Genomic DNA, 115,343 nt, shown 5'->3' with positions numbered 1-115,343 from the left:
ATCATTTAGGTATATTTTAAACCTGAAGTTTATCTATAAACTCCTCTAATCTATCTAAACCAACTATAATGTTTTCCATCGAAGTTGCATAGGATATTCTTATATAATTATCCAATCCAAATGCTATACCTGGAATAGCAGCAACTTTACCTATGGTTAATAATTTATCACAAAAATCTAAGGAACCATTTATTTTTTCACCTTCAATATATTTGCCAATTAATTTTGATATATCTATAAAAGCATAGAAGGCACCTTTAGGTGGAATTAAATCTAGTTCATTAATTTGTGCAATTCTTGTTATTACGTAATCTCTTCTCTTTTTAAACTCTTCTATCATATTATATAATGGAGTCTGATCCCCTTTTAGTGCTTCCAAAGAAGCGTATTGAGCTATTGAATTTGGATTTGAAGTCATATGACTTTGTATATTACTCATTATTTTTATTATCTTTTCGTTACCAGCAGCATATCCTATTCTCCAACCAGTCATAGCATAAGATTTAGACATACCATTTACAACTATAGTCCTTTCAAAAGCATCTTGATTTAAACTAGCAATGCTTATATGCTTATCTCCGTCATATACGAGTTTTTCATACATTTCATCTGATATAATAATTAAATTATGCTCTTTTGAGAAATTAGCAAGTTCTATTAGCTCATCTTTAGTGTAGACATTTCCGGTAGGATTATTAGGACTATTTATAATAATAGCTTTCGTCTTATTGGTGATAACTTTGTTAAGATTATCTATAGTATACTTATAACTGTTAGCTTTTTCTCCTTCTACAAAAACAGGTCTAGCATCGGCTAATTTAATCAATTCAGGATAGCTAACCCAATAAGGTGTTGGAACTAAAACTTCATCACCAGGATTTAATATGGCAAGAAATAAATTAGCTAATGCTTGTTTACCACCAGTGGATATTATAATTTGAGATTTATTATATTCTAAGTTATTTTCTTTATTAAATTTTTCTATAATGGCTTCTTTTAACTCATCAATACCTGAAGCAGGTGTATATTTAGTAAGACCATTTTTCATAGCTTCTATTGCTGCATTCTGTATGTTTTCTGGAGTATTAAAATCTGGTTCTCCTGCTCCGAATCCTATAATATCAATGCCATTGGCCTTCATTGCTTTAGCCTTTGCAGTAATTTCAAGTGTAATGGATGAAGATATATTTTCTCCCTTTCTAGATAATATCATACTAGCACCTCCGTAAATAAATGAATATAATTAAATAATACATAAAAGTTGTAAAAAATGCAATTTTATTTTTATAAGTAATTCATTTTTTGTATTTATTCTTTAAAAATATTATAAAACCCAGGATAAATAGAAATTTTTATCCTGGGTTTATTGCATATTTTATTTAGCTTCTAGATACAAAAATTACTCCAACTATTATAAATAGTATGCCTATTATTCTCAAATAAGTTATATTTTCTTTAAATAAAAAATATGAGAAAAATAGCACTATTACATAGCCTAAGCTTACCATTGGATAAGCATAACTTAATTCCACTTTACTTAATACTTTGATCCAAATAAGAAAGCTTACTCCATAGGATATGATTCCCACCATTAAAGGAACATTTTTTAATATGTTTACAAAAGTGTACATAATTTTATCTATAGAAAAATTTATATCTAATTTACTTGCTCCTAATTTTACTAATACTTGACCTAAAGAGCTTAATATAACCGATATAAGGATTTGCCATATCATAAACTAAAACCTCTCTTTAACATATAGAATAATTTTTGATAAAAACATGTAGATAAATAGGTCATAGTAAAAATTAAGGGAAATGAATACCTTGGTTGTCCTTCTGTAAGAAAATATACACAAGTTATCATATAAAATAATACCAGTGAGTATAAGCTAAACTTATTAATTAAACGGGTATTTTTAGTAAAAATACAATATAGTATATATACACTATATATTAAAACAAATAAAATACCTGGATAAAATATCAATGCTTTAACTGCACTAGAAAACATAAATATATAATACTTAGCGCTATCCGATAAAACACTATTGTACATAGTATAATATGAGTCTCCAGCAGCAGCATAAGTAACTTTTAGTCTAAGTAGTCCTAACTCTATAAAGTCCTTAGGATGAGATTTTATCCATTCTTTAGCAGCGCTGCTTAACATCTTATTCTTTTTAGTCATATTTGAGTTTATATATTCTTCTGTTTTAACTATAGAGTTCTCTACATCTTCTGCAGGCATCCACGTACCATGATTATTTTGTGAATTGTTGTTTATATATAGTACTATACCACCATTATTTGAAACCCAAGTAAGCTCACCAGTTAATTTACTATTTCTATAGATCCAAGGAGATAATAGTATAATTGATGTTATAAATATTATAAAAGCTTTTTTAAATGAGTCAATAAACTTACCTGTAGAAACTAAGTTTACTACAAATATTAAAAAGGCATATAATATATAAAATGGTTTTACCATTGTATTTAATGCGGTAAGTATACCTAAAATTAAATATTTACCCTTAAAGTCTAATAGATATATATAAGTACACCATAGAATTATATTAGTAAACAGGATTTCTGTTCCCACCAATATGCTATAGTAAATATTTAATGGGAAAAATACAAAAACAGTGAATATGATTTTTTTAGTTTTTTCTTCTATAGACAATCTTCCTAAAATTTTATACACTAGAAAATAATTTATACAGGTTAATATTAAATTAAATATTTGTGCATTCCGTACACTTGCTCCAAATAACTTGAATATCCCTCCTAAGATTATTGGATATCCAACGGAAGTATATGTATCCCCCCAAGCCCCACCTTGAGAAATTTCAACAGCTAAATTATAATAATATTCAAAATCGGAAAATGGAGTAGCTTTAATAAAAATACACCATAAACTGCTTAGTAAAATTCCTAAAACTGATATTTTAAAAAAATATGATTTATCCTTTTTAGTATTTGTATAATATAAAGTTTCTAACATTTATACCCCTCCATTATAGTTTAAAATAAATTATTGTTAATACACTTATAATCCATAGTAAAATATTTATTAAGAAGGGAATATCCTTTGTAAAAACATCTTCAGGTTTACCACCTAAGTTCTTAGTAATCATTAAATATTGATATCTAAATATACCATAAAGAACAAATGGAATAGTGAACATCATACTTTGACGTTGCACTGAATTAAAAGTGTATAAGCAATAAGCAATTAGTATTGAAGGCGTTACTATAGTAAGCATATTATCTATTAGTTCTATAGAGTACTCTTCAAGAATTTTTCTATGACTACTGCTACCATTTTTTAATGTAATTATTTCACTCTTTCTCTTATTTAAGGCTAGAAACAATGACAATAATATAGTACATAATAGAAGCCAAGGAGATATAGGTATTTTGGTTGAAACACTGCCTGCTTCAACTCTAAGTACAAATCCTAGTGTGATGGACATAACATCTATTATCACTACATTCTTAAGCTTAAATGAATAGAAAATATTCAATACTAAATAACCCATTAAAATGCTTAGTAGACTTAAGTTATCATAAGATAACCATATTACAGATACTAATAAAATTATAGCTAACAGAATAGCAGTCATTTTAGATATCTCGCCACTAGCTAAAGGTCTATATTTTTTTTGAGGATGTAACCTATCCTTTTCAATATCTACTAAATCATTGATTATATAAACAGTAGAAGATATTAAACAGAATAGTATAAAGGTTTTAAGGGTAATCAGTAACAAATCTATTTTAATAAAGCTACCAGAAAAAATCAAAGCTGCGAAGACAAAACTATTCTTAATCCATTGTTTAGGTCGCATTAAGCTTATTAAAGATTTTAAGTTCAAGTTTATTCCTCCTTTGTAAATGGTCACAACTATTAATGTATCATATATTTTACAAAAATAAAAGGACTTGATTGCTCAAGTCCCGAAAAACATATTTATCTAGGTTGTACAATTAATTTTATAGCTGTTCTCTCTTCCCCATCAATCTCTATATCAGTAAATGCTGGTATACACACTAAATCAATACCACTTGGTGCTACAAATCCTCTTGCTATTGCTACAGATTTAATAGCTTGGTTTAAAGCACCAGCTCCAATAGCCTGAATTTCAGCTCCTCCTTTTTCTCTTAAAACTCCTGCTAATGCACCTGCAACTTTGTTTGGACTTGATTTTGCTGAAACTTTTAATACTTCCATAATAAACCTCCTACTATACTTTAATTTTTAACTTTAATTATTATTGGTATTATTTATAATATTCTACACAATATGAAAAAATCCTTTTATTTTTGTAAAATTTCTAATTTTTACAAAACAAAAGGATTTATTTTCCAAATCATTTAATTATTTTATTTTGCATATTCAATAGCACGAGTCTCTCTTATAACATTTATTTTAATTTGACCAGGATATTCTAGTTCGCTTTCAATTCTCTTCACGATATTTCTTGCCATTTCGATTGACTCAGCATCATCAATTTCGTCTGGTTTAACTATTATTCTAATTTCTCTACCCGCTTGAATGGCATATGACTTTTCTACGCCTTCATATGAATTTGCAATTTCTTCTAATTTCTCTAATCTCTTAATATATGCTTCTAAGGTTTCCCTTCTTGCACCAGGTCTTGCAGCTGATATAGCGTCTGCTGCTTGAACTAGTATGCCTTCTAGAGATTGGAATTCTACGTCACCGTGGTGTGCAGCTATTGCATTCACTACGATTGCAGATTCATGATATTTTTTGGCTACCTCTGCACCTATTAGGGCGTGAGGACCTTCTATTTCATGATCTACAGCCTTTCCTATGTCGTGAAGTAAACCTGCCCTTTTAGCTAGTGTTGGATCAATTCCTAATTCAGATGCCATCAATCCAGCTAAATAAGCAACTTCAATAGAATGCTTTAATATATTTTGACCATAACTTGTTCTGTATTTTAATCTACCTAACAATCTTATTAATTCACTATGAAGTCCATGTACACCTGTTTCGAAGGTTGCCTGTTCCCCTTCTTCCCTAATGTCATTGTCAACTTCCTTTTTAGCCTTTTCAACCATCTCTTCTATTCTTGCTGGGTGAATACGGCCATCCATAATCAACTTTTCTAAAGCGATTCTAGCTACCTCTCTTCGAATAGGATCAAATCCTGAAAGTATAACTGCTTCCGGTGTATCGTCAATAATTAAATCAACGCCGGTTAGAGTTTCTAGGGTTCTGATATTTCTACCTTCCCTACCTATTATACGCCCTTTCATTTCATCATTTGGAAGACTTACTACATGAACAGTGGTTTCAGCCACATGGTCAGCAGCACATCTTTGAATAGCGTATGTAATTATTTCTCTTGCTTTTTTATCAGCTTCTTCTTTAGCTTTTGCCTCAACTTCTTTTATGATCATAGCAGATTCATGTTTAATTTCTTTACTTACTTCGTCTAGAAGTATTTCTTTAGCCTGATCAGAAGTTAGACCTGACAATTTTTCTAATTCTTCTCTTTGTTTAGTATACAAATCTTGTATACTGGATTCTAATTCGTTAAGTTCTTGCTGCTTTTTGTTTAAACTATCATCTTTCTTTTCAATCATATCAGTCTTTTTATCAAGCAGCTCTTCCCTTTGAATCAATCTTCTTTCTAATCTTTGTACTTCATTTCTTCTATCTCTGGATTCTCTTTCTAAATCATTTCTTAATCTATGAACTTCTTCTTTCGCTTCTAAAATAGCTTCTTTCTTTTTAGCTTCTGCAGATTTTTCTGCATCTTCTAATAATTTTTTAGCGTCTTCTTCAGCCTTAGATATTTTTGCAGCTGATACATTTTTTCTTATATAATAATTAACATATATAGCAATAATAAGTATAATAGCCATTGCTATAAGAAAAATAAGTTGTGATTGTTTCACATGAACACCTCCTTTGCTTTACTTGTTACATTATCTATTGTCCCTAAATACAAAAGCATAGAAAGGTGTCATATTATTCAAATGGATTTTTTCGCTAAACCAGATTTTGTCTTTATTTTATATTAATTTTGACATTATGTCAAGTTTAATATGCTTGCTATAACATGATTAGGTTGATATTTTATTTATCTTTTTCAACTTTATTTTTAGCGGGTTCTTTATCAGAAACAGGCTCTTCTACTTTAACAAGTGGCAATTCATATTTTTGTCTTATAGAGTTTTCAATTTCAAATAAAATTTGAGGGTTCTCTTTTAAAAATTGCTTTGCATTTTCTCTTCCTTGACCTAGTCTTATATCTTTATATGAGAACCAAGCACCACTTTTCTGTACAAATTCTTCTTTAACTCCTAAATCTAAAACATCTCCAGTTCTTGAAATTCCTTCGTTGTACATTATATCAAATTCTGCTTGTTTAAAAGGAGGAGCTACTTTATTTTTAGTAATTTTAACTCTTGTTCTATTACCTAATATATCTTCTCCTTGCTTTATTGAATCTATCCTTCTTACATCTAGTCTAACACTAGAATAGAATTTTAAAGCTCTTCCACCAGGGGTTGTTTCAGGATTTCCAAACATTATACCAACTTTTTCTCTTAATTGATTGATAAATATAGCAACGCATTTTGATTTATTTATGGAACCTGCAAGTTTTCTCAATGCTTGTGACATCAGTCTTGCCTGTAAACCTACGTGTGCATCTCCCATTTCACCTTCTATTTCTGCTTTTGGAACTAAAGCTGCCACAGAGTCTACAACAATTACATCAACTGCATTTGATCTAACTAGAGCTTCTGTAATTTCTAAAGCTTGCTCTCCGGTATCAGGCTGAGAAACTATTAAGTTGTCTATATCCACCCCTAGTCTTTTTGCATATGAAGGATCTAAAGCATGTTCAGCATCCACAAAAGCAGCAGCTCCACCAGCTTTTTGAGCTTCAGCTAATATATGCAATGCTACAGTAGTTTTACCAGAGGATTCAGGTCCATAGATTTCAATAATTCTACCTCTTGGTACTCCACCTATACCTAGAGCAACGTCCATTCCTAAACATCCTGTTGATACAGCATCTAAATTTAATATGCTATGTTCCCCTAATTTCATTATAGAGCCTTTACCAAATTGTTTTTCAATCTGCCCCATGGCAGCTTCTATCGCTTTTAATTTTTCATTATTCATAAATATCCCTTTAAAGGGCTCACCATCCTTTCTAAATTCGAACGTTTGTTCTTAATTATTATTATACAATACATTCTAATAAGGGTCAACTTATAAATAAAGTTCCTATTGCTAGGAACTTATTATTTTAATTATTACCAACTTTTAACTTTTTAAACTATGAAAAATCTATCTATCAGGTTTTATAGCTTCCTTATTTTTTACAAAGTAATCTATGCCTGAAACTATAGTTATAACTATAGCAATACCCATAGTTACTGCTACTAATATATCAAAATAGTGAGGAGGTATTTTTAATACATTAATAACGTCAAAGAATTCTTTGTTTAATGGAAGTAGTGAGACTATAATTGCTACAATTTGTGTTACTGTTTTAGCTTTTCCCCAAGGACTAGCCGCTATAACTATCCCTTCAGCTGCAGCTACGGCCCTTAATCCTGTTACTGCAAATTCTCTAGCTATAATAACCATAGCCACCCAAGTAGAAATCACTTGAAGTTCTACCAAAGAAACTAATGCAGCTGTAACTAATAGCTTATCTGCTAAAGGATCCATAAACTTTCCAAATCTAGTTATTTGGTTTCTACTTCTTGCTATGTACCCATCTAACTTATCTGTTAGTGCAGCTAATATAAAAATAGTTGTAGCTATAGTTTTACCATAAGGGATACCATTAACGGCAATAAAAATCAAAAATATAGGGATTAAAAATATTCTTATTATAGTAAGTTTATTTGCAAGATTCATGGCATACAACTCCTACTAAATCATATTCTAGGCTATCTATTATTTTTACATGTGCAATTTCACCTATATTAAATATTTTATCACATTTAAAATAAATTGCACCATCTATTTGAGGAGTCATTTCATAATTCCTTCCAATATAGTACTCTCCATCAAAACCATCTACCACAACATCAAACATCTTTCCAATTTTACTATTATTTAGATTCATAGAAATTTCTTTTTGAATAGCCATTATCTCATTACGTCTAGTTTCTTTAATTTCCTCAGGTATTTGATCTGTCATAGAAGCTGCCGGAGTGTCTTCTTCCTGTGAGTATTTAAATACTCCTAAATTATTAAATTTAACATTCTTTACAAGTTCTATTAATTCTTCAAAGTCTTCTGTAGTTTCTCCAGGAAATCCAACTATAAGTGATGTTCTTAAACATATATTATCTACTTTGTTTTTAAGGGAGTTAATAGTATTAAGTATATCTTCTTTTCTTCCTCTTCTTCCCATGGTTTTTAGTATATTATTGCTTATGTGCTGAATAGGTATATCTAGGTATTTACAAACTTTATCATTCTCAGCTATTGTTTTAATTAAGTCTTCTTCTATTTCTTCAGGATAGCAATACAAAACTCTAATCCATTCTAATTCATTTATTTTAGATAGTTCATTTATAAGATCACTTAACATCTTTTTACCATATAAGTCGATACCGTATCTTGTTGTGTCTTGCGCTACTAATATTATTTCTTTAGTTCCATTTTGCACTAAAATTTTAGCTTCATCTATTATAGCTTCCATTTTTCTGCTTCTGTACTTACCCCTTATCTTAGGTATAATACAATAAGTACAATGATTACTACAACCCTCAGCTATTCTTAAATATGCATAATGACCAGGAGTGGAAAGAGTTCTATCTCCTTCATTTATAGCATCATCACTATAATTACAAGAGGCTTCCTTATTGTTTTTTTCTAAATAATTGTTTATATATTGATCTAGCTTATCATAATCATTAACACCAACCATAATATCAATCTCAGGAAGCAACTCTTGGAGTTCTTTTCCATATCTTTGACTTAAACAGCCAGTTACTACTAAAGCTTTACAATTACCTTCTTTAAAGTTAGCCATTTCTAATATGGTGTCAATAGATTCTTGCTTTGAATCCTCTATAAATCCACAAGTATTAACTATAATTATGTCCGCTTCCTTTGGGTTATTTGTAAGAGTATTATTTTTTAATAACTTATTTATAAATATTTCTGAATCGATTCTGTTTTTATCGCAACCTAAACTAATTACACCAAACTTTAATTTGTCCATATGTGTTCCTCCTTATTCTATATCATCTTTAGTTATTAAAACTTGCCTTGGCTTACTACCATCTTTACCAGATATAATGCTTCTTTCTTCTAGTTGATCTATTATTCTAGCTGCTCTATTATATCCTATTCTTAGCTTTCTTTGCAATAAGGAAGTAGATGCTTGTTCCATTTCTACAACAATTTTTATAGCTTCTTCTAATAGTTCATCTTTATCTTCCTCATTTATTTCTGTAGATGTATTAATTTGCTCAATTATACTATCTTCATACTCAGCAGTTCCTTGCTCATTTTTAATGTGATCCACAACTCTTGATACCTCTTCTTCAGAAATAAATGCTCCTTGAACCCTTATAGGTTTAGCTTCACCTGTAGGATAGAAAAGCATGTCTCCTTTTCCTAATAACTTTTCTGCACCAGACATATCTAAAATTGTTCTTGAATCGATCTGGCTAGAAACAGCAAAGGATATTCTTGACGGAATATTAGCCTTTATAACGCCGGTAATTACATCTACGGATGGTCTTTGAGTAGCAATTACAAGATGCATACCAGCGGCTCTAGCCATCTGTGCTAATCTTCCTATGTAATCCTCAATATCATTTGGACATACCATCATCAAATCTGCTAATTCATCGATTATTATTACTATAAGAGGCAATTTTTCCGTTATCTTACCTTTTTCATAAAGTTCATTATATCCTTCTAGATTTCTAACATGATTTTCAGCAAATATCTTATATCTTCTAGTCATCTCGGTAACAGCCCAATTTAAAGCTCCAGCAGCTTTTTTAGGGTCCGTAACTACCGGTATTAGAAGATGAGGAATACCATTATAAACATTTAGTTCAACTACTTTAGGGTCTACCATTAATAGTTTTACGTTCTCAGGAGAATATTTATATAATAGGCTTATTATTAATGTATTAATACATACACTCTTACCAGATCCGGTAGCTCCGGCAATCAATAAGTGTGGCATTTTAGCTAAGTCCCATACTATACTATTGCCCCCGATGTCTTTACCTAAGGCAAAAGCCAAGTTTTTATTAAAGTTAGTATATTGCTCAGATTCAATAACTTCTCTTAAGAAAACAGGATTTAAATCTTTATTAGGTACTTCTATACCAACAGCTGACTTTCCAGGTATGGGTGCTTCTATTCTTACTCCCGAAGCCGCTAATCCTAAAGAAATATCATCTGAAAGATTTACAATTTTACTTACTTTAATTCCTGGGCTTGGTTGAAGCTCAAATCTTGTAACAGATGGTCCTTTGGTAACTTGAATGACTTTAGCTTCTACACCAAAACTAGAAAGGGTTTCTTCTAATTTAGTTGCACTATGTAATAGCTCCTTTTTATCTCCCTTGTTCATTTTAATTGATATATTCTGATTTAATAGATTTAAAGGAGGATAATTGTATTCTATAGGAATGGTTACCTTATTAATTTCTTTTTCTAACTCTTCACTGATGTTGTTGTTTTCTTCTTGATTTATTACCTCTTGATTTGTTTCCTCATCTTTATCTATTGAGGAATCTTCAATGTTGCTGGATTTAATAAAATCTATTATTTTTATTCTATTATTTTTCTTTGTGTCTTCTTCCTTATTACTATCATATGCTAATAATTCTTTAGTTTCTATTTCTAATTCTTCTTCAATAATTTCCGCATTTTTCTTTTTTGCTTCTAGTAGCTTTGACTTTACTCTATCTACAATATAAGATAAAGTAACATTACTAATTAATACAAAAGAAATAGCATATAAGGATATAAAAATTATAAAGGAACCTGTCCTCCCGAAAAGTTTATACAGTGGTAGACTGATTAGGTATATAATAATTCCTCCATGAATTATTGACTGAGAGTTATATATACTTGAAATTCCTTCACTAATACTTAAACTACCATTGGTTAAACTCATATCTGCCATTTGTATACACATCAACGTATTTATTATAAAGAGTACTATTCCATAAAACTTTTTTGTGAACTTAAGCTTTTTCTTATTAAGAATATAGCAAGCTCCTATAAATATTATTATAAACGGGAATATATAAGAACCTAATCCAAATACTCCAATTAATAATTTCTTAGCAATTCTTCCTATATATCCTGAATCTTTGGGGGAAAATACACTGACCAATGAAAGTATTCCTATAGTTATTAGTACAATTCCTTTTATATCATTGTCAAAGCTATCTTTTTTCTTTTTTTTCCTCTTCCCCAATGTACCACCTCCTAAATTAATAGTTATTCTACAAACTATTTTAATTATCCTTTAATTGCTTGTCCACAAGTGTTAAATAAATAAACCATAGGTTGGGTTACCTATGGCTGTTTTGTACTCTTTTCCTCTATTAGAATATCTAACTTATCTAAAGCATCTCTCAAACCGCCAACTTGATCTATGAGACCACACTCTACTGCTTGTTCTCCTATGAGTATAGTACCCATATCATTTAACAAATTATCAGTCTTAACCATGATCTTCTTTAAATAATCTCGTTCAATTTTTGAAGTTCTTACAATAAAGTCTGTAATTCTCTCTTGCATTTTATCGAAATACTCAAAGGTTTGAGGTACTCCTATAATTAATCCGTTCATTCTAATAGGATGAACTATCATTGTTGCAGAGGGCGAAATAAAAGAGTAGTTTGCTGAAGTAGCTAAAGGCACACCTATAGAGTGACCTCCACCAACTACTAAAGATACCGTTGGTTTGCTCAAAGTATTTATCATTTCAGCAATAGCCAGACCAGCTTCTACATCCCCGCCCACAGTATTTAGAATTATTAACACTCCTTCAATTGCATCATTCATTTCTATAGAAACTAATTGAGGAATTAAGTGTTCATATTTTGTACTTTTTGTTTGAGCTGGAAGCACCATATGCCCCTCAATTTGACCAATTATAGGTAATATATGAATTTTATCATCTTGTTTAGGTATATTAATTGCACCTAACTCCTTAATATTATCCAATTCCTTATTGTTTTTTTGTTCATCTTGTTCTATTTTTTCATTAATCATATTCTTCCCTCCTAGCACAATGTTATTTTGTGCATAAGAAAAAAGAATATACCTATTTAAATTAGTGATGACCCAAATTAAAACCTTTGTGAAGAGCATTTATAGCTTTTTCAGTATATTGGCCTTCTACTAAGCACCAAATAGTAGTATGAGAATCTGCAGTTTGAAGTACTTTAATATTTTCTAAATTTAAACATTTTAATATTTTTGCCATTACTCCAGGTATTCCTCTCATTCTACTTCCAATAATAGCTACTTTACTGCAATTATCTATATAAGAGTATTTTAAATTTAAATTATTCATTATATCGTTAAATTTATCGAAGTCACTACCATCTATTGTAAATATATTGTCCTCTGGGAAAACATTTATTAAATCTATACTTATTGAGGCCTCAGCTAATATATTTAACAAACTATAGTAATGAGCGTTATTTTCATTATCTTTAAGAGCTACTTTTATTTGAACTCTGCTGCTCATATGAGTTATTCCAGTTATGATATTATTTAAGTTTAAATCACCAATGTTATTAATTATAGTACCTTGGCAATTGCTAAGTGTATTTTTAATTATCAGTGGGATATTTCCCTTCATTGCTATTTCTACAGCCCTTGGATGTATAACCTTTGCACCCTGGTCTGCAAATTGAAATACTTCATTATAACTTATTTCTTTTATTAAAGAAGCATCAGATACAATTCTTGGATCAGCGGTCATTATTCCATCTACATCTGTATATATCTCTACGCCCTCAGCTTTTAGAGCTACACCTAAAAGTGCTGCTGTAACATCACTGCCGCCTCTTCCTAAAGTTGTTAAAAATCCGTTTTCGCTGACACCTTGAAAGCCAGCTATAATTGGCACTTTTCCTTCTTCTAATGCTTTTAATATTTTATTTGGGTCTAAGCCTACCATTGTGGCACTGTTATAATTATCGTCAGTTATTATGCCAGCCTGTCCTCCAGTCATAGGAATGGCATCTACCCCTTTATCTAGTAATTCATCTGTCATAACTACTGTGCTTATAATCTCACCACAGGCCATAAGTAAATCAATAGAGAGTTTATTTCTCTCCTTTAGCCTATTACTTGTCAGTGAAAGTAAAGTATCTGTGGCATAAGGTTCACCTTTTCTTCCCATAGCAGAAACAACTACTACTGGAAAAAATCCTTCCTCTTTAGCCTTTATTATTTTGTTTATTACCATCAATCTTCTTTCGTGGGTAGAAACAGAGGTTCCACCGAATTTTTGAACAATTATTTTCATATTATCCCTCCCAATTTAAATCCGGGTTTTTTTAAGAGATCTCTCATCAACATCTATTATTATGGTCCTAGAACCAATTTTTTTCACGTATTCCCATGGCACCTCAATAAAATCGCTTTTACTAAAAAAGCTTAATTTTACGTTAGGTTCTGATAAGATTAGTAATTTTAAATTTCCCTCTTCATCAACAATAATATCATTATTTCCTAAATAATCGTATTTTTCACCATCATTTATGTTTATTATCTCATATCTTTCCATATCGCTATATAATTTAATATCCTCGTCCATATTAAAACCTCCTTAATATATTTCATAGAATAATATGAAATATATTAAGGGTTTATTACTATTATATTAAGGAAGATGGTTTATTGTTAAAAGGGAATATGTCATTTTCAATAATATTTTTCATTATACTCAAGTCAATATTTTCTCCTACATAGGCTGAGTTTAAAATTCCCTTTTTAAAAGTTATTTCCATTACATCATGTATTTTTTCTCTATTTATATTATCAATTTTATTAAGTATAACTTTAGGTTCGTTAATTCTATTTAAAAATAGAACAGATTTACCGTTGTTAAACATTCTACTACTAGTACTTTCGAGCCCTAGAATATAGCTTCCTTTTAACTGTTCTCTACCCTTTACAATTCTTTCATCAGAAATATCCATTTTAGTGAACTTAAATAATTCTTCTTTTATGAGACTTACAACCTCTAGAGAATATTTTGGATTAAGTCCCGTATATATACTCACCACTCCAGTATTCTTAAAAGCGCTTAAGTATGAGTATATAGAGTAGCACCTACCCATCTCTTCACGTATTTTTTGAAACAATATAGAAGATGCTCCACCACCTAAAAGATTATTTAAAAATAACAATGGATAAATGTCATCACTTCCTAAAGGCAAGCCATTAAGCCCCAAACTAATGTGCAGCTGTTCAATTTGCTTTTCTTTAAATAGGTGACTATTTAGTATTTTAGGAGAGGAAGAATCGGATAAATCTTTGTTTTTGAAATTCCAATCACCAAAATAACACTCTGCCAGCTTTATAATGTCCTTTTCATCAAACTTTCCTGCTATTGATAATACACAATTTTTAGGTATATATCTAGACTGAATATAATCCATTAGCATTTCTCTTGTAAATGAGGTTACAGTTTCCACATTTCCTAAAATAGGAAATGCAATTGGATCTTCTCCCCATATAGCTTCACTATGTAAGTCTAATAACACATCCTCTGGTGAGTCTTCATTCATGTTTATCTCTTCAATTATTACACCTTTTTCTTTCTCTATTTCTTCTTCAGCGAATTTACTATTAAAAAGCATATCAGAAAGTACATCTAACGCTAAATCTAAATGGGAATCTAATATTTTTACATAATAGCAAGTAGACTCCTTAGCAGTAAAGGCGTTAATTTGCCCTCCAACATCTTCTATAGACTCAGCAATTTCTTTTGCACTTCTTTTTTCAGTACCTTTAAATAGCATATGTTCAATGAAATGAGAAATTCCATTGTTTTGTTTATCTTCATTGCGTGAACCATTCTTTACCCATAAACCAACACTTACTGAATTAACATAGTCAATTTTTTCTAATACTACTTTTAAACCATTACTGATTTCAATAATATCGTACATTATATTCCTCCAGTATTGCTATATTTTGTTAAAAAATAAAAAGGCGCAAAGCCCTTCTATTTTTCACTATTGTTTTTTGCTGTCATCATTACTTTCTTCGTCTCTTTTAATAGCATCTTTTCTAGATAGATTAACTCTGCCTTGTTCATCTATTTCAGTTACCTTAACTAAAATTTCATCACCAACAGATACTACATCTTCTACTTTATTAACTCTTGTAAAATCAAGTTTTGATATATGAACTAAACCTTCTTTGCCAGGTAGTATTTCTACAAAGGCTCCAAAATTAGTTATTCTAGTAACTTTTCCTAGATATATTTCACCAACTTCTACTTCCTTTGTTAAATCATCTATCATCTTAAGGGCTCTATCTGCTCCAACACTATCTTCAGACATTACATATATTGTACCATCTTCTTTTATGTCAATTTTAACTCCAGTTTCAGCTATAATTTTATTTATAGTTTTACCGCCTGAACCTATAACATCTCTTATTTTTTCTGGATCAATTGTCATAGTGTAGACTCTTGGAGCATAAGGTGACAATTCTTTTCTAGCTTCAGGTATACAATCTTTTATTTTTCCTAAAATGTGCATACGAGCTTTCTTTGCTTCTTCTAAGGTTACTTTTATACAATTATTTGATAAACCTTCAATCTTTGTATCTACCTGAATTGCAGTAATACCCTTTTCAGTACCTGCAACCTTAAAGTCCATATCACCAAAGAAATCTTCAATTCCTTGAATATCCGTTAATATTTCTTCTTCTGATAAATCTTCGCTAGTTACAAGTCCCATTGCTATTCCGGCAGCCGGTCTTTTTATAGGAACTCCTGCATCAAGAAGAGCTAATGTACTACCACATACACTTGCTTGAGAAGTAGAACCATTTGAACTCAATACTTCAGAAACTAATCTAATTGTATATGGGAACTCTTCTTCTGAAGGCATTAGTGGTTCTAAAGCTTTCTCTGCTAGAGCGCCATGACCGATTTCTCTTCTTCCTGGTCCTCTTAGTGGTCTAACTTCACCTACACTATAGGAAGGGAAATTATAGTGATGCATATATCTTTTAAACTCTTCATCACCTAAACCATCTAAAATTTGAACATCTGCTAATGGACCAATTGTAGCTACAGTCATAACTTGAGTTAGTCCTCTTGTAAAAAGACCTGTACCATGAGTTCTTGGTAGAAGTGCTACTTCACAGTCTATATTTCTTACTTGATTAAATGCTCTTTCGTCAGGTCTTCTTTTATCTCTTAAAATCATATTTCTAACTATTTCTTTTTGAAGAGTATATACTACTTCACTAACATCTTTAAGATCGTCAGCATATTTTTCACTGAAATGTTCATTTATAGTTTCCTTAACTTTATCAATAGCATCATTTCTCTTATCTTTATCTGTTATGTACATAGCTTCTTTTATCATTGGGTAAGAAAATTCTCTTACTTCTTTTTCTAGGGTTTCATCTACCTTATAAAGTACAGGAACTATTTTTTCTTTACCGAATTCAGCCATAGCCTTTTCTTGGAATGATACAATTTTTTTACATTCTTCAAAAGCAAACATTATAGCATCGTACATTACTTCTTCGTCAATTTCATAGGATCCGGCTTCAATCATCATTACTCTATCTTTTGTAGCACAAACAGTTAAATTTAAATCACTTTCTTCTCTCTCTTTAAGAGTTGGATTTAATATGAACTTTCCATCAATTAGCCCCACAGAAACAGTAGCTACTGGCTTATCATATGGGATACTTGAAAGGCATAATGCTAAAGAGGCCCCATTCATTGCTAATATGTCTGGTTGATTATCCTGTTCTACAGATAAAACAGTACAAACTATCTGTACATCATTTCTGTAGCCATCTGGAAATAATGGTCTTAATGGTCTATCAATAGCTCTTGCATGAAGAATAGCTTTTTCAGAAGGCCTTCCTTCTCTTTTGATAAACCCTCCTGGTATTTTTCCTACGGAGTACAATCTTTCTTCGTACTCTACGCTAAGAGGAAAGAAATCTATCCCCTCTCGTGGTTGTTTTGATGCATTTGCATTTATTAATACTACTGTCTCGCCATAACTTACTAATATAGCGCAATCTGAAAGTGCTCCAACTTTTCCAAATTCAACTTTTAGAGTTCTTCCAGCAACAGTAGTTTCAAGAATATGACTCATAGTTTACCTCCCTTCAAAGTACACACTATTATTATCCTGATTTTTATATTATTTTATACAGTATAATGTAATAACTTGTTTCAAAATAATAGAGCGGTCTAAGCCGCTCTAAGTATTAACTATTTTCTTAATCCTAATTGTTGGATAATTGAACGATATCTTTCAATATCTTTCTTCATTAAGTAATTTAAAAGACCTCTTCTCTTACCAACTATCATTAGAAGACCTCTTCTTGAGTGGAAGTCTTTCTTATGAGTTTTTAAATGGTCATTTAAATGATTTATTCTTTCTGTTAAAAGAGCTATCTGAACTTCTGGTGATCCAGTATCTCCTTCGTGTCTCGCATGAGTTTTTAATATTTCTTCTTTTCTTGCCTTATCCATTTATATACACCTCCAATTGTTATATCCCCCTAATCCACGAATGTAGCCGGCATTCAACAAACATAGATTAAGGTTCACAAAAGTAATTATAACAAAGATAACTATAGTTGTAAATTACTTTTTATAATTAATTCTAAATTTTGCTTAATTACGTATTTTTTATCTTCACCTATTCTATGAGCTAACTCTTCTAATGAATTAAATTTCTTTTCATCTCTTATTCTATGGATAAAATGAAGCCTTATATCTTCACTGTATATTTCTTTATTAAAACCAATAATGTGAGTTTCTATACCAAGCTTACCATCTTCTACTGTAGGATTATATCCCACATTAGTTACTCCCTTATAGAACTTTCCCTCATATTCTACCAAGGTAAAGTATACACCTCCTCTTGGTGTAATATAACCTTTATCATAGCTTAAATTGATTGTTGGAAATCCTAAAACTCTCCCTAACTGCTTTCCAACAATTACAGTACCTGATATGGAGTAGGGTCTTGTTAGCATCATCTTAGCTTTTACCATATCTCCGGTATCAGTGATAATATGTCGTATATGAGAACTAGATACTAATTCTTTTTTATATTTAACTGGTTTTACAACATGAAGTTGAAATTTATATTTTTCGCTTAATTTCTTTAATAAATCCACATCTCCTAAATTTTTATATCCAAATCTGTAATTAAAGCCTACTACAATGCCCTTAGCATTAAATTTACTTACAATGTTATAGATAAATTCCTCAGGAGACATTTTCATAAACTCTTCATCAAAATTCACTAAATTTAAGTAGTCTAGTCCCATTTTATTCAATACTTTTTTCTTTTGGTCTATATCCATCAAAAGTTTTGGAACTAAATCTTTATTTATAATTGATAAAGGATGGTTTTTAAAAGTATATACCATACTTTTACCACTGTTTTTTTTAGCTAATTCTATAGCTTTATTTATAAGCTTACTATGACCTAAATGTAAACCGTCAAAGCTGCCGAGAGCTATATAAGTATTCCATTTAAATGTCTTAAGCATATTATCTTCTATAACATCCATAGTCATTACCCCTATACAAGCAATTTCAAGATTTTAAATCCTTCTTCACTTCTTCTACCTAGACCTATAAATTTATTACCAGAATAAACTCTTAAGATAACATCTTTTTTTATATTTCCCATTATCCGCTTATCTTTTATAAGAACTCCATTTACCAGTAATTTTTCATAAACTTCTTCTATAGTAATACTTTCATATTTACTTAATGCTTCATCTATAGGTACAAGGTATTCATTTATATTTTGATTATTTAAGTTATCTATATGCAGAGCATCTTTAATATTAAAAATGCCAGTTTTAACTCTTTCTAAGGCCCACATGGAAGCACCTACACCTAGTTTTTCTCCAATATCATAGCAAAGACTTCGTATATAAGTGCCTTTTGAGCAATGTACTTGAAAGGTTACATAAGGTAAGTCTATATTTAATATATCAATAGAATATATGTTGATTTTTCTAGCTTTTCTTTCTACTTCTATTCCTTCTCTAGCCAATTGATAAAGTCTTTTACCATTAACTTTTAATGCAGAATACATGGGTGGAACTTGATCTATACTTCCTTGAAAAGATTTAATACACTCTTCTACAATTTTTGGTTCCAAGTCTACAGTTTCTTCTTTTAATATTTTACCTTCTTTATCATAGGTATCTGTAACCACTCCAAGCTTTAAAGTGCTTTTATAAATTTTACTTTCATTCATTATGTAATCTACAATTTTTGTAGCATTTCCCAAACAAATAGGGAGTACACCAGAAGCCATTGGATCCAGTGTACCTGTATGACCAACTTTTTTTGTGTTCGCAGCTTTTTTCACCATTCTAACCACATCAAAAGATGTTATACCAGAAGGCTTAAATATATTTAAAACTCCGTTCATTACATCAACTCATTTTCTGCTAATTCTATTAATATATTTTTTACTTCTATTAAGGATTTATTTTTAATGGAGGCGCCAGCTGCTCTTATGTGACCTCCACCTCCTAAGGATTCTGCAATCTTTCTAACATCAATTTTTGATTTAGATCTTAAGCTTATTTTTACCTCATTTTCTTTTTCTTTTAAGAGAATAGTAATCTCAACAGGTTTAATGCTATTTCCGAAAGAAACTATATCTGAGGTATCTGTCCCAGGATCTATATTAAGTTTTGTAAACATGTCTGTTGTAACTGTCATTACGCATATCTGGTTATTTATAAGTTCCATTGTATCGAATACCATACCATATAGTTTGAACCTATCAAAAGCCTTACTATCAAATACAAGTCGATGTATACTACTAAAATCAATACCAGTATTTATCAACTCTCCTGCAATAGAATGAGTCACTGAGGTAGTATTTGAGTATCTAAAAGAGCCTGTATCTGTTAGTATGGATGTATATAAACAAGTTGCAATATCCCTGTCTACTTCTATACTCAGATCTTTAAGCATTTGATAAACTATTTCTCCCATACATGCAGAATTAGTGTCTACATAATTCAAATGACCATAGAGTTCATTTGATACATGGTGGTCAATATTAATTATTGTATATTCTTTACTACCTAATTCAATATTACCATTAATTCTTGCTGTATTTCCACAGTCTAAAACAATTACACAATCTGTTCCTTCTAGAACATTTCCAGTAGACTCTATAACTTCATTGCTATAAGGTAGAAAGGTAAAGTTATCAGGAATAGATTCTTTGCAGAGAATGTAAGCAAATTTATTTAACTTTCTAATTCCTTGTAAAAGACCAAGAGAACTCCCTAAGGAGTCCCCATCGGGAGAAGTATGAAAGCTTATAGCAATTTTTTTACTTTCTTTAATAATTTTTAAAATATTATTCATTATCATCATGTTCCCTCTCCTTTATTTGAGCTAATATAGCATCAATATGCATACCATGCTCGATGGAGTTATCTAATTCAAAAATTATTTCTGGAGTATATCTTAAGTTAATTCTATGACCTATTTCTCTTCTAATAAAACCGCTAGAATTTTTTAATACTTCAAGAGTATTTTTCTTTTCTGTATCATCTCCAAATATACTAACGTATATTTTTGCATATCTTAAATCCTTAGTTACATTAACTTTTGTTATACTAACCATAGCATTCATTCTAGGGTCTTTTATATCATATTGAATTATACTAGACACTTCTTTTCTTACTTCTTCGTTAATTCTTCCAGATCTATGTTTAGCCATAAAATATCCCTCCTACTATAGGGTCTGCTTTTTTACTTCTTCCATAGTATAAGCTTCTATGATGTCGCCTTCTTTAATATCATTGAATTTTTCAATCATCATACCACATTCATATCCAGAGGCAACTTCTTTAGCATCATCCTTAAATCTCTTCAATGAAGAAAGTCCTGATTCAAAAATTACTATTCCTTCTCTCAACACTCTTACACTTGCATTTCTTAGTATTTTACCATTTAATACATAACAACCTGCAACTGTTCCAACATTTGAGACCTTGTAAGTTTGCCTAACTTCAGCTCTTCCAAGGATTACTTCTTTATAATCAGGCTCTAACATACCGATCATAGCAGCTTTAATATCTTCTATAGCAGTATAAATAACCCTATAAGTTTTAATTTCAACATTTTCTCTATCTGCTATAGCAATCGCATTATTATCTGGTCTTACGTTAAATCCAATGATTATAGCGTTAGAAGCATTAGCTAATGTTACATCAGTTTCTGTAATTGCTCCTACACCACCATGTATAACCCTAACCTTTACTTCATCAGCTGATAGCTTTTCAAAGGATTGCTTAACAGCTTCCACAGAACCTTGTACGTCTGCTTTAACAATTATATTTAATTCTTTTATTTTACCTTCTTTAATTTGACTATATAGGTCTTCTAATGAAACCTTATGAGTGGATTGTAAATATTCACTTCTTGTTTTTTCTTTTCTTTTTTCAGCCATTTCTCTTGCAGTTTTTTCATCTTTTACTTCATTAAATCTATCTCCAGCAGAAGGAACTTCTGACAATCCTAATATTTCAACAGGTATTGATGGACCGGCTGATTTTATTCTCTTACCCTTATCGTCAAACATAGCTCTTATTCTGCCGTATGTTGTACCTACAAGTATTGAGTCTCCAACATTTAAGGTTCCGTTTTGAACTAAAAGTGAGGCTACTGGTCCTCTACCCTTATCAAGTTTAGCTTCAATAACAGTTCCTTTAGCATTTCTATGAGAATTTGCTTTTAACTCCTCCATTTCAGAAGTTAAAATTACCATTTCTAATAAATTATCTATACCTTCTCTAGTATGTGCTGAAACTGGTACTGTTATAGTATCTCCGCCCCAATCTTCAGCTAATAGATTCTCGTCAGCTAATTGTTGTTTTACTCTATCTGGATTAGCTGTTGGTTTATCCATTTTGTTTATTGCAATAATCATTGGAACATTTGCAGCCTTACAATGGTTTATGGCTTCTCTTGTCTGAGGCATTAAACCATCATCAGCAGCTACAACTAATATAACTATATCAGTAATCTGGGCACCTCTTGCTCTCATTGCTGTAAAAGCTTCATGTCCAGGTGTATCTAAGAAAGTTATTTTTTCACCTTTGATTTCTACTGTATAAGCACCAATGTGCTGTGTTATGCCTCCCGCTTCTGATGAAGCTACCTTTTCTTTTCTAATAGCATCTAACAATGAAGTTTTACCATGGTCAACATGGCCCATAACTGTAACTACAGGAGGTCTCTTTTCTTTATTATCATCCTCATCTTCTTCTCCAGAAACCTCTTCAATTAAATAGTCTTCTTCTTTTTTAGATACAAGAACACCGAGTTTTTCGCCCAGCTTTTCTGCTGTTTCGAAATCTATTTCTTGGTTTAGTGCAGCCATTACTCCCATAAACATAAGCTCTTTTATTACTTCTGAATAAGGTTTAGCAATTCTATCTGCAAATTCTTTTACAGTTATAGTATCTCCTAGTTCTAATACTATTTCGTCTTCAGCGTTATCACTATCATTACTATTTTCTGTACTATCTTGTGATTTAGTTTTTATTTTTCTACCTTTTGTCTTCGCTTTTATTTCTGCTTCTTGAAGTTCACCATATTTTTCTTCTATATTGTCAGAACCATCTGAATCATCACTATTTTCTTTGTCGGATTCAGCATATAATTCCTTTATAAGTTGAGCATCTTCATCTTCAATAACACTCATATGGTTTTTTACTTCTATGCTAAACTCATCTTGTAATAGTTTTATAAGATCTTTACTAGACATACCTAGTTCTTTTGCTAATTCGTATACTCTAATTTTTGACAAAGCATTCACCCCCGAAACTAATTTATGTTCATGTCATTCCATAAATCCATTAACCTTTTGGCAATAGATAAATCGCTTATTCCAACGATATTTATTCCTTCTTTACCTAATATATTGGATAAATCATCTTTGCTATAGTAAATTATCATAGGTGTGTTTCTAATATCACAAAGAGTTTTAAACTTATCTTTCGTATTTTCAGATGATTCTCGTGATACTATTAATAAATGACAGTTTCCTTTTTTTATGGAATCTTCACATTTATTATAACCCTCTAGACATTTACCAGCTTTTTTAGCTATTCCTAGAAAGGAAATAAACTTATCCTTCATTATTTATCTCTTCCCTTAACTTATTATATATTTCTTCACTTATGGTGGTTTCGAGATTTCTTTCTAATTTTTTACTCTTAAAAGATTTTTGAAGGCATTCTACATCTTTGCATATATAAGCACCTCTACCAGGTTTTTTACCAGTTAAATCTACTGAAACTTCACCATCTTTATTTCGTACAATTCTTATAAGTTCTTTTTTAGGCTTCATTTCCATACAACCGGTACACATTCGTTCAGGTATTTTTTTAACTCTCATATAAACCCACCTTCCTTTTAAAGTGTTATCTATCCATTGACTTGTGAAGAACTTTTAATATCTATCTTCCAACCTGTAAGTTTTGCAGCTAATCTTACGTTTTGACCTTCTTTTCCTATGGCAAGGGATAGCTGACTATCATCTACCACTACTTTAGCTGACTTATTTTCTTCATCAATTGTAACATCTAATACTTTAGCTGGACTTAACGCATTTGCAATATACTCATCTGGAAGCTTACTCCATTTTATTATATCAATTTTTTCGTTTTTAAGTTCATTTACGATATTTTGAACTCTTATGCCCTTAGGACCTACACAAGCACCCATTGGGTCTACATCTTCATCGTTAGAATGAACAGCGATTTTTGTTCTTGAGCCTGCTTCTCTAGCTATACTTTTTATTTCTACAATTCCATTATATATTTCAGGTACTTCTAATTCAAATAGCCTCTTAACTAATCCAGGATGGGTTCTAGAAACTATTACTTGCGCACCCTTAGTAGTATTTTTTACTTCAACTATATATAGCTTTAATCTTTCGTTGAAATTGTAAGCTTCACCCAACATTTGTTCATTAGGACCAAGTACTGCTTCTATTTTGCCTAAATCAACAAAAACGTTAGTTTTATCCTTCCTTATTACTGATCCAGTTATAATGTCACATTCTTTTTCTATAAATTCATTATAAACTATTCTTCTCTCTTCTTCTTTAATTCTCTGAATTACTACCTGTTTTGCTGCTTGTGCAGCAACTCTTCCAAATTTCTTGGGAGTTACTTCTATGTTTACCACTTCATCTAATTCGTATCTTGGATCTATTTCTCTAGCTTCTTCTAAGGAAATTTCATTAAATTCATCTTCCACACCTTCAACTACTGTTTTCTTAGAATATACTTGAATTTCTCCAGTTCCTCTATTCATGATAACCGCCACATTTTGAGTTGTGGCACCTTGTTTTGCATAATTCTTTTTATAGGCAGCGACTAAAGCATCTTCAATAGTATTAAATATTAAATCTTCACTGATACCCTTTTCTTTAACTATCTCTTTAAGTGCTTCCACAAATTCTTCATTCATTATTAAATTAACCTCCCTTAAAACTCCACTTTTAAATTAATAGTTTTTATCTTTTCTCTAGGTATAGCTAATAAGTTATCCTCTAATTGAATACTTATAGTATCCTTATCAAACTCTTTTAAAACACCGTCAAATTTTTTGCTGCCATTAAATAAAGATTTAAGCTTTACAGAAACTTCATAGTCAATATACTTATTTAAGTGGTTATCGTTATGTAACTCTCTTTCAATACCCGGAGATGAAAGTTCTAAATAATAACCTTCTGATATTGGGTCTTCAATATCCATCATTTCACTAATTTCTCTGCTAACCTTTTCACAATCTTCTAAAGTTATTCCTTCATCTTTATCTATATATACTCTTAAGTAATTTTCTCTATTTTCTTTTATATATTCTAAATAATAAAGTTCATATCCTAATCTATCAACTATAGGGTGGATTAAATTTGTTAACTCATCTATAAATAAACTTCTTTCCATATAACGATCCCTCCTTACATAATATTGTGTAGTAAAACAGCAATTTAAATACAATTTTCATATATTAATTTAAAAACGCAACTATGGTTGCGTTTTATACAAATAGAAAGAGCGGGTTAATACCCACTCTTACAAGTCAAAATATATCTGCAAACTTACTAATTTCCATTGTATCACAACAAATTCCTTATTTCAAGGGCTAGTTATTTCTATAAGTTAAATAAGCTCAGCTGATTGGTTTCAGGCATGCCTTTAAGGCAGCCATGATTATCTAAAGCTTCTATTACAGTTCTTGTAGCTTTACCCCTGATTTTTAAATCCTCTTTTGAGATGAATTCTCCAAGCTTTATGCCCTCAACTATGTTTTTAGCAGCATTGACTCCTACCCCAGTGAGAGCGCTTAAAGGAATTCTGATTCCATCATCTTCAATTATAAATTTCTCAGCATGAGATTTATATAAATCAGCTTCTAGAAATTTAATTCCTCTAAGGTACATTTCATGACAAATCTCCAAGGTAGTTAAAAGTCCTTTATCCTTAGGAGTAGCGTTATTTCCCATAGCATTAATCTCTTCCATTTTTCGTAACATAGAATCAATGCCTTTCAATATTATGTCTGCATCAAAATCGTCAGCCCTAACAGAGAAATAGGTAGCATAGTACTCTTTAGGATAATATACTTTAAAATAAGCTATTCTAACAGCCATCATAACATAGGCAACGGCATGACCTTTAGGGAACATGTATTTTATTTTTTTACAAGATTCTATATACCACTCTGGAACTCCATTTTCTTTCATAACTTGCTCTTGTTCTTCGGACAATCCCTTTCCTTTTCTTACTTTTTCCATAATATTAAAAGCTGTTTTAGGTGGAAGTCCTTTATATATTAGATATACCATTATGTCATCTCTTGTAGCTATACAATCTTTTAGGGTAGTATAGCCTTCTTTTATATAATATTGAGCATTATTAAGCCAAACATCAGTACCGTGTGAAAGTCCAGATATTCTCACTAAATCTGAAAAAGTTTTTGGTTGAGTGTCGATCAACATCTGCCTAACAAACTTAGTACCAAACTCTGGAAGTCCATATGTGGCCACTTCACATCCCAATTCTTCTTTACTAATTCCTAAAGCTTCAGTAGATGTGAAAAGACTCATTACTTTAGGATCCGCTAAAGGTATTGTTTTAGGATCTAGTCCAGTTAAATCTTGAAGCATTCTAAGTACAGTAGGATCATCATGACCTAAAATATCTAACTTTAGTAGTCTACCGCTTATAGAATGATAATCAAAGTGAGTGGTTATTATTTCGGTATTATTGTCATCTGCTGGACGTTGTATTGGAGAGAAATTAAATATTTCGTTATCCTGTGGAACAACCATAACTCCACCAGGATGCTGGCCAGTAGTTCTCTTTATGCCAGTGCATCCTAAAGTCAATCTTTCAATTTCAGCTCCGCTAGAATGGATGTTTTTTTCAGTTAGATATTTTCTAACAAAGCCATAGGCAGTTTTCTCTGCAATTGTACCTATTGTCCCAGCTCTAAAAACATGCCCCTTACCAAATAATTCTTCTGTATATTTATGTACTACAGATTGATATTCACCTGAGAAATTTAAATCTATGTCTGGTTCTTTATCTCCTTCAAAACCTAGAAAAGTTTCAAAAGGTATGTCATGACCATCTTTTGTCAGTATGTTTCCACATTCTGGGCAATCTTTATCTGGCAAATCTGCACCAGAGCTTATAGAACCGTCTGTTATAAACTCACTGTATTTACAATTGGAGCATACGTAATGAGGAGGTAATCCATTAACCTCAGTTATATCTGACATTGTAGCAACAAAGGAGGAACCTACAGATCCTCTTGACCCAACTAAATATCCATCTTGATAAGACTTATCAACTAATTTATGTGCTATTAAATACAATACTGCATAACCATTATTTATTATGGAATTTAGTTCTTTATCAAGTCTTTTTTGCACCACTTCTGGCAAATCATCTCCATAAATGCCATGAGTTTTATTTAAAGTCATTTGTCTAATTTCTTCTTCAGCGCCTTCTATTTTAGGAGGAAATGTTTCATCAGGAATTGGTTTTATTTCCTCAATTAAGTCAGCAATCTTGTTAGTGTTTTTTACAACTACTTCAAAGCTCTTTTCTGTACCTAAATAATTAAATTCCTTTAGCATTTCTTCAGTTGTTCTAAAATATAGTGGAGGTTGGTTGTCTGCATCGCTATATCCTTGACCATTCATTATAATTCTTCTATAAATTTCATCTTCAGGATTTAAAAAATGAACATCGCAGGTGGCAACTACTGGTTTATTATATCTTTCTCCCAACTCACATATTTTTTTATTTATATTTTTTAACTCTTCAACATCTTTAACTGTACCATTTCTTATCATGAAATAGTTATTTTCTAGAGGTTGAATTTCAAGATAATCATAGAAATCAACTGTATTTTTCAATTCATCATAACTTTTACCTTTAAGAATCTCTTTATAAATTTCCCCTGCTTCACAAGCAGAGCCAATAATAAGACCATCTTTATATTTTTGAATTAAGCTTTTTGGCATTCTAGGTCTTTTATAAAAATGATCCAGATGAGAATGGGATATTAATTTATAAAGATTCTTTAATCCAGTCATATTTTGAGCTAATATTATTAAATGATATGTAGGTAATGTTTTAACATCGATATTTTTAAAATATTCTTCATTTATGTTTTCTAAGGTAAAAATTTCTCTTTCACTTAAAGTTTCAAAACTTTTAACTAATATTTCTCCTGTAGCCTTTGCGTCATCCACAGCTCTATGATGATTTTCTAAACTTATCCCTAAATGTTTTGCAACTATATTTAATTTATATCTCTTTAGTTCCGGATATAAAAATTTAGCAAGAGGGATCGTATCCATTATAGGATTATTAAATGTTAAACCTAAGTCCTTACAATTCTTTTTTATAAAAGAAACATCAAAACTTGCGTTATGTGCAACTACAACAGTATCCCCTACAAATTCTAAAAATCTAGGTAAAACTTCACTAATCTCTTCTGCATCTTTAACCATTTCATCAGTTATACTTGTAAGTTCCACGATCTTTAATGGAATGGTTACTTTAGGATTGACAAAACTGCTAAAGCTATCTATTATTCGTCCATTTTTTATCTTTACAGCACCAATTTCAATTATTTTATCATTTATGCTAGAAAATCCTGTAGTTTCTATATCAAAAACAACAAATTCATCGTCGATAGTTCTTCCTTCTCCGCCTATAACAATAGGCACTCCATCGTCTACCAGATAAGCTTCTACACCATATAAAATTTTAATCTTATGTTTTTTACCAGCATCCATAGCTTCAGGATATGCTTGAACTACTCCATGGTCAGTTATAGCAATAGCGCTATGGCCCCACTTTGCCGCTCTTTCTACTAAATTTGCCGCTGATGTCATAGCATCCATAGCACTCATTCTGGTATGAAGATGTAGTTCAACTCTTTTTTCTTCTGCATTATCCATTTTCATAATCTTATTAAGCTTTATAATGTCTCTTGCCATAATAACTACTTCTCTTGCATAGTTATCATAAATAGCTTCCCCTCGAATTTTGCAGTAAAGTCCTTCCTTTATTTCTTCTAACACTTTTTCCTCATCCTTTGGACGAGTAAATATTTTTACTGTAATGGACCCAGTATAATCTGTAACATAAATAGATACAATTTTTCTACCAGTTTTAGTTTCAATTACAGTTCTTTTAAATATATCTCCACAAATTGTTACCATGCCCATTGGTTCATCAATGCAATCAATAGTAATCCAATCTTCATTAATATTTTTCCCTAAAAGAATACTACTATCTTTATCTCCTTTTGAATTTTTATCATCATTCTTTTGTCTATCCAAAGATATAACTTTATTTTTTTGTAGCTTAGGTGTACTGTTTTTTATAATTTCTTTAATTAAGGACATTTCTTCTTCTTCTAGTTCATTACATTCTTGATTACTACATGAAACCTCATAAGCTAGCTTTACCTTACACTCCAATCCAAAAATATCTCGTATTATATTATAAGTTAACTCTTCAAAGTTTTTATTCCTTAACATATTATAGATAAATTCATTTCCATATCTTATGGTTAGAATATTATCTTCGACAGATTTATCACCGTTTAGCATACATTCTTTTGCTAAAGGTACATGAGTGACTACTGCATTTGTGAGTTCACACCAATAATTATTACATAAATCTTTAAGAGTTACATTAGAGATATCTTTATAAAAAACTAATTCTATATCGTTAAAAAAATTGAATTTTTTATAAAGCATTTCTTTAAAACGAGTCTCCATGTCTTTATTAAATTCATTAAAAGATTTAAGTATTACTTTTAATTTATTGCTTTTTTTTAAATACTGTATTTTTAAGATTTTAATATCTTTTAATAAATCTTGTGAAGATGGATTTTCATCATGGAGTATTTTAGCCAAATCTATATTCATTTTCTTCACCTTACATTTTTTCTATTTCTTTAATAAGTTCATAAATGAGTTGATCTTCTTTTACTTTTTTAATTATCTCCCCCTTTTTAAATATTAATCCTTCACCATTACCGCCAGCTATACCTATATCCGCATCTCTAGCTTCCCCAGGACCATTTACTACACATCCCATTACAGCAATTTTTATGTTTTTATTTAAGTTTTCAATCCTTTTTTCCACTTCATTTGCAATTTTTATAATATCAATTTCTGTTCTCCCACAGGTTGGGCAAGATATAAATTCTATGCCTCCCTTTAATAGCCCTAAGGATTTTAATATTTCTTTTGCTACTCTTATTTCCTCAACAGGATTTCCAGTTAGAGAAACTCTTATTGTATCTCCTATTCCTTCAGATAGAAGAGTCCCTATACCAACACTGGATTTAATAGTTCCCCGCCAATGAGTTCCAGCTTCTGTAACACCAAGATGCAACGGGTAATTAGTTTTTTGGGATATTAACCTGTAGCTTTCTATCATTTCTATAACATTAGAAGATTTAATAGACAATGCGATATTATCAAAATCAAATTCTTCTAAGATTTTTACATGTCCTAGAGCGCTTTCAACTAATGCTTCCGGACAAACCTTCCCATATTTAACCAATAATCTTTTTTCCAGAGAGCCAGAATTTACTCCTATTCTAATAGGTATATTTCGCTCCTTTGCCTTTTTTACTACCATTTCTATTCTCTGCTTATCCCCGATATTGCCAGGATTTATTCTGAGTTTACTTATTCCATTGTCAATAGATTTTAAAGCTAATCTATAGTCAAAATGTATATCTGATACTAGAGGTATATTTATATTTTTTATTATATCCTTTAAAGCTTCACAAGCTTCCATATCAGGTACAGCACAACGTATTATTTCGCATCCTGCTTCTTCTAATTCTTTTATCTGATTTATAGTGCTTTTTATGTCCCTAGTATCAGTATTTGTCATGGACTGAATAGATATAGGGGCATCGCCCCCAATATAAATATTTCCTATTCGTATTTTTTTAGTAATTTTCCTTTTCATTTTATCACTCCTAGAATGTTATAGGATATAAAATATCTTTTATTGTAACTAATATCATCAATGACATAAGAATGGCAAATCCTATATAATTAATTACACCAACCTTGTTATTATCAAATTTTTTCCCTGTAATTATTTCTATTAAAAATAATGTAATCCATCCACCATCTAAAGCTGGAAATGGTATTATATTAAAAATACCTAACTGCACGCTTAAGTAAGCAGCAAAGTATAGTAAACTTAAAAAGCCTGCCTTAGCAGCTTCTCCTGAAACTTTAATAATTGTAACAGGGCCACCAAAATCATTTAAAGAAGCTTTACCTTTAAATATAGTACCTAAAAATCCAAAGGTTTGACTAATTAATGAATTTGTTTCCACAAAACCATAAGAAATAGATTCTTTAATTGTTGGATTTGTAATTTCTGTAGGATATACACCAACAAGGTACCTGTTTTCTTTTTCATCTTTCACAGGGGTAACTTTAGTTGTTTTAATCTCATTTCCCCTTTTAACAGTAACATCTATTGCCTCACCTTTATTCATATAAACTTGAGTGTAAAAATCTTGCCAAGTAAGTATTTTTTTATTGTTAACTTTAAGTATTTTATCTCCCTCTTGAATACCAGCTACTTGTGCAGGTAAATCAGGTACAACTTTATTAACTACAGGTACAAGATATCCTTTTATTCCACCAATTATACTAAATAGGATAATCGCTAAAATTAAATTCATTATAGGACCTGCTGCAACTATGCTTAATTTTTGTAAAGAACTTTTGTTTGAGAAGGCCCTTTCGTCAGAGGTATCTTCCCCATCTTCCCCAAGCATCTTAACATATCCACCTATAGGTAATAGTTTAATATTATAAGCGGTTTCACCACTCTTAAACCCAACTAGTTTAGGACCCATTCCTATCGCAAATTCCTCAACCTTTACTCCATTAAGTTTAGCCATAATAAAATGTCCTAATTCATGGATCATTACCAATAATCCAAAAGCCAAAAGAGCTCCTAATATATTAATAAAATTCACAGTTATTCCTCCTTAATTAAAGCTTAAAACTATCAAAGACATAATTTTTTACTCTCTTATCCATCTCAATTATACTTTCAATAGACAAAGCCTCACAGCTATAAAATTTATTCATTGCCTCTTCTAATATATTCCCTATTTCAAGAAATTTTATTTTTTTATTTAAAAAAAGATCAACAGCAGCTTCATTTGCTGCATTCAAAATTGTAGGCATGATACCTCCTTTTTCCCCTGCTGTATATGCTAATTTTAAAGGCTTAAATGTATTTAAATCTGGTTTTTCAAAAGTTAATTTTTCTAGATTATAAAAATCAAGCTTTTCTCCAACTGCTTTTCTTCTCTTTGGATAGTTTAATGCATATTGTATAGGTAATCTCATGTCAGTAGTGCCCATTTGAGAAATAACACTTCCGTCTTCATATTGAACCATAGAGTGTATTATACTTTGAGGATGTATTACTACTTGGATATCTTTATAATCTATTCCAAAAAGATAATGAGCCTCTATTACTTCAAGACCCTTATTCATTAATGTAGCTGAATCTATAGAAATTTTTTTGCCCATATTCCATCTTGGATGTTTTAAAGCCTGTTCTAAAGTAACATTTTCAAGATCGTCTATTTTTTTACCTCTAAAAGGGCCTCCAGAAGCGGTTAATATTATTTTATCCACTTCCTCCTTTGAATTTCCTTCTAAACATTGAAAGATGGCGCTATGTTCTGAGTCTACTGGAAGAATCTTAACATTATTCTTTTTAACCTCATTTATTATTATCTGTCCTCCTACAACTAAGGTTTCTTTGTTAGCCAAGGCTATATCCTTTCCGGCTTTTATTGCATTTAATGTAGGCTGAAGTCCAATCATACCCACTACTGAAGTTAAGACAATATCTATTTCTGGCAAGGATGAGATTATATTTAGACCCTCTATATCCCAAAGTACTTCTATTTTCTTGTTATTTTCCTTACAGTAGTTCATTATTTTCTCAAAAGCATTTTTCTCTGTCATAGCTACATATTTAGGATTAAATTCTTCGATTATTTGTATTGTACTTTCCCAATTGCTATGAGCAGAAATACCAACTAGGGAAAGTTCTTCTCTTGTTTTTCTTATAACATCTAATGCCTGGGTTCCAACAGAACCAGTAGCACCTAATATAGTTAATCTTTTCAAATAAACATCTCCTTTTGTAAATAAATAACTCATCTATGCTTCTAGTATACTTTTGCAAAAAATTAAATATAATGGCATAATCACTATACTCAGGGCTCCCATGACCCTAAAGCCTATGTAGAAGGCCAAAAAAGTATACAACGGGTGAATCTTAAGCTTATTGCTCATAAGTTTTGCCTCAATTATTTGCCTATTTATCAATAGTAATATGTATAGGAATATTAAGCCAAAAGCCAGAAAAAAATTTTTCATCGATATATTATATAATATTAAGGGTAGAAAAACTAAAATCGTACCCACATAAGGTATTAAATCTAAAATACCACAAAGAATTCCTAATAAAAAATAATTGTCAATATTTAATATCATAAATCCTATTATTGTTTCAAAGGTTATAGCTATTACTATTAAAAATTCAATTCTAATAATATTTTTAACATCTGCAAAGATGTTTTTTAAAAAACTTAATTTTGACTCACTCATAATTTTTTTTGTCCAATTAAATATAACATATTTATCTACCAAAATAAAGTAAACCACTATATTGGCAACAAAATAATTTATGATACTATCTGTAGTATAGATTGCACTTTTTTTTAGAAGATTAGAATTTAATATTTTTAAGTAATATCCTTCTAACTCTCCATTTAGTAGATTAGAATTAATATTTAGACTTTCAAGCAATTCTTTTATACTTAATAATAATTTTAAAACACCATTAATTATAACGTCCTTAGTAGCAAATAACCAATTTCCTAAATATAGAATAAAAGCAAAGATTATAATATTAACTAAGACTATACTAAACAAGCCTCTCACTTTATTATTAATTATTTTATATCTACTTAAATAAGAGTTAATTGGACTTGATAAAACTAACAAAAATATAATAATAAAGAAAGGTTTGAAATAAATTTTTATAACTTTTATAAAAATAATAAAAGTTATAAATAGTATGCCACAGTAAATTAATTTTTTAATATTTTCTTGTACATCCTGCAATTATATATCCCCTTATAATTTCTATATTAATAGTATATTCTCTATAAACTCATATATTAGTAAAAAAATAACACTTAGAGCTTAGCTTCTAAGTGTTGTTTTTTATATTAAAACTATTAATGTAAAATAATAATATACAATAATTGCAGCAAATAGTATACTATCAAATCTATCAAGTATACCTCCATGTCCAGGTATTAAATTACTGTAATCTTTTACTCCTAAATACCTTTTTATTGAAGATGCTACTAAATCGCCAAATTGCACTACTATACCAGAAATGGCTCCTAATAAAAAGAAGTGTATTATTGGTATATTTACTCCTTTTCCTTGTAAAAACACACCGAATAGTCCGCAGGCAATGCTACTTCCTAATAGTCCACCGATTGAACCTTCTACAGTTTTTTTAGGGCTTACCTCTGGACATAATTTATTTTTTCCAAAATACTTGCCCGTATAATAAGCTGAAGTATCGCATACCCAGGAAGATATAAATATAGTCCATACCAAGTAATTTCCGTAGACTTTTCTACTTACTAAAACTATAAAGCTAAAGAATACAGCTATATATAAAAATCCTAATAAAGTTATTGATGCATCTATAAAATTATATTTTCTATTTAATATAGGAGTAATTAATAATATCATTACTGATATGGTTATTACATTAAATAATTGATTAACATCTAAATTTAAAAATACATAATAGATTAGACACATAGCGTATCCAATATAGCTTAATGGATGAATATTTTTTTCTTTCACTACTTTATAAAATTCACTCATTCCTACTAAAGAGAGAATAAGGGCTAAATATTTTAAAGCAGTACCTCCAATAAATAGCACAATTAATAAAGGTGACAATATTAATGCACCTAAATATCTACTGTTCACTTTTTACTCCTCCAAATCTTCTATCTCTATTTTGGTAGTCGTATATAGCTTTATGAAGATGTTTTATTTTAAAATCAGGCCATTTTATATTTGAGTACCAAAATTCTGAATAAGCACATTGCCATATCAAAAAATTACTCAATCTTTGCTCACCACTAGGTCGTATTATTAAATCTGGATCTGGTATACCATTTGTGTATAAATATCTAGAAAATATATTTTCATCAATATTTTCAATTTTTATTTTACCCCTTTGAACATCTTTATATAATAATTTCATACCTCTTAATATCTCATCTCTTCCACCATAATTAAGAGCTAGATTAAGAATCAATCCATCATTGTTCTTAGTTTTGTTGTATGCACCATTCAATTTATCTATACATATTTGGGGTAATTTATTTATATCTCCTATAGAATTGACTATAACATTATTTCTATGCAATTCATCTATTTCTTTACTTAAATATTCCACTAGCAATTTCATTAGAGCATTTACTTCTTCAGTAGGTCTCTTCCAATTTTCCGTGGAAAAAGCATACAAGGTTAAATATTTAACACCGATTCTATTACATTCTTTTACTATTTCCCTTATAGTTTCAACGCCAGCTTTATGTCCCATACTTCTTGGAAGCTTTTTTTCTTTAGCCCATCGTCCATTGCCATCCATAATTATACCTATATGCTTTGGAATGTTATTCATATCAATTAATTGGTTACTATCTTTTACATTATTTTTTTTAGTAAAAAAGTTCCACATATATTTCTCCACTCCAACTTCCTTTAGTAACAAAACCTGCGGAAAACGCAGGTTTTAAAAAGTATTAAATAGACATTATTTCTTTTTCTTTTACATCTAGAATTTTATCTATTTCTTTAACAAAATTATCGGTTTTCTTTTGAATTTCTTCTTCTGTTTTTTTAATATCATCTTCGGAAATATCAGCTTCCTTTTTTAGAGATTTTAATTTATCATTACAATCTCTTCTTACAGCTCTTATAGCAATTTTTGCTTCTTCACCAGTTTTCCTAACAGTTTTAACAATATTTTTTCTTGTCTCTTCTGTTAGTTCAGGTATTATTAATCTAATAACTACACCATCACTTGATGGATTTAACCCTAAATCTGATTTTAAAATAGCCTTTTCAATAGCTTTTATAGCCGCTTTATCCCAAGGTTGAATTTGTAAAATTCTTGGTTCAGGAACTGATACACTACCCAATTGATTTAAAGGCGTCATAGTACCATAATATTCAGCTTCAATCTTATCTAGCATAGCAGGATTAGCTCTTCCAGCTTTCATTGATGCTAAATCTTTTTTAAGTACATTTATAGTCTTTTGCATTTTTTCATCTGCATTATTAATTATGTCTTTTAACATACTATTAACCTCCCTTATCCTTTACACACTAGTGTCCCCATTTTTTCGCCAGTTACGGCTTTCTTAATATTTTCAGGAGAATCAAGTCCAAATACTAAAATAGGAATATTGTTGTCCATGCATAAAGATGTGGCAGTAGAATCCATTACCTGAAGCCCTTTATCTAATACATCAATATAAGTTAATGTTTCAAATTTTTTAGCATCAGTATGTTTATAAGGATCTTTATCATATACACCATCTACCTTTTTAGCTAATAGTATAACTTCTGCTTCTATTTCTGCTGCTCTTAATGCTGCGGTAGTATCTGTTGAAAAATACGGGTTACCGGTTCCAGCTGCAAAAATAACCACTCTTCCCTTTTCTAAATGCCTCATAGCACGTCTTCTTATAAAAGGCTCTGCTACTTCTTTCATTTCTATAGCAGTCTGTACTCTTGTATTAACACCCAATTGCTCAAGTGAGTCTTGAAGAGCCATTGCGTTTATACAAGTAGCTAACATTCCCATATAGTCAGCAGTGGTTCTATCCATGCCATCGCCATTTCGTCCTCTCCAGATGTTTCCGCCACCTACTACTGCGCCTATTTCTACTCCCATGTCTACTAGTTCTTTTATTTGTTTAGCTATTTCTGTAACAATCTCAAAATCAATTCCATATCCTTTTTCACCAGCTAAAGCCTCTCCTGAAAGCTTTAACATTATTCTTTTAAATTTAATATTATTCATATATATTATACCTCCAAAATGTTAAAAATTACATAGTAATTTCTAAATTGAATGGATTTGTATTTTAAAAAAAGAGAACACCTGGTGTTCTCTTTTAAATTATCAGTACTATTGCTGCATCTGCTTTCTTACTTCTTCAGCAAAGTCTTCTTCTATCTTTTCTATTCCTTCGCCTCTTTCAAATCTCACATAACCAGTTACTGTTATTTCTGCTCCAACTTCTTTAGATTTTTCATTTAAGTATTTTGTTATTGTTAAATCAGGATTTTTAACCCAAAGTTGTTCTATTAAGCAGTTTTCTTTATAGTATTTTTCAATTCTTCCGTCAACCATTTTGTCAACGATTTTTTCTGGTTTTCCTTCATTTAATGCTTGAACTCTATATATTTCTCTTTCTTTGTTTAAAACATCATGGTCAACTGCGTCTCTATTTAAGAAAGATGGATTAGCTGCTGCTACTTGCATAGCAACATCTTTAGCTACTTCAGTTAATATTTCGCTATCTTTTTCACATTCTAATTTAACAAGAACGCCTATTCTTCCAGCACCATGAATATAGCTTTCTACTATACCATTGTCAACAACGAAGTTACTAAATCTTCTTATTGACATATTTTCTCCTAATTTTGCTATTAAAGCTGTAAGAGCATCTTTAATAGTAGTGCTTTCATCAGCTATGTATTTTTCTTCTACAAGCTCTTCAACAGTAGTTGCTTTAGTTAAAAGAGCCTGCTTTGCAATGTTTGAAGCTAATAATTTAAATTCATCATTAGCAGCAACAAAGTCTGTTTCGCAGTTTACTTCAACTATAGCTCCACTTCTCTTATCATCTGATATGTAAGTTTCAACTAAACCTTCAGCAGCAATTCTTCCAGCTTTTTTAGCTGCAGCTGCTAAACCTTTTTCTCTTAATATTTCTACAGCCTTTTCCATATCTCCGTTGCTTTCGGATAAAGCTTTTTTACAGTCCATCATACCTGCTCCGGTCTTTTCTCTTAATTCCTTAACCATTTGTGCAGTAATCATAATCAGTTCCTCCTGTTCTATTTACTTGTTAAAAGGTAAATGGACGCAAGATCCATCTACCTTTTTTATTACTCAGCTAATTGTTCACCTTGTCTTCCTTCTAAAACAGCGTCAGCCATTTTTGCAGTTATTAATTTAACAGCTCTTATAGCATCGTCATTTCCTGGAATTACATAGTCAACTTCATCTGGATCACAGTTAGTATCTACAATAGCTACTACTGGTATACCTAAAATTTTAGCTTCTGAAATAGCATTTTTTTCTTTTCTTGGATCTACTACAAATAGAGCCCCAACATTTCTAGAATCCATGTTTTTGATTCCGCCTAAGTTCTTTTCAAGTTTTTCTTCTTCAAGTTTAAGTTTAGTAACTTCTTTCTTTGGAAGAACGTCAAATGTTCCATCTTGTTCCATTTGTTCTAATTCTTCTAAAGTTTTTATTCTTCCTTTTATTGTTGAGAAGTTAGTTAACATACCACCTAGCCATCTGTTATTAACAAAGTGCATGTTAGATCTTACAGCTTCTTCTTGAATTGCTTCTTGAGCTTGTTTTTTAGTTCCAACAAATAGAACATCTTTTCCTTCAGCAGAAACCTCTTTTATGAAGTTGTAAGCTTCTTCTACTTTCTTTACAGTTTTCTGTAAATCTATGATATAGATTCCGTTTCTTTCTGTAAAGATATATGGAGCCATCTTAGGGTTCCATCTTCTTGTTTGGTGTCCAAAATGTACACCAGCTTCTAGTAATTGTTTCATTGATATTACTGACATAAAATTTACCTCCTTGGTTTTAACCTCCATTACCGTCATATCTATAAACTACCATGTGGCACCATTCATAGATTAGGTAATGTGTGTATTTTTCTTACCTAGTGTAGTATATCATATGAATTTATTCTATTCAATAAAAATATTTAAAAAACCTAATAAATGGATTGTTTTTTAGCAATATATAAGCAGGATGTAAATATATTGCATCCTGCTTTAGAAATTATTTAATTTTTTTCAATTCCTCTAAAAGTTTTTCATTAAGAATTTTAATATGTGTTCCTTTCATACCTAAGGATCTGGATTCTATAACACCAGCACTTTCAAATTTTCTTAATGCATTTACTATAACTGATCTAGTTATTCCTACTTTATCAGCTATTTTAGAAGCAACAAGTAATCCTTCAGTTCCGTCTAATTCATTGAATATATGTTCTACAGCTTCTAATTCAGAATATGATAATGTGCCTATAGCAAGTTGAACTACTGCTTTCTTTCTTGCTTCTTCTTCTATTTCATCTTGTTTTGCTCTCAAGATTTCCATTCCAATTATAGTTGCGCTGTATTCAGCTAAAATTAAATCATCATCTGTAAATAGATCATCAAATCTAGCTAATAATAATGTACCTAATCTTTCTCTGTTACCATTTATAGGTACTATAGTAGTATTTTTATTTTCTATAGCACATTCTCCGTGTTCTTCAAACACACATTTACCGTTATTTGTTAAGTTTGATAAAGTTTCATGAACGTTTAATAATTTATTGTTATAAAAGTCTGGGAATCTCATTTCCTCAACAACTCTATCTTTAACCACATTACATTCGAAACCTGTAGATAGGTCATATCCTAAGATTTTACCTTTTTTACTTAATATATATATATTACAGTTTAATACATCACTTAAAAGCTTACATATATCGTCAAATACTACTGGCTCAGTACCAGACTTTTGTAGTATTTTATTTAGTTTTCTTGTTTTAGTTAATAGCGATGACATGTTCAAAATTCCTCCTCTAAAATTTAAATATAAACTGATATCTATAATCGAATAAAATAAATTGTCCTTTTATATTATCAGGATTTTTAAGACTTTTTTTAATATTTAGAATTGTTTGTCTTGTATTTAATAATAATATCATACTAATTATTAAATTTCAACCATATTAGGGTAATTTTTAATATAATATTAACATTTATTCGACAAAATTCAACTTAATTGTTTCCTTCAGTATAAACTTTGTTTTTACACTCCTCATTTGTACATTCGAGATAATTTCCTTTAGCTTTACTGTATTTTTTTACCATATTACCGCTACATACAGAACACTTTTCATCAACAGGCTCAAACCAGCTTACAAATGTACATTCTGGATATTTACTACATCCATAAAATTTTCTACCCTTTTTACTCTTTTTAACAACTATATTTCCACCACATTTAGGGCATTTAGCGTCTACTTCTTCAACTATGGCTTTTGTATTTTTACATTCAGGATATCCAGGACATGCTAAAAATTGTCCGAATCTTCCTTGCTTAATCACCATGTATTTACCACATTTTTCGCACTGAGTGTCAGTTACTTTATCTTCAATAGTTACTTTAGCAACTTCTTTTTCAGCAACAGCTATAAGATCTCTTAAAGGGTTAAAGAATTCACCAACTATTTTAGTCCAATCTTCAGATCCTTCCTCTACACTATCCAATTTATCTTCCATCTCAGCTGTAAACTCTACATCTACTATAGGTTTAAAGTACTCAGCCATAATGTCATTTACTATAAAACCTAACTCTGTAGATTTAAGGGTTTTCTTTTCCCTTTCAATATACTTTCTTTCTAATAAAGTTGATATTATAGGAGCATAGGTACTCGGCCTTCCTATTCCGTTTTCTTCTAAGGTTTTAACTAGAGTAGCTTCAGAAAATCTACCAGGAGGTTGAGTAAAATGCTGTTTTCCTTCAATTGATTTTTTTATAAGCTTTTCACCTATGGATAGTTCCGGCAACTTTATATTTTCTTTTTCATCATCAGTAGAGTATTCATACACTTTCATGAAACCGTCAAATACTACTGTTGAACCTGATGCTTTAAATAAATAAGGACCATTTTCTACTTCAATAGTAATTGTATTTAATTTAGAGGAAGCCATTTGGCAAGCTATGAATCTATTCCAAATCAAACTATATATTTTAAACTGTTCATCCGTTAAGCTATTTCTTGCTATACTAGGAGTAATTTCAATATTTGTTGGTCTTACAGCTTCGTGAGCGTCTTGTATATTCTTTTTACTTTTATATTCTTTTGGCGCTTCTGGAATATATTCTTTTCCAAAGTTATTTGTTATATAGCTTTGAGCTGCTTCCTGAGCTTCTTTTGATATTCTTAAAGAGTCTGTTCTCATATAAGTAATTAAACCTACAGTACCATGTCCTTTTATATCAATTCCTTCATATAACTGTTGAGCAATAGACATAGTTCTCTTTGTTGTAAAGTTTAATTTCCTATAAGCGTCCTGCTGCAATGTACTAGTGGTAAAAGGAGGCAATGGATTCTTAGCTTTGGTAGATTTTTTGATATTCTTAACCTTAAAATCTTTATCGTTCAAATCATTTATAATTTTATCATTTTCTTCTTTATTGTTAATTTCTATTTTCTTATTATCCTTTGACCAAAGTTTAACTAAGAAAGCTCCTTTATCTTTTTCCTTTTTTAAATTACATTCTATACTCCAATATTCCTTAGGGATAAATTTCTCTATTTCCCTCTCTCTATCGCATAATAATTTTAAAGCAACAGATTGAACTCTACCTGCGCTTAATCCCCATTTTACTTTCTTCCATAATATAGGGCTAATTTCATACCCAACTAATCTATCTAACACTCTTCTAGCTTGTTGGGCATTGACTAAGTTTATATTTATTTCTCTTGGCTCTTTGATAGCATTTTTGATAGCATTTTTAGTGATTTCATGAAACACTATTCTACATTTTTTCCCTTCATCCATCTTTAAAGCTTTTAATAAATGCCAAGATATAGCTTCTCCTTCTCTATCTGGGTCCGTAGCTAAATATATTTCATCACATTTTTTAGCTTCTTTTTTTAGCTTTTCTAATAAATCCCCTTTACCTCTTATAGTTATATATTTAGGAGCATAATTATTATCTATATCAACACCCAATTGACTTTTGGGCAAGTCTCTCACGTGACCCATAGAGGCTTCTACTATAAAATTTTTACCTAAATATTTTCCGATAGTTTTAGCTTTAGCTGGTGATTCTACTATAACAAGTTTTTGTCCCATCTTAATCTCTGATAAATAATATCAGAATACACCCCCTATTCAACTAATTTCTGATAAGATTATTTATATCCTTAATTTAAATTTATATAACATAGAATTTGAAAATTAATATATTAAATACTATTTGCAATTCTAACATAATAATTACCAGAAAGGCAAGTTATTTGATTTTTAAGTTGCAATTCAAATAATACCTCATATAGTTCCTTTATGTCAATATTCGTTATTTTATACAAATCATCTATATGTATAGGATCACTACATAATATATTGTATATTTTTTTCTCAACTATATTTAAAGCAGTACTTTCATTTTCATTTATAGTATTATAATTCATATTGATTAAGTGAAAAATATCTTCAATAGACGTTAATGGATAAGCTCCATCTTTTATGAGCTTATTAGTTCCTTTGCTAGTATCGCAAAATATGGAACCTGGTACAGCTAATACGTCCTTACCCTGTTCTAGCGCGCAACCAGCAGTGATCAGAGTTCCACTTTTTTCTGAAGCTTCTATAACGATTAAAACATCTCCTAATCCACTAATTATTCTATTTCTTAATGGGAAATTATAGGCATAGGGTCTAGTTCCAGGAGGATATTCAGATATAATACATCCTTTTTCTAATATTTTATAATATAGATCTTTATTGATTTTTGGATATATTACATCAATACCAGAACCTAATATAGCGCAAGTATAGGCATTGTTTTTTAAAGCTCCCCAATGAGCAAAAGCATCAATACCCATAGCCATTCCACTGATAATATTAACTTCTTTTTTGCTTAGCTCTCTACACACTATATCAGTTACTTTTCTTCCATAATAGGAAGCTTTTCGTGAGCCTACAATACTTACTGAAGGAGCATTTAGTTTAGAAATATTTCCTTTATAATAGAGAATGGAAGGTGCGTCCTCTAAGTTTTGTAATTTAATAGGATATGATTGATTAAAGTAATCAATTACTTTAATATGATTATATTTTACCAAATCAATTAAGGTGTTTATTTTTAATATATCCCAACTCTTTAATAATTTTATCTTTAAAATATTTTCATCTAGTTCACCATCAAATACTTTTTGATCTGAATTACAATAGTTATATATTTTCTCAGTACTACCTAGCTTTTTTAATATATAAAGTTTTAACTTATTAGATAATTTAATAGTAGAATACCATACATTATAGATTGTCACATAAAAAACCTCCTTAAATAATTTCTTCTATAAACTTTCTATATTGTAGTGCTTCGATTAAATCGCTCTCATAAATTCTATCTCTTTCATCTAAATCAGCTATAGTCCTTGATACCTTTAAAATTTTTGTATAAGCTCTAGTACTTAGAGAATATTTATTGTATATTTTCTTAATTATTTTCTCAGCACCATTTTCTAAAGTACAATATCTTTTAACTAAAGGCATATCCATTTCACTATTAGTAGTTATATTATATTTTTTTAATCTTTCATATTGAATTTTTCTTGCCTTATCTATGCTTTTTTTAATGTCTCTAGATTTTTTTGTTTTTTCCGTGGATATAATATGGTTATGCTCTACATAATCTACAGGTAAAAACAAATCAATCCTATCTAAAAGAGGACCAGATAGTTTTTTTAGATATCTATTTTTCTCATATTCAGAACAAGTACATTGAATTTTGGAGCAGGGGCAGGTATTAAAAGCTCCGACTAACATAAAGTTGCTTGGATATTTTGTAGAGCCTGAAAATTTTGATATGGTTACGCTTCTATTTTCTAAAGGTTGTCTTAACGCTTCTAATACATCTTTTTTAAACTCTAACATTTCATCTAAAAATAACACTCCATTATGAGCCAATGAAATCTCTCCAGGCATTAATTTAGCACCTCCGCCTATTAATGCAATTTTAGTAGCTGTATGATGAGGAGTTCTAAAAGGTCTTTTATATATTAGTCCTTCCTCTAAATCCCCATATACACTATAGATTTTTGTGCATTCTAGAGACTCTTCATATGTTATATCAGGCAAAATAGTGGGTATCCTATAAGCAATCATAGATTTACCAGTACCTGGTGGTCCATACAGTACTAAATTATGATTTCCAGCTGCGGCTACTTCTACTCCTCGTTTTACACTATGTTGACCTACTACTTCTGAAAAATCTATTCTATATTGAGAATTGTCATTTTTAATTTTACCTATTTTGTAGGGTTTAATATTATCATCATTAATTGTATTTATAGCATCATTTAAACTATCACAGGGATAAATTTTTGCTTCCTTTACTAAGGAGCATTCATCTTTATTATCTTTAGGAACTATGTATTTCTTTATATTATTTTGAATGCCTTCTATAACGATTGGAAGAGCTCCCTTTACATCTCTTAACTTACCTAATAATGATAATTCACCTATGAATAGATACTTATCTAAATTATCTGTGTAGATTTGTTTACTTGCACACAATATTCCTATCGCTATAGGCAAATCTAATAATGTACCTTCTTTTTTTATATCTGCTGGTGCTAAATTTACTGTTATTCTACCTAAAGGAAATTCAAAACCGGAGTTTAGAATGGCTGCTCGTACTCTATCTTTAGATTCCTTTACCGCTACTCCACCAATACCTACTATGTTAAAAGAAGGCAATCCTCTGCTTATATGAATTTCAACACTAACAGGGTATCCGTGTATTCCATTTAATGTAGCGCCATTAATATTAATAACCATAGACATCACCTCATTTCAATTGTTGACAATTGAGCTAGTTTTTATAATGATGTTTATGAAATTTAAACTATTTTAATATTTTAAGCTTTTACAATTTAATATTCTTTTATATGGGTTATAATATAGTATATGGAAAGTCTTCTTATTCAAAGAAAGGAGAGTATTTATGTATTCCTATAAAAAGAAGATAGGAAATTTAGGAGAGGAATTAGCTCAAAGTTATTTAATTGAAAGTGGATATATTATATTAGAAAAAAATTTTAGATGTAAGACTGGTGAAATCGATATTATCGGAAAAGATGGAAATTTTATTAGCTTTATCGAAGTAAAAACAAGATGCAGTGATTTTTATGGTAGTCCTGGAGAAGCTGTAAACTACGTTAAACAATATAAAATATATAAAACTGCTCAAATGTATATATTAAAGAAAAAGCTCCATAGATTCAATTTTAGATTCGATGTAGTCGAAGTAATATTGAAATATGAGAGCTATGACTTTTCTATAAGATTAATAAAAGATGCTTTTCAAGTTTAAACAATATTTTTAATAAAAGAAAACCTATGTATAGGAGAAGGACCATATTTTTTTAACCCTTGGATATGCTCGGAAGTACCATATCCCATATTACTTTCAAATCCGTAATATGGATATATCTTAGCATAATCCTCCATTATCTTATCTCTATACACCTTTGCGATTATTGATGCACAAGCAATAGATATGCTTTTGTCATCTCCTTTTATTATAAATTCATTTCTTATATCTACATTCTTTATCGCATATCCATCAGAAAGTATAATATCAGGTTTAATATCTAAAGTAGTAGCAGATTTTTTTAATACCTCATTATTGCACCAAGATATCCCTTTATGATCTATTGTTTCATTATCTAAATCCACAATTTTATAATACAATGCTTTTTCTTTTATTATTTTAGAAAGTTCCTCTCTTTTGCAGGAACTTAATTTTTTTGAATCTTTAATACCCAGTATTAAATTATCGTCATTTATGTTTTTTAAGTCCAATATTACTGCTGCAGCTACTATTGGTCCCGCTAATGGTCCTCTACCAACTTCATCAACTCCAGCTATATACTGAAAATCACCAAATGATATATCGAAGTTATACATTTTCTTTATTCTAGCCAATTCTTTTTCGTCTTCATCTATGGTCTTAATTATTTTTTTATATAATCCTTGCACATTTTTTCGTTGATCATTTTTAATAAAATCGCATATATAAAGTAAATCTCTTTTATTTTCTCTATGGTAATTGTCAATATAGTCAGCAGTAACTTCCTTAAGCTTTGAGTAACTATAGGAAGAGGAGTTTTCTAAATCAAACATATACATATAATACACATCCTATTTTAAGGTTTTTCTAGAGAGATTTTGCCAATCTTTCCACCTCTAAATTCATCTAATAGCATAGTAGCTACTCTGTTATAATCAATTTCACCACCTGAAATCATAGCACCTCTTTTTTTGCCTATTTCATCCATGTTTTTTATAGCCTCATCAGATAATTCTTTAAGCTTATATCTTTCTTTTAAATTCTCAGGATATTCTCTTTGTAACAATTCAATTAATTTCAAAGCTAAAGTTTCTATATCCATTATTTCGTCCTTTATGGCTCCTGTAAAAGCCAAATTGAGACCAACTAGTTCATCTTCGAATTTAGGCCACAGTATTCCTGGAGTATCCATTAGTTCCATATTCTGATTTGTTTTTATCCATTGTTTACTTTTAGTTACTCCTGGTTTATCACCAGTTTTAGCTATATTATTTTTAGCCATTTTATTTATAAAAGAGGATTTTCCTACATTAGGTATACCCACTACCATTACTCTATCAACAATTTTCACTAAACCTTTATTTTTAAGTCTATCATGTTTTTCTTTCAGAAGTTCATTTAAAGCTCCTCTAATATTCTTTATACCTTCGCCGGTAATGCAATTTACCTCTAAAACTTTTATATTATCTTTAGTTAATTCTTCTATCCAAGAATTAGTTACTTTTTTTTCACTTAAATCACTTTTGTTTAAAAGTATTATCCTTGGTTTTCCTTCGCATATTTCGTCTACGTCAGGATTGGCGCTGGATTTTACAATTCTAGCATCTCTTATTTCTATTACTGCATCAACAAGTTTTAAACTTTCCTTTATTTCTCTTCTTGTTTTGGCCATATGACCTGGAAACCAATTAATTGCCATAACTATCGTTCCTTTCTTAATTGGATGCTTATTTAAGTAATCCAAATTTATTAAATGGATATAATCTTAGAGCAGCTTTACCAACTACCATATTATATTTCACGAAACCAACCTTTTGATTTCTACTATCTAAACTATTATTTCTATTGTCACCCATAACAAAAATAGTGTTTTCAGGTACTGCAACCTCATAAAAATCCTGCATTATTTCTTCATTAATATAATCTTCTTCTAAAGGCTTATCATTTACGTAAACCTTATTACTTTCAATTCTTATTTTATCTCCACCTGTAGCTATTACTCTTTTAATAAATTTTTCTTTAGGATTAGCTGGATATTTTATTACTACAATATCACCTGGCTTAGGCTTTCTAAAATAATAGGTAACCTTCTCTACTATAAGCCTATCTTTGTTATCAAGAGTTGGATACATAGATAATCCATCTACACTTACAGTTTCAAATACAAAGGTAATTATCAAAAAAGCTGCAATAATTGCCATAAGTATAGATTTCCCTAATTCCACTAATTCTTTTACCATTTAACAGTCACCACCTAAATATACAAAAAAGGGACTATACTAGCCCCGTTTTTATTTTAATATTTCTTTTACTTTTGCAGCCTTACCTACTCTATCTCTTAAATATAATAGCTTAGCTCTTCTTACTTTACCTCTTCTTACAACTTCTATTTTTTCAACTGTTGGAGCATTTACTGGAAATGTTCTTTCAACACCTACTCCTGAAGCAACTCTTCTTACAGTAAATGTTTCTCTTAATCCACCATTTTGTCTCTTTAAAACTACACCTTCGAAAATCTGAACTCTTTCTCTTGTTCCTTCTTTAATTCTTACGTGTACTTTTACAGTATCTCCTACATTGAATTTTACTAAGTCAGTTCTAATTTGTTCTGCTTCAATTGCTTTTATTACTTCTAACATTTGTGCATTCCCTCCTCAAATATAATTGACGTTCATGATGTATAAACAGCAGAGGACCGCCCGTACTAGCACGAAGATAATTCTATCATATATAAATAAGTTTTTCAACATTATATATCTAAATTTTTTTCAATATTTAGCAAAAGTTTTTTATCTTCATCACTTAAAGCTAATTTTTTAAAAAGATCTGGCCTTTTTTCTTTTGTAATTATTAATGATTGAGTTCTTCTCCATTTTTTTATGTTATCATGATGGCCTGAAAGAAGAACATTAGGTACTTTTTCCCCTCTAAAGTTTTCTGGTCTAGTGTAATGAGGATACTCTAGCAATCCATCATAAAAGGATTCATCCATAAAGCTTTCATTTTTCCCTAGTACTCCCGGTATAAGTCTACATATACTATCAATTACAGGTATGCAAGCCATTTCTCCACCGGTAAGTATAAAATCACCTAATGATATCTCCATGTCGATGTATTTATAAGCTCTCTCATCTATACCTTCATAATGACCACATAGGAAAACTAATTCATCTTCCTTTGATAGTTCAGAGGCTAATTCATGATTGAATTTCTTTCCTCTAGGTCCTAAAAAAATAACCTTACCTTTATTTAGACTTCTTACATGATTTATAGTATCTATAATTGGTTGAGCAGACATCACCATACCTGCTCCACCGCCATAAGGATAGTCATCTACTTTCCTGTGCTTATCTAGTGTATAATCTCTAATATTATGCAAATCAATATTTATTATTCCCTTTTCAATAGCTCTTCCTAAAATACTGTGGTTAAATATTGAAAACATCTCTGGAAAAAGCGTTAAAATATCTACTCTGATAGCCATTCTTCCACTGGTTTTATTATTATTATTTTTTCTTCAATATTTATATTAACCACAATAGTTTTTAGAGCAGGGATTAATAATTCTTTTTTACCCTTTACCCAATACACATCATTATTTTTTGTCTGTATTACATCATATACTTCTCCTAGATTATTATTATGATCATCATAAACAGTACATCCTATTAGGTCAGCAATAAAGTAGCTTCCTTCAGAAAGTTCTACTGCATCTTCTCTTTTTACATCTAGATATTGATTTTTTAATTTCATTGCTTCTTCTATAGAATCTACACCTTTAATTTTAAGAATTACCTTATCTACTTGAAGTTTACACCATTCTATTGAAATTTCTTCATTATTTATATACACATTTTGCAATAATTTAAATCTATTTATATCATCAGTTAAAGGATATACTTTCAACTCACCTTTTAAACCATGAGTATTAATTATTTGTCCTATGCTTAAGAATTCCTTCATCCTTATTATTCCCCTTTTTTAAAAAAAGAGTTAGGTAAGTCCTAACTCTTTCTTTATATTATCTCTACAACTACCCTTTTGTTTTCTTTGATAGCTGCTGCTTTTACAACAGTTCTTATAGCCTTAGCTATTCTTCCCTGTTTACCAATTACTTTTCCCATATCTTCAGGTGCAACTTTTAGTTCCAGTATAATTGACTGTTCACCAGTAATTTCATTTACTTGAACCATTGCTGGGTTATCAACTAATGATTTAGCAATAATCTCCACTAATTCTTTCACGAATTACACCCCCGTATTACTTAGCAAGCTTTTCATTAATTCCAGTTCTAGTAAAAAGCTTCTTTACTATATCTGTAGGCTGAGCACCATTTTGTACCCATTTAACAGCTTTTTCTTCATCAATTTTGATTGTAGCTGGCTCAGTTGTTGGGTTATAGTATCCAATTTCATCAATGAATCTTCCATCTCTAGGAGATCTTGAATCTGCTACGATTACTCTGTAGAAAGGAGCTTTTTTAGCACCCATTCTCTTTAATCTTATCTTAACTGCCATGTATTTCACCTCCTTTAAAGTGTGTAAAATATATTAGAATGGTAATTTACCAAACAATCCTTTTTTCTTCATGAAGCTTTTTTCCATACCTTTCATTTGCTTCATAACTTTCTTCATACCATCAAAGTCCTTTAATAACTTATTCACTTGTTGGATACTAGTTCCAGAACCATTAGCTATTCTCTTTTTTCTTGAAGGAGAGCTACTTATTAAAGAAGGAGTTTTTCTTTCCTTTGATGTCATAGAATTTATTATAGATTCTATTCTTTTTAATTCCTTCTCTCCTTGACTAAAGTCAACACCTTTAAGTTCTTTTGCATTTACACCTGGAACCATTTCCATAAGTTTATTTAAAGGTCCTAATTTTTTCATCTGCTGCATTGCTGCTAAAAAATCCTCAAGATTAAATTCTTGATTCATCATACGAGCACCAAGTTTTTCAGCTTCTTTTTCATCTATGGCTTGTTGTGCTTTTTCTATTAAAGTAAGCACGTCTCCCATACCCAATATTCTTGATGCCATTCTATTAGGGTGAAACACTTCGAAATCATTCATTTTTTCACCCACACCTACAAACTTAATTGGCTTACCAGTCATTGCTTTTATGGATAAAGCAGCTCCTCCTCTAGTATCACCATCAAGCTTTGTTAAAATAACACCTGTTATATCCAGTTGAGAATTAAAACTTTCTGATACATTTACAGCATCTTGACCTGTCATTGAATCTACAACTAATAGTATTTCATTAGGGTTAATATTTTCCTTTATACCCTTTAATTCATCCATAAGTTGTTCATCGATGTGAAGTCTACCAGCTGTATCTATAATAACTACATTATTACTATTATCTTTGGCATGCTTCATAGCTGCTTTTGAAATATCTACAGGATTAACTTTATCACCTAGCGTAAATACAGGGATATCTATTTGTTTACCAACTACCTGTAATTGTTTTATAGCCGCTGGTCTGTAAATATCGCAAGCTACAAGTAAAGGCTTCTTATTTTTTTTCTTCAATTCTAAAGCAAGTTTGCCTGCCATGGTAGTCTTTCCAGCACCTTGAAGTCCTACTAACATAATCACAGTTAATCCGCTTTGGGAAAAATTAAGTCCACTTTCTGTATTTCCCATAAGAGCTACTAACTCATCATTTACTATTTTTATGACTTGCTGCCCTGGGGTCAGACTTTCCATAACTTCATTTCCAAGACATTTCTCACTTACACTTTTAACAAAATCCTTAACTATTTTGTAGTTAACATCTGCTTCTAAGAGAGCTAATCGAACTTCTCTCATAGCATCTTTAATATCTTTTTCAGAAAGCTTACCTTTTCCTTTTAATTTTTTTAAAGTTTCCTGAAGCTTAGAGGCTAAACCTTCAAATGCCATGGCCATCCTCCTATAAATTATTTATTTCATTAACAATTTCATTTATGTTCTTTGATACATTTATGTCACTACAAGATTTATCTATTTCTTTTAATCTGTCTAAAATAATTTCTTTACTCAACTTAATTTTATTGAATTTTTCCATTAATTTTAGCTTGTTTTCGTATTGTACTAATATTTTATTACATCTTTTTATCAAGTCGTATATAGCTTGCCTACTGGTATTAGTATGCTCTGATATTTCAGCGAGAGAAAAGTCTTCATTATAATAAAGATTCATAATATCTCTTTGCTTATCTGTGAGCATAGAACCATAAAAATCCAATAATATTGAAATTTCAATTCGTTCATCCATAGGAACTGCAGTTATATCTGCATGCTCACTCCTTTTTCATATACTGACGAATTATATAATAACAAATAAAAAAAAGACTGTCAAGTAGTTTTACTTAACAGTCTTAATTTTTTTTAGAATAATGCTTCTACAAAATCTACTGGGTTGAATTCCTGTAAATCTTCTAGTCCTTCCCCTACTCCGATAAGTTTTACTGGAATATCTAAGGCGTGTTTAATTGAAATTACTATTCCACCTTTAGCTGTTCCATCTAATTTAGTCAATATTATTCCATCTATCTTGCATACTTCCATGAACTGCTTTGCCTGTTGCACAGCATTTTGTCCCGTAGTTGCATCTAAAACTAAATAAGTATGTTTATTTGCATTAGAGTATTCTCTTTCAATTATTCTATTAATCTTACCTAATTCGTCCATTAAGTTCTTTTTGTTGTGCAATCTTCCAGCTGTGTCACAAACTAAAACATCAGTTCCGCGAGCTTTAGCAGCCTGAATTCCATCATATACTACAGCTGCTGGGTCAGATCCCTCTTGATGTTTAACTATATCTACACCAGCTCTTCTACTCCATACCTCAAGTTGATCAATAGCTGCAGCTCTAAAGGTATCCCCTGCAACCATTAAAACTTTATATCCTTCATTTTTAAGTTTGTTAGATATTTTTCCAATTGATGTAGTTTTTCCAACACCATTAACTCCAACAATAAGTAGTATTTCAGGAGTTTTTTCAGGTATTACAGTACCCTTTTCAGTGCCTAACATTTCCATGAGTACTTCTTTTAAACATGGTTTTACTTCGCTTACTTCTTTTATTTTATTTTCCTTTATTTTTTCTTTTAATCTATCAATTATCTCTAAAGATGTCTCTACGCCTATGTCTGAAGTAATTAATATTTCTTCTAATTCCTCAAATAGTTCTTCATCGATTGTTACATATAAATTTAACATTTCGCTTATTTTATCTGTAAAATTATCTTTAGTCTTTGACAATCCTTCTTTTAGTTTACTAAAAAATCCTCCGAACATTATACAGCACTCTCCTTTAAATCTATTGAAATAACTTTTGAAATACCTTTTTCCTCCATAGTAACTCCATATAATACATCGCTAGCTTCCATGGTTCCTTTTCTATGGGTAATGACGATGAATTGAACATTGCTAGAAAACACTCTTAAAAAGTCTGCATATCTTTTAACATTAGCATCATCTAGTGCAGCCTCAATTTCATCTAATATACAAAAAGGTGTAGGTTTCATTTTAAGTATTGCAAATAATAAGGCAATAGCAGATAAAACTTTTTCACCACCAGACATTAAGTTTATATTCTGAAGTTTTTTACCTGGTGGTTGAACATTTATCTCTATATTTCCATTTAGCACATCCTCTGAGGATAGAATTAAATCCGCACTGCCTCCTTTAAATAATTCTTTAAAAGTTTCATCAAACAATTTTCTTAAAATATTAAAATTATCATTGAAAACTTTTTCCATATTGTTTGTCAATTCTTCAATTAGGATCAGCAATTCTTCTTTTGCTTTGGTCAAATCTTCTTTTTGACTATTTAAAAAAGTAAATTTCTCTTTTATTTCCTTATATTCTTCTATAGCACCTACATTTACCATTCCTAAAGAAGAGATTTTATTTTTTAGTTCATTTATATTTTTCTTATAACTAGAAATATCCTCAATATCTTGTTTAAAATCTAATGCTTCATCTAAAGTTAAACCTATTTCTTCATTTAGCTTTAATACTAGATTGTTATTTTCACTCTCTAATTTAGCTAAATTTACCTGCAATCTATTATATTCATTTTCTTTTTTGTTTTTTAAGATATAATTTTCTTCAAGTCTACTATGTATTTCGTTTAGATTGTCTTTTGTTTTTATTATTTCTATTTCTTTATCTTTATAAGTTTCTTCTAAATCTTTTAACAGCTTATCGATAGTATTGCACATTAATTTATTGTTATCTATTTTTATTATGTATTCATTAATATTATCAGTTCCCTTAGTTATGTTCTCTTTTAATTGCAAATGCTTATAGTTTAGTTCATCTATCTCTTTATCTAATCTTACTAGCTCTTTTAATTTACCAGCTATTATTTCATCTATTTGAGCCTTTCTTATTTTTTCTTCTGTTAGCTTATCTTTGAAATTGTTTATTTTTTCTTCAAAAGTTTTTAATGAACCTTCCATGTTCACTATACTATTTGAATTTTCTTCCTCTTTTGATTTTAGCTGTGTTAAGTAAAGTGTTTTTTCATTTATAGATTTTTTATTTTTTTCTATATCTTCTTTTATTTTTTCAACCTCTGTATTCCATACATCAAGTCTGTTTTTTAATTTTATATTTTCATTTTGTATATTTGATAATTTCTCTTTTAATTTTGCTTCTTCAATATTCTCGCCATATATCAAATCTTTTAGGTTCATACATTCTTCATCAAGCTTTTTTAAATTTCCCCTATAAGTTGCAATTAAATCCTGGGTTTCTTTTATGGATATAGATAAACTATCTATATTTTCCTTCATCTCTTCTATTTCTCTTTTTCTCCCTATAACACTGGTGTTTTTGGATTTTGAAACGCTTCCACCAGTTAAAGATCCACCTACATTTATTACTTCTCCAGATAAAGTTACAATTTTATAGCTATAATCAGTAACCTTCGCTATATTAAGAGCGCTATCCATGTCATTACATATGATAGTTCTTCCTAAAGCAAATTCTATAGCGTTTTTAAATTTACTATTATATTTTAATAACTGACTTCCTATACCTAAGTATCCTTCTATATTAGTCACATTGTTTTTTAGATTAACACTTCTACCTTTAATAATATTTAATGGCAAAAAAGTTGCTCTACCTAAGTTGTTTTTCTTTAAATGCTCTATTAATATTCTACTTATTTTTTCATCCGGAGTTATTATATGAGAAATAGATGCTCCTAGTGCTATCTCTATAGCCGTTTCGTATTTCTTTTCAACTTCAATTATCTCACCTAAAACAAAAGTATTTCCATAGGCTTCCTTAATTATTCCTTTACTAATATGTCCCATAATGCTTTTAACAGATTTATTATATCCTTCATAGGAATTTTGAAGATTAGTTAGTAAAGTATAATTTGCTTCCAACCCATTATACTTATTGTTATAAACTCTTAGCTTGTTTTCATTCTCAGATAATAGACCTTTAAAATTATCCATTTCTTTTTTATGTTTTTTAATTAAAGTTTCATATTCTGATATTTTCTCACTACTCTTTACTAATTCTTCATCAATAATTTTTGCGGTATTGTTGTTTATCTTTAATGAATTTATACTACTCTCATAAGAAGATTTTAGATTATCTTTTTTATTATTTAAAATCTCAATATTATTTTCAATTATTGAAATTTGATTATTAACATTAGAAATAGAACTTAATATTTCAATTTGCTCACTTTTATATTTTTTTATATTTGCAAGTCCTTCCTCAATAGATGAGTTTAGGTTAATTATCTGAGTTTCATATTCTACAATACTCCCATTTAATTTTTTTTGATCCTGTTGAAGATTACTTGCTTTAGTTTCTTCTTCATCTTTACTTTCTTTAATGATCTGTATCTTTTTTTCCACTGTATCTATTTCTTTTGTTGAACTTTCAATAAGTATTTTTGTATTGTTTATTCTCTCTTGTATAATATTTATTTCATTTAGCAAAGAATTTTCTTCTTCTTTTTTTAAATAGTATTGGTTTTTTTCTTTAGAAATTGAACTATCCAATTCCTCTAATTTTTTATTCCAGTTATTTATATCATTTTTATAATTAAGTTCTTTTGATTCTAATAAATTAAGTTCTTCTTTAAATTTATTTGTATTAGATAATACACTATCAATCTCCTTAGTGACAGCATCTAAGCTGTGCATTATTATATTTATTTCTTTGCACTTTAATTCATTGCTTAGATTCAAAAAAGTTTTGGCTTTTTCACTTTCTATCTCTAACGGTTCTAATCTTTCTTCATAGGTAGATAGTATATCCTTTATTCTAGTTAAATTTACTTCTGTATTTTCTAGCTTTTTTTCTCCTTCTTCTTTCCTTTTTTTAAATTTTACTATACCAGCTGCTTCCTCTAATAAAGATCGTCTTTCTTCTGGCTTGCCGCTTAATATAGCATCTATCTTACCTTGTCCTATAATTGAGTATCCTTCTTTTCCTATACCTGTATCCATAAAGAGTTCTTGTATATCTTTTAATCTACATTGAGTATTATTTATATAATATTCGCTATCACCAGAGCGATATATTCTTCTAGATACCGTTACATCATTATAATCTAAAGGCAATTCACCACTAGAATTATCTAAAGTTAGGGAGACTTGCGCTAAACCTAAAGGTTTTCTAAATTGTGTTCCAGCGAAGATTACATCTTCCATCTTTCCTCCCCTTAGAGTTTTAACGCTTTGTTCTCCTAAAACCCATCTTATAGCATCAGATATATTGCTTTTCCCACTGCCATTAGGTCCTACTATAGCAGTTATACCTTCTTTAAAGTTTAATTCCGTTTTATTAATAAAGGATTTAAAACCTCTAATTTCAATTGATTTTAATTGCATACTGTCACTCTCTCCCTATCTTATCAACATAGTAGGAACTAAACTTAAAATAAATGCAGCTAAAACTATATAAACCATTATTTTTTGTATTTTTTCTCTTTTATGTTTTTTCATTTAACTCACCTCAAATATATTTCAATTAACATTATATAAGTTTATAATATACTCATAAAAATATCAATCCAAAAATAAAAACCATGCTGTAGCACGGTTTTTATTTTATATACATATATAAATTATCTTGGTTCTACTATAAATTTAATAGCCGTTCTTTCTTCCCCCTCAATACTTACTTCTGAAAATGCCGGTACAACTACTAAATCGATTCCATTTGGCGCTACAAATCCTCTTGTTATTGCAATTGCTTTTACTGCTTGGTTTACAGCACCTGCGCCTACAGCTTGAATTTCAGCAGAACTCTTTTCTTTAATGGCTGCAGCCAATGCACCTGCTACTGATTTTGGTTCTGATTGAGCTGATACCTTTAATATTTCCATAGATAACTCCTCCCCATAAATACATTAAAAATTAAACACAATGTTATTTTATATAATTTATATATTCTATAGTATTTAATTCTATAAATTTCTAAAATTTCCTTCTTTATATTTTTGCCAAATATATGTAGTAATCGACATACTATGTTCTTCTCCATTTAACCATATCTTTAATGTGTCTTTGTCTAAACTTTCATCTGTAATTACTTGCATTGTAGGGAGTTCTAATTTATTTAATATATCCTTATAATATTGTTTTTTATTACTATATAACTTAGATAAGCTTTTATTATTTATGGCTATCTTTATTGAAAAAACTTTTTTATCTAGTAAAAATTCATATATCATATCGTTGAGTATACTGCTTTCTACTAACTCTCTAAAAGCAGGGTGAAATGGTCCTTCTACTATCTCTTTCCCAACATTTATTTCCTCTGTAGGCTGCAATCCAACTCTTATAACATTAATTCCATTAGCTAATAACATTCCGTATATAATTTTAGATATTTCTACTCCTTCTTCTAAAGTGTATGGTATATAAGTTTTATCTCTATACATAATCTCCATGGGGGTATTCTTAACTACAAGTGAAGGATAAATTCTACATAACTCTGGTTTTAAATTTATTATTTTTTTTGTAGTTTCTATATCTTTTTTAAAACTATCCCTTGGAAGTCCTAGCATAATTTGATGACCTAGTGTAAATCCATATTCTTTTATAAGTTGTGATGCTCTTATTACATCATCTTCTGTGTGTCCTCGCCCTGAATGTTTTAATACCTCATCATCCATGGACTGAACACCTAATTCGATAATATCTACACTATATTTTTTTAAATTATCTAATATGGTACTATCTATATAATCCGGTCTAGTTGATAACCTTATGTACTGTATGCGGCCCATATCTTTATATTTTTTAGCTACACTTAACAGTTTTCTTTGCTTATTAATATCTATAGCTGTAAAAGTACCTCCGAAGAAAGAAACTTCGATAATTGAATTATTGGTGTCTATAGTATCTAGATATGTATTTATAATATCTTCAACATATTTTTCGTCTACCTCAATTACATTGCCTGTTATAGCATTTTGGTTGCAAAATACGCAATTATGTGGACAACCTTCGTGAGGCACGAAAATAGGTATTATATAATGTTTTTTATTCATTTTTTCCCTCCATATTTTTGACTGCTTCTTTGGCTGCATTTTGTTCAGATTCTTTTTTACTGTATCCAGTGCCAGCTCCTAATATTTTATCTTCAATCATTACTTCTGTATAAAACTTTCGTCTATGTGGAGGACCCTCATATTTTACTAAATTATAATTTATATTAATTTCACCATTTTCCTGTAATTTTTCTTGAAGCTTAGTTTTATAATCTAATACTATTTCATCACTCATTGCTCTATCAATTATTGCTCTAAAATTAGATAGTATAAAAGGTTTTGCAAAATCTATTCCCCTATCGAGATAAATAGCAGCTATTATGGCCTCAACACAATCAGCTAAAATTGATACCCTTTCTCGCCCACCTGTGAGCTCTTCGCCTTTACTCATGTTTATGTATTTACCTAATTGCCACTTCTGAGCAATATCAAACAGTGAGTTTTCACAAACTATCAAAGCTCTTTTTCTCGATAACTCTCCTTCAGATTTATCTAAATAATTAAGGTATAGGTATTCTGTGATTACTAACTGTAATACAGAGTCTCCAAGAAATTCTAATCGCTCATTAAATTCAATATTCTTCTTTTGATTTGCATAGGAACTATGGGTTATAGCAGTAAAGAGTAAGTTTTCGTCTTTGAAAATAACTCCTAATTTATATTCTATCTCTTTAACTTGTCGTCTTTTGTCCATATTTTTATTAACTCCTTTTTCAGAGTTTATTATTCAATTTGACATATTATTAATAATTTATGACTAATTCAATAATAAACAAATATAAATTTAAATCCCCGTTTAATACGGGGATTTTTTAATTATTCTTCAACATTAGCTTTTATGTAATCTACCACATCACCAACTGTGGAAATTTTTTCAGCCTCTTCATCTGGTATTTCTAAATCAAATTCAGTTTCTAGTGCCATTATTAATTCAACAACATCTAGTGAATCTGCTCCTAAATCATCTATAAATGAAGAGTCCATTGTAATTTCCTCTGAGCTTATTCCTAATTGTTCAGAAATTATATTTTTAACTTTTTTAAATATCATTATTATTTCACCTCCCCGAAAAATCGTATATTTAGATAATATTATATAATATCCATAGCGTCAATATTTTGGATATGATTTGACTTTATAATCTCTTCTTTAATATTATTTAGGATGTTATTATTATGAAAAATTATGCATTGCTTTATTGCGTTTTTAAAAGCCAAACTATCAGAAGAGCCGTGAGCTTTAACACATATACCATCTACTCCTAAAAATGCTGCTCCTCCATACTCTTTATAATTGAATTTTTTCTTTATATTCTTAAAAGCAGGCTTTAATAATAATCCTCCAACTTTACCTAAAGTTGAACCTGTTATTTCATCTTTTAAAACATCAAATAAGGTAGCTGCAGTTCCTTCGAACATTTTTAGAACAGTGTTACCAGTAAATCCATCGCAAACTAAAACATTTACATCCCCTTTAGGAATCTCTCTAGGTTCTATATTGCCCACAAAGTTCAATCCTGATTCCTTAAGTAATGAATAAGTAGCTTTTGTTAGTTCATTTCCCTTTTCTTCTTCTGTTCCTATGTTTATTAAACCAACTGACGGATTTTCAACTTTTAAAATTTTTTCAAAATATATTTTACCCATCAGTGCAAATTGAAGTAAATTCTTAGGCTTACACTCTGCGTTAGCTCCCACATCTATGACCATAAAAGGAGCATTTTTACCAGGCATAACAGGTGCTAAGGCAGGTCTGTCTATCCCTTTTATTCTTCCTACTATAAAAAGTGCTCCAGCCATAAAAGCTCCTGTACTTCCTGCTGAAATAATGCCATGTGCTTCCTTTTGTTTAACTAAATTCAATGCTTTAACTAAGCTCGAATCTTTTTTTCTTCTAATGGCCATAACAGGAGGTTCATTTGGATCTATAACTTCTTTAGCATCTATAACTGATATTTTATTTGTGTCGTATTTATATTTATGTAATTCTTTAAGAATTAATTCTTCATTTCCTGTAATTATTATTTTTATGTCATTAAATTCTTTTATAGCTTCCACACAACCCAAAACAACTTCACTTGGTGCAAAGTCTCCTCCCATGCCATCCACTGCAATTATCATAAAGGTTCACATCCTCTCAAAAGAAATCATGCTTCTCTAGGTCAAAAGTATATATCAAAATTTTACTAATTACAATACAAAGTAGTTTAAAAAAATAAAAGAAAGTCTAAAGACTTTCTTTATTTTTCAGTTGAAACAACTTCTTTACCTTTATAATATCCACAGCTTTTACATATTCTATGTGCAAGCTTCATTTCGTGACACTGAGGACATTCTACTATTCCTGGTGCACTTAACTTAAAAGTTTGAGCTCTTCTTGAATCTCTTTTAGATTTTGAAGTTTTTCTCGCTGGATTTCCCACAGTAAACACCTCCTTAATTAGATGAAAAGAAATCTTTTAGCTTTGCTAATCGTGGATCAATATTATTTTCACCGCAATTACATGCAGAATCATTAAGGTTTACTCCACAATCTGGGCATAAACCCTTACATTTCTCATTACAAAGCATTTTGATTGGTAATGATACAATAATATTATTCTCTATTATTTCAGTAATGTCAATAACATCACCTTCAATAAAGATGTAATCATCATCTTTATTTTCCTCTTTAGATAATTTTTCCTCAATAGGAATTTCCACTTTCTTAGCAAATTTAACTAAGCATCTTGAACATATAAGTTCAAGTGTGGTTGTGACAGTACCATTAAGGTTTATTGTATCTCCTATTAAATTAAATTCACCTTTAAGTTTAACAGGCTTTAGAAATGCTATGTATTCGCTACCATCATAGAATCCCTTTTCCTCCATGGTAATATCTATATCCTTTTTAATAACTTTTCTTTTTAATAAATCGGATAAATCAACTATCATATTACTCACCTCAATGCTATAGCCACAATTTATTATATAAAGATGATGATTAAAAGTCAAGATTTATTTATTTTTCCACAATTTCTTTAGTATCTCTAGCAATCATTAATTCTTCATCTGTTGGTATTACATAAACTTTTACTTTCGAATCTTCAGTGCTAATTATTTTAGAGAATCCTCTTCCTTCATTATTCTTCTTTTCGTCTATACTGAATCCTAAGAATTCTAGACCCTTACATATTTCTTCTCTACTAGTAGCTGAGTTTTCTCCTAATCCTGCAGTGAATACAATGCAGTCAACTCCGCCCATTACAGCTGCATATGATCCAATAAAGCTCTTAACGCCGCTATGGAATATATCTAATGCTAACTGAGATCTATGTTCTCCTTTTTCAGCAGCTTCTTCTATATCTCTAAAGTCACTACTTACTCCTGAAACTCCATAAACACCTGATTTTTTGTTAAGCATATCATTAACTTCATCAATGGACATATTTAATTCTTTCATTAAGAAAGGTATAATTGCTGGGTCGATATTACCGGATCTTGTTCCCATAGCTATACCTTCAAGAGGAGTGAATCCCATACTAGTAGCTACAGATTTTCCACCGTCAACAGCACAAATACTTGCACCATTTCCTAAGTGACAAGTTATTGTTTTTAAATCTTTTATATCTTTTTCCATAAGTTCTGCTGCCATCATTGATACAAATCTATGAGATGTACCGTGGAAACCATATCTTCTTACTCCATGTTTTTTATATAATTCATATGGTATAGGGTATATATAAGCATGTTCTGGAATAGTCTGATGGAAAGCTGTATCAAATACTGCAACCATAGGAGTGTTTGGCATTAAAGCTTTGCATGCATTTATTCCTATTATATTTGGTGGATTATGTAATGGAGCTAGCTTTACACAATCTTCTAATGATTTCATAACTTCATCATCAATTAAAACAGAGCTTGCATATTTTTCTCCGCCATGAACAACTCTATGTCCTACTGCTGAAATTTCAGACATATCTTTTATAACTCCATGTTTTTCATCAATTAAAGCGCCTAAAACTAATTTTATAGCATCTTTATGATCCTTCATTGGTTGTTCTATTATGTATTTTTCATCATTTGCCTTTTGAGTAAGTATTGAACCTTCTATACCTATTCTCTCTACTAATCCTTTAGCAAGTGCATTTTCACTTACCATATCTATTAATTGATATTTTAATGATGAACTTCCGCAATTTATTACTAATATTTTCAATTGTTATTCTCCTTCCAGATTTCAAAAATATTTATTTCAATTATTGAGCCTGAACAGCTGTAACAGCTACAACGTTTACGATATCTTCTGCACTACAACCTCTTGATAAGTCATTTATAGGTTTAGCAAAACCTTGTGTTATTGGTCCTATAGCTTCTGCATTTGCAAATCTTTGTACTAATTTATATCCAATATTTCCAGCTTGTAGGTCAGGGAAAACAAGTACGTTAGCCTTTCCAGCAACTGGGCTATTTGGTGCTTTTAAGCTAGCTACTGACTGTACAATTGATGCATCTAACTGTAGCTCTCCATCAATATCTAAATCAGGTCTTTGTTCTTTTGCTAAATTTGTTGCAGTTTTTACTTTGTCAACTAATTCGTGTTTTGCACTACCCATTGTAGAGAATGAAAGCATTGCAACTTTTGGATCCATTCCACATAACTTTTTAGCAGTTTCTGCAGTTGATATTGCAATTGAAGCTAATTCCTCTGCATTTGGGTTTGGGTTAACAGCACAGTCTGCAAATAGAAGCAAACCTTCTTTTCCATAATTAGATCCTGGAACATACATTATAAATGTACTTGAAACAACAGATGTTCCTGGAGCTGTTTTAACTATTTGAAGCCCTGGTCTTAGTAAATCTCCTGTTGTATGTATTGCACCAGAAACCATTCCATCAGCATCTTCTAGTTTAACCATCATAGTTCCAAAATATAATGGATCTTGAATTATTTTTTCTGCTTTTTCTAAAGTAACACCTTTATTTTTTCTAAGTTCATAAAGAACTTTTGCATATTCTCCTGTTTTTTCAGAAGTAGCAGGATCAATTATCTCAGCTCCTTCAACACTAACTCCTAAATCACTTGCCATTTTCTTTATGTTAGCTTCATTTCCTACTAACACTACATCAGCAAGACCATTTTTTGTAATCATTTCACAAGCTTTAATATTTCTTTCTTCCTCACCTTCTGGAAGCACTATTCTTTTTCTGTTAGCTTTGGCCTTCTGCCAAATTTCATTCATTAACTTCATTAAAAAATTCTCCTCTCGGTTATAATATTACTACACACATATATAATATAAGACTTTTTATGTACTCTTTTCAAGTATATTATTAAATTTTTTTATACATAAATGCTTTTTATGTACGTATTATTTGCACAATATTCTTTCAAAAGTATAGTTTATATCCATAAAAATGTTAATAATATATCAATCCTTTAAATGAGTAATACAAATCATTTATAATATTCTTAGCAGAAATTAGTTTAAATATTATGAATGGAGGAATAAATTTGAATATAACCGGAATTATAGTTGAATATAACCCATTACATAATGGACATTTATATCATATAGAAAAATCTAAAAAAGTGACTTCTTCAGATGCCATAGTAGCTGTTATGAGTGGTAACTTTGTTCAACGAGGTACTCCTGCACTTGTAGACAAGTGGACTAGAGCGAAAATGGCATTGCTAAATGGTGTAGATTTGGTAATTGAGTTACCTGTGTTATACAGCCTTTCTTCAGCAGAATTTTTTTCTTTTGGAGGGGTAACTCTACTAGATTCACTTGGCATTATTAATAATATATGCTTTGGAAGTGAGGCCGGAAATATAGAACCGATTTCTAATATAGCAAAAGTTTTATTGGAAGAGCCCACAATTTTCAAAGAGTATTTGAAAGAAAATTTAGATAAAGGATTCACGTTTCCTGTAGCTAGAGCTAATGCTTTACACTCATATTTTAACAAAGAAGAAAAACATTGTTTTCAATTTAACAATTTATTGGATACTTCTAATAATATTTTGGCAGTAGAATATTGTAAAAGTTTATTGAAAATAAATAGTAATATTACCCCTTATACTATTAAAAGAGAAGGTGGAACTTATAATTCTATGGATTTACAATATGAATTTTCTAGTGCTTCTTCCATAAGGAGCCATATTAAGAATTCTCAGGATTTAAAAAAACTTGAAGATCATATGCCTAAAAATGTTTTAAACCTTTTAATGGAGTTTAAGGACTTAATCTATCCTTTTCCTTTTGAGGAAGATATGTTACATTTTATTAAACATAAATATTTTAGTGGAGAAAATGGATTAGAAAATTTACCAGATGTATCTGAAGGGCTACATAATAGAATTTATCGAGCGTTAAATGAAAATAATTCATTAGAGGATACTATATTTAATATTAAAACAAAGAGATATACCTATAGTAGAATAAGTAGAATATTATGCCAGTACTTTATAGGTTTTGATACCATCGATACTTATTTTCTTAGGCAAGAACCTTGCCCTTACGCTCGAATACTTGGTTTTAACAAAAAGGGTAGTGAGCTTCTAAAAATAATGAAAAAGAAATCATCTATACCCCTATATACTAAAATACCTAAAGAAATAAACCCTACTCTTTATTTAGATATAAAGGCGACTAAATGTTATAGTCTTATTAATAAGTCATGTAATCCATTAAGTGACTTTAAAAACATGCCTATAATCTTAGATTAATATTAGTGTAATAAATAAAGCTCCTTTAAATATATATAATATAAATCATGTATTAAAGGAGTTTTATTTTGATATTATTAATATACCTCATCTTAATACTAACTTTTATCTTGCTATACTTTTTACTTAAAGATAAATCTATATTAATTATTTTATTATGCTCATTTATAATTATAAATTTTATAATTAATCCTAATATATGTATAAAAGGCTCCTTGTTAGGAAGCCAACTGTTTTTTTATAAAGTTTTTCCTTCTCTATTTCCATTTTTAATAATAACCAATATTATTATGAGCTTTAATGGGATTCATTTGTATTCAAAAATTTTTGGTAAAATATTATGCTATCCTTTAGGACTGCCAAAAGAAAGTAGTTTTGCGTTATTAGTAAGTTTATTATGTGGGTATCCTCTAGGTGCAAAATATTCTTGTGATCTATATGAACGAAAAATAATCGACTATAGAACATGCAGTAGATTGCTTAATATTGCTTCTAATGCTAGCCCATTATTTATAGTTGGTTCAGTGGGTGTAGCTATGTTAAATGATAAAAAATTAGGATATATATTATTATTAGGTAATTATCTCTCCTGTTTTTTTATCTCTCTTGTTATTAAAAGAAAATCTCCTAATTACATAAAGAAGGAAAATTACGCCCTCACCAATAATAAGGATGTAAAAAACTTTGGTGATATACTTAAAAATTCCGTAGAGAACTCAATAAATACCTCTCTTTCTGTTGGTGGTTTCATAATCATCTTTACCATAATATCAAACATAATAAAAAATAGTATTGTAATCAATACTATTTTAAAAAATTTAAGCTCACTATTTAAAATTTACCCTTCAATATTAGAGGGTCTAACTTTCGGAATGGTTGAAATGACAAATGGATGTAATATTATAGCTTCCACTAACTTAGATAGTGGAGTAAAAATACTCTTTATCGGTTTTCTATTAGGTTTTAGTGGACTTTGTATCATTTGGCAATGTAGCTCATTTATGAGCAAGCATGGCTTTTCATTATGGACCTATAGTAAATACAAGATAATTCAAGGAATTTTTGGCTCAATATGTTCTTATATATTATATAAATTAATGCTTGTTCCAAAAAATCTTGAAACATTTAACACCGCTTCTTCAAAGAGTATAAATTCAATTATATTTTTGGGAATAGTATTTATATTAATATTACCTAATATTATTTATAGATTTAGAAAGCAACTTTAATGCTTATTACTTGTTCATATTTTTTAATTCTTTAATATTTTCTCTAATTATTTCAGTAGTAGTATTAATGTCAGAAGTTATGGCTTTATAATAGTTTCCCATCTCTACTTGGAGATTGTTTAACATTTTATCGCTGTTTTCAGTAAGTTCTCTCTCTAACTGGCATAAAACTTCATGAGCATAATCTCTTGCTCCTAGTCTCATTACCTTTGCGTCTCTTTGGGCTGAAGATACTATCTCTTCAGCTCTCATTTTAGCATCTCTAGTAATATCATGATTTTCTATTTGCCTTTTTAATAATTCCATATTTTCTTTTTTTAAAGTTTCAGCTTCTCTAACAGCCTCACTTAAAATTCTTTCCTTCTCCTCATACACCCACTTAGCTTTTTTAAACTCCCCAGGTAAGTGAGTTGTTATTTTATCTATAACATCCAAAACCTCTTTTTTATCTATCATAACTTTCCCCGTCATAGGAACCTTAGAGGAAGTTTCAACAATATCTGCAAGATAATCTAATAATTTAATTACATCCATTTATAATAACCTCCTACTTACCGCGAAATTTTAGCATAATGTCTTCAATTATTTCATCAGGCACTAAATCTTTAATACATCCTCCAAAAGCAGCAACTTGCTTTACTGATGATGAACTCAAATATGAGTATTGAGTACAAGTCATCATAAACAATGTTTCTATATCTGGACTTAATTTTTTATTCATCAAACTCATTTGAAATTCGTATTCAAAATCTGATATTGCTCTCAGACCTTTAATTATCACTTTTATATCATTTTCGTTCATATAATCTACTAACAAACCACTAAAGCTTTTAACTTTAACATTAGGTATATGTTTAATAGCTCTCTCAATTAGTTTAACTCTTTCTTCTATGGAGAATAGTCCTTTTTTATCTGGATTAACTAAAACGCCAACTGTAACTTCATCAAATATTGTGGCAGCTCTTTCTATTATATTTAAATGTCCATTAGTTATAGGGTCAAAGCTACCTGGGTAAATTGCAATATTCATTTTTAGTCCTCCTTGTGTCTATAAAAACAAATTGTTGTATTACCGTATTTTCTATGGCCAGTTAGCTTTACATTATCTGTTCCTAGAAATATTTCTTCACTTGAATCTATTTTTGTAACTATTAAACCATCTTTATTTAATAGATTATTTTTGTCAATATCCTCAATTGCAGGTGGTATCATATTTTTTAAATAAGGAGGATCTATAAATATTAGATCAAATATAATTCCTTTTTCATAAAATAATTTTAATGCGTCGTAAGCACTCATATTTAAACATTCACATTTATCTTCGAAATTTAAATTTTTAACATTTTCTTTTAAGTACTTAAAAGTTACATCACCTTTATCAATTAAATAGCACTTTTTAGCCCCTCTACTTACTGCTTCTAATCCTAAACTTCCTGTTCCTGAAAATAAATCTACAGCTACAGTATCATATACATCATTCTGAATTATATTAAATATATTTTCTTTTACTCTATCTAATGTTGGCCTTGTTCCCATTCCTTCTGGTGATAGTAGTTTTCTTCCTTTAGCAAGACCTGAAATTATTCTCATAATATTTTCCTCCTTGTGTAAAATCCTGAAGTCTTTAATTTATTGTTTATAATATTTTAGCATATTTAAATAGTTAATACAAAGATATTTTATACAAGACAAAAGGGAGGAATACATCCTCCCTTTCATCCTAGTTATTTAAAACTATTTACCATGTGGTTAAATACAGAACTATTCACTGGTAAATTACTCTGTCTACACCTTAATTAGTTTAAATCCTTCTCACTAAACATAGTGAGAAGCTAACCTATACTACTGGTATATCCTCTTTAATTTCCCATTTCGCTTTCGCTCCGTCTCCCATGGCGAACACCTCCGATTTTTATTTGTGCTAAACCCTTGGTGTACTATTATATTAACCAGAATCATAAAACAATAAACATGTAATTATTAAGAGTAAAAGCAATATTAATTAAAACATATATATCTTGTATTAGTTTCCAATCTTTTCATTATATATTTAATGATATTTTTATCTAATAAATTTTCACTTTTCCATATTAATTTTGCATCTTCATGGGCTAGTTTAAAAGCTTCAATATCCTCTACTATGTTACATAATAAAAACTCTTCTGTGCCATGCTGCTTAAAACCAAAGATTTCGCCACTTCCTCTTAATTTAAAATCCTGATCCGCAATAAAAAAGCCATCATTGCTCTTTACCATAGTTTCCATTCTTTTTTTAGTTATATGATTTTTAACTTCTCCGATTAATATACAATAGGATTTTTTACTTCCTCTACCTACTCTACCTCTTAATTGATGAAGCTGGGCTAACCCAAATCTTTCTGCATTTTCCACTATCATTAAAGTAGCATTTGGTATATTAACTCCAACTTCTATTACCGTTGTAGCTATTAAAATCTTTATTTCACCATTTTTAAATTTATTCATTATATTATTTTTTTCCTTGGAAGGCATTTTCCCATGTAATATAGCTGTGGGTATATCTTTAAAATATTTATTATTTAACTCCTCATGCAGATATTCTACAGAAGTTAACTCTAAATTTTCATTTTCTTCTACTAAAGGGCATACAATATAAACTTGTCTCCCCTCTTTAATCTCTTTTATAGCAAAAGAATAAGCTCTATTTTTTTCGCTAGATTTTATAAAATATGTATCAATTTTTTGTCTTCCTGGCGGTAGTTGGTCTATAATTGAGACTTCTAAGTCGCCATATAAATATAAAGCCAGTGTTCTAGGTATTGGTGTAGCTGTCATAACTAAAGTATCAGGGTTTTCACCTTTATTAATAAGTTTACTTCTCTGCATTACACCAAATCTATGCTGTTCATCAGTAATTATAAATCCTAGATTATCAAACTCAACATCATCTTCTAAAAGAGCATGAGTACCTATTATCATGTGTATTTTTCCCTCTTTTAAGTCCCTCTTTATGGCTTCCTTTTCTTTTGCACTTATACTGCCACATAATAGCTTTATATTAATGTTAAAACCTTCTAAAATCTTATTTGCTTCCTCAAAATGTTGATTAGCTAATATTTCTGTAGGTGCCATAAAAGCCACTTGATAGCCATTCATTATTATATTAAATGCAGAAATAATTCCAACTACTGTTTTACCACTTCCTACATCACCTTGCACTAATCTGTTCATAACTACAGGTTTCTTCTGATCAATTAAAATCTCTCTTACAGCTCTGTTTTGCGCCTCTGTTAATTGAAAAGGTAATTTTTCTTTTAGGTTCTTTAAACTATCTGATATGTTAAAAGATATACCTTTAGAAGTATTTCTCATATTTTTTAACATGGCTATTTTCAAAGAATAAGTAAAAAGCTCTTGATATTTCAATCGTTTTTTACTTTCAAACAACGCTGATTTATCTTTAGGATAATGTATATTTCTGATTGCTTCATTTAAAGATATAAATTTATGCTTATCTATTATCCATTCAGGTAAGTTTTCTTCTATTTCGACTTTCTTTAATATCTCATTAATTAATTTTATGAATGTAGAATTGGTTATCCCATTTCTTAAAGGGTAAACAGGCTCTATGTTTTTTTCATTTCCCCAAAGTTGCTCTTTTAAAACTTTAGGATTAGTTAACATTTTTTCATTTTTGTATATATTTATCTTTCCCTTTAAAACATATTCATTGTTCAACATAAAGCTGTTCTTTATGTAAGGCTGATTAAACCATTTACATTTTATATTATTATTCCCATCTGTGAATATAATAGTAGTAATTGTTTTTCCGCCAGGTATCCTTATGTCTTTTTTTATATCTATAGCTTTACATGCAACTATAACCTCTTCTTTATCTTTTCCTTCATTAAAATTATTGCAGCTATTATATTCTTTATAGTCCCTTGGAAAGTATAGAAGTAAATCCATTATAGTATAAATACTACAATCCTCTAAAACTTTCTTTGTTTTAGGTCCCACACCTTTTATGCAACTAACATTACTATATACATCCATAATATCACTCCAGTTACACTCTCCTCTTAAATAAAAAAAGCCCTACGGCTTTTTTTATAATAGATGATAATTTATTGTATATATAAGTTCATTATTTACTCTACGGAGAAAATAAAATAATATAAAGGCTGTTCTCCATTATAACATTGAATGTCTAAATCTTCGTACTCACTTTCTAACTCATTAACAAATTCAACAACTTGTTCTTCATTACAATTTTCACCGTAGAAAATTGTAATAAGTTCAGTATCTTCATTAACCATAGACTTAATCAAATTTTTGCAAACATCAAAGATATCATTGCCAGTCTCTTTTATTTTGCCCTCAATTAATCCTATTATATCTCCTTCTGTAATAACCTTTCCATCCATTTCTGTATCTCTAACAGCGTAAGTAATGGATCCAGTCCCTACATTTAAAATAGCCTCTTCCATGTTTTTAACATTTTGTTCAGCTTCAATATCTCCATTAAAAGTAGTAATCGCAGTAATTCCCTGTGGTATTGTTTTTGTAGGTATTACAAAAACTTTTTTGTCAGATAATTCTGCTGCCTGAGTTGCTGCCATTATTATGTTTTTGTTATTTGGTAAAACAAATATGTTTTCAGCATTTATTTTATTTACAGCATTTAAAATATCCTCTGTACTAGGATTCATAGTCTGACCACCTTCTATAACAAAGTCAACACCTAAATCCTTAAAAATATTTTTGATTCCTTCTCCTAATGCAACAGAAACGAAAGCAAATTCTTTCTTTTCTTCATTTGTTTCCTCTTTAATATTTTCCGATTCCTCTATAATATGCTTATGTTGTTCTCTCATGTTATCTATTTTAATTTTTGATAGAGAGCCTAGTTTTACCGCCTTAGATAAAACTAATCCTGGATCATTAGTATGGATATGTACTTTAACTAATCCCTCTCCACCTACAACTAACATTGAATCACCATGTTGTGATATATCATTTTTAAATTCATCTATATCAATATTATTTGATACCACAAAAAATTCTGTGCAGTATCCAAATTCTATATTTTGTTCTCCAAAATCCTTAATTATAGATTCACTATTAGTCTCATTAGTAGAGTCAATTATAGATAAAGACTTTAAATCTTTATCTAACACTTCATACATTCCTTTTAAAATAATAAGCAATCCTGCTCCGCCAGCATCTACAACTTTAGCTTGTTTGAGGACAGGTAGCATTTCAGGTGTCTTATCTAAAGTTATTTGACTATAAGAGCACACTTCTTCCATAAGATTTTTAATATCCTTATGTTTACTTTTAACAGCAGCTTCTCCAGCAGCTTTTATAATAGTCAAAATAGTTCCTTCAGTCGGTCTCATAACAGCTTTATATGCAGACCTTGAACCTTCTAAAAATGCATTAGCTAATTCTTCTGAATTAACTTCAGTTTTATCCTCTAATCCTTTTGCTATCCCTCTAAGTATCTGAGATAATATTACTCCTGAGTTTCCTCTTGCTCCCATTAAAGCACCTTTAGCAAGACTTCTCGCAATAACTCCTATAGGTTCGTTATCCATACCTTTTATTTCAGAAACTGCTGATTTAAATGTCATTGACATGTTAGTTCCAGTGTCACCATCTGGCACTGGAAAAACATTTAAAGAATTAACATAGTCTTTACTTTCCTCAAGCTTATTACTTCCGTTTATCATCATATTGTAAAAATGACGACCATCAATCATTAAGTGTTCCATTTTTAGCTACCTCCTTAGACCCTCACACCTTGCACATTCACTGTTATATTTGAAACCTTTAATCCTGTGTAGTTTTCTACAGTATATTTTACTTTTTGAATTATATTGCTTGCTATGACAGATATTTTTGTGCCATATTCAACTATTATATATAACTCAATAAATAATTTATTATCTTTGGAGTTTATTTTAACACCTTTGCTTAGATTTTCACCTTTTAGCAATTCCCATAATCCGTCAGTAGCATTCTTAGATGCCATTCCAACTACACCATAGCATTCCATAGTAGATACTCCAACTATATTTCCTAATACCTCTTCAGAGAAATTAATATATCCATAATTATTAGAAATGTTTCCTATCATAGTTAACCCTCCTTATGCTTAAATCCTTAAACCTATTTTATATTAAATATGGAATTTATTCAAGGAAATATACGATAATTATAATCTATTATCGAATTAAATGCTAGAATACTATTGCATAAATTATACAAGTTATGATAGAATAATATACGTCCGAATTGAGAAGGTTTAATTCATCTCAATTTGTAAAGGAGGTGTTTTCAATGTCAAGAAAGTGTGAAGTTTGTGGAAAAGGCGTAATAGCTGGAGTTCAGTATAGCCACTCACATCGTCAGTCAAAAAGAACTTGGGCTCCAAACCTAAAAAGAATAAAGGCAATAGTTAAGGGAACACCTAAAACTATACATGTTTGTACAAGATGCCTACGTTCTGGCAAGGTTCAGCGTGCTATATAAGTAAAAAATGCAATTGATTTCAATTGCATTTTTTTATTTTTAAGTACTATTTTATTTTCTAAGTATAAACTTTATTATTGAAGATAAAAATTTAGGAAGCTTTATAGCCACAATTTTCATAGACCCACCTCGCCACTATTTGTATTGTTGAATCAAACACCAACCAAGATATATTAGTCCTACACCTACGGCAATTATCCATCCCCAAACAGGGATAATAAATGTCACTACTATTCCCATACCTATAGAACCAATAATCAGTCCCAATTTTGATTTAACTTTCTTTTTCATTTTTTACATTATTATCCCTTCAAGAATACTTATGTTAATATTATATGCGTATTGTTAAAAAAAGTTACTAAACTTATTCTTTACTTTGTATTAAAAGTAATAATCCTTCTTTAAATTGTACTTCAACTTGTGGTTCATTAAATTCATTAGATATTCCTAAACATTCTCCTAATTTTAATGTATAGTTATTTAAGGGATATTTAGCTCCTATAAGAGTTATTCCAGTGACAGAGGTTCCATAACTAATCAATGAAAAATAATTATAGCCATTAGGTTTAATTATACAAGATTTATTTATTAATCTAATCAGATTGTTACCATCTTTAATATAAGAGTCTACTCCATTATCTAAACAACAGTATAATAATCCTAGATTGCCTAATATGTGATCTAATCTATTACCTGTGCATCCCAAAAATGCTATTTTATCGCTTCCTATAGCTAAGGCTTTTTCTAATGCAGCATAAGAGTCAGTAAAATCTTTCTCTGATGGAAAAGAATCTACTATAATGTGTTTTTCTTTATAATAATTTAAAGTATCTTTATCTATAGAATCAAAATCTCCTAATATAATATCAGGTTCTATACCATATTTATATAATACTTCTCCACCTTTATCTGCACAAATTATATAATCTGTATCTATTAGTTCTTCATTTAATAGCTCAAGTGATGGGGGTTGTCCTCCGGAGACAATTAATGTTTTCATTTTACTGCCTCTTTTAATCTACTTATATTTTCTTCTATATGGCCGCCTTTAAACACTGCTGAACCTGCAACAATCCAGTTAGCACCACTTTCCACTACTTCCTTAATGTTTGAAGCATCAATACCACCGTCTACTTCTATAATTAAATCTTTATTAAATTCATTTCTTAGTTTATTTAGTTCTTTTATTTTCTCTAATGCATAAGGTATAAAATTTTGGCCTCCAAATCCTGGATTAACGGACATAATTAAAACCATATCTAAAGAAGGAATTAAATCCTTGATTACACTTACTGGAGTTCCAGGATTTAATGCTACCGCTGCCTTTACTCCAAAACTTTTAATATAATTTATTGTTCTATCTATATGTCTATCTGCTTCATAATGTACAGTAATAATATCAGCACCTACTTTAGCAAGATCTTCAATATATCTGCTAGGCTCCTCAATCATCAGGTGAACATCAAAAGGGAGGCTTGTTAAGCCTCTAATGCTCTTTATAACAGGCATACCAAAGGTAATGTTAGGCACAAATCTTCCATCCATAACATCGATATGAATTATGTCAGCCTTATAAGTTTCTAGCTTTTTAACTTCCTCCCCCAGTTTTGAAAAATCTGATGAAAGTATTGAAGGGGCTATTTTAATCATTTGTATATCCTCTCCTTTAATTTTTCTTCTAACATTTTTATATAAAAATCATATCTCATCTTATTTATATTTCCATTTTCAACTGCTTTTTTTACATTACAACCAGGTTCTTTATGATGAACACAGCTTGAAAACTTACATTCACCTAAATAATCATTAAACTCATGGAAACAGTATTGAAGCTCCTCTTTTGATATAAAATCACTACTTAAAGATGAAAATCCAGGTGTATCTACAATATACCCATCACATAATTCTATTAATTCACTATGCCTAGTTGTATGCTTTCCTCTTTTTAGTTTTTCACTTATATTACCTATTTCCATAAGCTCTCTTCCTGCTAGATTATTTAAAATTGTTGACTTGCCAACACCGGAAGGACCACAGAGTACAGTTACATTATCTTTTAATTTTTCTTTTATTTGGTCAATACCTGTGCCAGTTTTAGCTTGAAGAAATAAAACTTCATACCCTGCGTCTTTTACCATATTTATTATAGCTTGCTCTTCTTTTTCATCTTTGCTTAAATCCATTTTATTAAAACATACTATTGATTTAAGCTTGCTATAGTCGCAAAGTAATAAAAATTTATTTAGCAAGTCTTCATTTATATCGGGATTTTTTAGTGAAAATACAACTAATGCTTGAGTAACATTAGCAACAGCTGGTCTAGGCAACACATTGTATCGATCACATATCCTTTCAATAGTTCCTTTACCTTCTGTGGCTGATATCTCTACTTTATCTCCTACCATAGGAATAAGATCATCGTGCCTAAATTTGCCTCTAGCCTTACACTCAACTATTCCGTTTTCAACTTTAACATAATAAAATCCACCAATACCTTTTACGATTAATCCCTGCATGTTACCTCCTAGATTATATTAAGATTCTTCTACTTAACTATTATTTTTATTCTTATTATTATGATTTTTGTTATTGTTTTGGTTTTTATATTTATTTATATTAGCATCTTCAGTAGTAACATCCTCATTAATGGCATTAGCTAACATACTTTCATTATAATTAATATCTACACCGCTATCAGCTATTTCTCCAGGATTTTCACCAGGAACTCCATCACCAAAATGATAGTAGCTTATATCTATAATACTACCTTCTTTCACTTGAGCACCTACTTCTGGACTCTGTTTAAATATCTTACCATGTAAAGTTTCATCATTAGTCCTAACAGGATTTTCTTTTCCTAATTTTAAATTGTATCCAGCTAATATAGCTCTAGCTTCTTCTAATGTTTTTCCATTCAAACTTGGGACAGACACATAATTTACTTCAGGTCCACTACTAACAACAACTTCTATAACTGTTCCAGGCTGAACACTGGTATCTTTGCTTGGACTTTGACTTATTATACAGTTTTTAGGTACAGTATCATCATATTTATAACTTGGTTCACCTAATTTTAAATTTAATCTATTCAGCATATCTCTTGCCACTTCTACATCTATGTCTCTTAAATCCGGTACATTTGTACCATTTTTTCCACTACTAATGATAACCCTTACCTCAGAATTTGGTTTTACTGGAGTTCCTTCAGAAGGGCTGGTTCTAATTACTGTTCCTTCTGCTTCATCACTTCTCTCTGTTCCAGCAACTAGAAAAACTAATCCTTCTTTTTCTATAGCTTTCTCTGCTTCATCTTCTTTAAGTCCAATAATGTTAGGAACAGCTATACTTTTTTTCGAATCATTAGGTGATTTATTAAGAACTTTGTTGAATAAAAAATATCCAGATGTAAAACCTACAACTAAAATTAAAATTATAGAAGTAATAGCAATTATCATTTTTTTATTCTTACTGATTGGTAGTAGATAATCATCCTCATCTTCTAATTCATCATACTCTAAATATTCTTCTTCCTCATCTACATTTACAGCATCCATAATTCTCGTTCTATCATTATCAAGATTTCCTAATATAATATTTACCGGTTCATTATTTTTTACTTTATTTAAATCTACTAATAAATCTCCAATGTTTTGATATCTCTTTATAGCTTCTTTTTCTATAGATTTTAAAATTACACTATTAAATCCTTCCGAAAGAGATGGATTTATCTTACATGGAGGAACAACCTCTTCTTGAATATGTTTTAAAGCTACTGATACTGGGCTTTCAGCATCATAAGGTACTTTTCCTGTAACCATTTCATACATAACTATACCAAGAGAATATATATCCGTTCTAAAGTCAACAAAGCTTCCCTTAGCCTGTTCTGGTGAAAAATAGTGAGCTGATCCTATAACTTTTGAAGTATTTGTTATTGTTGCTGAATTTGTTGCCTTGGCAATACCAAAATCTGCCACCTTCACTAGACCTTCTTCAGTTACAAGTATATTATGAGGTTTAATATCTCTGTGTATTATATTATTTCTATGGGCGCATTCTAAAGCTTTGCCTATTTGAATAGCTATATCCACTGCATCTTCGTTATTTAAGATTCCTCTTTCTAATATTACTTCTTTTAATGTTTTTCCTTTTACATATTCCATTACTATGTAGTTTACACCATCTTGTGATCCTACATCATATATATTTACAATATTATTATGCGAAAGGCTAGCTGCTGCTGTTGCTTCCCTTTTAAATTTTTCTACGAACTGACTATCTCTTGAAAATTCATCTTTAAGAATTTTTACAGCTACATATCTATTAAGGAGTTGGCACTGAGCTTTATATACTTCAGCCATGCCTCCCTCTCCTATTTTTTCTAATAGTTTATACCTATTTCCCAGTAAAGTATCTATCATCTTTACACTCTCCTTCGAATACAATAACTGATATATTATCTCTTCCGCCTTTTTCTTTACTCAATTCTACAAGCAATTTACTTGCATCACAACAATTATTTTTCATAATTATATCATATATTTGATTAGGAGTAACATCATTAGTTAATCCATCTGTACACAGTAGTACTTTTCTGATATCTTTTAAATTTATTACGAAGATATCAACTAAAATAGAAGGATTTGTACCTAGAGCTCTCGTTATTATATTTTTATTAGGATGAACCACAGCCTCTTCCTCTGTTATACTCCCATCATCTAACAGTTGTTGTACTAGTGAATGATCTTTTGTTATCTTTATTATATTATTTTCTTTATTAATTATATAACATCTACTATCTCCCACGTTTCCAATTACCATCTCATCTCCATAAACGAGACAAGCAGTAATTGTAGTACCCATTCCACTTAAATTGGACTTCTCTCTTGAATGTTTATAAATTAAACTATTTGCATGTTCTATAGAACTTTCTAATAACTTTCCTCCATCCTCAATAGAATCTAATTTTTTTAACGAATCTATTATTGAATCTACTGCTAACTTGCTTGCTATTTCTCCAGCATTATGACCACCCATACCATCTGCAACTATATATATTGCAAAATTATCATTTTTAAAATGCCCAACAGAGTCCTCATTTACGCTCCTATAATTTCCAATATCAGACAATATGCCCACCATGCACTACACCCCTTTATAAATATTGTTATCTTCTATATAACTTCTCCTTAATTGTCCGCAGGCAGCATTTATATCTGCCCCCATCTCTCTTCTAATTGTAGTTTCAATTCCTTTTTTCAATAGAATGTTACTAAAGCGTTTAATATTTTCTGAAGAAGATTTTTTTAAGCTATTTTCTCTTATTTCATTTACTGGTATTAAATTAACATGACAAAGCATCCCTTTGAGAAGTTCCCCAAGTTCTTCTGCATGTTTATCGCTATCGTTCACATCTTTTACTAAAGCATATTCAAAGGTTATTCTTCTATTGGTCTTTTCTATATAATATTTACAACTTTCAATTATATCACATATTTTATATTTATTTGAGATAGGCATCATAGTTTTTCTCAATTCATCATTAGGAGCATGAAGAGATATAGCTAAAGTTATTTGCATATTTTTATCAGCTAAATCTATTATTTTTGGCACTATTCCACAAGTTGACAAGGTAATATGTCGCTGTCCTATATTTAGTCCTTGTGATGAATTTACTAATTCTATAAATTTAAATACATTCTCAAAATTATCTAGTGGTTCCCCACTTCCCATCATTACTATATTGCTAATTCTTTCCTTTATTTCTGAGGATGCTCTTAGTATTTGCCCTAAAATCTCTCCTTGAGTAAGATTCCTAACCATTCCACCGATAGTTGATGCACAAAAATTACAACCCATTCTACATCCAATTTGTGTAGACACACATATAGAATTACCATGCTTATATTTCATTACTACGGATTCTATTATGTTTCCGTCACTATATTTAAATAAAAATTTTATAGTTCCTCCATCTTTGGATTCTATTTTTCTCACCACTTCAGGTATGCTAAAATAAAAATTATTTTTTAATAATTCTTTAGCATTTGAAGATAAATTTTTCATATTATCAAAATCATAAACTTCCTTATAAATCCAATCAAATATTTGACTACTTCTAAATCCTTTTTCTCCATTATTAACTAGCCAAATTTTTAATTCTTCTATTGAATAATCTAATATATTTTCCATATATACACCTACCGTTGTTTTCTTAGTCTAGCAATAAAAAATCCATCCATATTTTCATTTGGCAGTACAGTAACAAGACCATTATTATATATTAAATTTGACGTATTGCCAAAATAAATAGGTTCTATTTTAAATTCTTTATATTTTTCTAAAAACCATTTTATATTTTCTTCATTTTCTTCTTTATTTAACGTACATGTTGAATATAATAAAATACCATCTTTTTTTACATATGATGAAGCATTTGCTAAAATTTTTCTTTGTATTTCTATTAGAGATTTTAAAGATTGAGTTTGTTTAGTATATTTAATCTCAGGTTTTTTCCTAATTATGCCTAGCCCAGAACAAGGTACATCAATTAAAACCCTATGAGCTATATCTTTTAAATCATCATTATATATAGTAGCATCCATAACATTTAAAGAAGTATTTGTTATTCCTAATCTATTCATGTTGTCCTTTATTAATGATAATTTATTTTTATGTAAATCAAAAGCCATAACTTTACCGGTATTATTCATTATCTCAGAAATATGAGTGGTTTTACCTCCAGGAGCACTACAAAGGTCTAAAACAATCATATCTTCTTGTAGCTCCATAGAAGGTGCTACAAGCATTGCACTTTCATCCTGAACAGTAACATATCCATTCTTAAATAAAGGATTATTTTCTATACTTTTGCCTTTAATTATATCAATTGCTTCAGGACATATGTATCCCTCTTTTACATTATAATTATTTTCTACTAATATGTCCCATACTTCTTCGTAGCTACTTTTTAAATTATTTACCCTTACAGTAACATTAGGTTTACAATTTAAACCTTCTAGTATTTTTTTTGTGTATTCGGTTCCATATTGTTTCAAAAATAAATCCACTATCCATTTAGGAAAAGAATACTCAAAGCATAGTCTTTCTATTTCATTTCCTTTGAAAAAATCCTCATCTTTTCTTCTTATATAATTTCTTAAGACGCCATTTACTAAGCCGGAGGCTTTTTTTGATTTTTCTTTTGCTAATTCTACACATTCATTAACTGCTGCAAAATTAGGTACTTTATCTAAATATCTAATTTGATATATTCCAATTCTTAGAATATTTAAAATTTCCTTATCCGTTTTATTTATATCATTTTTTAAAAAATTACTTAAAATTCTATCTATAGAATATCTATATTTAATTGTTCCGTATACAATTTCAGTAATTAATCCTTTATCTACATCTTTTAAGTCATATTTACTTAAAGTATTATTTAATACTATATTAGAATATGAGTTTTTATAAAAAACATCATAAAGTATATTCAATGCTATTTTTCTGCTATCCGTCATCACTATACCTCGATTTCTTCAATATAATAAAGAAAATTGTATGGATAAAATCCATACATTTTCTAAAATTAATCTCTTCTTCTATTACTTAATGCAATTAACCTTAATAACTGTGAAATTGCGGTTATTGCAGCAGCTACATAAGTCATTGCAGCAGCTCTTAATACTTTTCTTGCTCCATCTGCTTCTTCACCATAAAGTATTCCTGTTCCTTCTAGAACATTCATTGCTCTATTTGATGCATTAAATTCCACTGGCAATGTAATCAATTGAAATATTACTACCCCTAGGAATAAATAAATTCCCACTTCTAATAGGCTTGGTATTGAAAAAACAAGACCTACGAAAAATATTACCCAAGATAATCTTGAACTTATATTTGCAACAGGTACAATACTGTTTCTTATTACTAAAGGTGAGTACCTTTCTTCATGTTGAAATGCATGACCTGTTTCATGTGCAGCTACTCCAATAGCTGCTACTGATGTGCCGTGATACACCTCAGATGAGAGTCTCATAACTCTACTTCTCGGATCATAATGATCAGTAAGTTTTCCACGAACAATTTCTATTGGAACATCATGAAGACCATGACCATCTAATAATCTTCTAGCTACTTGAGCACCTGTATAACCGTTAGAACTTCTTAATCTAGAGTATTTTTCATAAGTTGAACTTATTTTCATCTGAGCCCAAGCTGATATCAATAATGCTGGTAATAAAATTATCATTGTACTATCAAAATAAAACATACAATTCCTCCTTTATTTCAAAATAGTCCCCTTTTGTATTTCGTTTCCTCTTATATATTCTTCTACTAACATTGGCTTTTTAGAAGGGAACTGTATTTTCTGTATTAATAAGGCGCCTTCACCTGTAGCTACTTTTATACCCTGATTAGAAACTTCCATTATATAACCTGCTTCATTATCACATTTTTCATCTATTAATTTACATTTATATATTTTCATAATTTCATCATTATATGTTGTAAAAGCTAAAGGCCAAGGACTTAATCCTCTAATTAGATTATTTATACTTCTATTATCTAAATTCCAATTTATGCGTCCTGTCTCCTTTGATAGCATAGGAGCATAACAAGAGTCCCCATCTTTTTGCTTTTCTCTTGTTATTGTTCCCTCTAATAGTCCTTTTATAGTCTTTATTAAAAGGTCTCCTCCATCTTCCATGATCATATCATGAAGTTCACCGTAGGTCATTTCTTCTTTAATTTCGTATACGCTTTTTAAAAGCATATCTCCTGTGTCCAATCCTTCATCCATAAGCATAGTGGTATTTCCACTTTCTTTTTCTCCTTTTATAATTGCCCAATTTATTGGTGCAGCTCCTCTATATCGAGGAAGAATGGATGCATGTAAGTTAATACAACCATATTTAGGTATATCTAAAATTTCTTTAGATAATATTTGTCCATAAGCTACTACAATTATAAAATCTGGGTTTATATTTCTTAACTCTTCTATACATTCATTATCTTTCTTTAAATTTTCTGGTTGAAAAACTTTAATATTATGCTGTATGGCTATTTCTTTCACTGGAGACATTCCAAGTTTTTTACCTCTTCCTTTACGTCTATCTGGTTGTGTAAATACAGCTTCTACTTCAAATTCATTAATTAAAGCTTTTAAAGAAGGTACTGCAAAATCTGGAGTACCCATGAAAACTATCTTCATAATTGATATTACTCCTCGCTTTCAATAATTTTGTCTACAAATAATATTCCATTTAAATGATCTATTTCATGGCATAAAGCCCTTGCCATAAAATCCTCTCCCTCAATTGTTATTTCTTCTCCTGCTCTATTTAAAGCTTTGACTTTTACTCTATAAGGTCTTTTTACACTTCCAGCTTCCCCTGGAATGCTTAAACATCCTTCTTCATCAACACAAAAACCTTCTTCTTCAATTATTTCAGGGTTAATTAAAAATACTGGTCCTTCTCCTATATCTATTACCACAGCTCTTTTTAAAATTCCAACCTGTGGAGCTGCTAATCCTACTCCATTGTTATGGTACATTGTTTCTAACATATCATCTAATAATACCTGTAATCTATCATCTATCTTTTCTACTGGTCTACTTTTTTTTCTTAAAACTTCTTCTCCATATTTTCTTACATTTCTTAATGCCATAACTATACCTCCAAATATTATATTAAGCTTAATGGGTTAGCATCTATGCTAACTCTAATACTATTATACACATCTTTTAAAGAGGAATAAATTCTTTCTTTAACATATTTTTTTTCCTCATTAGTTAAATTTCCTTTTATAATTATTTGCCATCTAAAATTATTGTTTATTCTAGATATTTCACAAGGACATGGTCCTAATAGCTCTATTTTATCATTATTCTTAAAGAAATTTTTTAAAATTATGCCAACATTTTGTATACTTTTTATTAATATATCCTCATTTTCGCTAGATAAGTTTATTAACATGAGTTCTACATATGGAGGATAATTCATAAGGTCTCTGATTTTAATTTCTTCATTATAAAAAGAATTATAATTATTTTCAGTTGAATATTTTATAGCGTAACTATCGGGATTATAAGTTTGAACTACTACTTTCCCATGCTTTTCTCCTCTTCCAGCTCTACCAGACACTTGTGTTATTAGCTGAAATGTTCTTTCAGATGCTCGAAAATCTGGTAGATTTAATGATAAATCAGCAGCTATAACACCTACTAAGGTTACATTTTTAAAATCCAATCCCTTTGCTATCATTTGAGTACCAATTAATATATCAGCTTTTCCATTTTTAAAAGTGTTATATATATCTTCATAGGAGTTTTTTCTCCTAGTAGTATCAAAATCCATCCTTAATGTCCTGCTGCCCGGAAAAAGCTTTTTTACTTCCTGTTCAATTTTTTCTGTTCCTACTCCAAAGTATTTTACATATTTACTGCCACATTTAGGACAGTCTTTACTAACTTTTTGTTTACTACCACAATAGTGACAAAGTAAATATTCCTCTGAAAAATGATAAGTCAACGATATATCACACTGGTTACATTTAAAAACATAACCGCATTTTCTACAAGAAACAAAAGTTGAAAATCCTCTTCTATTTAAAAATAATATAATTTGTTCCTTCTTGCTTAGTGCTTCTTCCATTCCCTTTAGTAATTCTATACTGAATATTGATTTGTTATTATTTAGCAATTCTTCTCTCATATCAACAACAGATATATCCGGTAATTTAGCACCATCTGCTCTCTCTTCTAAGGTTATGAGCTGAATTTCCCCTTTTTCACACCTATAATAAGTCTCTATAGAAGGGGTTGCTGTTCCTAAAACAATTTTGCAATTGTAAAATTCACTCTTCATCTCAGCTATTTCTCTAGCGTTATATTTAGGATCGCTGTCAGATTTATAACTAGACTCATGTTCTTCATCGATTACTATTAACCCTAAGTTATTAAAAGGTAAAAATATAGCTGACCTAGCGCCAATAGCCACCTTAACGTTTCTTTTTTTAACCCTAAGCCATTCATCATATTTTTCACCATCAGAAAGCTTACTGTGAAATACAGTAATATCCTTTCCAAATCTACCTTTAAACCTCTCCACCATTTGAGGAGTTAACGCAATCTCAGGAACCAAAATAATACACTCCTTATTTTTATTGATCATTTCTTCTACTAAATTCATATATATCTCAGTTTTTCCACTTCCGGTGATCCCGTGAATTAAATAATTTATCTTATCAGAATTTAATATAAAATCAATAGTTTCTTTTTGCTTTAAATTTAATTCTTTCTTTGTGTAAGCTTTGTATTCTCTATCGTTATATCTATTTACAACTATTTCTTTACTAATTAAAAATCCATGTTTAATCATTGTATTTATAGATGAAAGGGAAAGTTTAAATTTATTGCTTAATAAACTCCTTGTTAACTTGCCGTTATTCTTCCTTACTACATCATATATAGTTACATAAGGCTCTTTAGAGAATTTATTATTTAAATCTTCTCCAACAAATAAATAATTTTCTTTTTTGTTTTTAACTCCCTTGAATAGAGCCGAGGGAAAAATTGTTTTTATACACTCCATGTATGTACATAAATATTTTTCTCTCATTATATCAATAAGTTTTATGTCTTCAGTTCTTAATACTGGAAAGCTATAATCAATATTTGATATAGCTTTTAATGACATAGAGGTGTCAATTTCGTCATACAACTCTATGACAAAACCATCTATTTTTTTATTTCCTAGTCCAAAAGGAACGTACACCCTCATACCTATTTCAATTTTGTCTAAAAACTTTTCTGGAATAGAATAAGTAAATATTCTATCCAGCTGAATCGAGTTGCTGTTAATTACTATTCCGGCGTATTTTAACACACAATCACCCTTTAAAATTTAAATATACTAAATAAAAGAGGCTTTTTTCGCATTACACGAATATTTGCCCCTTTAAAAATTACTATTTATTAATATTTTTTAATATAACATCGAATAATTCCTTAGCTATTTTTCTTTTAGAAGTCTTTGAAGTTTCAATTATATTGCCATCTCGGCATATTATTGAAACCTTGTTATCCTCTGAAGCAAATCCAATACCTTCACCAGTTATATCATTGGCAACTATGAAATCTAAATTTTTTCTTTTTAACTTAGATTGAGCATTTTCCATTAAATCATGACTTTCAGCTGCAAAACCAACTAAGATTTGCTTCTTTTTAACTTCACCAAGACTTTTTAATATATCCATATCTTGAACGAATTCTAAGTTGAATTCATCTCTTGATTTTTTTATTTTCTTTTCAGAGTAACTTTTAGGTTTATAATCTGCTACTGCAGCAGATTTAATTACAATATCTTGATTATCATAATATTTTAATACCTCATCATACATTTCTTTATTGGTATTTATTTGAATTATTTTTATTCCAAAAGGTTCCTTCAAATTTGTTGGTCCTGAAATTAAAATTACTTCTGCCCCTCTATCTCTTGCTTCTTCAGCTATTGCATAGCCCATTTTCCCTGTAGATCTATTTGTTATATATCTTACTGGGTCAATAGGTGCTAGTGTTGGTCCTGCTGTAACTAATACTTTCTTTCCTTGTAAATCCTTCACAGGATATAACATGCTAATTATATGTTCTGCGATAAGTTCTGTATCAGCTAGTTTGCCTTTACCAGTATCTCCACAGGCTAATCTTCCTGCTTCAGGTTCTATAAACTTGTAACCAAGGTCTTTTAATTTTTCAATATTGTTTTGAACAATCGAATTTGTATACATATTCGTATTCATAGCTGGTGCAAATACCACGGTAGATCTTGTCGCCATAATGGTAGTTGAAAGCATGTCATCAGCTATACCATTAGCAACCTTACCTATAATATTGGCAGTAGCTGGTATAACTGCAAGTAAGTCTGCTTTTTTAGCTAAAGAAATATGTTGTATCTCCCAATGCTTTGGTTCATCAAACATGTTTGTAATAACCATGTTTTGACTTAAGCTTTGAAAGCTAAGGGGGTTAACAAACTCACAGGCAGATTTAGTCATAATTATATGAACTTCAATGTCTTTTTTTCTTAATCTGCTTATAACATCTAAAGCTTTGTAAACAGCCACTCCACCAGTAACACCAATAACTACAGTTTTTTTATCTTCCATGTTTATTTTATACCTTCTTTAAGAGTTTCATAAGTTATTGCACCAGAATGTATTTCATTTATCGCAACGGTTACAGGCTTTTTCAATTCAGTTTCTATTAAAGGTTCTTCATTGCTTATAAGCTGTCTAGCTCTTTTAGAAGCCATTACTACTAAAGAGTACCTGTTATCTACTTTTTCTAATAATTCTACAATTGATGGATTAATCATAGAGTTGTTCATGTATAAGTCCCTCCTTGGAATCTAATATTGTACTTTTTATTCTATCAACTCTGCATTTTTCAGCTAATATTATACTTTCTATTTTATTAACTGCGTCTTCTACTTCATCATTAACTACTGCGTAGTTATATTTTGATAGATAATTTATTTCTTTATAAGCACATTTAAATCTTGTCATCAAAGATTCTTCTGTTTCTGTGCCTCTATTGGTTATTCTCTTTTTTAATTCCTCCATTGAAGGTGGAAGTATAAATATAAATACTCCATTAGGATAATTTTCTTTTACTTTTAAAGCTCCTTGAATATCTATTTCTAATATTACATCTTCGCCACTTTCAATCATTTCTATAACTTTTGATTTAGGGGTTCCATAATAATTTCCATACACTTCTGCATATTCTAGGAAATCATTTTCACTTATTTTATCAAGAAATTCTTCTTTTGACAAAAAATAATAGCTTTCCCCATTCACTTCACCTACTCTAGGCCTTCTAGTAGTAGAAGATACAGATATCCAAAAATCATTTCTATCTAATAATGCCTTGCATACTGTACCTTTTCCGGTACCAGATGGTCCAGAAATAACGATAAGTAAACCTGGTTTATTCATTACTCTTCAACCTCAACTTCATCATCTTCTTTAACTGATAGTCTATGTGCAACTGTTTCAGGCTGTACAGCTGATAATATTACATGATCGCTATCTGTTATTATAACAGCTCTAGTCCTTCTACCATATGTAGCATCTATTAACATCCCTCTATCTCTTGCTTCTTGAATTATTCTCTTTATTGGTGCAGATTCAGGACTTACAATAGCTATAAGTCTATTTGCTGAAACAATATTTCCAAACCCTATGTTTATCAGTTTAATACTCATTGAAATCCTCCTATTTACATAAATATTATATTATTCAATATTTTGAATTTGTTCTCTAATTTTTTCAATATCATTTTTTATTTCTAACGCTAAATTAGATATATCTAAATTGTTTGCCTTTGAGGCAATTGTGTTAGCCTCTCTATTCATTTCTTGAACTATAAAATCAAGTTTTCTACCTACGGGATCTTTTAAATTTAAAGTATCCTTCACTTGTTTTAAATGGCTGCTTAATCTAACTATTTCTTCATCAATGCAAGCTTTATCTGCAAAAATCGCTACTTCCATAGCTATTCTGCTTTCATCAATTTTTCCATCTTCCAACAATTCATTAATTCGTGATGTTAATTTTTCTTTATACATTATTGGAACCATAGGGGATTTTTCTTTTATTATATCCAAAGTAGCAGTAATCCTATCACATTTATCTTTAATATCATCTCTAAGTTTTGCTCCTTCTCTCTCTCTCATTTGAATTAATAGGTTTAATGCTTCTTTTAATGGATTTGACAGACAAGTCCAGAGTTCTTCTATATCATCTTCTTCATACTGAAGAGTAATTACTTCAGGAAATCTAGCTATTAGGGATATTGAAATATCATTATAAACTTCGTAACTATTTTTAATTTCTTTTAAACATTCATAATAATTATCTGCTAATGTCTTGTTTAATCTTGGTTTTAAGTCTCTTTTATCATATGTATTTAAAGTAATAAATATATCTATTTTTCCTCTATGAATCTTTTCCTGTACTGTACTCCTAATTCTTTCTTCTAAAGATATAAGACTCTTAGGCATTTTTACGTTTAAGTCACAATATCTATGATTTATACTTTTAATTTCCACTGTAATGCTTCTGATGGTGTCATCATAAGTTGCCCTTCCAAATCCAGTCATACTTTTAATCATAATATTCATCCTTCCATTTCCCTGTAGCTTAACATATACTAATTATACATATATACTTATAATAAATTCAAGCATATTTTGCATTATTTCAAAACATGCTCTCATTTCCTCATTAAATTGGATTATAGCGTGACATTTTAAAATATTCTTAATCATTAGTTATAGCATATCCTACCCTAAATCCGCTCATATTATAAACTCTTTATAATCCTTTGAAAAGTATCTAATCTCTACAGATTTTTCATTCCTACCATATTGCATTAAACTAATTAGCTTTTAATTTAATCTAACTATTTAATTATACGTGTCATAATTGCATAAAACAATATTATTTTCATATTATAAATTTATAAGGATTTATACGTTAATGCTCACTAAATAGAATTCTCCCCTTTTTACTTCATTAAAATTTAATTTTATTTCTTTAAGTTTTTATCATAATATCTAAAAGTATAAATGTCACTACGGTTTACATTTTGTATAGTTTACATAATTCGAGTTATGTAAACTATACAAAATAAGAGAATCATAATTATGACTCTCTTTATATTGCTACCTATCTTCGTTTTTTATCTTTAATACATCTTTATGATTTAAGTCAGTTTCCTGCAAAACATCTGATATGCTTTTACTATTATCCAACATTTTTTTAGCCCTTTTAAAAGCTTTTGCATGAGGAAGTTTTTCTTTTTCTTTAACCATACTATATCCTCCTTTTTTATTTTTTATTATTTCTATTCTTAATGTTCTTTTTATCTTCTTTATGCTCTATTTCACCATTATCTACTCTATCTATGCCCATGGCTTTAAGTTGTTGATTTTTTAATTTACCTTTTATTGGCATAATAAAACACCCCTTTCTATAGGATTATTTTATCCATTGAAAGGGGCATTATTCTAAAAATCAATCTTCAATATATTTTAAATTAATTATTTGAGGCTTTATTATGTGCCAGTTATAACCGGCCTTCCAATAAGTAAATACATTAGGGCTGTTTGGGTTTTCAAACCATTCCTTAAATTTTTTATTCTGATAACTATTTAGAGTATGACGCTCAGGTCCAAATTGAGTATTAATTTCTAATTTCATTTATAAACACCTCCATTGATATATATTCATGAAGGTAGGTCTTTTATTCAAATTATTTTAAAACTACTTAGTTAAATCATCCATTTCTATAATTACGTCATCATATATATAGCATTTATTCCAATCTATTTGCTTCTCTTTTTCCTCCTTTATATAACTACCATTAACAAAAGAAACTTTATCTCCTTCTTTAATATCTTTAAGCTCTTTTGAATTTATATTGAATACTTCTCCTGTTTCTTCATTTTTACATATTGCATAATCTCCAATAAAACACACAATTGTAATTTTCACTTTAATTCTCCTTTATCTATGTTATTATATAATGATAACACATTTTTATTGAAAATTATACAAATCTTCTTATTATTCGTATTTCTTTTCTAATATCCTTTTAACTTCCTCTAATATTTTATTTTCACCTTTAGTCCCCTTAATTATAATAATTTCCTTTATTATTAATATCTGTTATTATACGAGTAATATTTACTATTATTTCAAATATTATATATATCTATAGTATAATTAAAATCATTAGGAGGAAAAGGTTATGTATGAATACAAATTTATCAATTCAAACCATGGTAAACCCAATATATTTCAAGTTATTCTTAAAAGAAAATTAGAAAAATAAATAAAAACTGCCCAAAGCCAGTTTTACTGATTTTGAGCAGCTTTTTTATTTATTTTTATTATAAGTTTCTTTGGTAAGCTTCTACCATTCTTTTAACCATTTCTCCACCTACTGAACCATTTTGTCTTGATGTTAAGTTACCCTTATCCATGGAGTCATAGTTAGATAATCCCAATTCAGTTGCTACCTCCATTTTAAATTGATTTAATCCATGTTTAGCTTCTGGAACTAATACTCTATTAGAACTTCTGTTTGCCATAAGTGTTACCTCCTTAAATTTTTATTTTGTTTATTTTGTTTTGCAGTATAATTTTTTGCAAAAACCCACTATTTTATTATATTTAATTGGAGGTAATTGAGGAAATTTATTTTAAAGTATTCATTTTTTTCTTATTATTCTCTTGATTTTTATTATCTTTTTTCTTTTTTTTCTTTTCTTCTATATTTTCATCCCTGTCAAATGTAATTTTCCAATCTCTATAGGGCATAAAATCACCTCTTTAGTTTTTAAAATTCCCATCAATATGTAATATTATGCATATTATCTAGAAACTCTCTTTCACTTATAGTAGTATATTTTTTATATACCTCAGTTTTTTTAAATTGATTTAATGACATCTCTTTATCTTCTAGTAAGCAAAACCAGTAGAATAGTGGATATACTCTTCTTATTACAGTAGAATTATTCTTTGAATTAGTAAATGTATATAATCCATCATATTCTTCTCTATAATCCGTTAGATCTACAAAGTTGCTCCTATTACTATCATCAACTTTTAATTTGCTACACAGTATATTTGTATAATTTTCATGAAAATATGCTACTCCATGAGTTCTACATATTGAAGGTCTAACTTTATATATACTACACTGATCTTTGGAGTTTAATAAAGCACATCCTTTCTTGAGCTTACCTGGAGAATCCGTAACATAATAAATATAATCCTCTGGTTTAATCCCCGTAATATTTATATTTAACCTATTCATATAATCAGGATGATCTTTATATAAAATTTCTCTAATTTCTAAGCTTTCTTTCATAATATCTTCTAATTGCAATTTATTAAAATGTTTAGTTATATAATCTACGATTATACAAAATTCAACCTCTGATATTGAAAAAATATGAAAACAACATTCACTACATCCTTTTTTGCATACAATGTTAAGTAAATTTTCATTTATTTTTTTATTCATTATGCTATCAATTTTTCTATAGAACTTATAAGTTTTAGCAAACTTACTATTTATTTTGATTTCTTTATGACATTTATTATATTCTTTTCCACTTCCACAAAAACATTTCGTTATTGTACTCATATTATCACCTCATTAATTATTATTCATATGAATAAGTTTATATGAGAAATAATCAATTAATATTATAATTTAATTTTTACAATTCAACATATATCATTTATATTTAACATTTAGCTATTGTAAATATCATAAAAACATACTATAATATGCATTGTACGAAATGAATATTTTTAATTATGAGGGAGTAATTGGCACAGTAAATTGTGTTGTATAGTCAACATATTGGCTTTTTAAGGCCTGGCTTACATTAAATAATGAGACTCATGTATAGCATCTTTTTGTTATACATGTGTCTTTTTTTATTATATAAAATCTATAAGGAGTGTGTTTGTATTGGATTTATTTACTATTCTATTTATTGCCTTTGGATTATCCATGGATGCCTTTGCAGTTTCTATAACTAACGGTGTTACATTACAGGAAGTCCGTATAAAGGATGCCTTAAAAATAGCTGCTTATTTTGGTGTTTTCCAAGGACTAATGCCATTATTAGGATGGTTAGTAGGTATAAATTTTGAAAATTACATAACAAAATTTGATCATTGGGTTGCTTTCTTACTTCTTGCTTTTATTGGAGGCAAAATGATTTATGAAACATTAAAGTCTGATGATAGTTGTCCAACTGAAAAGGTGGAACTATGTAATAAAACCCTAGTTATGCTTGCAATTGCAACAAGTATTGATGCATTAGCAGTGGGAGTTAGCTTCGCTTTTCTTCAAGTATCAATTCTTCAATCCATATTGATTATTGGAGTTATAACTTTTATTGTATGTTTTATAGGAGTTTATCTTGGCAAAAAATTTGGATGTTTATTAAAAAGAAATGCAGAATTAATTGGTGGTATTATACTTGTGATGATAGGCTTTAAAATTTTCGCAGAGCATACAGATCTAATTTCTGCTTTTAAAATTCTAAATTAGGGATTGTTAAAATAAGGAGTGCTATAGAAGCTCTCCTTATTTCTTTTATTGCCTACATTTCATTTAATGCCCATATAGCGAAGTTTAATACCCCTGCAAAAGATACCCAAAGGATATATGGAATCATTAAAAATGCAGAAACCTTATCATGTTTATAAAACTCAAATGTAGTTAATAATATAAAAGCTAACAATATCAAAAGTTCGATGAAAGCTAATCCATAGAGATTGAACCTAAAAAAAATAATAGTCCAAAGAAAATTTAGCGCTAATTGAATAATATAATATGTTACAGCTTTTTTTATATTTTTACCTTCTTTTCTTCTAAGCAATATTCTAAAAAAAGCTACTGCCATAAGAAAGTATAGTACTACCCAAATTATCGGGAAAACCCATACTGGTGGAGAAAATGACGGCCTTATTAGCTTTTCATAAGTTTCTTTATTGTACATACCTAAAAAGCCAGATAAAAATCCTACTCCTTCAGTTAAGATAATAGTTAAAATTAGTAGACCTATATTTTTTTTATCTTTCACCTTAAAAATATTCACCATGGTACACCTTCTTTTTATTTATTCACCATAGTATATTAATAAAAGATATTTTTTATTACAATGACAAAATTTACTTATAAATCCTCTGATGTTTCTATTTTGAATCCTATACCTCTTTGCTGAAAAACATTTATCATATAATTATTCTCTTCTAGATAACTTTTAAGATTTTCTGAATCTCCCAATGCTTTTATAATAAAGGGATGATTAATCCTTTTATTATTCACAACAAAAGACATGCCTTCAACACTAATTTTGCTTATTTCACTTACCTTCTCATCATTAAGATAAATTGCTGTTGCACCTCCATTATTAAGATTAGTCATGGTATGTGTGATATCTGCAATGTTAACAATGCCTTTAATATCTTCAGGATCTATTAACTCCTCATATTCCTTTCCCTCCATTTCTTTATCTGAAAGGGTAACTATAATTCCTGTATTGTTTTTATCTTCTATTATCATAAAACTGTCTTTTTTATTTAACTCCCCATTAGTTAAACCTATAATTCCAATAATAGTAAACATTACTATTGCTACAACTCTCCAAATAAAAGGTGATTTTCTATATTTCGAAATCATTTCAATTCTCCTTTTTACTAAAGTTTTGCCTGTGGTCATTCCTGCTGTTCCCATCATCCATTTAGGAGTAGAATACATCTCTAATAGATTGATAATAGCATATCCATATTCTTTATGCTCTTCTTTTTTTATATAAGAAAGCGCTTTTTCATCGCAAGCTATTTCACAATCATCACTCATTTTATTTAATCCATACCACACCACAGGATTAAACCAATGTGATATTTTTAGGATTACATTTATCCATCTTACAAATATATCCTTTCTTTTATAGTGAGATAATTCATGAAACACTATATATCTCAATTGATCATAGCCAATATTATCTAATATATCCTTTGGTAACAACAACTTAGGTTTAATTAATCCTAAAAGAGCAGGTGTAGATATATTATTAGATATTATTATAGGAATGCTCTTTCTTATATTCATTTTATGTTTGCAATCATCAAGCAATATATGTATCCATTCCTCTCCTTCATACTCTTCTCTTTTAACTCTTATATATAACTTTACATTTATAGCAATAGTATATATTCCAATAGTTAAAACCCCCGTAATCCATAGGAGCACACAATAAAACTTTATGCCCTTGATCTTAATTTCCTTTTCATATTTTAATATATTTTCTTTTGTAGTTACTCCTATATCTTCTACATTTTCTTCTGAAATGCGTACTTTTTCATATACAGTGTTATTGTTTTCTTCTTCAAATGCTGAATTTTCTATAGTCCAATTAAATGTATTATAAATACTAAAAGAACTTTTAGGTGCATAAGGTATAATCAATCTCAACAATAACAGAAACCATATACAATAATGCCAATTAGCACTAAATTTATTTTTAAAGATTAATTTCATAAACAAAATAATTATAACTAATACAGTTGACATTGCTGATGAAAGTAATATTCCTTTAAAAATACTCGTAAGCACTTCCATAAAATTCTCTCCTTTATTCTTTCCTATTTTCAAGAATATTTTTTAAATCTTCTATTTCTTCATTAGATAATTTTTCATTTTTAACAAAATTGACTAACATTAAATTTAATGATCCATCAAAAACTTTTTTTAAAAAAGACTTGCTTTCTTCAGTTCTTAATTCCTCCTGTGAAACTAAAGGATAGCATATATAAGGTGATGTACCCTCTTTAATCCCCACTGCATTTTTCTTTACTAATCTGTTAATTAAAGTATAAATGGTAGTGCTACTCCAATTTGTAGTAGATTTTAATGCCTCAACTATTTCTTTAGAAGTTATATTACCTTTATCCCATAATAGCTTCATAACTTCCCATTCTGCATCAGATATTTTAGGTAAATTACTCATATTTCCATCTCCTCTACACTTGTAGAATATATTTACATTCTACAAGTGTAGAATGTAGTTGTCAAGAACAATTTAATAGATATTACCAATATCATATTAATTTTCAAAATGAATTCCTCATAACAACAATAAATTAAAATGCTGATCTTGAATTATTATCATCAAAATCAGCATTTTAATTTAAAACTTATGAAAATCATTATACATTCTACTTAGATCATTAAAATCTATACATTATTACTTGAATAATTTCTTAAACATCTTAAATACATCTTTATTAGTTTTCTTATTTATTCTTTTTAGAATGTTTTTTCCAGGCTTTTTTCTCCATCGTTTTGAGAATTTCAAAACATCTTTAAACGTATCTCCTTCTAATAAACCTTTTCTTTGAGTTGTTTTCTTTTTTAAATCCAAACTTCTAAACGCAAATTTCATACCTACTCACCTTTTTTACATTTATTAGTATATTATTCATATAGGTAGTAATTTGCTATAGTATATTATAATTGTTAAATATAATATTATTTTATTACAATGTTTCCACCTTTATTTTTTGCTTCGTATAAATTTTGGTCTGCGAAGTTTAATATCTCTTCAGCGGTAAATTTCTCTTTATGCATAGTAAAGACACCAAAAGATACGGATAATTTAATTTTTTCATCTTTATTTCTTATTATTTTTTCTTCAATATTCTTTCTAACTTCTTCAGCAATAATAAAAGCCTCATGATTCTTTGTGTCGCTTAAACATATTATGAACTCATCTCCTCCATATCTCGCTGCCCATCCTAAGTTAGGTGGAAAGGAACTTATCAAAGTATCGGATATTTCTTTTAAAACTAAATCACCTATTTGATGTCCAAATGTATCATTAATTAATTTAAAATTATCAATATCAGATATTATTATTGATAAAGGTTTTTCCTCAACCATAGATTTTATAATATCTGCTGGTAATCTTTCATTTATGTACCTACGATTAAAAGTTTTAGTTAGAGAATCTTTTACTACCATATCATTCATTTCCACTAAAGTATCCTTTAAGTTATAACCTTTTTCATATTCTCCATTACCTATTATCATTGATTCAGTAGTATCCTTAAATAATTCTAAAACAATTGTATTATCTTTTGTTTCAATGGGTATAGCTGTAATCATAAATAATTTATCAGTAGTATGTTCTAGCTTTATAAAGGTTTCATTTTCTATATATGCTCTTATTGAGATACAATTATCACAAATATTTTCCTTATCCCAATAAGAAAAACAAACATCTCCTGTTTCTTCAATTCTCTTTCCATAATGATTTATAACCTTTTTCTTCAGTGGGTCAACAATTCTCAGCATATCGTACATTTTATTAAAAAAGTTCAAGTTTTCGTCCAATGCTTTAATATCTATAGAATTTTTCATTAAATCACAAACTTCCTCTCTATATTGCTAAAGAAATTATTTTATTTTTGTGCAACCATTGATATATAAATTACAATATATTATACTTAAGTTTACAGTGTTTTAATTAATATGATTTTATCCACGTTTTAAAAGCCTATAGATGATTTAATTTCTTATTTATAGCGCTTTCACTTGCTCATATCTAAAACAATCTTTAATATGATCATTTATCAATCCAGTAGCTTGCAAATGGGAGTATATTATTGTTGGCCCTAAAAACTTAAATCCCCTACTTTTTAAATCCTTACTTATCTCTTCAGACAATTTAGTTTTAGCAGGTACTTCTGTCTCATTTGTCCATAAATTATTTATTGGCTTATATTGAACAAACTTCCATATATAATCACAGAAACTCCCGAATTCTTTTTGAATCTCTAAAAATTTTTTAGCGTTATTTATTGAAGCTCTTATTTTTCTTTCATTCCTAATTAGTCCTTTATCCCCCAGTAGAGCTTCAATTTTTTCCTCATCAAAATTTGCTACTACGCTAGGATCAAAATCACAATATGCTTTTCTATAGTTTTCTCTTTTTCTTAGTATTGTTATCCAACTAAGTCCTGCTTGAGCTGATTCCAATACTAAAAATTCAAACTGTTTTCTATCATTTAAAACTGGTACACCCCATTCTTCATCATGATATTTTATATAGAGCAAATCATCTTTACACCAAGAACATCTCATTGTTCTACCCCCTATTTATGATTAATGCTTTATTTTTAAATTAAATTTTACAATATATATGAATTCGTATTATTTTACCGTTGTGCAACAACTTTACAACTAAATTATACCATGGATTACTATTTTTTATAGTGGGTTTTCACGGAATTGAGGTCTGAACTAATTTTTTAAATAAAAGAGAGGCTACACCTTAAAATAATTTTTTTAACTATTTTAAGGGAGCCCCTTTTTTATTATTTTAATATGTCTTTATTTAGTTCAACTGGTGAGGATATGTCTATAGGTCCAAACAGATTTATTTTTTTTCCTTCTATAGCTATTTCAACCTTTTCTATGCCAAAATCCTTATATGTTATTAGTGTGTTTGCTAAAGAATATAGCATTAATTGTGATGATGTTATACTACTGTAATTTCCATTTAACTCTTGTGATAAATTTTTAGTAAAATTTACTTTAGCAATCTTATCTTTAACTTCTATATCAATTACTTTAGTATTCTCAGGGAATACTCCAAATATTTTTGATCCTTTTGGTCCCATGATTAATTGTTCTACTACAGCTTTAGGAGTTGGATTGTTAATTTTTCTAGTTTCTCCAACTAGATACTCTGCATTTTCATCTGAAAAATATAAAACTACTTCCTTTTCTCCATTTGTTTCTTTATTTGTTTCTTTTTTATTCTCTTCTTTCTTTTCTTCAGGTTTTGAATCTTCTTTTTTATCTGTAGAAACTTCTACAACTTCTTTACTATTATTTTTTTCATTATTTTTATTGTTTTTACCACAAGCAACTAGATTAAAAGATAATAGTAAAGATAATAGTATTAATGATACTTTAATTTTGTTTTTCATATTTTACTCCACTTCCTTTGCTTAGTTTTGTTTAGAAAATACTACACCAATTGATTATAACATAGTTAGTTATAATATTCATATTTGCAAAAGAGCATTTACGATAATCTAAACTAAATTTCAGTTAATAACTATTTAAAACTTTATATTTTATTAGTTCATTTCGTAAATTTATTGGATTATCAAAAAGTATAGTTTCAAATCCTAGTTTTTTAGCACTTTCTATGTTATCTTTTGTATCATCTATAAATATAGCTTCTTTTGGATCAATATTATATTTCATAATAAGTTTTTCATAAATTTCATTTTCTGGCTTAAGTAAATTTTCTTTAAAAGAAATTATGCCTCCATCAAAATAATGAAAAAAATTATACTTTTTTATTACATTTTCATATGCAAGCAAATGAAAATTAGATAGAGCTAATGTTTTATAACCTTTTAACTTAACTTCTTTTAAAATTTCCACTGACTCCTTTATAGGAGTAAGCAATTCATACCAATTTTCCATGCAAAGCTTGATTAATTTTTTATTATTTAAACTTCTATTATATATTCTATCTATGGCTTCCTCCTCTGTTATATCTCCCCTATCAAGAAATCCACTCTTCACTTAGAAATATTTCTTTGTATACTTCTTGAACCTTAATTTCATCAGGGATCTTGCTGCTTAAGTATTCTATAGGTTTAAAGTTTAATAGTACATTTCCTAAATCAAATATTATAGTCTTAATCATTTTGTCCTCCTATTTTATATAATGAATTACATACTTATGCTTTACCATTTTAATATTATTGTATAATAAATTTTATAGTATAACAATTGTTTATTATCCATAATATTCCAAAAACAAAAGACTCTCAGCTTAAAAATCTGAGAGTCTTTTTATTTATTTTGATCTATGATACTCTTCTAATAAATCTTCAATTACATGTAAACATCTACGTCCTTTACAAGCACCAGTGCCTGCACCTGTAACACTTTTAACCTGTTCTAATGTTCTTGCACCTGATTTTATAGCACTTTTAATAGTAGCTCTATTTATATTTTTACATACACATACTTTTTTCAATTTATCCATTAGTTCTTCATTTACATTATTTTCCATATATTTTCCTCCATGCAAATTTAATAATTATTATCCAATAACAATTATTATATCATTTATTTTTAAAATTATAAATATCTATCTTATAATATACCTACATATAATAAACAATTATGCTAATGTAATTGTTTATTATAATCAATTAGCTTATAGTAACAATTGCTATTATTGCTAATACTATTTGACAAGGGATACATATGAAAACACTTTATTTTAAATAACCTAAGCTGTTTTAGGGAACATTAAAAATGAGGTGATTCTCAATGTTAAAAAAAGTAGTAGTTCTTTTAATTACGTTTATATTAATATCATCAAATGTTTCTGCTAAAACAAATATAGATATTGAGATTTTTGATATAAGTAAAGAAAAAGTTATAATGAAAGTTCCATCAAATCCTACAATACAAAAGGAAGTTCAAAATTATATTGAAGGAATAGAAAGTATATATTCTAAATTCAATCCTATTCCTGATAAAGGATACATGATTAAAATTCCTGTAGAAAATCCAATAATGATACAAAATCAATTTCTTAATACTTTTGTTGATGTGGTGATTATAATATTCCCCCAAGAAGAAGAACCATATTTAATGGTTTTTGATGATAAAGATAGAATGATTTTTTTTAGATTTCAAGGAAACACTGATGCACTTATAAAAAATCTAAATTTTAATCCAAACACCTTAAGATAAAAGTATTATAATTCTCTGCAACAGCTTTAGCTTATATCAACTTGATATAAGCTTTTATCTACTATCTAGTAGAATAAAATCTGTATCCACTTAATGAAAGTAATACTTGAGAAGGAAGATAGAATATCCATATTAATATTCCTGAGGTATTATGTAATAGTGTAGGCAACTCTCCTGATAAATTCACTAATCTTGTTATGTTATATAGACCTACGTTTATATCACCTAATAGAAAAAGCAGCATAGCTAATAATATCATATATTTATTTGGAGATGGGTATATGTCGTTTTTGCAAGCTTTTATAGCTCTTGTGATACTTATAATTAAACATAATAAATAAAAAAATGCTGCTGCAAATAATAGATCAAATTCTATAATCCAAAAATTAACCATTAAATATACAATTATTGTAATATAGGATATAGTTATAAATCTTAAAAGTGTTAATTTAACTTCAGTAGATTTATATCTAATGGAGTAAAGTATTTGAACTATGCAAAAGAAAAATACTCCTAAAGTAAAATAATCTCGGATAAGGAGACATAAATCTGCAAGAACAGTAAAAAAAAGTCCCCCTTGAAGTAATAATAAATCTCTCCTATTAAAGGAATCCTTACCTGTCATAAGGGATATTATAAAACAAAGTATTGTACATATATATTTAATACTATCAGATGCTATAAATATCCCTACATTAAACAGATCCATATATAGAAATAAAAAATACAATATACAGATTAATACTAACAAAACTTTAAGAAGTAAAGATTTAAGAGCTAATAAATTATAACCTACATTTTCCATTTTTACCACCATGCACTAATAAAAATTTTCATTTCCTTTATTGTGTGCATGATGTGACTTAATTATTTAATTTTTTCTTGAATACTCATTAAATCTTTTAAATAATTGGTTAAACTTAATTTAACCCTTTCCATATCTTTTAAAGTGTCCTCTGTAAACTTTCCTGATTCTACTAAAGCATTTGAAGTCTTTACTATGTTTTTTAGATAATCACAATATTTTTCATGAATAGAATTTAATTCTTCCTCATGAGGTAATTTTAGAACTTCTTTTAAATATCCGTTGAGTTTCTTATTTTCCCCTTTAAACTTTTCGAATGATTTATTGTCTATAGATTCTAAACTATTATCGATTGATTTTTTTATCTTTCCTGTATAGTCATATAGCTGTTTTGTATAAATAGCATTAGCCTTTGTTGAATTAAATATATCTATTGGGCCTTTCCCATCAATAACTCCTTTTATTACAATAAAAGCAAAAAGCGCTACTAAAACAAATATAATAAACTTAGCTACCTTTTTAATTAGGCATACCACAATACTTATAATAAGTATAATTATCAATATAAATAATATTTTATCTGTATTCATATGTAATATATTCCCCCTTCTTTTTTATGATTTTACTTAATTATGCCTATATTATAACTCTTTAAAGAAGTATATAATAATAAAGTATACCATAATTAAGCTTACTATTTTAAGGATTATATTCTTAAAAATACTTTAAAAATCTATAAAAAAGTCGCCTATGGACTAACATTCCATGGCGACTAACTTAAGCTTAAACTAAATTGCTACTGTTATTTTAAACTTCCATAATAATGGGAAGTATAATTGGCCTTCTTTTTGTTTTTTCATACAAAAATTTTTCTAAAGATTTTTTCATATTAGCTTTTAACACATACCATTCAATAATTCTATTGTCTAAACAGTTCTCCAGCTCTCTTCTAACAATTTCTTTTGATTCATTAATTAAATCCTCTGATTCTTTTGCATAGACAAATCCTCTAGTAATTATGTCTGGACCTGCTATAATATTATAAGATTCTCTTTCTATAGTTGCAACTATAGTAATCATCCCGTCCTGAGCTAGATGTTTTCTATCCCTAAGTACTATATTTCCTACATCACCTACCCCAAGTCCATCTACAAATACAGACCCTGTAGGAACTCTTCCTGCTATTTTAGCCTCTTCACTAGATAACTCTAAAACTTCACCTGTTTCTAAAATAAATATATCTGATTCCTCCATACCTAGTTTTTTAGCTAAATTAGAATGATGTCTCAAATGTCTATATTCACCATGAACAGGCATGAAAAACTTAGGGTGAACTAATGCATGAATTAATTTCAGCTCTTCTTGATAAGCATGACCTGATACGTGCACTTCTTCCAAATCTTCATAAATTACGTCCGCACCTTTTTTATATAGCTGATTAACTACTCTAGATATTAATTTCTCGTTTCCTGGGATCGGCGATGCTGAAATAATAAACAAATCTTTTGGCTCAATGGTAATTTTTCTATGAGTAGAAAAAGCTATTCTTGCAAGGGCTGACATAGGTTCACCCTGACTTCCTGTAGTTATTATTGTTACTTGCTCATTAGGATAATTATTTATTTCATCTACTGTTATAATATCACCTTCTGGTATATGAAGATATCCTAACTCCATAGCTAACTGTGATATATTTTCCATACTCCTTCCGCTGAAGGTTACCTTTCTTCCATACTTTACAGATGCATCTATTATTTGTTGCATTCTATGAATGTTAGAAGCAAAGGTGGCCACAATAACTCTTCCTCTAGCATTAGAGAATATTCTAGTTAAAGTTTCTCCTATAGCTCTTTCTGAAATTGTATGCCCTGGACGTTCTACATTAGTACTATCGGCCATAAGCAATAGTACTCCCTGTTTGCCTAAACTTGAAATTCGCTCTAAATCAATAACTGATCCATCGATAGGTGTATAATCTATTTTAAAATCACCTGTATGCAATATTACGCCTATTGGTGTGTGAATTGCCATGGCACATGAGTCTGCTATACTATGAGTAACTCTTATAAATTCTATATTTAGCTCTCCTGCTTTGACGGTATCTCCAACCTCAACCGTGTTAAGCTCACAATCTGAGTCCATACCATGTTCCTTTAGTTTGTTTTCAACTATGCCTAATGTCAATCTTGTACCATAAATAGGTACATTAAGCTGTTTTAAAATATAGGGCAAAGATCCTATATGGTCTTCATGACCGTGAGTTAAAAAAATCCCTTTAACCTTATTTGAATTTTCTAGTAAATAGGATATATCAGGAATTACTAAGTCTACACCATACATATCCTCATCGGGAAAGGACACACCACAATCTATAACAATAATCTCATCTTTATATTCAATAGCTGTTATATTTTTACCAATTTCTCCAAGTCCCCCTAAAGGGATGATTTTTATATTACTATCAATTTCACTTTTCACTGGACTGCCTCCTTCTTAACTTTTTAAAATTAAACTTTAAACATCTTATTAATTTCATTTCTTATATTTTGCCTTCCAGTGGTGAATTTAATTCTCTTTATTATTAAAACTTTTTTAAAATTTTTATACAAACATCTATTGATTTTATAAATTTAATATAATTTTAGATATATTCTTTATAATATTTTTAAGCTATGTAGAATATATCATGAAGAACTTTTCCATCTACCACTTCACTTTTACGCCATGAGCTCTCATCATTAAGAACTTGCCATCTTCTTTCATCTTTTATGTAATTCCAGTCTTTATCATTTTGATAGAATACTTGAATGTCTGATGCTTCCAAAATATTTAATATCTCATTATCATGGTAATTGTACTCATCATAATCCGTTAAAGCTCTTTGAGCCATTTCAGAATAGCATTTATTTAACTCCAATAAAAGATTATTAATATCCTCTCTAAGATTTGTTATATTTAATCCTATAGACTTTGCCTCTCTTGATGTTATAGGATAACCATGAGATGGATAATCTCCATTTAAATGATTGCTTATTCTGTTACACTCTTCTTTATCATTCATGTGATATGACAAAATTTCCTTGCATATTTTAATGGAAAGAGAGCTAGATCTATCTAATGCTCCAATAACAAGAGGGTGAACATATTTAAATATATCTGAATAAGGATTTCCATGATGTTCTTTTGAATTATTGTCCCAAAGTTTAATAATTCTATAAAGCTCATCTTGACTTACTCTCACTCTTCTATTGTCACGCTCATCTATAGGAGCTAAATTATGCATTATAGATGAATCTATTGCTGTAAGAAAGGATAAAGGTCCCATGGAAATTTCATTAGCACCCAATGCAATCATTGTGGCTGATGAAGCACATTCTAATGGAATAAGTGCAGTAACATTATTGCTATAAGTCCTTATAAGATTTACTATTCTTAAAGCTGCTTCCACATCTCCTCCATCGGATTTAATAAAAATTGATAGTTTCTCATTTTTACCTATTTTTTTAAATATTTCATAGAGAGCTAATACGTCATTTTGACAAACTCCTCCTCTTTCTGATGTCCAATAAACGATCATCTTATGCCCCAACATATCTTCAATTTTGGATACTAAATGTTGAGTTTCTTGAAATAAAACCGGTGGTTGCTTGATTCTTATCTCATTTTGATTAGAATTATTTTCATCACCTATTTTTATTTACTCTTCTTTTATATTTTTATTACCTTTAAAAAACATAATAATCCTCCTAATATATGTGTTTCTATTTATCTTTATAATGGTTTTACAATTACTCAATCTCTGCTCTATTTCCTGCTGCATGTTCCCTACCAGGATTCATATCTACTACTATTCTTTGGGGTTCTACTAAAGAAAATTCATGTTGACATTTCCATTTTCCTCCCCGTTCTGTGCCTTCTACAGTATGTCCATCTTCTATTACATCTCCATTTTCAAACAAGTAATATGCATAATTATATAAAATAGATCCTATTTTTCCTGGATCTAAGTCAATAAAGTGACACTGTAAATCTGGAATTCCAAGAGCTGCTAATCCCACTGTATCCATTAACATTTCGTTTTCAGATCCATTGCTAATATTGAAAAATCTCACATTTACAGCCCCATATAGATGCCCTAAATTTGACGAATCCTTCTGTGATTCAATATAGCTAATTGGATTAACAATTTGTCCACTAGGGACCCAATGAATTGCGTTACAAGGAAACTCTTCTAAAATAGCAACTAAAAACTTCTGGAATAGTTCTAATCTAGATTGATATTCTAAGCCTGCTGCCATCATATCCGAAACTAAAATTGAGTATTTACAATTTTCAATTGCTTCTCCTGCTTCTCTCCATTCCCATGATTGTTGAATACTACTTTCAAAAGACTTCAATTCAATAACTTTATCAGTTTTAGCAATAATGCATTGTGCTGGAACCCTCTTATTATCTTTATACTCCACAAGATAGTCTTCAAAAATAAATGCTAATAAACCTTTATCTTTTGTTTCAGTTAGTATTTCTACATTCTCACAGCTTTCTCTTAATTTTTTTAATAGCGCATCTGCAGAAAAATTAGGCATTTTCTCATAGAGTAACTCAACATTATATGTTGGTCTAAATCCATCCTCTATTATTTCTTCTTCTACAATGTTATCCTCTTTTTCTTCGTTTTTTTTCTTCCAATTAAACATAATATTTACTCTCCTTTTAATATGCTGAATAGCTTCCACTAAACAGATTAATTCTATTTAAATGTATACCATTGTTCCTGTTTTAATATACTCTATCCTATCCCCTAAAATACTCTTTAATGTTTTGTATGCTTTTTCTCCAGTACAATGTCCTGTATATACTTTTTCTATATTCTCAGAAATAATCTTCTCTGTAATTATGTTAATCTCATCTTGTGAAGCACTTAATGACTTTATTATTGGCAATTTAATTAGATGAAAACCACCTATGATAGCTTTAATATTTACATTAGGAAAGGCATTCTTAGATGCTTGTATCATATTGGCAGCACCATTGTGGGAACAGCCTGTAAATATACATATTCCATCCTGCTCCTTTATAATCATAATTAATTCATGCTTAAATTTATCTTTGGTTAGTTTATCTTCTTCTCTAGAGTATAAATAATTATTGCCTTTAGGGGTCTTATAACATTTATCTATATCTGTAATAATATAAACATCCTCAGCTATTTCACTAAAACTATCAATATAATTAATTCTATTAGAGTACTCCTCAAACACTTTTTTATCAATTCCAACGCTTTTATTAAAAAACATATAATGAAAATAATAATCTTTTGAAGCTTCTCTTTTCATATATATCTTCGCTTTATTGTTTATTTTCAAAAATGATAAAAGCCCTCCTCCATGATCACAGTGTCCATGAGAAATCACTACAATGTCGATATCTTCTAAGGAAAGTCCTAATTTTCTTGCGTTGGTAATAAATGCATCAGTTCTACCTGTATCAAAAAGTATACGTTTATTATCTTTCTCTATATAAAGACATAATCCATGCTCATTAAGTAAATCCTTTGAATCATTATTTATATTTTCTATAAGTGTAATTATTTTCATGAATTTCTCCTTCACAAAATATGATTAATGTATATATTTTTTATTTTAATAAATTTAAATTTCATTTTCTCCTTATAAATTTTGCTTTAAAAACCACCCATTAACTAGGTAAATCAAAGTATCATAGTGTTCAAGAAAACTATGATCGGCACCATTAATAATCTCTAACCTAGAATCCTTAGAAATCAGTAACATGCCATTTCTAGATCTCTTATAAAGAAGATTTTCTTCTTCATCATTATTACCATGAATTATTAAAATAGGACAGCTAATATCTTTTAAAAGTTCTTTTTGATTGATCAATTCAAAATCCATAAGCATTTGTTTATCAATTATAATTTCTTTTCTTACTCCTTCAGATAAATATTCTGTTATATATCCTTTTTCTTTTAATTCTTTCATTTGTTCCTTTGTAAAAAATTCATACCAATCATACTTCATTGAATCAGTTAAGGCTCCCGATAATACCATTGTTATGATTTCTGGAGTATAACATTTTAGACAAATAAGACTACCCAAGCTATGACCATATAAAGCAATCTTTTTATACCCTTTTGACTTTGCAAATGCAATTGCTGAATTCAAATCATCAACCCTTTTATCTACAGTTAAACTATCATCGTCACTTTCTCCACAACCACTAAAATCAAAGGTTAAAACACTATATTCAGATTCATTGAGTACTTTTGCTAATCTCTCAAACCTTCCTTTTGAATATTTATCAGACAAAAATCCATGACACATTATAATTATCGAAGGAGAAACAGATGGATAAAGATTTCCTATCAAAGTTAAATTTCTAGAATTTTTAAATTTTACTCTTTCCAATATTCCTTCCCCTTTTCCCTATATTAAAGTATTAATAAATTTGGATATATAAAATTATACTTATCACTAATAACTCTTTAATATTTAAGTGTGTTTAGAATTTCAGATATTTCTGATTTCATATTTAGAAAAGTATTTATTTCAGGATGGTTTTCATAGAACCCTAAGTCTGTTGTACCACCTAAAAAATAAGTTATACCATTTATTTCATAATATTTTTCACATCCATAGATTGAGTCATACATAGTTTCATCTAATTCCTCTGTCTTTTTAATTATAGTAAAAAGCATTCCTATGTCATCCTCTACTTTTTCTTTTGGTTTAAAGTAAACCTTAACGCTTGTATCATCTTCTACAATTCTGTATTTGTCCTTCCAGCTTTCAGGGAAAACAAGTGAAAATCCAAAATTATCACTTTTAAATTCATCTACTTCTACAGTTACTCCAGTTTTAGATCTATAGTCTTTTGTTTCATTTTGATTAGAAACTTCTTTTCGTGCACATCCAATTGTAGATATTAATGGTATAATAATCAAAATACTTATTAATAGCTTTTTCATATTTTTCCCCCTTTAACTACTGATCTTTTTAAAATTTCTAAAGAAATTTGTGAATTTTAAAACTATGATTTTCTCCTCTAGGTCATGTATACTCAATGCAAATCAAAGAATTTAATAATCAACTGTTAATCATTCAGTTAAAAAGTACTTATACCTTCCAATGTTTTCTCTATTGCATTAAGATATTTACTGATTTGATTCTCCTTAAGAATTCTAAAATACAATCCTCTTAAAAAATTTTTAGTATTCATGTAAATATTGTAATCTTCATCTGGATATTTCCTTAATTTTATATCTCGTCTAAATCCCTTAATCCAACTTATTATTTCACAATCGGTAAGTATCTTTCTCTCTAATGCATTCATTACCGCTGTTATCATACGCTCATCTTTATCATTAATATATACATAATAGTTTACTACTACTTTTTCATGAATTATATTAAGAATTTCTATTAAGCCTTCTCTACCTATTTCTGTACATTGTACCATCTCATCTAAGGCATCTGCTCCATGGGCAACGCTATGTGCCCATCCTTTTCCATCTATATACCCTCTTAGATCCTTTTCCTCCTTCATGTAGTAGATTAATTTATCTTTTACTCCATCTAAGTCTTCCTTAGTTAAAAAACCATTTTTTCTATGTGCATATAAAACCACTGCTACTATTAGCATTGAAAAACTTCGAGTAAATACTGAATCATCAATACTTCCTATATTGTAAAATAAATGCCTTTCATCCAAGCTTATTGTTAAAATCTTATATAATTCCTCAGCGTTAAATATATCATTTACCACCCAATTGGACATAATAGAGTATATTAATTCATCTCTTAATTCACTGTCATTATCTCCTACGTAATTTAACATCTCCAATGCCAATTGAAATGCATTGTCTTCCTTATCTAGTTTATATCCTTCATCTTTTATTTTTCTTAGTTTTTCTACTAAATGTTTTTTATTCATAGACATATACGTTAATCCTCCTTATTATATATACAACCTCATTACTTATATCTAAAATATTATCCGTGGATCTGATTCTTTATTATTCTGTTTATGTGTTCTTTATTTTCATTTGGAACTTCAACCTCTCTATTAATTAGCCATTTATATGAAAATAATTTTGTTTCTACCCTTAAAATTAGTTTATTGTCTACCCAATTAAAGGACTTTGTTTTCTCCCACTTATCAAAGATACCTGATATATAGATTCCATCTTCATGTAGTTTAATTAGTTCCTTTCTATTGTAAATATCATTATAAACTTGACTTAATAATAGTGAAATAACAAGTATAACAATAGAAATCATTACTTTTAAATAACTTTGCGGAGAATAGGAAATGATCATTTCCCTTGATTTTATAATTCTATAAAAATCTAATAAATTTTCATATTCCATTATCATTAGTAAAATCATAAAAATTGAAGGAAGTGTCCTTACTAATATCTTTCCAATATCGTTTATGGATAAAGTATACTTTACTTTTAAGAGAACTTTATCACATTTTCTTCTTCTTATTATTGTACGAATAAGATTAATCAAAATTAAAAAGCTAAACAAATAAGCAATTAAAATTACTTCCTTGTAAGACTTAAATAATTTAGAAATAAATACCACAACCCATCTTATTTAATTTTTTATAATTTTATTAAACAAACTTTCTCATTAATAAATTCTGACAACTCTTTTATTAGCTTTCAAGTATGTTTTAACATTTTAGTCAAGAGCTTTAGTTACATTATAATCCATAATATAGAATAATTACATATAAAAATAGCTGCCAATTAATATGACAGCTATTCTAAAGTTTAAGTATTATATTAAATTAATCAACGCTTGTATAACCACTTATATAGTGAATATGACCATCTACAAAAGTTACCTTAGTTTCAAAGCAATGATAATGACATCCACAAGCTAGATTGATTGCTGGACCTGTTTTTGTCTCATAACTATGCTCATGATCGTCATTAAAAGTTGTAACACCTTTCATGCAATGGTTATGAGGTACTCCACTTTCAGCTTTATCAGTAACTCCTCCATAATGGTGAATATGTCCCTGATTGTATGTTGTCGCACCTGAGTAACTGTGGGAATGTTTTGGCATTGAAATTCCTCCAAATTTATTTATACGTAAATAATATATGCTTATTTTACTTATATTGTTACTTATTGTGAAGTTAAGATGATGTATAAAAAATTAAATTTTACAGATAATATCATATGTAATTAATACTTTTATACAGGAGGTGCTTAAAATGAAACCAGAGAAAATGAGTCGTCCTAATGAAGGAATCAAATGTGTTGTTAATACTTGTCACTATTATATGTCTGGTGACCATTGTTCAGCAGAAATGATAGAAGTTCAGCCCAAAAATGCAAGTAATACACAAGAAACAGATTGTGCAACATTTATTACAAAAGACCAAGCGAATATGTAAGTTTTAATGATATATCATTATGCCAATGTTAAGTCTCTTTCAAATACCGTATTATTCAGTAATGAATTTTACGGTATTTTTATATCCTTCTTCAAAAACAATTTCAACTTCTTTATGAATATCTTTAAATTGAAATCCTAATTCTCTAGCTCTTTCATTGCTTAAAGTATATCTATGAAACCCATTGAATGCTCCTATAATATTTCCATGATTTTCTTCTGAAAAAATATAGATTCTGCCAATCTTTTTCCTTCATTGTAAGTAAAATCTTCCCTTTCTCCATATTCAATTTCATAATTATATGGATTAAATTCTTCTTCTTGTAGATTTAAACCTTCATCATAAACGGACAATGTAGATATAAAAATATACTTACCTACTTTTCTCTTAAAAATGTCACATGCAGTTAATGCTGCATTAGGGCTATAACATATATTATCATAAATAATATCGTGGCAATAGTTACATCATATTCATTATCTATAAGAGTTTTTACTAAATCCTTACCAAAGAATCTAGTTCCTCCAAAAACTAAGACTTTACTCATAAAAATCTCTCCTTTTTTATTAAGTAGAGTAAATATATATCTTTTAATCAGTTATGCATAGTTTGTGGTTCAAGTAAATACATGTATATAATTATATTTTTTTCTTCATTTTTTATAAAAATTAATGTTATAATTTACTATATAAATTAAGTTGAGATATGAGGGAGATAAACTATGTTTAATTATAAAACTTTAGAAAATATAGATATAAAAATATTGCATATAGCATTCTTAAATGCATTTTCTGATTATGAAGTAAAATTAGACTTGCCTCTTTATAAATTTAAACAAATGCTTAAAAGAAAAGGTTATTCTCCTGAACTTTCCATAGGTGCATTTAAAAATGAAGCTTTGGTGGGTTTTATTTTTAATGGACTTAGAAACTGGGATGGTAAAGCAAGCATATATGATTTAGGTACAGGTGTTATTCCAGAGTATAGAAAACAAGGAGTAACAAGCAATATGTTTGACAATATGCTAAAACTCTTAAAACAAAGAAATATAAAACAATATTTGTTAGAAGTAATTCAGTCTAATATAGCAGCTTTAGAACTTTATAAAAAACAAGACTTTAAAATCATAAGAACTTTTTCCTGTTTTCAGCTAGATAAGAATATCTACAACTCATTATCAACTTATAAAGTTGAGCATATTGATGAAATTGATTCAACTATTTGGGATCAGTTAATTAAATTTTGGGAGATTACACCTTCTTGGCAAAATTCCATTGATTCTATCAAGGCTCTACCAGATTCATTTACATATACAATTGTAAGCTTAAACAATACCATTGTTGGCTATGGTATTATTGATAAAAAAACAGGAGATATTCCTCAAATAGCTGTAGATAGTAATCATAGAGGCAAAGGAGTTGGAGAAAGTATCTTAACAAATTTAATAAGCAGCACAGAATCTAATAAGATCTCTATCATTAATGTGGATGACCAATCTACAACATTAAAAAACTTCTTATACAAATCAGGTTTTAATAACTACATTAATCAATATGAAATGCTTTTAGAGTTGTAGATTGTATATTCTGGATTATATCTTACATTATAAATATATTTATATTTCGCTATCTTAAAGCAATTTTTATAGCAAAATAAATTAAAATTATTCCTATTGTATAGTCAATTAATTTTAAAACTTTAATATTTATAAATTTTTTAATGTATTTGCCCGACAAACTAGTTATTGCTAAAAATATGATTGTTGCCGACACACATCCAATAGAATATATAACTATATTAAATATTCCTATAAGCTTATTTGCCGCTATAAGTGAAGCAAAGGTTCCTGACCAAAATACTATTGTTAATGGATTAATTAGTGTTAATTTTAATCCATTAATAAAACTATTACTTTTATTCTTGTTTTCAAAAGCATCTGATTTTTTATTCGCATTTCTTATATAAGTTAAACCAAAATAAATTAATACTATCATTCCTAATATACTTATTATTTTATGCAAGTATTGAACTTTAAACAATGTTGAAATTGCAGTAAAGGAAATACAAATATAAAATGCATCTACTAATGCAACTGCAAAGGTCATTTTTAACGCTTCTGAAAAACCCTCATTTATAGATTTATGCAATACAGCAAAGAATACAGGACCAACAGATAATTGAAGCATTAGTCCTAACAAAAATCCTTGAAAGAAAATCACTACTCCTGCCCCCTTACAAATTTATCTCTTCGTTTAATTTTCTTTAATTTAAATTAAATATTTTATAAACTCTCCGCTATGTTCTATAATAAAAGCTATTAATATACCAATTAATATTGCCTTTATATGCATTGGTCTACTATAATGTAAATCCTTTTTGTAGTAAGGATTAAAAAAGGAAAATGCATCTGTTATTAAGCATAAAACTACAAATATTACTCTTCAATCTATCCAATAAAACTGTTAAACCACTGCATTTCCATCATTTTTATAGCTCTTTGATTTTTCATAATATAATCTTTCCTTCGATTGTTATTACGGCTGCTCCTCCTACTTTAATAATACAATTTTCTTTCGCTCCTTCTATTTTAATAATTATTTTGCTTGGTCTGCCCATATAATGTCCTTGTTCTGATGTTATAGTTATGTTATTTTCATATTTAAGAATATTATTTTTTACAAGATATGCGCCCATTGCACCATTTGATGTTCTAGTAGCCGATTCTTCATTAATCCCGACTAAAGGAGCAAAATTTCTACATGATACTGTTGAGTCTTTCTCTTCTGTTTCAAGTGTAAAAACATGTACTCCTATTACATCTAAATTCTCACAATACTCTTTTAGCTTTTGATTATTAGGAGAAATTGATTTTAATGCTTTCAAACTTTTCACTGGTAACATAATATCTTTTAATCCTGTAGAAACTATCTCTGGAACAACATCAAAATTTTCTATACCAATGTCCTCAATGCTAATTCCCATAATTTTAGCTAAAATATCCTTCTCTTTAATTTTCGAAACAAATTCAGGTTTTTTTGAGTCATTAGCACTCTTTGAACTCTATTATTATTAAAAAATAATTCAACAGGTAATATACCTGCCTTTGTTTTTTGTCTAACAACTTTTACATTGTTATTACCTTGTATTAATCCTTTTGTACCTAATAGAAAAAAGGAAGCGATAGTAGCATGTCCGCATAAATCTACTTCTCCAGTTGTAGTAAAAAATCTTAATGTATACTCTGTAGTATCATTATCCGAAGGAAAAACAAATGCTGTTTCTGATAAATTCATTTCTTTTGCAATCTTCAACATTTCTTCTTCATTTAATCCTCTGGCATCTAGTACAACGGCCGCAGGATTGCCTCCATACAAAACTTCTGTAAAGGCATCTACTTGGTATATTATTTTTTCCATCTTCTTCTCTCCTCAAAGTGTTTTGCAAAGTTAATTTTATAACTATTTAATTTTTGATATTAATTTATTATATAACTTTATCATATGAGGTTCATTAGAATATGCATTCACTTCTTCTATAGGTATCCATTTAACATCACTATTTTCATCTGCTTTTACTATCAATAATTCATTTTCATCCCCTTCAAGCAAATAAGCAACTGATAAATGTAAATGAGCAGATACATATTTTCCTCTTTTCATATGTCCCAACACAGGCAGTATGTCCAATGAAAAAATATCCTCTATAACAGGATGAACATTATCTATTCCTGTTTCCTCTTTTACTTCTCTAATTGCAACTCCTAATAAATCTTCTTCACCGTCTGCGTGGCCCCCTGTCCATGACCATGAATTATATATATTATGGTGTATCATCAATACCTTATCTTTTGTTTTATTTACTACAAAGGCTGAACTTGTTATATGTGCAATCTCGTTATCCCTAGTTAGAATATTATCTAAAGTATCTATAGAATACAAAATTATTTCTTTATCCTTTTTCTCTTGTTCATTGTAAGGCTTATATTCTTTTATTTGTTCAATCCAATTCATATTTTCTCTCATTCAAGCATATTTCCTTCCATAATTTCTCGTACCTTTTTCTTACTTAAAGAATTTAATACTAATTCATATGACATATCTATCATTTGCTTTAAAATATCATCAGGTACATCTCCATCTAAATATACTGAATTCCAGTGTTCCTTATTCATATAATATCCGGGAATAATATGTTCATATTTCTCTCTTAAAAGTTGGCCAAACATTGGCTCACATTTCAATGTAATAATAGCTTTTTTATTTTTATCGCCACCTTGCATAACGAACATTTTTCCACCAATAAGGTATCTTGTCGCATTCCATTCTACCTTTAAGTCCTTTTCTGCTCCTTTTTTAGAAATGCAGTATTCATCAAGCCATCCGTATTTCATGTAAATCCTCCCTAATAAATTTTTTCAGACGATAGTAGTTTCCTATTTCTATTATAAGTAAGGCTTAAACCACAGCCATATAAAGATAATATTAATAACGGCAAATGAAGTATTCCCATTAGATACAACTCTGGGGAGAATACAAACCATATAGTACAATTCAATATACCAAAAATAAGCCCTACAAAGGATGAAACCCTAAATAATTCTATATTTATATTGGGGAAAAACAAAATAAGTATTCCTAATATTGTAGGTGTTACAAGGCAATAAGCTGTTGCTGATTCATTCAACATAATATTTTTAATACTAAAATCCCATATTAGTTCACCTGTTTGGGTAAAACTTAGTGGAAATAGTATAGAGAGTACCATCAAGGGAAGAACCCATAACCTTGCTTTGTTTAAATTATTATGTGCAAAATTATTAGTAGGTTTAATTAATTCCTTAATCCAAAATACCCCAACTAAACTCATAATTATTGTGTTCCCAATAATCCAAACAAATCCATATTCCTCTGTCATTGCCATGCTTTGAAATATACCTATCAAAAACATGGATAAGATTGAATATGCTGCAACAATACGTGCTGATTTTTCACCTATTAAAAATGGAACTATTAAAGTACATAATAATAACAATTTTGCAATGGGGAATAAAGCGCTAATGGAACTAGATAATGGAAACCTTAAAGCAGTAGAAATAACATTACTTATTTCATTTGGTGAAACTTTAATTTGACTATATGGTGGTATCATAAATGTAACCCCTAAAAGTAATATATAAAACCACCATTTTGATGTAATGTTTTTTTTCATTTACTACCAACTCCCTACATAATATATGATTTTTATATTTCTATCCTATTTTACTCCTCTATATCTATAATTTTACATCATAATCTTTAAAAAATATAGCCCTATCCCTTACAATAAACAGAGGTAGATTGGCTATATTACAATTCACAATCTTATGTGCTTGTACATAACATATTATTGAATATAATTCTATTAATGAGGGAGAAATTTATATGGGATACTATGTTAAAGTAGAACCCGACGTAAAAATTTATGTAGAAGATGTTAACCCTAAGGGCAACAAAACAATCTTGTTTATACACGGTTGGCCAGCAAACCACAATTTATTTGAATATCAATTTAATCAGCTTCCTAAAAAAGGATATCGATGCATCGGAATGGATATTAGAGGGTTCGGTAATTCCGATAAGCCTTGGGAAGGATACGACTACAATAGATTGGCTGATGATGTTAGATGTGTGGTTGAAGCACTAAAACTAAAAGATTTTACACTTGCAGGACATTCTGTGGGTGGAGCAATTGCAATTCGATATATGGCTCGCCATAATGGTTATGGTGTATCCAAACTCGCCCTTTTCGCTGCTGCCGCTCCTAGTTTCACTAGGCGTCCAAATTTTCCATATGGATTGCCAAAGGAAGAGGTAACTAAACTTATCCAGGGAACATATACTGACCGCCCTAAAATGCTACAAGGATTTGGAGACATGTTTTTCTTTCAAAATACAACATGCCCTTTCTCAGATTGGTTCTTCCAATTAGGACTACAGGGAGCAGGTTGGTCAACTGCTGCGCTTGCTACCACACTTAGGGATGAAAGCTTATTTCCTGATCTAGGAAAAATTTGCGTTCCCACTTTAATTCTTCATGGTATTCATGACAAAGTTTCTCTATTTCCGTTAGCTATTGTGCAAAATAGAGGAATTAAAAACTCTAAACTAGTACCGTTTAAATATAGTGGTCACGGATTGTTCTGGGAAGAGCGTGATAAATTCAACATGGAATTGACGCAATTTATTGAAAACTAAATTATTTTATAAAAATACCGTATTACTCAGAAATGATATGCTCCCCTTGAGGTAGACAGATTAAAAAATAAAAATCTGTCACTAGAAAGGGGAGTATTTTTATGTCCAGAAGAACTAAATATACAGCAGAAGAAAAGTATGAAATTTTAATG

130 protein-coding genes are annotated in these 115,343 nt (G+C 29.4%); 9 read left to right on the top strand and 121 right to left on the bottom strand.

The window, feature by feature from the left end:
• Window positions 1-16: 16 nt before the first annotated feature.
• From KQI86_RS00625 to KQI86_RS00430, 40 genes are all read right to left on the bottom strand, one after another.
• On the bottom strand, window positions 17-1,213 hold the full coding sequence (locus KQI86_RS00625; RefSeq protein ID WP_216437223.1) for a pyridoxal phosphate-dependent aminotransferase: 1,197 nt from the start codon (window positions 1,211-1,213) through the stop codon (window positions 17-19).
• Window positions 1,214-1,379: 166 nt separating this feature from the next.
• Complete coding sequence (locus KQI86_RS00620; RefSeq protein WP_216437222.1) at window positions 1,380-1,736, bottom strand: SMR family transporter; 357 nt, start codon at window positions 1,734-1,736, stop codon at window positions 1,380-1,382.
• Entirely contained in the window at window positions 1,733-3,004 is a 1,272-nt protein-coding gene (locus KQI86_RS00615) for an ArnT family glycosyltransferase (protein ID WP_216437221.1), read from the bottom strand. Before KQI86_RS00615 ends, KQI86_RS00620 begins: the two co-directional genes overlap by 4 nt.
• 13 nt (window positions 3,005-3,017) lie before the next feature.
• A complete protein-coding gene (locus KQI86_RS00610) occupies window positions 3,018-3,851 on the bottom strand; it encodes a decaprenyl-phosphate phosphoribosyltransferase (RefSeq protein WP_425514353.1) in 834 nt (277 codons plus the stop codon).
• Window positions 3,852-3,973: 122 nt separating this feature from the next.
• The gene (locus KQI86_RS00605) at window positions 3,974-4,234 is read right to left on the bottom strand and encodes a stage V sporulation protein S (protein ID WP_027623485.1); all 261 of its coding nucleotides are present in this window, start codon (window positions 4,232-4,234) and stop codon (window positions 3,974-3,976) included.
• 152 nt (window positions 4,235-4,386) lie between these two features.
• Window positions 4,387-5,901 (bottom strand): ribonuclease Y, encoded by a 1,515-nt coding sequence (gene rny / locus KQI86_RS00600; protein WP_216438258.1) that lies wholly within the window; start codon window positions 5,899-5,901, stop codon window positions 4,387-4,389.
• A gap of 214 nt (window positions 5,902-6,115) precedes the next feature.
• Window positions 6,116-7,171 (bottom strand): recombinase RecA, encoded by a 1,056-nt coding sequence (gene recA / locus KQI86_RS00595; protein WP_216437219.1) that lies wholly within the window; start codon window positions 7,169-7,171, stop codon window positions 6,116-6,118.
• A 168-nt stretch (window positions 7,172-7,339) separates the two neighbouring features.
• Window positions 7,340-7,918, bottom strand: a complete 579-nt coding sequence (pgsA, locus tag KQI86_RS00590) for a CDP-diacylglycerol--glycerol-3-phosphate 3-phosphatidyltransferase (RefSeq protein ID WP_216437218.1) — start codon at window positions 7,916-7,918, stop codon at window positions 7,340-7,342.
• Window positions 7,902-9,236 (bottom strand): 30S ribosomal protein S12 methylthiotransferase RimO, encoded by a 1,335-nt coding sequence (gene rimO, locus KQI86_RS00585; RefSeq protein ID WP_216437217.1) that lies wholly within the window; start codon window positions 9,234-9,236, stop codon window positions 7,902-7,904. The genes pgsA and rimO overlap by 17 nt, the downstream gene beginning before the upstream one ends.
• A gap of 12 nt (window positions 9,237-9,248) precedes the next feature.
• Window positions 9,249-11,465 (bottom strand): FtsK/SpoIIIE family DNA translocase, encoded by a 2,217-nt coding sequence (locus KQI86_RS00580; protein ID WP_216437216.1) that lies wholly within the window; start codon window positions 11,463-11,465, stop codon window positions 9,249-9,251.
• 101 nt (window positions 11,466-11,566) lie between these two features.
• Window positions 11,567-12,268 (bottom strand): ClpP family protease, encoded by a 702-nt coding sequence (locus tag KQI86_RS00575; protein ID WP_216437215.1) that lies wholly within the window; start codon window positions 12,266-12,268, stop codon window positions 11,567-11,569.
• Between the two features lie 61 nt (window positions 12,269-12,329).
• A complete protein-coding gene (dapG, locus tag KQI86_RS00570; protein WP_216437214.1) occupies window positions 12,330-13,535 on the bottom strand; it encodes an aspartate kinase in 1,206 nt (401 codons plus the stop codon).
• 15 nt (window positions 13,536-13,550) lie between these two features.
• On the bottom strand, window positions 13,551-13,826 hold the full coding sequence (locus KQI86_RS00565) for a YlmC/YmxH family sporulation protein (RefSeq protein ID WP_216437213.1): 276 nt from the start codon (window positions 13,824-13,826) through the stop codon (window positions 13,551-13,553).
• 61 nt (window positions 13,827-13,887) lie between these two features.
• Window positions 13,888-15,186, bottom strand: coding sequence for a M16 family metallopeptidase (locus KQI86_RS00560; RefSeq protein ID WP_216437212.1), 1,299 nt, complete (start codon window positions 15,184-15,186; stop codon window positions 13,888-13,890).
• A gap of 66 nt (window positions 15,187-15,252) precedes the next feature.
• A complete protein-coding gene (locus KQI86_RS00555) occupies window positions 15,253-17,370 on the bottom strand; it encodes a polyribonucleotide nucleotidyltransferase (protein ID WP_216437211.1) in 2,118 nt (705 codons plus the stop codon).
• 119 nt (window positions 17,371-17,489) lie between these two features.
• Window positions 17,490-17,753 (bottom strand): 30S ribosomal protein S15, encoded by a 264-nt coding sequence (rpsO, locus tag KQI86_RS00550; protein WP_216437210.1) that lies wholly within the window; start codon window positions 17,751-17,753, stop codon window positions 17,490-17,492.
• A gap of 101 nt (window positions 17,754-17,854) precedes the next feature.
• Window positions 17,855-18,805: a bifunctional riboflavin kinase/FAD synthetase gene (locus KQI86_RS00545; protein WP_216437209.1), complete on the bottom strand. Its 951-nt coding sequence runs from the start codon at window positions 18,803-18,805 to the stop codon at window positions 17,855-17,857.
• An 11-nt stretch (window positions 18,806-18,816) separates the two neighbouring features.
• On the bottom strand, window positions 18,817-19,683 hold the full coding sequence (gene truB / locus KQI86_RS00540) for a tRNA pseudouridine(55) synthase TruB (protein WP_216437208.1): 867 nt from the start codon (window positions 19,681-19,683) through the stop codon (window positions 18,817-18,819).
• On the bottom strand, window positions 19,683-20,645 hold the full coding sequence (locus KQI86_RS00535; RefSeq protein WP_216438256.1) for a DHH family phosphoesterase: 963 nt from the start codon (window positions 20,643-20,645) through the stop codon (window positions 19,683-19,685). The genes truB and KQI86_RS00535 overlap by 1 nt, the downstream gene beginning before the upstream one ends.
• Window positions 20,632-20,997: a 30S ribosome-binding factor RbfA gene (gene rbfA / locus KQI86_RS00530; protein WP_216437207.1), complete on the bottom strand. Its 366-nt coding sequence runs from the start codon at window positions 20,995-20,997 to the stop codon at window positions 20,632-20,634. The genes KQI86_RS00535 and rbfA overlap by 14 nt, the downstream gene beginning before the upstream one ends.
• A gap of 15 nt (window positions 20,998-21,012) precedes the next feature.
• Window positions 21,013-23,091 carry a translation initiation factor IF-2 gene (infB, locus tag KQI86_RS00525; protein WP_216437206.1) on the bottom strand — a complete coding sequence of 693 codons (2,079 nt, stop codon included), beginning with the start codon at window positions 23,089-23,091 and terminating at the stop codon, window positions 21,013-21,015.
• A 17-nt stretch (window positions 23,092-23,108) separates the two neighbouring features.
• Window positions 23,109-23,423, bottom strand: a complete 315-nt coding sequence (locus KQI86_RS00520) for a ribosomal L7Ae/L30e/S12e/Gadd45 family protein (RefSeq protein WP_216437205.1) — start codon at window positions 23,421-23,423, stop codon at window positions 23,109-23,111.
• Entirely contained in the window at window positions 23,413-23,682 is a 270-nt protein-coding gene (rnpM, locus tag KQI86_RS00515; RefSeq protein ID WP_216437204.1) for an RNase P modulator RnpM, read from the bottom strand. The genes KQI86_RS00520 and rnpM overlap by 11 nt, the downstream gene beginning before the upstream one ends.
• Window positions 23,683-23,711: 29 nt before the next feature.
• Window positions 23,712-24,761 carry a transcription termination factor NusA gene (nusA, locus tag KQI86_RS00510; RefSeq protein WP_216437203.1) on the bottom strand — a complete coding sequence of 350 codons (1,050 nt, stop codon included), beginning with the start codon at window positions 24,759-24,761 and terminating at the stop codon, window positions 23,712-23,714.
• Between the two features lie 17 nt (window positions 24,762-24,778).
• A complete protein-coding gene (rimP, locus tag KQI86_RS00505; protein WP_216437202.1) occupies window positions 24,779-25,240 on the bottom strand; it encodes a ribosome maturation factor RimP in 462 nt (153 codons plus the stop codon).
• Window positions 25,241-25,449: 209 nt separating this feature from the next.
• Window positions 25,450-29,754 carry a PolC-type DNA polymerase III gene (locus KQI86_RS00500; RefSeq protein ID WP_216437201.1) on the bottom strand — a complete coding sequence of 1,435 codons (4,305 nt, stop codon included), beginning with the start codon at window positions 29,752-29,754 and terminating at the stop codon, window positions 25,450-25,452.
• A 10-nt stretch (window positions 29,755-29,764) separates the two neighbouring features.
• Window positions 29,765-30,814, bottom strand: coding sequence for a flavodoxin-dependent (E)-4-hydroxy-3-methylbut-2-enyl-diphosphate synthase (gene ispG, locus KQI86_RS00495; RefSeq protein ID WP_216437200.1), 1,050 nt, complete (start codon window positions 30,812-30,814; stop codon window positions 29,765-29,767).
• Between the two features lie 10 nt (window positions 30,815-30,824).
• Window positions 30,825-31,796, bottom strand: a complete 972-nt coding sequence (gene rseP / locus KQI86_RS00490; protein ID WP_246582668.1) for an RIP metalloprotease RseP — start codon at window positions 31,794-31,796, stop codon at window positions 30,825-30,827.
• Window positions 31,797-31,863: 67 nt separating this feature from the next.
• A complete protein-coding gene (locus tag KQI86_RS00485) occupies window positions 31,864-33,021 on the bottom strand; it encodes a 1-deoxy-D-xylulose-5-phosphate reductoisomerase (RefSeq protein ID WP_216437199.1) in 1,158 nt (385 codons plus the stop codon).
• 33 nt (window positions 33,022-33,054) lie between these two features.
• Window positions 33,055-34,023 carry an AI-2E family transporter gene (locus KQI86_RS00480; RefSeq protein ID WP_216437198.1) on the bottom strand — a complete coding sequence of 323 codons (969 nt, stop codon included), beginning with the start codon at window positions 34,021-34,023 and terminating at the stop codon, window positions 33,055-33,057.
• Window positions 34,024-34,125: 102 nt separating this feature from the next.
• Window positions 34,126-34,917 carry a phosphatidate cytidylyltransferase gene (locus KQI86_RS00475; RefSeq protein ID WP_216437197.1) on the bottom strand — a complete coding sequence of 264 codons (792 nt, stop codon included), beginning with the start codon at window positions 34,915-34,917 and terminating at the stop codon, window positions 34,126-34,128.
• On the bottom strand, window positions 34,907-35,677 hold the full coding sequence (uppS, locus tag KQI86_RS00470; RefSeq protein ID WP_216437196.1) for an undecaprenyl pyrophosphate synthase: 771 nt from the start codon (window positions 35,675-35,677) through the stop codon (window positions 34,907-34,909). The genes KQI86_RS00475 and uppS overlap by 11 nt, the downstream gene beginning before the upstream one ends.
• Before the next feature lie 64 nt (window positions 35,678-35,741).
• Entirely contained in the window at window positions 35,742-36,299 is a 558-nt protein-coding gene (gene frr, locus KQI86_RS00465; protein ID WP_216437195.1) for a ribosome recycling factor, read from the bottom strand.
• Window positions 36,300-36,313: 14 nt separating this feature from the next.
• Window positions 36,314-37,027: a UMP kinase gene (pyrH, locus tag KQI86_RS00460; RefSeq protein WP_216437194.1), complete on the bottom strand. Its 714-nt coding sequence runs from the start codon at window positions 37,025-37,027 to the stop codon at window positions 36,314-36,316.
• 108 nt (window positions 37,028-37,135) lie between these two features.
• Window positions 37,136-38,053, bottom strand: coding sequence for a translation elongation factor Ts (tsf, locus tag KQI86_RS00455; RefSeq protein WP_216437193.1), 918 nt, complete (start codon window positions 38,051-38,053; stop codon window positions 37,136-37,138).
• Between the two features lie 68 nt (window positions 38,054-38,121).
• The gene (rpsB, locus tag KQI86_RS00450) at window positions 38,122-38,823 is read right to left on the bottom strand and encodes a 30S ribosomal protein S2 (RefSeq protein WP_216437192.1); all 702 of its coding nucleotides are present in this window, start codon (window positions 38,821-38,823) and stop codon (window positions 38,122-38,124) included.
• A gap of 220 nt (window positions 38,824-39,043) precedes the next feature.
• Window positions 39,044-39,820 (bottom strand): GTP-sensing pleiotropic transcriptional regulator CodY, encoded by a 777-nt coding sequence (codY, locus tag KQI86_RS00445; protein ID WP_216437191.1) that lies wholly within the window; start codon window positions 39,818-39,820, stop codon window positions 39,044-39,046.
• A 215-nt stretch (window positions 39,821-40,035) separates the two neighbouring features.
• Window positions 40,036-42,123 carry a type I DNA topoisomerase gene (topA, locus tag KQI86_RS00440; RefSeq protein ID WP_216437190.1) on the bottom strand — a complete coding sequence of 696 codons (2,088 nt, stop codon included), beginning with the start codon at window positions 42,121-42,123 and terminating at the stop codon, window positions 40,036-40,038.
• Between the two features lie 113 nt (window positions 42,124-42,236).
• Window positions 42,237-43,322 (bottom strand): DNA-processing protein DprA, encoded by a 1,086-nt coding sequence (dprA, locus tag KQI86_RS00435; RefSeq protein ID WP_216437189.1) that lies wholly within the window; start codon window positions 43,320-43,322, stop codon window positions 42,237-42,239.
• Window positions 43,323-43,335: 13 nt separating this feature from the next.
• Window positions 43,336-44,835, bottom strand: coding sequence for a YifB family Mg chelatase-like AAA ATPase (locus KQI86_RS00430; protein WP_216437188.1), 1,500 nt, complete (start codon window positions 44,833-44,835; stop codon window positions 43,336-43,338).
• A gap of 166 nt (window positions 44,836-45,001) precedes the next feature.
• Between KQI86_RS00430 and KQI86_RS00425 the strand changes: the two genes are divergently transcribed.
• Window positions 45,002-45,370 (top strand): YraN family protein, encoded by a 369-nt coding sequence (locus KQI86_RS00425; RefSeq protein WP_216437187.1) that lies wholly within the window; start codon window positions 45,002-45,004, stop codon window positions 45,368-45,370.
• Here the strand turns inward: KQI86_RS00425 and KQI86_RS00420 are convergent.
• The 21 genes from KQI86_RS00420 to pta all read right to left on the bottom strand — a co-directional run bounded on the left by KQI86_RS00420 (window position 45,367) and on the right by pta (window position 63,102).
• Window positions 45,367-46,182, bottom strand: coding sequence for a ribonuclease HII (locus KQI86_RS00420; RefSeq protein ID WP_216438253.1), 816 nt, complete (start codon window positions 46,180-46,182; stop codon window positions 45,367-45,369). The genes KQI86_RS00425 and KQI86_RS00420 overlap by 4 nt on opposite strands.
• Before the next feature lie 23 nt (window positions 46,183-46,205).
• A complete protein-coding gene (gene ylqF, locus KQI86_RS00415) occupies window positions 46,206-47,048 on the bottom strand; it encodes a ribosome biogenesis GTPase YlqF (protein ID WP_216437186.1) in 843 nt (280 codons plus the stop codon).
• A 28-nt stretch (window positions 47,049-47,076) separates the two neighbouring features.
• Window positions 47,077-47,589 carry a signal peptidase I gene (gene lepB, locus KQI86_RS00410; RefSeq protein ID WP_216437185.1) on the bottom strand — a complete coding sequence of 171 codons (513 nt, stop codon included), beginning with the start codon at window positions 47,587-47,589 and terminating at the stop codon, window positions 47,077-47,079.
• Window positions 47,590-47,640: 51 nt separating this feature from the next.
• A complete protein-coding gene (gene rplS, locus KQI86_RS00405; protein WP_216437184.1) occupies window positions 47,641-47,988 on the bottom strand; it encodes a 50S ribosomal protein L19 in 348 nt (115 codons plus the stop codon).
• Window positions 47,989-48,098: 110 nt separating this feature from the next.
• On the bottom strand, window positions 48,099-48,827 hold the full coding sequence (gene trmD / locus KQI86_RS00400; protein ID WP_216438252.1) for a tRNA (guanosine(37)-N1)-methyltransferase TrmD: 729 nt from the start codon (window positions 48,825-48,827) through the stop codon (window positions 48,099-48,101).
• On the bottom strand, window positions 48,818-49,312 hold the full coding sequence (gene rimM / locus KQI86_RS00395; RefSeq protein WP_216437183.1) for a ribosome maturation factor RimM: 495 nt from the start codon (window positions 49,310-49,312) through the stop codon (window positions 48,818-48,820). The genes trmD and rimM overlap by 10 nt, the downstream gene beginning before the upstream one ends.
• A 53-nt stretch (window positions 49,313-49,365) precedes the next feature.
• A complete protein-coding gene (locus tag KQI86_RS00390) occupies window positions 49,366-49,593 on the bottom strand; it encodes a KH domain-containing protein (RefSeq protein ID WP_216437182.1) in 228 nt (75 codons plus the stop codon).
• Window positions 49,594-49,609: 16 nt separating this feature from the next.
• Window positions 49,610-49,867, bottom strand: a complete 258-nt coding sequence (gene rpsP / locus KQI86_RS00385; protein ID WP_216437181.1) for a 30S ribosomal protein S16 — start codon at window positions 49,865-49,867, stop codon at window positions 49,610-49,612.
• A gap of 33 nt (window positions 49,868-49,900) precedes the next feature.
• Complete coding sequence (ffh, locus tag KQI86_RS00380) at window positions 49,901-51,256, bottom strand: signal recognition particle protein (RefSeq protein ID WP_216437180.1); 1,356 nt, start codon at window positions 51,254-51,256, stop codon at window positions 49,901-49,903.
• A 10-nt stretch (window positions 51,257-51,266) separates the two neighbouring features.
• On the bottom strand, window positions 51,267-51,611 hold the full coding sequence (locus KQI86_RS00375) for a putative DNA-binding protein (protein WP_216437179.1): 345 nt from the start codon (window positions 51,609-51,611) through the stop codon (window positions 51,267-51,269).
• A 113-nt stretch (window positions 51,612-51,724) separates the two neighbouring features.
• Entirely contained in the window at window positions 51,725-52,636 is a 912-nt protein-coding gene (ftsY, locus tag KQI86_RS00370) for a signal recognition particle-docking protein FtsY (RefSeq protein ID WP_216437178.1), read from the bottom strand.
• Entirely contained in the window at window positions 52,636-56,205 is a 3,570-nt protein-coding gene (gene smc / locus KQI86_RS00365; protein ID WP_216437177.1) for a chromosome segregation protein SMC, read from the bottom strand. The genes ftsY and smc overlap by 1 nt, the downstream gene beginning before the upstream one ends.
• Window positions 56,206-56,441: 236 nt before the next feature.
• Entirely contained in the window at window positions 56,442-56,702 is a 261-nt protein-coding gene (locus KQI86_RS00360) for a stage V sporulation protein S (protein ID WP_216437176.1), read from the bottom strand.
• An 81-nt stretch (window positions 56,703-56,783) separates the two neighbouring features.
• On the bottom strand, window positions 56,784-57,872 hold the full coding sequence (locus tag KQI86_RS00355) for an elongator complex protein 3 (RefSeq protein ID WP_216437175.1): 1,089 nt from the start codon (window positions 57,870-57,872) through the stop codon (window positions 56,784-56,786).
• Window positions 57,865-58,566 carry a ribonuclease III gene (rnc, locus tag KQI86_RS00350; RefSeq protein ID WP_216437174.1) on the bottom strand — a complete coding sequence of 234 codons (702 nt, stop codon included), beginning with the start codon at window positions 58,564-58,566 and terminating at the stop codon, window positions 57,865-57,867. The genes KQI86_RS00355 and rnc overlap by 8 nt, the downstream gene beginning before the upstream one ends.
• A 122-nt stretch (window positions 58,567-58,688) precedes the next feature.
• Window positions 58,689-58,922: an acyl carrier protein gene (gene acpP / locus KQI86_RS00345; RefSeq protein ID WP_216437173.1), complete on the bottom strand. Its 234-nt coding sequence runs from the start codon at window positions 58,920-58,922 to the stop codon at window positions 58,689-58,691.
• Window positions 58,923-58,963: 41 nt separating this feature from the next.
• Window positions 58,964-59,992: a phosphate acyltransferase PlsX gene (plsX, locus tag KQI86_RS00340; protein WP_216437172.1), complete on the bottom strand. Its 1,029-nt coding sequence runs from the start codon at window positions 59,990-59,992 to the stop codon at window positions 58,964-58,966.
• A 119-nt stretch (window positions 59,993-60,111) separates the two neighbouring features.
• Entirely contained in the window at window positions 60,112-60,294 is a 183-nt protein-coding gene (rpmF, locus tag KQI86_RS00335; protein WP_216437171.1) for a 50S ribosomal protein L32, read from the bottom strand.
• Window positions 60,295-60,307: 13 nt separating this feature from the next.
• Entirely contained in the window at window positions 60,308-60,805 is a 498-nt protein-coding gene (locus tag KQI86_RS00330) for a YceD family protein (protein WP_216437170.1), read from the bottom strand.
• 67 nt (window positions 60,806-60,872) lie between these two features.
• Window positions 60,873-62,069 carry an acetate kinase gene (locus KQI86_RS00325; protein WP_216437169.1) on the bottom strand — a complete coding sequence of 399 codons (1,197 nt, stop codon included), beginning with the start codon at window positions 62,067-62,069 and terminating at the stop codon, window positions 60,873-60,875.
• A 40-nt stretch (window positions 62,070-62,109) separates the two neighbouring features.
• Window positions 62,110-63,102 carry a phosphate acetyltransferase gene (pta, locus tag KQI86_RS00320; protein WP_216437168.1) on the bottom strand — a complete coding sequence of 331 codons (993 nt, stop codon included), beginning with the start codon at window positions 63,100-63,102 and terminating at the stop codon, window positions 62,110-62,112.
• Between the two features lie 263 nt (window positions 63,103-63,365).
• Between pta and KQI86_RS00315 the strand changes: the two genes are divergently transcribed.
• Together KQI86_RS00315 and ylbJ are read left to right on the top strand one after the other, a co-directional pair.
• Window positions 63,366-64,583, top strand: coding sequence for a nucleotidyltransferase (locus tag KQI86_RS00315; RefSeq protein ID WP_216437167.1), 1,218 nt, complete (start codon window positions 63,366-63,368; stop codon window positions 64,581-64,583).
• A 68-nt stretch (window positions 64,584-64,651) separates the two neighbouring features.
• Window positions 64,652-65,812, top strand: a complete 1,161-nt coding sequence (gene ylbJ, locus KQI86_RS00310; protein WP_343216125.1) for a sporulation integral membrane protein YlbJ — start codon at window positions 64,652-64,654, stop codon at window positions 65,810-65,812.
• A 6-nt stretch (window positions 65,813-65,818) separates the two neighbouring features.
• Here the strand turns inward: ylbJ and KQI86_RS00305 are convergent, their stop codons facing one another.
• From KQI86_RS00305 to KQI86_RS00280, 6 genes are all read right to left on the bottom strand, one after another.
• The gene (locus KQI86_RS00305; RefSeq protein WP_216437166.1) at window positions 65,819-66,346 is read right to left on the bottom strand and encodes an ATPase; all 528 of its coding nucleotides are present in this window, start codon (window positions 66,344-66,346) and stop codon (window positions 65,819-65,821) included.
• A gap of 13 nt (window positions 66,347-66,359) precedes the next feature.
• Window positions 66,360-66,842 (bottom strand): pantetheine-phosphate adenylyltransferase, encoded by a 483-nt coding sequence (coaD, locus tag KQI86_RS00300; protein WP_216437165.1) that lies wholly within the window; start codon window positions 66,840-66,842, stop codon window positions 66,360-66,362.
• A gap of 2 nt (window positions 66,843-66,844) precedes the next feature.
• Entirely contained in the window at window positions 66,845-67,402 is a 558-nt protein-coding gene (gene rsmD, locus KQI86_RS00295; protein WP_216437164.1) for a 16S rRNA (guanine(966)-N(2))-methyltransferase RsmD, read from the bottom strand.
• 408 nt (window positions 67,403-67,810) lie between these two features.
• On the bottom strand, window positions 67,811-69,847 hold the full coding sequence (recG, locus tag KQI86_RS00290) for an ATP-dependent DNA helicase RecG (RefSeq protein WP_216437163.1): 2,037 nt from the start codon (window positions 69,845-69,847) through the stop codon (window positions 67,811-67,813).
• Window positions 69,848-69,942: 95 nt separating this feature from the next.
• Window positions 69,943-71,568, bottom strand: a complete 1,626-nt coding sequence (locus tag KQI86_RS00285) for a DAK2 domain-containing protein (protein ID WP_216437162.1) — start codon at window positions 71,566-71,568, stop codon at window positions 69,943-69,945.
• A 14-nt stretch (window positions 71,569-71,582) separates the two neighbouring features.
• Complete coding sequence (locus tag KQI86_RS00280; protein WP_216437161.1) at window positions 71,583-71,933, bottom strand: Asp23/Gls24 family envelope stress response protein; 351 nt, start codon at window positions 71,931-71,933, stop codon at window positions 71,583-71,585.
• Between the two features lie 203 nt (window positions 71,934-72,136).
• Here KQI86_RS00280 and rpmB point away from each other — a divergent pair, with 203 nt between their 5' ends.
• Window positions 72,137-72,328, top strand: coding sequence for a 50S ribosomal protein L28 (gene rpmB / locus KQI86_RS00275; protein WP_216437160.1), 192 nt, complete (start codon window positions 72,137-72,139; stop codon window positions 72,326-72,328).
• Window positions 72,329-72,379: 51 nt separating this feature from the next.
• Here rpmB and spoVM read toward each other — a convergent pair whose 3' ends face one another.
• From spoVM to KQI86_RS00165, 25 genes are all read right to left on the bottom strand, one after another.
• Window positions 72,380-72,448, bottom strand: coding sequence for a stage V sporulation protein SpoVM (spoVM, locus tag KQI86_RS20565; RefSeq protein WP_216438250.1), 69 nt, complete (start codon window positions 72,446-72,448; stop codon window positions 72,380-72,382).
• A 15-nt stretch (window positions 72,449-72,463) separates the two neighbouring features.
• The gene (locus KQI86_RS20295) at window positions 72,464-72,595 is read right to left on the bottom strand and encodes a hypothetical protein (RefSeq protein WP_281417217.1); all 132 of its coding nucleotides are present in this window, start codon (window positions 72,593-72,595) and stop codon (window positions 72,464-72,466) included.
• Between the two features lie 97 nt (window positions 72,596-72,692).
• Window positions 72,693-73,328, bottom strand: coding sequence for a thiamine diphosphokinase (locus tag KQI86_RS00265; protein WP_216437159.1), 636 nt, complete (start codon window positions 73,326-73,328; stop codon window positions 72,693-72,695).
• Window positions 73,325-73,978, bottom strand: coding sequence for a ribulose-phosphate 3-epimerase (gene rpe / locus KQI86_RS00260; RefSeq protein ID WP_216437158.1), 654 nt, complete (start codon window positions 73,976-73,978; stop codon window positions 73,325-73,327). The genes KQI86_RS00265 and rpe overlap by 4 nt, the downstream gene beginning before the upstream one ends.
• Window positions 73,975-74,844 (bottom strand): ribosome small subunit-dependent GTPase A, encoded by an 870-nt coding sequence (gene rsgA / locus KQI86_RS00255; RefSeq protein ID WP_216437157.1) that lies wholly within the window; start codon window positions 74,842-74,844, stop codon window positions 73,975-73,977. Before rsgA ends, rpe begins: the two co-directional genes overlap by 4 nt.
• A 33-nt stretch (window positions 74,845-74,877) precedes the next feature.
• Complete coding sequence (gene pknB / locus KQI86_RS00250; RefSeq protein ID WP_216437156.1) at window positions 74,878-76,749, bottom strand: Stk1 family PASTA domain-containing Ser/Thr kinase; 1,872 nt, start codon at window positions 76,747-76,749, stop codon at window positions 74,878-74,880.
• Window positions 76,724-77,470 (bottom strand): Stp1/IreP family PP2C-type Ser/Thr phosphatase, encoded by a 747-nt coding sequence (locus tag KQI86_RS00245; protein WP_216437155.1) that lies wholly within the window; start codon window positions 77,468-77,470, stop codon window positions 76,724-76,726. The genes pknB and KQI86_RS00245 overlap by 26 nt, the downstream gene beginning before the upstream one ends.
• 3 nt (window positions 77,471-77,473) lie before the next feature.
• On the bottom strand, window positions 77,474-78,520 hold the full coding sequence (gene rlmN, locus KQI86_RS00240) for a dual-specificity RNA methyltransferase RlmN (protein ID WP_216437154.1): 1,047 nt from the start codon (window positions 78,518-78,520) through the stop codon (window positions 77,474-77,476).
• 8 nt (window positions 78,521-78,528) lie between these two features.
• Window positions 78,529-79,851, bottom strand: coding sequence for a 16S rRNA (cytosine(967)-C(5))-methyltransferase RsmB (gene rsmB / locus KQI86_RS00235; protein WP_216437153.1), 1,323 nt, complete (start codon window positions 79,849-79,851; stop codon window positions 78,529-78,531).
• 68 nt (window positions 79,852-79,919) lie between these two features.
• Window positions 79,920-80,603 carry a zinc metallopeptidase gene (locus tag KQI86_RS00230; protein WP_216437152.1) on the bottom strand — a complete coding sequence of 228 codons (684 nt, stop codon included), beginning with the start codon at window positions 80,601-80,603 and terminating at the stop codon, window positions 79,920-79,922.
• 12 nt (window positions 80,604-80,615) lie between these two features.
• On the bottom strand, window positions 80,616-81,545 hold the full coding sequence (fmt, locus tag KQI86_RS00225) for a methionyl-tRNA formyltransferase (protein ID WP_216437151.1): 930 nt from the start codon (window positions 81,543-81,545) through the stop codon (window positions 80,616-80,618).
• A gap of 8 nt (window positions 81,546-81,553) precedes the next feature.
• The gene (gene def, locus KQI86_RS00220; protein ID WP_216437150.1) at window positions 81,554-82,003 is read right to left on the bottom strand and encodes a peptide deformylase; all 450 of its coding nucleotides are present in this window, start codon (window positions 82,001-82,003) and stop codon (window positions 81,554-81,556) included.
• A 17-nt stretch (window positions 82,004-82,020) separates the two neighbouring features.
• A complete protein-coding gene (gene priA / locus KQI86_RS00215) occupies window positions 82,021-84,222 on the bottom strand; it encodes a primosomal protein N' (RefSeq protein ID WP_216437149.1) in 2,202 nt (733 codons plus the stop codon).
• A gap of 82 nt (window positions 84,223-84,304) precedes the next feature.
• Window positions 84,305-85,501 (bottom strand): bifunctional phosphopantothenoylcysteine decarboxylase/phosphopantothenate--cysteine ligase CoaBC, encoded by a 1,197-nt coding sequence (gene coaBC, locus KQI86_RS00210; RefSeq protein ID WP_216437148.1) that lies wholly within the window; start codon window positions 85,499-85,501, stop codon window positions 84,305-84,307.
• Window positions 85,502-85,503: 2 nt separating this feature from the next.
• Entirely contained in the window at window positions 85,504-85,722 is a 219-nt protein-coding gene (rpoZ, locus tag KQI86_RS00205) for a DNA-directed RNA polymerase subunit omega (protein ID WP_216437147.1), read from the bottom strand.
• Complete coding sequence (gene gmk / locus KQI86_RS00200) at window positions 85,703-86,332, bottom strand: guanylate kinase (RefSeq protein WP_216437146.1); 630 nt, start codon at window positions 86,330-86,332, stop codon at window positions 85,703-85,705. Before gmk ends, rpoZ begins: the two co-directional genes overlap by 20 nt.
• Entirely contained in the window at window positions 86,332-86,601 is a 270-nt protein-coding gene (gene remA / locus KQI86_RS00195) for an extracellular matrix/biofilm regulator RemA (RefSeq protein ID WP_216437145.1), read from the bottom strand. The genes gmk and remA overlap by 1 nt, the downstream gene beginning before the upstream one ends.
• Window positions 86,602-86,631: 30 nt before the next feature.
• Window positions 86,632-87,510 (bottom strand): YicC/YloC family endoribonuclease, encoded by an 879-nt coding sequence (locus KQI86_RS00190; protein ID WP_216437144.1) that lies wholly within the window; start codon window positions 87,508-87,510, stop codon window positions 86,632-86,634.
• A 552-nt stretch (window positions 87,511-88,062) separates the two neighbouring features.
• On the bottom strand, window positions 88,063-88,212 hold the full coding sequence (locus KQI86_RS00185) for a hypothetical protein (protein WP_216437143.1): 150 nt from the start codon (window positions 88,210-88,212) through the stop codon (window positions 88,063-88,065).
• A gap of 16 nt (window positions 88,213-88,228) precedes the next feature.
• On the bottom strand, window positions 88,229-88,354 hold the full coding sequence (locus KQI86_RS20290) for a hypothetical protein (protein ID WP_281417142.1): 126 nt from the start codon (window positions 88,352-88,354) through the stop codon (window positions 88,229-88,231).
• Window positions 88,355-88,414: 60 nt separating this feature from the next.
• The gene (locus tag KQI86_RS00180) at window positions 88,415-88,600 is read right to left on the bottom strand and encodes a hypothetical protein (protein ID WP_216437142.1); all 186 of its coding nucleotides are present in this window, start codon (window positions 88,598-88,600) and stop codon (window positions 88,415-88,417) included.
• 63 nt (window positions 88,601-88,663) lie between these two features.
• Complete coding sequence (locus KQI86_RS00175) at window positions 88,664-88,894, bottom strand: hypothetical protein (protein ID WP_216437141.1); 231 nt, start codon at window positions 88,892-88,894, stop codon at window positions 88,664-88,666.
• A gap of 398 nt (window positions 88,895-89,292) precedes the next feature.
• Window positions 89,293-89,493, bottom strand: a complete 201-nt coding sequence (locus tag KQI86_RS00170; RefSeq protein WP_216437140.1) for an alpha/beta-type small acid-soluble spore protein — start codon at window positions 89,491-89,493, stop codon at window positions 89,293-89,295.
• A gap of 106 nt (window positions 89,494-89,599) precedes the next feature.
• Complete coding sequence (locus tag KQI86_RS20285) at window positions 89,600-89,722, bottom strand: hypothetical protein (RefSeq protein ID WP_281417141.1); 123 nt, start codon at window positions 89,720-89,722, stop codon at window positions 89,600-89,602.
• A gap of 31 nt (window positions 89,723-89,753) precedes the next feature.
• Window positions 89,754-90,554 (bottom strand): YkgJ family cysteine cluster protein, encoded by an 801-nt coding sequence (locus tag KQI86_RS00165; protein WP_216437139.1) that lies wholly within the window; start codon window positions 90,552-90,554, stop codon window positions 89,754-89,756.
• 333 nt (window positions 90,555-90,887) lie between these two features.
• Here KQI86_RS00165 and KQI86_RS00160 point away from each other — a divergent pair, with 333 nt between their 5' ends.
• Window positions 90,888-91,475 (top strand): manganese efflux pump MntP, encoded by a 588-nt coding sequence (locus KQI86_RS00160; RefSeq protein WP_216437138.1) that lies wholly within the window; start codon window positions 90,888-90,890, stop codon window positions 91,473-91,475.
• Between the two features lie 52 nt (window positions 91,476-91,527).
• On the opposite strand, the gene KQI86_RS00155 is transcribed toward KQI86_RS00160, so the two are convergent.
• From KQI86_RS00155 to KQI86_RS00115, 10 genes are all read right to left on the bottom strand, one after another.
• Entirely contained in the window at window positions 91,528-92,028 is a 501-nt protein-coding gene (locus tag KQI86_RS00155; protein WP_216437137.1) for a TspO/MBR family protein, read from the bottom strand.
• A 74-nt stretch (window positions 92,029-92,102) separates the two neighbouring features.
• Window positions 92,103-93,551: a M56 family metallopeptidase gene (locus tag KQI86_RS00150; protein ID WP_216437136.1), complete on the bottom strand. Its 1,449-nt coding sequence runs from the start codon at window positions 93,549-93,551 to the stop codon at window positions 92,103-92,105.
• A gap of 13 nt (window positions 93,552-93,564) precedes the next feature.
• The gene (locus KQI86_RS00145) at window positions 93,565-93,939 is read right to left on the bottom strand and encodes a BlaI/MecI/CopY family transcriptional regulator (protein ID WP_216437135.1); all 375 of its coding nucleotides are present in this window, start codon (window positions 93,937-93,939) and stop codon (window positions 93,565-93,567) included.
• A gap of 237 nt (window positions 93,940-94,176) precedes the next feature.
• Window positions 94,177-94,374 carry a hypothetical protein gene (locus KQI86_RS00140; protein ID WP_216437134.1) on the bottom strand — a complete coding sequence of 66 codons (198 nt, stop codon included), beginning with the start codon at window positions 94,372-94,374 and terminating at the stop codon, window positions 94,177-94,179.
• 86 nt (window positions 94,375-94,460) lie between these two features.
• Window positions 94,461-95,351 (bottom strand): GGDEF domain-containing protein, encoded by an 891-nt coding sequence (locus KQI86_RS00135; RefSeq protein WP_216437133.1) that lies wholly within the window; start codon window positions 95,349-95,351, stop codon window positions 94,461-94,463.
• A 159-nt stretch (window positions 95,352-95,510) separates the two neighbouring features.
• Entirely contained in the window at window positions 95,511-96,074 is a 564-nt protein-coding gene (locus KQI86_RS00130) for a DNA-3-methyladenine glycosylase I (protein ID WP_216437132.1), read from the bottom strand.
• Between the two features lie 233 nt (window positions 96,075-96,307).
• On the bottom strand, window positions 96,308-96,925 hold the full coding sequence (locus tag KQI86_RS00125; protein ID WP_216437131.1) for a GerMN domain-containing protein: 618 nt from the start codon (window positions 96,923-96,925) through the stop codon (window positions 96,308-96,310).
• Between the two features lie 124 nt (window positions 96,926-97,049).
• Window positions 97,050-97,535, bottom strand: coding sequence for an HAD-IA family hydrolase (locus tag KQI86_RS00120; RefSeq protein WP_343216123.1), 486 nt, complete (start codon window positions 97,533-97,535; stop codon window positions 97,050-97,052).
• Window positions 97,516-97,659, bottom strand: a complete 144-nt coding sequence (locus KQI86_RS20455) for a hypothetical protein (protein WP_343216122.1) — start codon at window positions 97,657-97,659, stop codon at window positions 97,516-97,518. The genes KQI86_RS00120 and KQI86_RS20455 overlap by 20 nt, the downstream gene beginning before the upstream one ends.
• A 153-nt stretch (window positions 97,660-97,812) precedes the next feature.
• Window positions 97,813-98,031, bottom strand: a complete 219-nt coding sequence (locus KQI86_RS00115) for a (2Fe-2S)-binding protein (protein WP_216437130.1) — start codon at window positions 98,029-98,031, stop codon at window positions 97,813-97,815.
• Between the two features lie 263 nt (window positions 98,032-98,294).
• Between KQI86_RS00115 and KQI86_RS00110 the strand changes: the two genes are divergently transcribed.
• Complete coding sequence (locus tag KQI86_RS00110; RefSeq protein ID WP_216437129.1) at window positions 98,295-98,723, top strand: hypothetical protein; 429 nt, start codon at window positions 98,295-98,297, stop codon at window positions 98,721-98,723.
• Window positions 98,724-98,784: 61 nt separating this feature from the next.
• Here KQI86_RS00110 and KQI86_RS00105 read toward each other — a convergent pair whose 3' ends face one another.
• From KQI86_RS00105 to KQI86_RS00055, 11 genes are all read right to left on the bottom strand, one after another.
• Window positions 98,785-99,528 carry a lysoplasmalogenase family protein gene (locus tag KQI86_RS00105; RefSeq protein ID WP_216437128.1) on the bottom strand — a complete coding sequence of 248 codons (744 nt, stop codon included), beginning with the start codon at window positions 99,526-99,528 and terminating at the stop codon, window positions 98,785-98,787.
• 62 nt (window positions 99,529-99,590) lie between these two features.
• Window positions 99,591-100,118, bottom strand: coding sequence for a hypothetical protein (locus KQI86_RS00100; protein WP_216437127.1), 528 nt, complete (start codon window positions 100,116-100,118; stop codon window positions 99,591-99,593).
• Window positions 100,119-100,335: 217 nt separating this feature from the next.
• Window positions 100,336-102,006: a ribonuclease J gene (locus tag KQI86_RS00095; protein WP_343216121.1), complete on the bottom strand. Its 1,671-nt coding sequence runs from the start codon at window positions 102,004-102,006 to the stop codon at window positions 100,336-100,338.
• Window positions 102,007-102,193: 187 nt separating this feature from the next.
• Complete coding sequence (locus KQI86_RS00090) at window positions 102,194-103,120, bottom strand: ATP-dependent Clp protease proteolytic subunit (RefSeq protein WP_281417140.1); 927 nt, start codon at window positions 103,118-103,120, stop codon at window positions 102,194-102,196.
• Window positions 103,121-103,316: 196 nt separating this feature from the next.
• Window positions 103,317-104,225 (bottom strand): DUF4261 domain-containing protein, encoded by a 909-nt coding sequence (locus KQI86_RS00085; protein WP_216437125.1) that lies wholly within the window; start codon window positions 104,223-104,225, stop codon window positions 103,317-103,319.
• Between the two features lie 57 nt (window positions 104,226-104,282).
• Window positions 104,283-105,125 carry an MBL fold metallo-hydrolase gene (locus KQI86_RS00080; protein WP_216437124.1) on the bottom strand — a complete coding sequence of 281 codons (843 nt, stop codon included), beginning with the start codon at window positions 105,123-105,125 and terminating at the stop codon, window positions 104,283-104,285.
• Window positions 105,126-105,197: 72 nt separating this feature from the next.
• A complete protein-coding gene (locus tag KQI86_RS00075) occupies window positions 105,198-105,953 on the bottom strand; it encodes an alpha/beta hydrolase (protein WP_216437123.1) in 756 nt (251 codons plus the stop codon).
• A gap of 77 nt (window positions 105,954-106,030) precedes the next feature.
• On the bottom strand, window positions 106,031-106,513 hold the full coding sequence (locus KQI86_RS00070) for a hypothetical protein (protein WP_216437122.1): 483 nt from the start codon (window positions 106,511-106,513) through the stop codon (window positions 106,031-106,033).
• Window positions 106,514-106,650: 137 nt separating this feature from the next.
• The gene (locus KQI86_RS00065) at window positions 106,651-107,484 is read right to left on the bottom strand and encodes a DUF2785 domain-containing protein (protein WP_216437121.1); all 834 of its coding nucleotides are present in this window, start codon (window positions 107,482-107,484) and stop codon (window positions 106,651-106,653) included.
• Window positions 107,485-107,537: 53 nt separating this feature from the next.
• Window positions 107,538-108,077, bottom strand: a complete 540-nt coding sequence (locus tag KQI86_RS00060) for a hypothetical protein (RefSeq protein WP_216437120.1) — start codon at window positions 108,075-108,077, stop codon at window positions 107,538-107,540.
• Between the two features lie 265 nt (window positions 108,078-108,342).
• Complete coding sequence (locus KQI86_RS00055) at window positions 108,343-108,624, bottom strand: YmaF family protein (protein WP_216437119.1); 282 nt, start codon at window positions 108,622-108,624, stop codon at window positions 108,343-108,345.
• 151 nt (window positions 108,625-108,775) lie between these two features.
• Here KQI86_RS00055 and KQI86_RS00050 point away from each other — a divergent pair, with 151 nt between their 5' ends.
• A complete protein-coding gene (locus KQI86_RS00050; protein WP_216437118.1) occupies window positions 108,776-108,958 on the top strand; it encodes a DUF1540 domain-containing protein in 183 nt (60 codons plus the stop codon).
• A 194-nt stretch (window positions 108,959-109,152) separates the two neighbouring features.
• Here KQI86_RS00050 and KQI86_RS00045 read toward each other — a convergent pair whose 3' ends face one another.
• Together KQI86_RS00045 and KQI86_RS00040 are read right to left on the bottom strand one after the other, a co-directional pair.
• Window positions 109,153-109,311 carry a hypothetical protein gene (locus KQI86_RS00045; protein WP_216437117.1) on the bottom strand — a complete coding sequence of 53 codons (159 nt, stop codon included), beginning with the start codon at window positions 109,309-109,311 and terminating at the stop codon, window positions 109,153-109,155.
• Window positions 109,312-109,364: 53 nt separating this feature from the next.
• On the bottom strand, window positions 109,365-109,505 hold the full coding sequence (locus tag KQI86_RS00040; RefSeq protein WP_216437116.1) for a hypothetical protein: 141 nt from the start codon (window positions 109,503-109,505) through the stop codon (window positions 109,365-109,367).
• Window positions 109,506-109,679: 174 nt separating this feature from the next.
• Here KQI86_RS00040 and KQI86_RS00035 point away from each other — a divergent pair, with 174 nt between their 5' ends.
• Window positions 109,680-110,534 (top strand): GNAT family N-acetyltransferase, encoded by an 855-nt coding sequence (locus KQI86_RS00035; protein WP_216437115.1) that lies wholly within the window; start codon window positions 109,680-109,682, stop codon window positions 110,532-110,534.
• Window positions 110,535-110,583: 49 nt separating this feature from the next.
• On the opposite strand, the gene KQI86_RS00030 is transcribed toward KQI86_RS00035, so the two are convergent.
• The 6 genes from KQI86_RS00030 to KQI86_RS00010 all read right to left on the bottom strand — a co-directional run bounded on the left by KQI86_RS00030 (window position 110,584) and on the right by KQI86_RS00010 (window position 114,166).
• A complete protein-coding gene (locus KQI86_RS00030) occupies window positions 110,584-111,177 on the bottom strand; it encodes a LysE family translocator (RefSeq protein WP_216437114.1) in 594 nt (197 codons plus the stop codon).
• 286 nt (window positions 111,178-111,463) lie between these two features.
• A complete protein-coding gene (locus KQI86_RS20280) occupies window positions 111,464-111,940 on the bottom strand; it encodes a PhzF family phenazine biosynthesis protein (RefSeq protein ID WP_281417139.1) in 477 nt (158 codons plus the stop codon).
• Between the two features lie 8 nt (window positions 111,941-111,948).
• Window positions 111,949-112,374: a PhzF family phenazine biosynthesis protein gene (locus KQI86_RS20275; protein ID WP_281417138.1), complete on the bottom strand. Its 426-nt coding sequence runs from the start codon at window positions 112,372-112,374 to the stop codon at window positions 111,949-111,951.
• A 42-nt stretch (window positions 112,375-112,416) separates the two neighbouring features.
• Window positions 112,417-112,968, bottom strand: a complete 552-nt coding sequence (locus tag KQI86_RS00020) for an NUDIX hydrolase (RefSeq protein WP_216437113.1) — start codon at window positions 112,966-112,968, stop codon at window positions 112,417-112,419.
• 8 nt (window positions 112,969-112,976) lie between these two features.
• Window positions 112,977-113,348 (bottom strand): MmcQ/YjbR family DNA-binding protein, encoded by a 372-nt coding sequence (locus tag KQI86_RS00015; protein ID WP_216437112.1) that lies wholly within the window; start codon window positions 113,346-113,348, stop codon window positions 112,977-112,979.
• A gap of 11 nt (window positions 113,349-113,359) precedes the next feature.
• Window positions 113,360-114,166, bottom strand: a complete 807-nt coding sequence (locus KQI86_RS00010) for a hypothetical protein (protein ID WP_216437111.1) — start codon at window positions 114,164-114,166, stop codon at window positions 113,360-113,362.
• Window positions 114,167-114,378: 212 nt separating this feature from the next.
• Here KQI86_RS00010 and KQI86_RS00005 point away from each other — a divergent pair, with 212 nt between their 5' ends.
• Window positions 114,379-115,191, top strand: a complete 813-nt coding sequence (locus KQI86_RS00005; RefSeq protein ID WP_216437110.1) for an alpha/beta fold hydrolase — start codon at window positions 114,379-114,381, stop codon at window positions 115,189-115,191.
• The last annotated feature ends 152 nt before the right edge of the window (window positions 115,192-115,343 follow it).

The organism is Clostridium mobile (assembly GCF_018918285.1).
Lineage (GTDB): Bacteria > Bacillota > Clostridia > Clostridiales > Clostridiaceae > Clostridium_AW > Clostridium_AW mobile.
The sequence above is the reverse complement of the archived record's forward strand: the minus strand, read 5'-3'. Positions and strand labels throughout refer to the sequence as shown.

Coding starts and splice junctions, on each gene's coding strand:
- KQI86_RS00625 (WP_216437223.1), bottom strand. CDS start 1,213: ATGATATTATCTAGAAAGGGAGAAAATATATCTTCATCCATTACACTT.
- KQI86_RS00620 (WP_216437222.1), bottom strand. CDS start 1,736: ATGATATGGCAAATCCTTATATCGGTTATATTAAGCTCTTTAGGTCAA.
- KQI86_RS00615 (WP_216437221.1), bottom strand. CDS start 3,004: ATGTTAGAAACTTTATATTATACAAATACTAAAAAGGATAAATCATAT.
- KQI86_RS00610 (WP_425514353.1), bottom strand. CDS start 3,851: ATGCGACCTAAACAATGGATTAAGAATAGTTTTGTCTTCGCAGCTTTG.
- KQI86_RS00605 (WP_027623485.1), bottom strand. CDS start 4,234: ATGGAAGTATTAAAAGTTTCAGCAAAATCAAGTCCAAACAAAGTTGCA.
- rny (WP_216438258.1), bottom strand. CDS start 5,901: ATGGCTATTATACTTATTATTGCTATATATGTTAATTATTATATAAGA.
- recA (WP_216437219.1), bottom strand. CDS start 7,171: ATGAATAATGAAAAATTAAAAGCGATAGAAGCTGCCATGGGGCAGATT.
- pgsA (WP_216437218.1), bottom strand. CDS start 7,918: ATGAATCTTGCAAATAAACTTACTATAATAAGAATATTTTTAATCCCT.
- rimO (WP_216437217.1), bottom strand. CDS start 9,236: ATGGACAAATTAAAGTTTGGTGTAATTAGTTTAGGTTGCGATAAAAAC.
- KQI86_RS00575 (WP_216437215.1), bottom strand. CDS start 12,268: ATGATTAATGAAAAAATAGAACAAGATGAACAAAAAAACAATAAGGAA.
- dapG (WP_216437214.1), bottom strand. CDS start 13,535: ATGAAAATAATTGTTCAAAAATTCGGTGGAACCTCTGTTTCTACCCAC.
- KQI86_RS00565 (WP_216437213.1), bottom strand. CDS start 13,826: ATGGACGAGGATATTAAATTATATAGCGATATGGAAAGATATGAGATA.
- KQI86_RS00560 (WP_216437212.1), bottom strand. CDS start 15,186: ATGTACGATATTATTGAAATCAGTAATGGTTTAAAAGTAGTATTAGAA.
- KQI86_RS00555 (WP_216437211.1), bottom strand. CDS start 17,370: ATGAGTCATATTCTTGAAACTACTGTTGCTGGAAGAACTCTAAAAGTT.
- rpsO (WP_216437210.1), bottom strand. CDS start 17,753: ATGGATAAGGCAAGAAAAGAAGAAATATTAAAAACTCATGCGAGACAC.
- KQI86_RS00545 (WP_216437209.1), bottom strand. CDS start 18,805: ATGGATGTTATAGAAGATAATATGCTTAAGACATTTAAATGGAATACT.
- truB (WP_216437208.1), bottom strand. CDS start 19,683: ATGAACGGAGTTTTAAATATATTTAAGCCTTCTGGTATAACATCTTTT.
- KQI86_RS00535 (WP_216438256.1), bottom strand. CDS start 20,645: ATGATAATGAATAATATTTTAAAAATTATTAAAGAAAGTAAAAAAATT.
- rbfA (WP_216437207.1), bottom strand. CDS start 20,997: ATGGCTAAACATAGATCTGGAAGAATTAACGAAGAAGTAAGAAAAGAA.
- KQI86_RS00520 (WP_216437205.1), bottom strand. CDS start 23,423: ATGAAGGATAAGTTTATTTCCTTTCTAGGAATAGCTAAAAAAGCTGGT.
- rnpM (WP_216437204.1), bottom strand. CDS start 23,682: ATGAGAGTTAAAAAAATACCTGAACGAATGTGTACCGGTTGTATGGAA.
- nusA (WP_216437203.1), bottom strand. CDS start 24,761: ATGAATGAAGAATTTGTGGAAGCACTTAAAGAGATAGTTAAAGAAAAG.
- rimP (WP_216437202.1), bottom strand. CDS start 25,240: ATGGAAAGAAGTTTATTTATAGATGAGTTAACAAATTTAATCCACCCT.
- KQI86_RS00500 (WP_216437201.1), bottom strand. CDS start 29,754: ATGAATATAGATTTGGCTAAAATACTCCATGATGAAAATCCATCTTCA.
- ispG (WP_216437200.1), bottom strand. CDS start 30,814: ATGAAAAGGAAAATTACTAAAAAAATACGAATAGGAAATATTTATATT.
- rseP (WP_246582668.1), bottom strand. CDS start 31,796: ATGATCCATGAATTAGGACATTTTATTATGGCTAAACTTAATGGAGTA.
- uppS (WP_216437196.1), bottom strand. CDS start 35,677: ATGTGGAACTTTTTTACTAAAAAAAATAATGTAAAAGATAGTAACCAA.
- frr (WP_216437195.1), bottom strand. CDS start 36,299: ATGTTAAAAGACATAATTAATAATGCAGATGAAAAAATGCAAAAGACT.
- pyrH (WP_216437194.1), bottom strand. CDS start 37,027: ATGAATAATATTAAATTTAAAAGAATAATGTTAAAGCTTTCAGGAGAG.
- tsf (WP_216437193.1), bottom strand. CDS start 38,053: ATGATTACTGCACAAATGGTTAAGGAATTAAGAGAAAAGACCGGAGCA.
- rpsB (WP_216437192.1), bottom strand. CDS start 38,823: ATGTCAGTAATATCAATGAAACAATTACTAGAAGCTGGTGTACATTTT.
- codY (WP_216437191.1), bottom strand. CDS start 39,820: ATGTCATCGCTATTAACTAAAACAAGAAAACTAAATAAAATACTACAA.
- topA (WP_216437190.1), bottom strand. CDS start 42,123: ATGGGACAAAAACTTGTTATAGTAGAATCACCAGCTAAAGCTAAAACT.
- KQI86_RS00430 (WP_216437188.1), bottom strand. CDS start 44,835: ATGGTTATTAATATTAATGGCGCTACATTAAATGGAATACACGGATAC.
- KQI86_RS00425 (WP_216437187.1), top strand. CDS start 45,002: ATGTATTCCTATAAAAAGAAGATAGGAAATTTAGGAGAGGAATTAGCT.
- KQI86_RS00420 (WP_216438253.1), bottom strand. CDS start 46,182: ATGTTTGATTTAGAAAACTCCTCTTCCTATAGTTACTCAAAGCTTAAG.
- ylqF (WP_216437186.1), bottom strand. CDS start 47,048: ATGGCAATTAATTGGTTTCCAGGTCATATGGCCAAAACAAGAAGAGAA.
- lepB (WP_216437185.1), bottom strand. CDS start 47,589: ATGGTAAAAGAATTAGTGGAATTAGGGAAATCTATACTTATGGCAATT.
- rplS (WP_216437184.1), bottom strand. CDS start 47,988: ATGTTAGAAGTAATAAAAGCAATTGAAGCAGAACAAATTAGAACTGAC.
- rimM (WP_216437183.1), bottom strand. CDS start 49,312: ATGAAGGAATTCTTAAGCATAGGACAAATAATTAATACTCATGGTTTA.
- rpsP (WP_216437181.1), bottom strand. CDS start 49,867: ATGGCAGTTAAGATAAGATTAAAGAGAATGGGTGCTAAAAAAGCTCCT.
- ffh (WP_216437180.1), bottom strand. CDS start 51,256: ATGGCATTTGAAGGTTTAGCCTCTAAGCTTCAGGAAACTTTAAAAAAA.
- KQI86_RS00375 (WP_216437179.1), bottom strand. CDS start 51,611: ATGGATGAACGAATTGAAATTTCAATATTATTGGATTTTTATGGTTCT.
- ftsY (WP_216437178.1), bottom strand. CDS start 52,636: ATGTTCGGAGGATTTTTTAGTAAACTAAAAGAAGGATTGTCAAAGACT.
- smc (WP_216437177.1), bottom strand. CDS start 56,205: ATGCAATTAAAATCAATTGAAATTAGAGGTTTTAAATCCTTTATTAAT.
- KQI86_RS00360 (WP_216437176.1), bottom strand. CDS start 56,702: ATGGAAATATTAAAGGTATCAGCTCAATCAGAACCAAAATCAGTAGCA.
- KQI86_RS00355 (WP_216437175.1), bottom strand. CDS start 57,872: ATGAATAAAAAACATTATATAATACCTATTTTCGTGCCTCACGAAGGT.
- rnc (WP_216437174.1), bottom strand. CDS start 58,566: ATGGACAAAAGACGACAAGTTAAAGAGATAGAATATAAATTAGGAGTT.
- acpP (WP_216437173.1), bottom strand. CDS start 58,922: ATGATATTTAAAAAAGTTAAAAATATAATTTCTGAACAATTAGGAATA.
- plsX (WP_216437172.1), bottom strand. CDS start 59,992: ATGATAATTGCAGTGGATGGCATGGGAGGAGACTTTGCACCAAGTGAA.
- KQI86_RS00330 (WP_216437170.1), bottom strand. CDS start 60,805: ATGATAGTTGATTTATCCGATTTATTAAAAAGAAAAGTTATTAAAAAG.
- pta (WP_216437168.1), bottom strand. CDS start 63,102: ATGAAGTTAATGAATGAAATTTGGCAGAAGGCCAAAGCTAACAGAAAA.
- KQI86_RS00305 (WP_216437166.1), bottom strand. CDS start 66,346: ATGGATGTAATTAAATTATTAGATTATCTTGCAGATATTGTTGAAACT.
- coaD (WP_216437165.1), bottom strand. CDS start 66,842: ATGAATATTGCAATTTACCCAGGTAGCTTTGACCCTATAACTAATGGA.
- rsmD (WP_216437164.1), bottom strand. CDS start 67,402: ATGAGAATAATTTCAGGTCTTGCTAAAGGAAGAAAACTACTATCACCA.
- recG (WP_216437163.1), bottom strand. CDS start 69,847: ATGGATGTATATAGTAATGTTAGTTGCATAAAAGGTGTGGGACCTAAA.
- KQI86_RS00285 (WP_216437162.1), bottom strand. CDS start 71,568: ATGGAACACTTAATGATTGATGGTCGTCATTTTTACAATATGATGATA.
- KQI86_RS00280 (WP_216437161.1), bottom strand. CDS start 71,933: ATGATAGGAAACATTTCTAATAATTATGGATATATTAATTTCTCTGAA.
- rpmB (WP_216437160.1), top strand. CDS start 72,137: ATGTCAAGAAAGTGTGAAGTTTGTGGAAAAGGCGTAATAGCTGGAGTT.
- KQI86_RS00265 (WP_216437159.1), bottom strand. CDS start 73,328: ATGAAAACATTAATTGTCTCCGGAGGACAACCCCCATCACTTGAGCTA.
- rpe (WP_216437158.1), bottom strand. CDS start 73,978: ATGATTAAAATAGCCCCTTCAATACTTTCATCAGATTTTTCAAAACTG.
- rsgA (WP_216437157.1), bottom strand. CDS start 74,844: ATGCAGGGATTAATCGTAAAAGGTATTGGTGGATTTTATTATGTTAAA.
- pknB (WP_216437156.1), bottom strand. CDS start 76,749: ATGATAGATACTTTACTGGGAAATAGGTATAAACTATTAGAAAAAATA.
- KQI86_RS00245 (WP_216437155.1), bottom strand. CDS start 77,470: ATGGTGGGCATATTGTCTGATATTGGAAATTATAGGAGCGTAAATGAG.
- rlmN (WP_216437154.1), bottom strand. CDS start 78,520: ATGGAAAATATATTAGATTATTCAATAGAAGAATTAAAAATTTGGCTA.
- rsmB (WP_216437153.1), bottom strand. CDS start 79,851: ATGACGGATAGCAGAAAAATAGCATTGAATATACTTTATGATGTTTTT.
- KQI86_RS00230 (WP_216437152.1), bottom strand. CDS start 80,603: ATGTTTTATTTTGATAGTACAATGATAATTTTATTACCAGCATTATTG.
- fmt (WP_216437151.1), bottom strand. CDS start 81,545: ATGAAGATAGTTTTCATGGGTACTCCAGATTTTGCAGTACCTTCTTTA.
- def (WP_216437150.1), bottom strand. CDS start 82,003: ATGGCATTAAGAAATGTAAGAAAATATGGAGAAGAAGTTTTAAGAAAA.
- coaBC (WP_216437148.1), bottom strand. CDS start 85,501: ATGGAAGATAAAAAAACTGTAGTTATTGGTGTTACTGGTGGAGTGGCT.
- rpoZ (WP_216437147.1), bottom strand. CDS start 85,722: ATGAACAACTCTATGATTAATCCATCAATTGTAGAATTATTAGAAAAA.
- gmk (WP_216437146.1), bottom strand. CDS start 86,332: ATGAATAAACCAGGTTTACTTATCGTTATTTCTGGACCATCTGGTACC.
- remA (WP_216437145.1), bottom strand. CDS start 86,601: ATGAGTATTAAACTGATAAACATAGGGTTTGGAAATATTGTTTCAGCA.
- KQI86_RS00190 (WP_216437144.1), bottom strand. CDS start 87,510: ATGATTAAAAGTATGACTGGATTTGGAAGGGCAACTTATGATGACACC.
- KQI86_RS00185 (WP_216437143.1), bottom strand. CDS start 88,212: ATGGTTAAAGAAAAAGAAAAACTTCCTCATGCAAAAGCTTTTAAAAGG.
- KQI86_RS20290 (WP_281417142.1), bottom strand. CDS start 88,354: ATGCCAATAAAAGGTAAATTAAAAAATCAACAACTTAAAGCCATGGGC.
- KQI86_RS00180 (WP_216437142.1), bottom strand. CDS start 88,600: ATGAAATTAGAAATTAATACTCAATTTGGACCTGAGCGTCATACTCTA.
- KQI86_RS00170 (WP_216437140.1), bottom strand. CDS start 89,493: ATGGCAAACAGAAGTTCTAATAGAGTATTAGTTCCAGAAGCTAAACAT.
- KQI86_RS20285 (WP_281417141.1), bottom strand. CDS start 89,722: ATGCCCTATAGAGATTGGAAAATTACATTTGACAGGGATGAAAATATA.
- KQI86_RS00165 (WP_216437139.1), bottom strand. CDS start 90,554: ATGAGTACAATAACGAAATGTTTTTGTGGAAGTGGAAAAGAATATAAT.
- KQI86_RS00155 (WP_216437137.1), bottom strand. CDS start 92,028: ATGGTGAATATTTTTAAGGTGAAAGATAAAAAAAATATAGGTCTACTA.
- KQI86_RS00150 (WP_216437136.1), bottom strand. CDS start 93,551: ATGGAAGTGCTTACGAGTATTTTTAAAGGAATATTACTTTCATCAGCA.
- KQI86_RS00145 (WP_216437135.1), bottom strand. CDS start 93,939: ATGAGTAATTTACCTAAAATATCTGATGCAGAATGGGAAGTTATGAAG.
- KQI86_RS00140 (WP_216437134.1), bottom strand. CDS start 94,374: ATGAAATTTGCGTTTAGAAGTTTGGATTTAAAAAAGAAAACAACTCAA.
- KQI86_RS00135 (WP_216437133.1), bottom strand. CDS start 95,351: ATGAAAAATTCTATAGATATTAAAGCATTGGACGAAAACTTGAACTTT.
- KQI86_RS00130 (WP_216437132.1), bottom strand. CDS start 96,074: ATGAGATGTTCTTGGTGTAAAGATGATTTGCTCTATATAAAATATCAT.
- KQI86_RS00125 (WP_216437131.1), bottom strand. CDS start 96,925: ATGAAAAACAAAATTAAAGTATCATTAATACTATTATCTTTACTATTA.
- KQI86_RS20455 (WP_343216122.1), bottom strand. CDS start 97,659: ATGATTAAGACTATAATATTTGATTTAGGAAATGTACTATTAAACTTT.
- KQI86_RS00115 (WP_216437130.1), bottom strand. CDS start 98,031: ATGGAAAATAATGTAAATGAAGAACTAATGGATAAATTGAAAAAAGTA.
- KQI86_RS00110 (WP_216437129.1), top strand. CDS start 98,295: ATGTTAAAAAAAGTAGTAGTTCTTTTAATTACGTTTATATTAATATCA.
- KQI86_RS00105 (WP_216437128.1), bottom strand. CDS start 99,528: ATGGAAAATGTAGGTTATAATTTATTAGCTCTTAAATCTTTACTTCTT.
- KQI86_RS00100 (WP_216437127.1), bottom strand. CDS start 100,118: ATGAATACAGATAAAATATTATTTATATTGATAATTATACTTATTATA.
- KQI86_RS00090 (WP_281417140.1), bottom strand. CDS start 103,120: ATGTTGGGGCATAAGATGATCGTTTATTGGACATCAGAAAGAGGAGGA.
- KQI86_RS00085 (WP_216437125.1), bottom strand. CDS start 104,225: ATGTTTAATTGGAAGAAAAAAAACGAAGAAAAAGAGGATAACATTGTA.
- KQI86_RS00080 (WP_216437124.1), bottom strand. CDS start 105,125: ATGAAAATAATTACACTTATAGAAAATATAAATAATGATTCAAAGGAT.
- KQI86_RS00070 (WP_216437122.1), bottom strand. CDS start 106,513: ATGAAAAAGCTATTAATAAGTATTTTGATTATTATACCATTAATATCT.
- KQI86_RS00065 (WP_216437121.1), bottom strand. CDS start 107,484: ATGTCTATGAATAAAAAACATTTAGTAGAAAAACTAAGAAAAATAAAA.
- KQI86_RS00055 (WP_216437119.1), bottom strand. CDS start 108,624: ATGCCAAAACATTCCCACAGTTACTCAGGTGCGACAACATACAATCAG.
- KQI86_RS00050 (WP_216437118.1), top strand. CDS start 108,776: ATGAAACCAGAGAAAATGAGTCGTCCTAATGAAGGAATCAAATGTGTT.
- KQI86_RS00040 (WP_216437116.1), bottom strand. CDS start 109,505: ATGAGTAAAGTCTTAGTTTTTGGAGGAACTAGATTCTTTGGTAAGGAT.
- KQI86_RS00035 (WP_216437115.1), top strand. CDS start 109,680: ATGTTTAATTATAAAACTTTAGAAAATATAGATATAAAAATATTGCAT.
- KQI86_RS20280 (WP_281417139.1), bottom strand. CDS start 111,940: ATGGGAATTAGCATTGAGGACATTGGTATAGAAAATTTTGATGTTGTT.
- KQI86_RS20275 (WP_281417138.1), bottom strand. CDS start 112,374: ATGGAAAAAATAATATACCAAGTAGATGCCTTTACAGAAGTTTTGTAT.
- KQI86_RS00020 (WP_216437113.1), bottom strand. CDS start 112,968: ATGAATTGGATTGAACAAATAAAAGAATATAAGCCTTACAATGAACAA.
- KQI86_RS00015 (WP_216437112.1), bottom strand. CDS start 113,348: ATGAAATACGGATGGCTTGATGAATACTGCATTTCTAAAAAAGGAGCA.
- KQI86_RS00010 (WP_216437111.1), bottom strand. CDS start 114,166: ATGAAAAAAAACATTACATCAAAATGGTGGTTTTATATATTACTTTTA.
- KQI86_RS00005 (WP_216437110.1), top strand. CDS start 114,379: ATGGGATACTATGTTAAAGTAGAACCCGACGTAAAAATTTATGTAGAA.